We start from the raw sequence: 115343 nt of genomic DNA on the forward strand, positions 1-115343 counted from the left end.
ACGCGATGCGGAGTTTGAAAGCCAGAGCACACTCGACAGCTCAAGTGCGGGTCCAGAATCGGACTTTGGCCAGACTGACAAAATGCTGGCGCGAATGCAGGAGCTTATCGACGAAGCGAATCGCAGTGACGAACGCGTCGCCCTGTTGGAAGAAATGCTGCTTGCCGCGGAGATCGCTACTCGCGCCGAAAAGGAAGAACGCGGTCATTTGGAAGGCTGGGTCGGCGATATCGAAAAGCGTTTGAGCCAACGCGAAGACGAACACGCCGCTGAAGTCGGCTCGCTACGCAGACGGATCGAAGAGTCTGATAAAGCGCAACAGAATTTGCATCGAAAGCTAAAGGAAGCCGCATTCCGCGGAGGTGCTCCCAAGCAATACGAAGACACGTTGGAGTCACTGCAGGCATCGAATCGACAATTGCAGAATGACCTAGCAGAGTCGCAGCAAAAATCGCTCAGCGCGGAGCAGAAGCTCGGTGAAATGTCGGAGCGTCAAGAACGGGAGCTTCGAGAAGAACGCGTCAAGCTAGCCCAGGAACAAGCAAAGCTCTCGCGAATGCGGTTTGAATTGTCCAGCAAGCTGTCGGACGTCGAAACGTTGCCCAAAAGCGAGAATCCGGTCGAGACGGAAACGTCCAATCGTATTCAAGCTTTGCGAGCGCATCTGCGTGAAATTCACGAGCAAGAGAAGCTTGAGGAGAAAGAAGCGCCGCTGACGAAACGTCTTGCCAAGCTCTGGAGACGAGTTGAATATTGATGCAAGATCACACATTCAATCCAACCGAAAACGATCAGCCATCGCACGATATCGTCGAAAGCCTTCACGCCCTAACGCGTGATCTGGAGACTTTCGTCGCGCAATGGTCACGTCGTCTTGATCACGCGATCGAATCGTCGCAACCGGTTCCGTTAGATGATCACGGACTGCAAAAGCGTGCCGAACAACTGCAACTTGAAAAACGACAGTGGGAATCCGAACAAGCAGCTGAACAGCAGGTGGCCAAAGAGAGAATCGAGCAGTTGACCCAAGCGTGGTTGCAGCTTGAATCCGAACAACGATCCTTTCTGCAGATCAAAGCAACGCAGCACGGTTCCAACTCCCACGCGGCTGACGCTAACAATCCGTCCACAAACCGGTCGAACGTCAGTTCGGTGTCAAATTCACTGTCTAAGTCGATCGCCCCGCTGAGCACGTTGTCGTCAATGTCGCCGTCAATAAATTCAACGGCATCACAGTCGCCTACTGGCGGTAGCGACAACGCCGCGCAGCAATTCAAACGATTGCGCCGCGAGATTGATTCCAACCGATCCAATTCCCAGCGACAGTAGCCGCAGCAAAACAAAGAGTGCGAAAAGGTCCCCAGCATCTTTTCCCGACCAATCCAAATTTACTCGAACACGGAGACCTTCGTGTCACTAGCAACTCTATTTTTCGATACCGTCGGATTTTGCAATCCACTCGGCTCAAAAGCTGGTGCCAGCGCCAGCGGTTTTCCCGATGTGTCTTCGGCGCCACCTGATACGCGACGGTTGATTCGCGATCGACGTTACTGCCGCGTGCTGACCGACGAAAGTGTCATGCCGTTGGATGAGTGTTCACTGTCATGCGCCTGGAAGGCAGTCGAGCACGACATGGCACTTGTGCCTGGCGGAGACGTTCGGCTGACCAGCGACACGATCGTCTCAACTCCCAGCGGGTTTGAAACGGTGACGGATCCTGCCAATGTTGTTTCCGTCCAATCCTTGTATCTTGATCGCGACTGTGTGACCAACGGTGACTATCTGCGATTCGTTCAAGCAGGTGGGTACGTCACGGCCGACTATTGGCCTGAAGACGTGCTACCAAACGTGCTTCATTTTCTGGACAGCACCGGGAGTCATGGGCCAAAGTACTGGGTCAACGGCAAACCGGACGCGGCGAAGCTTGACCATCCGGTTGTCGGGCTCAGTTGGTACGAAGCCAACGCCTACGCAGCGTGGATCGGTAAACGCCTGCCAACTTCCGAAGAATGGCAACGCGCCGGGACTTGGCCGGAAGCTCACGCCGGCGGCGGAACCGAACTTCGGTATCCATGGGGAAATGCTTTCGACCCGTCCAAAGCAAACACATGGGCCGGCGGGATCGGTGAAACCGTTTCGGTGCGAAGTTACGAAACCGGCAACACGCCAAACGGCGTCCGGCAACTGGTCGGCAATGTATGGGAGTGGGTCGACGTGCTATTCCATCCCCAGACCGAACAGGGAGTCTCCGTCCTGCTGGATCAAACGATGGCCGAAATTCGCGGCGGATCATTCGATACCTACTTCCATTCACAAGCGACCTGTCAGTTTCGAACCGGACAGCCGCTGCTGTTTAGAGGTGCAAATATTGGGTTCCGATGCTGCGTCAGCGCGTCGGCACTGACTAACCTTCCCGAGTCCCCCACCGAGAGCATCCAGTCATGAGCACGACAGCCAAATACAGAGATGTTTCCCTAGGCGATCCGGAAACCGATATTCCATGCGCCTGCTGTGATCAGCCTTTGCTGTCCACAAGCGACTACTGTCCTACTTGTGAAACACCGACGACGCTGTCCAGTACAGTGGCCGCACGCGGCGGGCGACAAGATTTCATTTCGGTTCTGGGCGCTAGTAACGCTGGCAAGACGGTTTATCTGGGACTGCTATTGGACATTCTTAGCAAGGGTTCCGATGCCTTCCGCGGTTCGGCCACCAGCGCGTTCTCGATCGATTTGCAGGAACAGGTGGTGACCGCACTGGAACGTAAAATGTTCCCCGAAAAGACACCGACCGAAGCAGACGCTTGGAAGTGGTTGCATTGCCAGATTTCGATGGCCAAAAAGAAATCGACCGAGCACATTGACCTGATTTCTCCCGACTTTGCTGGCGAAGCCATCGCAATGGAGATCAACCAATCCGGCATGTATCCGGCAATCGGACATGTCGTGCAGAAGTCCACCGGACTGATGATTCTGTGCGACTCGTTGCGAGTCCGTGACGAGGGATCAGCAGAAGATCTGTTTGGGATGAAATTGGCCTCCTATATCGCGGGCCAACATGGATTGACCACCGATTCGGCTGCTCGAAAAGACGCCGGACCATCGATCGCGATCGTGTTCACCAAATGCGATGGCTGCCCCGAAGCGATCGAAGATCCGGCCAGATTCGCGGCCAACAATACGCCGCGAATGTTCGAGTATTGTCGGCGTACATTCACGAATCATAACTTCTTTGCGGCCAGCGTCGCCGGCAGTTCAGGAACGTTGGCTGACTCCAATGGCCGACAAACAAGAATGCCGTTTCATATTCAACCGCAAGGTGTTCTGGAACCGTTGCGTTGGATCGTCGGACAAGGCTAGGGAAAGCGTCCGCATGAATACTATCAACGTCCAGCAGGCTATCTTCGCTTCCTCCGACCGTGGAAGCATGAAGGGGTATCAGCTTGTTGCGAAGTCGGACGGCATCGATCGTTGGACAAGCCAAGAGCTATGCCGATGGATGCCATCGCGCGCCGCCAGTGATGACCCCAATGACTGGAGCATCAACTATTTCCCGATCAAAGAAGACTGTTTCGCGATCACACGATCGGTTTTGGGCGGCCCCGAATACAGCGGCCGGGGAGCGACCCAGCTGGTCACGCTCATATTGCTGTTAAGCGATTCGCAATTCGCTCTTTACAGCTACGATCCAATCTCCGTCGCCAATACCGCCATGGCGATGGGCTTGCTGAGGCTGCCGCTGGAGATGCGTTGCTCCGAATTGCCGATGGCCAGTCTTCCCGACGCGCCGCTCTTGGCACCAACGCAAAAGGCTGGCGAACCGACCTGCCAGCGCGAACAACACATGCTGGATGAGCTCACGTCTCTGATCGACCAATCACGACGCGTCGCCGTCGTCGGCAGAGTCGATCCCATCAAAGCCGTTAGCTGCCTGATGCCAAGGCTATCGAGTCGGGCTCGTCGCGAATTTAGTTTCACAACCGGACTACCGCCCGCCGTTCGCCGCCCCTTTCAGGCGCATTTCCTAACGTCGGTCGACAAGACGAACCGGCGAAACCTAGAAACGCAACAAATCGTTCCCGTCGCCGTCCGATAGCCAGTGCAGGCACGCGAATATCTCAAGAGATTGATCACGGCCCCTTCGTGCATCTAGATGCAATCGGCTCTGCCCCTCGAGCTTCCTCGGCGGCTGAAGAGCGAAAACCCAGCGATCACATTTACGACCGAGTGTCGCAAATGACCATTCCGGACTCAATTCGAGCTTCGGACAGCCACGGTTGGCGCTGACTTCAAGCCGACAGTATTGACCGTGATGATCTGATACTCATGCGTCTTTTCGATTGCTGTGGTGTCAGTGAATTCCATTTTTGCCAGCGGTTGGGCTGGCGTGTCGCTGTACTGCAAATTCTGAAAGAGCTGCCGACCAAAGCGGTTCTTGCCGTTGCCGGATACTTCGGCGAGCAATTTTCCGTCGCGCATCACAATGAACTTCCCGACTCCGCTTTCTAGATCCGCTTCGGCGCTCCAACGCAATTCGTTTCCTTCACAGACGACATGCGTCGGTGCGGGCGGTGGTGAAAAATCGTCAACGTTCGTGTCTTGGCGAAACTGCATCCACGCCTTGGCGATGCTTTCGCTGGGTAACCAGCCCATCTTGAGTGGATCACCATCAAACTTTGCCGCCGGTATCGCGGTCGTTTCTTTCGGCTCGGCCAGCCAAGCAGTGTCTTGCGAAATCACTTTCAAAGCGTCGCCATGGTTAGCGGGCAATCGCAACCCAAGGCACTCATCCAACCAGGGAATCGCCATGTAGCGAGAGTTCCCGCATTCGTGTGCGGTTAATGGATCAATCGCAACACCCACAAGCCCACCACGTCCGCGAACCTTGCCAAAGAACGCGACGTTGGCTGGCCAGACTTTGGCAAACCGACCGTCCGTCACAGTCACGCCTTCTTTCGTGCCCGGATTGCACATCATGGGAACTTGCAGTGCGGCCTCGGGCAATGAATGCGGCCGGATCTCAGTGCGTTCAGAATTTGCTTCAAACAACGGAACTCCGGAACGAAGCCAAGCCGCAGCGATACGTTCGGGCTGCGTCATCACCATACCGCCACACCAGTGACCACCGCCGCTGTGTCCCCAAAGTGCAAGTGGCGCGTTGGCAAGTTCCGCGTGACCAGACATCACGCCAAGATCCTTTAGCGCGCGATCAAACGTGGCCGCGGAACCGTTGCGCGGATCGCACCATCGTTGACAGTCCGCTTCCTGGGGCTGCTCGTAAGACGGCGACAGCAAGGCACAGTCATGTTTTTTGGCCAGAGCCTGCCAGTGCAAGTCGTAGGCGCCGGTCAAACCTGATTTGCACGAACCTTCCCCGCAGCCATGCTGATGAACGACGACGCCACGAAGCGTCTGAACCTCTGCCGGAATCCAAACGGTGTACTTCACCGGAAAACACAATTGGCCAAGTTCATCGGACGCTTCGTATCGGACGCGATAGTACGGTGGTTCGGCTTCAGGAACGACATCGTACGGAGGCTGCTGCGCAGCAGTGTTTGTAACCAGACACGGTGCTGCGATTGCGGCGAGTACAACGATTGCAACAGGTAACTTCTGGGCGTGTGTCATAGTCGATCTTCAATTCGGGAAAGTACCAGCGGGAGCATTGTAGCTAAGGACGCAGGGCTGGTTCGTGCCGGTCAGCGCGGATTTCCGTTGCACGGCTCTCCAAGGCACAAGGTCGGCGGTACTGAATGGGGCCAGCATTTCTGCGACAAAAACTTTTGGGAATTGGTTCAGGGATCCGGCTGGGTTTCGCACAGGTGATGGTGAACGGAAATCGCTAACCAATTCACCACTGATAATCACCTGCAATCCTATGATCAACGCCCTCACAACGACAAAGAAAAAAAAGACAAAACGACGCGCCACGAAACGAAGCATTACGCGTCCCTTAGAGACTCTTGAAAACCGCCAACTCATGGCGGCTGACATTAGCGTCGAACAAGCGACGGCCCTGCCGACAACGCTGCCGGCAGTCGTCAGCACCGTTGCCAGCGAATCGGCTGGCAGTTCCACGACGATCCACGCTGATGCAGTTGATGGCGTGTTTGGCGATTCTGGCATGTCGCCTCAGGCGATGGACTCGGCAGCGAATGCTCTGGTCCAGGAGATGAAGGCATCCGCCGAAGCGACGGGGCGAGTTGCACTGAACGCCTTTGATGAACTCGCGACATTCGCCGGCATCACCATCGAATCACCAGCGTTCCAGGCCGACGGATCCTTCTCGGGAACCAGTCAATTTGGTGATTCTGCGGCTCCGGTATTGCTTCAGTACATTTCGGCAACTGGATCCTGGGCACTCGCGAATGAGACCGACCTGCCATCACTGGTCCCCGCTGATTCAGGATTTCAATCGCCCATCGAGCTGCAGTCGCCATACTTGGTCTTCTCGACAGCGACCGTTGATATCTCCTCTGGCGAGATGTCCGCTGGGGCGACTGATTTTTACGGTCGAATTTATGAGTCCGATAACTTCACCGTACGGCTTCAGCGCGGCGTCAACTTGCTTTCGCGAGCTACGATAGCAGATGACTCCGCCGTGGACGACATCCTTGGCGTGATTGGCATCGACATTCCGGCTGTGGAACTCGAAGGCGTTGTCTTTGCGACGTCGAATCCGACACCATCGAAATGTTCAAGCAGGCCAAACAAGACGCGCGATTCTGGGATCAGTTTCGCGAACAAATGATGCTTCGTGCAACGTTGCCTGGAATCAATCTGGACGGCTTGCCGCCAAACATGACGACCGGCGGTGCTTACCTGGTCTGGGAATCACCCGGCACAAATCAGGACCAAGTCTACGCAGCGTTGGATTTGCTGCTGCATCAAGAAAATGACCTGCCCGTTCGTTTGACCGGACGCGCTGGATTTGCCGACACACCGACTGGCAGTGAACTGCGAGTATCCGCCACCGCGGCAAACATCAGCGACGCTTTTGGCGTCACAGGATTGGACCTCCAACAAGTCACGATGCTGCTGGACGTTGATACGATCAATAAGCCAGCGACCGGAGACAAATTGGCTGCCGCGGACCCGACGTCGGCGGTTCCAACGATTGGTCTGGGCATCTCGGCAAACATGGTGATTGGTGGTCGCGACGTGATGATCGCTGGCAAGGTCGAATTGAACATTGCGACCGGTACGCCAATGAAGGTTGCCCTTCGCGGTGAATTGAGCTCGCTCTCAAGCCTGGACCTCGTCCGCTTTGCAAACCGCATGTCTGGCCTCGGTGCCGTCGATATCAACGAAAGTGCTCTGCCGAACTTTGAAATTCGCGACCTTGTCATCAACATCGCACCACTCGGCGGCGACACACAGCTTGGAATCGAAGACGGCATCGGCCTGAAAGGCGAACTGTACGTCAACGATCGCTTTCTGGCGAAAGTCGACGGATCGATCGACCGAACCGGCATCGTTCCCAAGATTCGTCTAACCGCGTGGACACACGAGATTGAATTGGGGGCGTTGTCGGTGTCGGATGTCCACATCGATATCCAGATGACTCAGTCGGCCGACGATTTCTTCATCGTTAAAGGAAGCGTGGCGGTGCTGGGAGCTTCTCACTCGGTCGATATTCATCTAGCTGCGGACAAAATGCATTATCGCATCACCACCGAAGTCGACGGGTTGGGAATGGTCGACTATGCGTTTGAATCTCAAATGACCGGAACGCCGTATTGGACATTCCATGCCACCGTTCGCAACGACGCCAGTACTCATCTGGAGCAAAACGTCGCCAGCGGAGCCCGAGACTGGGCAACCGAAGCGACCGCGTCATTCAAGAAAGCACAAAGTGCCTTGGATGCTGCTCAAGCCGAGGTCAACACGCTCAAGCAGGAGCGTGCCACTGCGATCGCTGAGGCACAAAAAGAATTCGACGAGTTTGAAGCGAAACTGGAAAAGGCTGAGAAATCGGTCGCAACGCTTAGGTCGCGTTTGGACTCTTGGATCCGAAGCGAGCGAACCGCTTGGTCACGCTACCGCAGTGCGGTCAACAGCCGGAAAGCTGCGAAATGGTACCAGTACGCAGGACGCCGCGCGGTCGAAGTCTCACGCTACGCAACGTACATAGGCATCCGATCGGGGCGCTATGCGGTGCAAGGGTCGTTGAAGGCCGCGGAAGTCGTTTTGCGAGAAGTGAAGGAAGCTGCCAGTTCCACCCTGGATCTCGCTGGCCCAGAGATGAACCCGGAAGTGCTCCGCATCAACGCGGAGTTGGCGATCATGACCGCGGGACTTCAAATTGCCAAAGCAGCCGTCACAGCTGCAGAATCAGTTTCGACGGAAACCGCCGAAGCCATCGCGTTGGCAGCGGAGCATCACGACGACCTGTTCATGATCGATCGCATTCACTTTTCGGGAACGCTTTCAGCAGCGATCGTAAACAACGAATTTGATCTGAAAATCGATTGTCGGTTGTTGAACAAAGCAAAGAAGATTGACATTGATATCTCGCTCTCCGATTTCAGCCCAGAGCAATTGATGGAACGTCTCATTGACGAGATTCGCAGCTGATTGAATGTTGAATCTCAAACCCGGCGATCGCCCGATTTCTAAAGTCAGGCGATCGATCTTCTTTGTTACATGACGTACGAACGCGCGATGGAACACGTAAGTCACCTCTCGAAGGAGTGAAACGCTTCGTCGGTCTCAGAATAGGGTTTCGGTTTTCAATCGCCGAGTAAGATCGACAGATGACAAACAAGCCGACGGCGATGGCTCTGTGGAAAACGTGCTCCAATCTATCTAGTTCTGAACCTGATCCAGCACTCTGCCCAATCGAACTTGCTCAGTGCATCTTAAGCGAACAAAAGACATTTTACTTTTCATTTGCGAGCACCAACATTTCAATTCTGGATTCGGCCGACTTCGTAACGCATCCACTTAGGTTAGATTTGAATCGTGGCGATGCCGTGGTAATTTGAATTCTCCGATCCATAACGGATGGAAAAACTCTAGAAGGATGACTGAAATGGATGCCGTTGAGAGAATCGTGTACTACGAAGAAATTTGTGATGATGCGATGGAAAAAGTGTCCAATCTCCAAAAGGCACTCGACCAATATCAAAGGATTCTCCCCAAATTCAATGAGTTGAAAGAGTACTATCAAAGCCCATTGTGGAGAAAGGATCGTGACGATGATGCCAATGGAGTGATTCCTCAGAATTTGAAACGGGGGATTCTGTCGGAAGATGGGATTTGGAATTTGTTGACAGATGAAATTGAAGTGTTGAATCGGCTGAAAGATCTGGATGCATCGCAGCCTTGACCATTGGTAATGGGATTTCGGCTGCGGTACTCTCGCGCGCAAGCAGCGTGAACCGGCACCAGCCCACCACCACCTTGCCAAATTGATTGAACCGCATGTAGGTAAAAACGCATGGCAGTCGCACTGAATGCGGCTTACCTAGGCGTGTGGACTTCATGGCAAGATCCAACGCTTTGTCGGAGGCGAAGGGGAGCCAAATTTCTGGTGACCGAGCCCGACGCGAACTATCGTGGCCATTTCTTGCCGCGCTTGCAGCAAAATGTTTTTGCGCGGACGAACTTTCGCTCAGACGTCGGTGCTTGGGATTCGGACCGGCAAGACGAGAAAGGACCCAAGTCGCGCAGTTAGTGCCGCTGGTTGCTCGTCTGGCGAAAATTCAAAACAATGGGCGGACGCGGGTTTGGTCGCCCGCTGTTTTCGTCGTCGCCTGTGTGCTGCGGTGAACCGCCACTTTGCCGCCCCCAAACGGCCGTTCGATGGCTTGGTATGCGTCGCTGTTGGAGCCCAAGAATTGGCAATCAATTCTTGGGTGCGAGTCGGAGCCGGCATGTCCGCCGGTTCCTGCGCGGCGTTTAAAGCCACCGGAAACTTGCCCGACCCACCAAGGCCGGATCTTTTGTTCCAAGACATTTGGAAGCTGGCGTTGAAGACGCGGTTGATTGATTCGATGAATCATCGGCTCTTGTTGGAACTGTTTGGAGCGGCTTGGCTTGGCTTGGCATGGTTCGTGGCGAGAGTGCCGAGGGACACAAGAATTGTGGAACCGTCGTTTCAGTTGCGGGCAAATTCTTCGCATCCCACCAAGTACGATTTGCATCGTAGGTTGAAAACAGTGCCAATTGTTCGATGAACGGCAGCAACATGACTTGCCATCCGGCTTCGTAGTCACCAATGTTCACTCGGCTAGCGGGAAATCCTTTGTACGTGCTTTCGTAGTTGTGTATCGCAAGCCCGATTTGCTTGAGATTATTACTGCAGCTCATGCGGCGAGCGGCTTGGACCGCTGGCAACAGCAGTCCTACAAGAATTCCGATGATCGCGATCACGACCAGCAATTCGACGAGCGTGAACGCAACGCGTTTCGGCAATCGGGGAAGTGAGTGTTCGACGTCATTACTGAGGTTGTGGGCGCGAGAGATTCGCGGCATTGCGGTTTTCAACTTTAACTTTCTGTTATGAGTTGCGGGTGAGACCAATTTGCCGGGAAGCATACACAAAGCGTTTTCGTATTCAGTCGAGACAGACAACGGAGTTGGTGAAGAATCGATGAAGTTGAGCGGGGCGTTTCCCGTGGACCAGATTCGTCTCTTTCGCGCCGACCACGAAAATCATTTGACTCAAAATTGGCTGCCATCGATCGATAGCCTGGACGCGAAACTAGAGAGATAAAAAGGGGGCGGGGGCAATACTGCACGGCACGACGTTTGGTTGACGGTATCTTCGCATGCGTTGAAGATTGTCTTGTGCGGTGTTAGCACTTTGAATTTGGTATGCGTCGCTGTAGGGGCGACATCAGCGCAGCAGTGAACGACTCGGTTCGCTCAGCACGCACCGATCCTAGGCTATCAGCGGTTTCAATTCTTCGATGTGAGTTTCCAGTTCGTCCGCCGCGTCAAAGATCAAGTCGTATTGCTGGCCCATCTCGGTGCAGTCTTCTTGGGTGTAATCGTTGACGTGATCGGCTCCAATCGAACGAACCATCTCCGTCTTTTGCGTGCTGCACACGCCAGTGACCTCGGCTCCCAGTGCTTTGGCGATCTGTACCGCGAACGAACCGACCCCGCCCGATGTACCGTTAACCAAAACCTTTTGTCCCGGTTGTAGCTTTTCCCTTGTCATGAATTCCCTAGCGAATCAGAGGGGGCAGGCCTCGTTTATTGGCAGGGGGCGGTCGTTTGGTTGCGTTTTGAGTGCTCTGCTTCTAGAAATGGGGGCTCTGATGCCGCGCGTTCCCCGTGCCGGTGATGCTGGCGGCCTGTACCACGCTTTGACCTGTACCACGCTTTGAATCGTGGAAACCTACGTGCTGAATTCTTTCAAGTGATCTTATTCAATCCGAGGGGCCCATTAGTTGCTGCTGCGTTCTCTATTCCGCACTCGTATCGAACTGGACTTCGTTACGATACAGTTCGGTATCTCATCGTTTTTACGAGGCCTAGGAAATCATGGCAAAAGTCGATCAAGCAGCCGCACAGAAAAGTGCACCCGTGGCGGAATCCGACCACACAGAAAAGATCAAATCGCAGATTCTGGAGAAAGCTGGCAGGCCACCCAGTCTGCATCACGTGGAGGTGTGTCGGCACCACAACGGGAACTATCGGGTCAACGTTTGGGAGAAGCTGAAACCGACGGGGGACTCCGCTTTCTCAACGGAAGTCCACATCGGGGCGTCTTACTATTTGAAGGTTTCGGATTCAGGTGAGATCATGGCCTGCAACCCGCCGCTGACACAACGCCGTTTCACGGCTTGAACTTGGCCGCCCATCACCAGACAGACTGATGAGCTTCGCGCCGGAGGCAAACGAGTATCCCTTGAGGGGTTTGTTCGGATCATGCTCCAGCTAGTTGCTCAGGCTAAAACGGCTCTTTGAACACGCGACACTTTTTCGTTTGGGCGGTGGGCACACTGAACGAGTTCGCAGAGCGTTGATACTGTTTGAGCTACCGTTCAGCGACGGTATCAATCGTCCGTTTCCAGACTTCTGTGACTTGCAGACTGATTCCGATTTCCACGAGATTCGCCGGCTCGATCAGCGTTCAATCGCTTGTTACAATTTGGATTCGGGGCTGTAGCTCAGTTGGTTAGAGCTGGGAACTCATAATTCCTAGGTCGCGGGTTCAAGTCCTGCCAGCCCTATTAGATAGTAACCGCCAAGGCCGTCTTTTACGATGTAATGTCGTGATTCGTCGGACGAAACGGCCTCGGTGGTTCCAGCTGTGGTTCCACGAATAGCACCAGATATACGCGATATGGAACCACAGCTGGAACCACTGGCAGCCGTGTCGTCGGTGGTCGATGGTGACACCGTTTGTCCCGCCGGATCGGACGCCGCTTGGAACGCTTCGTCCGTGGCCATCGCGTAGTGCTTCATCGCAGTGGGAACACTGTTTCCAAGCCAGCTGGCCACGTCCTTGACCGGATAGCGGGCCATCAATTCCGTTTCGCGACTAGCCCGCAAGTTCTGGAACAAACGAGGCCACGGTTGGATTCCCGCACGGGTCAAAATCTTTTTGAACGTCTCATGTAGGTTTTGATCCGGCCGCCGGTATCGGTTGATCACCCACACGGCCGTGCCGTCATCGGGAGCGTTGTCCCACGCACTTTCAAGATACTGACGCAGTTCTGGAAAGATCGGACAGACACGGACGCCGCCGGCCGCGTGGTGTTCCGTCTTGGTTGCGTTGATTGTCATTCGACCGCCGGGCAAGTCCACGTCCGACCAACGCAACGCCACCAACTCAGACGGGCAACGAAGTCCACCAAACCGACACAACGCCAGAATCAGTTTCCAATCGTCGCACGGGCAATGTTCCATGCACGCTTGGATCACTTCGGCCTTGACGAAGTGTTTTCGTTTCTCGTTTCCCATTGCAGTGGACGCCAGCCCTTTGAACGGGTTGGACTCCACCAAACCCCGTTCCATCGCTTCGTTGAACAACAGTTTGGCGATTCCGGTCATTCGCCTGGTAGTTTCCTCGCTACACGCTTTGGTGTTTTTATCCCGTTCGTTGCTCTTGGTTTTCACCCACACCCGCCACTTTTTGGCGTCGGCCACGGTTATATTCCGCAAACGTTTCTGTTTGCCGAAATGGGTCAACAACTTGGACTTGGCCCGCTTGTAGGTTCCGTGCGTCGATGTTTTCGCATCGGTGCGTTCTGCGAAGTATTCGTCCATCCAAGCGGACAACGTAAGGTCGCGGGCAACGCGTTGTGTTGTCGATTCCACCAAACCGGACTTGGCCAACTTGTTGCGATACTGTTTGCCAGCACCATCCAACCAATCAGCGGTTGGCTTTTCCGGCGGCCGACCTTTGCCGACACGTTCTAGCAAGTGTTCAACATGCTCTTTGGTGTCTTGGGCCTCGGACTCTCGGACGTCACCCAACCAGATACTACGCTTTCGTTTTTTCAAGTCGCGAAACTGTAACCGCCAGCCGTTTTTCTTGGACTCGTAATTGATACTCGCCATCGCTATTCAACTCCCGTAGTTGATCCCGAATGAATGAAAGTGCCACGGCGGCCGGTTCGGGTGACCGGTATTCAGCCGCTAAGCCTAGCCGTGGCGAATCTCAGTGTAACACCTCCGTGGCACATCCGAATCAGCCAAGATCTTAGCGAAACTAATTGCTTGCTTGTCTGGCTGGCGTTGTGATCGTCACCACAGGCGACCGACCACGATGGAACTCCACGTCCACCAAACCCAAATCCGCCATCCGTTCCAACACACGCTTGGCCGTCTTGGGATGGACGTTCAGTTCGGCCAAGATCGTCTTGGACAACTTCACCGGGTTAGAACGTTGGAACCCGGCGGCATACCACAACAGCAACGCCACGGCCTCAGATCGGTTCCCACACTTGGACGCCAATTTCATCCACGCCAACGGAATGGGGCCACGGATGAACCGTTCACCTTTCCCGTGCTTGGGCAGTTCCACCACGGACGGCCTCTTGGGTGGCGTCTTAGGGGGCCGCTCCGTTTGGACAGCATGAAACGCGGCCACGTCCGTTCCGGTGCCTCGGAAAGTTTCCAAGTCCATGTTCCCTACCTATCTATATAAAGAGAATCAGTAAATAAGAATCTATTAATAAGAGGGTGCGGGTGGGACATTCCGTTCCGTTTCTTGGACAACCCGTTCCACTCTTTGGACATTCCGTTCCGTTTCATCCGTCCGCCTCCGTGGCCAACTGGAACACCTTGTCCCACATTTCCCGTCCGCGTCCTTCGTCAAAGTACCGATCCGGCCAAGACACAATCTTGGCATCGGACTCCAACGCAAACCCGTCCAACACGATCTTGGACGCGTCCCGCATGATGGTTTGCGTTTCGGCCACGGCCGCGTTGATCTTGTCCGTGTCTGCTTCGATCAAAATTGCATCGTGAACCGGGCAACAAACTGTAATGCCGGCCTCGGAGGCCATCGAACACGCCAGCCGTAGCATTTCGGCCCCGTTGGCTTGCATTGGGAAGTTAGCTAGCGACCGTGGATTGTCGCCGCCCAACGTGTGGATCGTCCAACCAAACACCGTTTGCAATTCGCCAACCAACATCGCCGTATCGACTTGTTGTTGTGACCAACGCCAGAACACCGGGAACGTCTCTTTGTGCTGGCGAAGTAGGTTTCGGGCAAACGCCACAGGCTGATTCAACTTGGCCGCCAACCCGTGTTCGCTCATTCCGTACTGGACGGCCAACATGCAAACCTTAAACGCTCCACGTTCGACCGGGTGGCTTTGCTTGGTCGCGGACGTTGGCACTGCACCGGCCATCCTGGCGAATTCCAAATACGGATCACCGGACGCGTAGGCTTGCGTCAACGCCGGATCACCGGACAACGCGGCCGCAATGCCAAGTTCTTGTTGTGACCAGTCCACGTAGGCAAGGGACCGTCCACGCGTCGGCTTGATCAAACCACGTAGCCAAACGGACGGGCCGAAAATGAACTTGTTGTTGGACGGTTGGTTCCGGCCGGATCGGCTTGCCAGTGGTCGCAACATCGTCCGGTTCCGGCCATCGTCGCCCACTTCCAACGCTTCCAACTTCATTTCCGACAACGCATGGCGAAGTTCACGCAGTGGCGATATTTGCGGATAGCTTTTTGCTTGTTGCCGAAACGTGTCATCGTCCAAAGCCAACCGGCCGGAGTCCGTTTCCGGCCACGGGATACCTTGGCGAATCAGATAGTCACCAAATCGATTTTGTTTGAACGTCAAACCTTCAAACACTCCGAACGCTTCGTCCACCGATTCAATCAACTTGATCTTGATCGGTTCCCATTGCCGCCGGAACATCGCCAACGTGTCCACGTCGATGGGAACGCCAGCATGTTCCATTGCCGACACGGCCATCATATAGCGACCACGATGAACGGCCCGTGGAAAGTCGATCTTGGGCAACATCATCGGCAACAACTTGTCCAACGCATCGACGTCCGTTTGGCAGTAGTCCAACAACGATTCCATTTCGTCGCTTGTAAACGGGCCACCACGGATGGCCAGTTCCCGCATTTCCTGTTTTTCACTGGCGGCCATCGAATCCAAACCATGAAACGCCAAACAGCCAAGCAACCCCCAACCAGCTGGCGGACGTGAACCGTTTAGCAGATTGCGAAACTCACACCAAAGATCCAACACACGCAACGGCAACGGCCAACCCAACGCACGAAAACAATTCCATTCGGCCGATGAAAAGTAGGCCACGAACAAAGAACACTCACCAACATCAAACGGCGGACAATCCATCGCGTTTATTTCCTCAAAGCCGATTCGGATGATACGTTTGGAATGGAACTCCCTGGCCACCATGCAACCAACGTGTGGTCGATTGCCTGGCGGTTGGGAGAATTCAAAGTCGATCAACCAAACCGATTCAAACCGGTTTAGCCAATCCACGTTTACGCCGCTCCAAAAAGTTCTTGTAGGAACGGGTGATTCATTGAATCAATGAATCGGGTTTTGAACGCCAGTTTCAAAATGTCTTGGAACGTCAGTTCCGGCCATTGCGGGTCCGGTAGGTTTCCGGTGGCTTCAAACACGGCGTACGATCCGGCGGACATGTCCGCTTGGACTCGGACCCAATGTTTGATCGCCAATTCTTGGGCCTCCAACATCGACGTATGCCAATCCATCGGACGTCCGTTTGGATCGGGCAACGTAGCTGGCCACAAGAACGGCGTACCGTGTCGATTCACAGCCACGCACAAACGCACCAGCGAAATGAAGTCCGGCAATTCAGTCCACAACGCGGGGGCCACCAAATAGGATTCCCGGTTGGTCTTGTCCTGAATGATGGCCGTGTCGATCCGGAACGCTTCGTCCGGATGAACGCGGACGAATTCTTGCTTGTTCGGTTTTTCACACCGCACCGACAACAACTTGCGTTTCACACCGATGGCACCGGCGGCCGTGTCCGGATTGATCCGCAACGCGGCCGGGTCAAACGGATCGGACGGCGGCTTGGGATCGCTTGCCGGCGGCGTAGGTGGATCGCCCTGGCCATCGTCGCGTTGTTCGTCAAACAACTCCCCGTCGCTCGCCTCGGACGGCTTGGGGGCCTTGTTGACGTTTTTACGTGCCCTTCGTTTCGGGCCTTCGTTAGAATCACTCATTAGAACTTTCACTTTCGGCCGGCGGATGTTTGCAGCATCCCCGGCCGTTTGCATTTGGATTGTCATTCAAAACACAGCAACAATCTGCCGTGTCACCTTTGTGCAAATCGACGCCAACCGTGTGACGCCAACACGGATCGCATACGCTTGCGAATCCGTAGGACGTCCGCATCCGGTGGTGGACGGCCTCTTTGCGTTTGCAGAAGTCGCATAGCATCACCGCCTGTCCGGCGTATCCGACGATTGACCCGCGAAACGCCAACACTCATCGCAAGTTTTGACGATTCCGCGTTCAGTCTTAAAACGATGGACGACGGGTTCCGTTTCGCAATAGTCGCACTGTTCCGTCGCGGCCGACTGCTTGGCCAAGTGTGCAATCACCGCATGGGGATCAAACAGAACTTTGCGGCCAAAGCGGATTCGCGGGAACGCGGGATCGTCCCGCAACCGCTTATCCAACGTTGGGACCGCAACGTTGATCACTTCGGTCAACTCTTGGCGAGTCAGCAGACGGCGGCGATTGGCCATCCGATCCGCCACACGTTCGGCCACCAGATCGGCCAACGTTTCCATTTCAAGCGGAGTAAGACTATCCACGGCCCACCTCCGTACATTCAAGGGTGGCAGCCGGGGCCGTCCTCGCTGAAATTACGGCAACGGGCAACAGCCGTTGGATATTCGGTAAGAACCGAAAGAAGCAAAACAACATTCGACAAACTCCAAAAAGGGGAATGTCGAATCGTTCACATTTTGGGACGTCTAAACACTACTTCAACGTTTCCCTAACACCTTGTTTTTCGGTGGACGCCCGCCTTTTCGCTTGGCAGGGAACGGAGCACCTGTGCGTAAACAGAACCGTACACATTTGGCGTTGATCGTTGTTGGAGTACCACATAGTGGCCAATCTCGCTTTAACCTTACTGCTTCATATTCCGCACAAATTTCCTCGTTTTTCAAACCTTCTAATACCTTTTCGTAAACGAAGTGATCGGATTCCCGCTCGACACCGCCATAGTTGCTTTCTAGATCCGTTGGCGAAGGCTGGTGTACTGCATTAACGTCGTAGTTGAGCGCCCAGTCTACAACGGCTAGTCCACGTTTGAATTTCTCCGTGACCGCATCCTGGTTGGACAGCACATGAGCAATGCGGTCCTGAATTTCTACAAACGTGAAAACTAAGTGGTAAAGGCAAAAGACTGCAGTCCCCACTCGCCAGTAACCATGCGAGAATTCCAGCAACCCTATTGGGCTTATGTTGTCCGCCATTTCGTTGTTTACGTGTTCAACAAAAACCGCATACTCACTTTTCACATTGGCCAATTCTGAAACACGTTCGACGACTTCTCGGAGCGGTGTGTCAAAAGGCCAACTCTCTGCCTCACATTCAGCGTCATCGAAAAGAAATTGGCATAGCAACATTGACGATTCGATGGCTGTTTCTTCAACGCCCGTACCTTCCTCAGCGAGACGAAAAATTTCGTCAAAAGAAGTAAGCATTTCCGAACGGCGAACAGCGTTATCGGATACAGCGATCGATTGAAGTAAGAGATAGGCTTCCAGTACGTGCCTCCGCAGCGGCTCCAAACCCTTTTCTCTCATGTACTCACACGGCACCAGCTCATGTAAACGTTCCCGTATCCGTCGTTTGCGGAGCTCTTGCCAATTTTCATCAGTAAACATGCTCATCCCTAGTCGGGCCGATTCGACCGGCCGGAACTGATAGGGTGTCAGCGGCCGGTGGAATCGTGCGGCCGTAGCGAACGGCTTACCCTCGGAAGTCGTCGCGGGTCAGGCGACGACGGAAACAGCGGGCGACCAAACCCGCGTAGTTCCATTGTTTTTGATTTTCGTACACCGGGCAACCAACCCGGTTGTAGGCCAGCGAAAAAATCGAGAGTTTTGACATGGTTTGGACGTGTTACCCGTAACGGTCCAGACGCGGCACCGCGGCCAGAATTCGGACCACCCTCCCGTCTTGCTCCAACCGGACGGACTCTCTCTCAGGCGGCCGGGCTCGGGAATCGCGGTGGGCAACTTGAATCGCAGGAAAGGACCCAATGGCCCTTTGGCAGAACCCGCCAGCTTTGAGCGAAGCGAAGTAGCTTTTCAAATCTCGTAGATAGAGACACCCCGCAGTAACGCTACCCCCGATGTTCAAAACGCCAGAAGGGACCCGCATCGGAATGGTGGCCGCGTTGGAACGGAGGGGGTGGGGTGGTGTTAGAGCAAGTCGTATGCGTGCAAGAACATCGCAGAGGGGCGGGAATAACCTGCGAATGGCGGCGACACCAAGTACCTACTGACACCGGGGCGCAAGACTTTGTGGTGGTGGTGGCCCCGATTTTTTCGGCCGGTGTCGGCGGGAGGCCATCGGAAAGCAACCCCGCAGCCATCCCTACCCGCCCTCAGGAGGACCCAAACGAAAATCATTTTGCTGGTTGGACCGACACAAACGGGCAACGGTAGGTCGTGGACGATTAGCCACCCAGAAAATGACCACCCCCGGCCGTGCGTACGCTACGAAGTCGTGCCCACCGATTGTTCCCTTTGCCGTGGCCCTCAGTCGCACGGAAAGTAGTACCTACGCGCACCGCCCCCAACCCCCAACGCTTCGCAAAACGCCGGAGTGTATCTGTTAGCCATTGGGCGGCTTAGAACCGCAACGGGTGGCCGCCCATGCAATGGGACCCAAACACGGGCAGGCCCAAGTGAGCATTCAAACCGCGTTCATCGACCAACAATTTGGCCGCCAATTCAGCCGAAATGGGCCGGATTGGAACCACAGTAGGAGTAATGACGGATAACTGCAGGGCCGGGCCGCTACACCAGTCTTGGGCTATCGCAGTGTAAACTGGAGACACCTTATCTCGGCGACGCGACCAATGGGAACTAAGTTAGCTAACAAATAGCAAGGAAGAAATAATGGACAACAAAGGCTCCACGCAACCTGAGATCACCGCTGAGCAATACCAAGAGCGGATCAAATACGAGAACCACCTCCTGTATACGCGAGTCCAATTCCTGTTCGTGCTCAATGGATTTTCGACCGTCGCACTCGGTTTGGACCAACCGACTTTCGCCAAGTTCCTGCTAGCAATTGTAATGGTGTTGCTCAATGTGTTCGTGACATTCGCCCTACACCAAACTGACAGGGTGATCGCCGCTCTTACTGAGAGCTCCTTAAAAAATCACTCGGCTGATCCGTTGAATTCGATTTCACAAGAAGTTTTGGGACCTTACGTGTGGCTACGGCCAAACCGGATTATTACTCGCTACGTTCCGGTCGTCATATGCTTGGCGTGGACCGTAGGACTTGTCTTAGGAGTTGCGTCCCTAAAATAAGGTAATCGAAGCGTTACAAAAAAACTTGCTCAACGAATCGGACGACAGGTAGAGCGACAATCAGCATCGAACGCGATTGGGGTGGTCATTACCATTATATAATCACACTCGGACGCACCCGCAGTATTACGTTGGTCGTTACGCCCCTTCATCGGCCATCAACTTGGCCGCCAGTTCGGCCGAAATGGGGCGAATTGGAACCACAGCTGGAACCACCGGACGGCCCTCTGCATCGTTGACCACGGAAAACGCGGGGTTTTCGTTCAAAGATTCAAGTCCTGCCAGCCCTACTTTTTGCTTCCGCGTCGGCTGTTTTGCTGGCGGTCGGCCGCGTTGGGATTGATTCGCGGCTTTGTGCGCCTTGATTGGCGACGTCTTGGGCCCTGTCTGAACTGTTAGCTTGAGCGACGTCTTTCGCTGACGGTTTGCCTGCTGGTTGGTTTGGTTGCGTGACGGCCAGCTATCCGCACGGCTATCTACGACGTTGGCGGCGAGTCGCCTTACGCAGACAACTTCCCTTGACGGTTGCCCCATGACTTACGCGATCGAAACGAAAAAACTCAGTCGCTACTTCGATGATGTTCACGCCGTGAAGTCGGTCGATCTGGTGGTGCAAAGGGGAAGCCTTTACGGATTCCTTGGTCCCAACGGGGCGGGCAAGTCGACGACGATCAAAATGCTGACTGGGATCCTGGTGCCATCGTCGGGTGAGGTTTCGATTCTGGGTAAAAATCCTTGGAATCGTGCCGATGCGATCAGCATCAAACAGCAAACCGGAGTGGTGCCCGAAAACCTGGCTTTGTTCGACAATTTGACTGCGCGAGAATATCTGACGTTTACCGGGCGAATGTACTCGATGGATCCGAGTACGATTCGCGAACGTAGCGAAGAGCTTTTGTCGTTGTTGAAGTTGGAGGAAGTCGAAAAGAAACTCACCGTTGAGTATTCGCACGGGATGAAAAAGAAGCTGGCATTGGCTGCGGCACTTTTGCCAAACCCGGATCTGCTTTTTCTGGATGAGCCATTCGAGGGAGTCGATGCGGTGACGTCGCGCGTGATTCGCGACATCCTAGCGATCTACGTACGCCGCGGATCAACGGTGTTTGTGACGTCGCATGTTTTGGAAATCGTCGAACGCATTTGTACTCATGTGGGCATCATTGCCGGCGGCCAATTGGTCGAACAAGCTTCGCTGGACGAACTCCGCCAGGGCAGTTCGCTGGAGCAGCGGTTCCTGGAAAAGGTTGGACGACCTCAAGAGGAGGAAATCAATCTTGCTTGGCTAGAGGATGGCCGCGGTCGTAGTGGTCTTGCACCGGGCGGTAACGGGCCAGCGATCGAAGAGCCCGCTGATTCCGGGCAAGATTGTCCAGACCCTAACAGTCAGTTGTCTGAGAGTCAGTCGCGGGAGAACCCATCGTGAATCCCGGCCATTTGACGGCGATCATTCGCATGCGTTGGCAGTTGATGCGAAACCAGTTCCGAAGGTCGGGCAATGCCAATTGGATTGTCACCTTGATCTTGCTGGTCCTGGCCGCGATCACTTCGTTGTCCTCGTTTGTCTTTACGATTGGCTGGGGAGATTTTTTTCTGGCAAAGATTGAACCGTTCTATGTGATCTACGTTTGGGACGTGTTGGTGGTGACGTTCTTGTTCGGCTGGGCGATCGGGCTGATGACGGATTTGCAACGGTCCGAGATGCTCTCGCTGAAGAACCTTTTGCATCTGCCGATCTCACTGCGAGGTGCGTTCTTTCTGAACTACACCAGTTCGCTGGCCAGTCTGACGGTTTTGTTTTTTCTTCCGACCATGCTGGGGCTCTGCTTCGCTTCGGTGATGCGGTTTGGCACCCGTTCGTTGGTTGTGTTTGCACTGCTGGCGTCGTTTGTCTTCATGGTCACCGCGGTCAGTTATCAACTAAAAGGTTGGCTGGCCCGAATGATGGAGAACAAACGCATGCGTGGTACCGTGATTGCCCTGACGACGATTGTGTTTGTATTGATTTTTCAAATCCCGATGATGTTAAACATGGGTGGCTGGAATTCATGGGGAGAAGCACCTCGGCAGCGGGCGGTCGCGCATCAAGATCATCTGGACGAGCTGCAGGAACTCCAGGAGTCAGGCGAACTGACTCCCGCGAAGTACACCGAAGCCGTCGAATCAGCCAAAGAATCCTATTTGGCAGCGGAAAAGGAATTCAGCAAGGCCAGCGTTGACGCGATCAACGCCAAGGCAAAGTTTATCAATGCGGTGCTGCCAATCGGTTGGTTGCCCTATGGCGCTAGCGCCGCGGCCCAGGGCGCTGTACTACTGTCCTGGTTGTTTGCATTGGGAATGTCAGCGATCGGAATGGGCAGTTTGGCGAATTCGTATCGCAGCACGATTCGGGCGTACACTGGGCATCACAACAAGTCACGCCGTCAAGGAACGCGAATCGCGACCAGCCAATCGGTAAGGAGTTCGCTTTTGGAAAAGAACGTTCCAGGATTGAGCGGCACTCAGTCGGTGATTGCGTTGGCGTCGTTTCGATCGATGCTGCGTGCTCCCGAGGCGAAGCTGGCTTTGATGACGCCGCTGATCTTTGCTTTGGTTTTTGGCTCGCTCTTTTTCTCAGGAACGGCACGCAAAATCCCGCAGATCGCGGTGCCCTGGCTTGGTGTTGGGGCCTTGGGGATGTCACTTGTCAGCATGGTTCAAATGATGGTCAATGTCTTTGGACTTGATCGCCATGGATTTCGGTTTTACGTGCTGATGCCTGCGCGGCGACGTGACATTCTGCTGGGCAAGAATCTTGGGCTGTTGCCGGTCGCGGGAACACTGAGCGCGTTGCTAGTTCTTGCGGTCGGCGTGATTGCCGGAATGCGAGGTGTTCACATTTTTGCGACTCTCTTGCAGATACCCATCGCGTTTTTGATCTATTCCACGGTCTGCAATTACACGTCGATCGTCGCGCCCATGGGCATGGCTGTGGGCACGATGAAGCCCGTATCGATCAAGCTGAGTGTGGTGGTGATGCAGTTGATCACTGTTCTTGTATTCCCTCTTGCGATCGCTCCAGCCGCGATTGCTCTGGCAACGGAGCAGCTTGCGCAGATGTGGGACATGCAGTACGGCATTCCTTGGTACCTGTTGCTAACGCTGATCGAAATTCCGACCGCGTTTTGGTTCTACGACAAGATGCTTGATGGCTTGGGGGGCAAGCTACAGCAACGCGAACAAACCATTCTGGAAAACATTTCCAAGGTCGACGACTAGGATTTCGTCGACACACGATCTCACTTCGCCAGTAGTGGGGCGACATTTCAATCCAGCGGCATGCCGCTGCCCAGCAGCACGGCTTCGTGAACAGCCAGGTCGTGTTCTGAGTTCCACGCCAGTTCTTTTTCTTGCCGAATGACTTTTGCTAGGTCGATAAATTCGTCATCGTAGCGCCCCGTTGTTTTTCGCAGCGGGACATTCTGGAAGCCTTTTTTGAATTGGCCTCGTTGTCGATCGAGAGCCAGTCGAACCTTGGGCGGCTCTAGCGGATTGATCTGGTACGCGCCTTTTTCGCCGATCGTGTCAAAGTGCCGGCGCGGTCCTCCGAAGGGATCGATGTGATTGCAACGAATCGTCGCGATAGCGGTTGGGTAGTCAAACACTGCCAGTTGGTTGTCGGCCATGCTGTCCTTGTCCGGGTAGCTTCGCCGATTGTGTGCCGTGACTTTGTCGGGCTTGCCCAGCACCGTGACCATCGCATCGATGATGTGACACGACAATTCGAACATGCCTCCCCCGGTGAATTCTTCCAATTGGCGACGCATCGAATCGCTGCCTTTTTTGCCCATCATGGCAGTGATTTCCGTGATTCGGCCAAGCCAACCGTTTTGGACCATTTGAAACAGCCGCTCAAACGCAGGGTTGTACCGCAGCATGTAACCCATCTGGATCGTCACGCCTTGCCGGCCTGCTTCGGCGTGCAGTTCGCGACAGGCTGACATGGACGGTCCCGCGGGTTTGTCCAAGTGAATATGTTTTCCGGCTTTGACACAGATCATCGCCGACGCGACTAAGTCACGTACGTCTGTCTCAACGGCAACCGCTGCTAGTGATTCGGTGTTTAGCAATTCCTCGGTCGTCATCCACTTCACATCACGGTAGGCATCGGTTTGGGCCATTTCGCGTTGACGTTCTAGATCCGGTTCAACGACTCCGACGACTTCGTACAAATCATCCAGTTGCCGGATTGCCTTGATCTTTCCGCTGGCGTGCGGGTGCTTGGTTCCAATTTGCCCGATCCGAATTCGCGATGTGGTCGCTGCGCCGGCTGCATGCGGAAACGAAAGTGTGCTGGCAGTCGCTGCGGTCGCGGCCAGAAAACGTCGTCGAGTGGCGTTGTTGTTGATGTTCATGGTTGGATCTCTTGCAGGAAAAATCGTCTCGTTTCGCCGGCAACCGCTTTGTCCGGTTTGCCACCGCGTACGAATGGTGATGGTTCTCCGAGTCGAATCAATAGCTGGACGCACGGTTCCATTACTGGACGGATGACTCGGCGTCGCTTGGACGTACACGAATCGTTTAACGCAACCCGTCGGCGGTAGATTATAACAGGACGGAACTGCTATCCATTTGCTGTGTTGACCGAGGACGAGGAATCGAGTGATGCGAAATCGTTTGTCGTTGTTGCTGCTGTTGTTTGCTTTGGTATCGCTGGAGCGTTCCTCTGTGGCTGACCAAGTTCAGCCGGACGCGCCTTTCGTAATGGGCTACGCAAATCAGCTTAGTTTTGTCCCCGGCGAAGAGGTCGCTTTTCACCTTTCGGCCAGTGGTACATCGATCGATCTCGCCATTGATCGCGTTGGAAAAGATCGCGTTCGTGTATTTGAAAAAGCCGGTGTTGCTTGTGGCAGCCACTCGATTCCGGATCGCGCGTCGTCTCACGGCTGCGACTGGCCTAGCGCGTTTTCGATGACGATTCCCGATGACTGGGTGACCGGCTATTACGAAGCGACGATGCAAATGAAGGTCGGCGACAAGACGACCAATGGCTCGTTGTTCTTCGTCGTCCGAAGCGGCAATCCGGGAGCCAACACAAAGATTCTTTTGCAGTTGGCGACCAATACGTACAACGCCTACACCAATTGGGGCGGGCATAGTTTGTATTCGTACCATGACCGGGATGGAGTTCAGGGGCATCGTGTGTCGTTTGATCGTCCCCTTGCGTCCCAATATGGAAAATGGGAACTGCCGTTTGTGAAATGGGCAGAGCAGAGTGATTACGAAATCGACTTTGCAGTCAACGATGATTTGGAGTTTCATCCCGAAATACTAAAGCACTACAAGCTTGTCCTGAGTGTTGGGCACGACGAGTATTGGTCGGCGCCGATGCGCGATCATCTGGAACAGTACATTCGCGATGGAGGCAATGTCGCTTTTTTTAGTGGCAACACCTGTTGCTGGCAGGTTCGCAGTGAGGACGACGGGCGAGCGCTTACTTGTTACAAGCAGTCGTACAATGTTGATCCGATCTATCGTCAGGGCGATCATCGATTGTTGAGCACGGCTTGGAGCCACCATTTGGTCAAGCGTCCAGAGAACGAACTCACCGGCGTCGGATTTTTGTGGGGTGGGTATCATCGCAGCCACGGACAGTTCATGGATGGTCCTGGTTCCTTTGTTGTGCATCGGCCTGAGCACTGGCTCTTTACCGGGTCGCAACTCCGGCGAGGGGATCGGTTTGGCGGCAAATACACGATCGTTGGCTACGAGTGCGACGGCTGCGAAATGCGATGGGAGGATGGATTGCCATTCCCAACGCACCGCGATGGTACGCCCGAGACGTTTACGATTTTGGGATCGTGCGTGGCCCGTTGGGCACCGGGTGACAGCTTGTGGTACGACCGATTTCCGAAGGATCGTGTCGGAGCAGCCGTGTTGGGCGTGTACACCAACGGCGGCACGGTCGTTTCAGCGGGAACCACCGATTGGGCACACGGGCTGTCAGGCAACGATCCCGCCGTGATTCAAATCACCCGCAATGTGCTCGAACGACTCGGGTCCAAGTAGGGCCGGCCCTTGTGTCGGCGGTCCCTCTACGTCACTTCGCTGCTCCGGTGAACAGGCACCGGATGGACGCCGAAGGTTTCGACCAGGATGGCGTAGAACGCCGGGATGATGAACATAGTGACCGTTGTCGTAAGAAGCAGACCGACGATCATGCAGTACGCGAGACCTTCCCATAGGGGACCTCCGCTCAGTGCCAGCGGGATCAGTCCGCCGACGGTGGTTGCTGTTGTCAAGAAGATCGGCAGCATGCGTTGCTTGCCGGCTTCGATCAAACATTCGCGAAATTCAGCAACACTCAGTTCATTGGTTTCTCCGTCGGTCGTCTCCGACGCCTTCGCTTTCATGCGTTCTGCGATTAACAGGTCGGCGAATTCGACGAAGATGATGGCGGTGTTGAGCACGATGCCAAACAGGGCCAGGATCCCCAGTTGCGGCATGAAGCCAAGCGACTTGTCGAAAAGGAACAAGCCCAACCACGCGCCGACCAGTGCCAGCGGAAGCGTCGAAAGAATCAGGAGCGGCTTGGACCAGTTGTTGTACTGAAATATCAAACACAAAACGATCAGCAAGAACGAGGTGGCAAATGACATCATCATTTGCCCGCCTGCTTCGGCACTTTCTTCATAAGATCCGCCCGGTTCGATCCAGTAGCCCGTTGGCAAATTGTTTTGGATCGTCTTCATTTCGCCGGATGCCAATACGCGAGCAACGACATCATTGCCCATGACGCCTGGTTCCATTCGCGAACTGACGTTGATGGAACGGTTCATGTTTCGTCGTTCGATTTTGGCGATCTCGAATCCCGGTTTCAGTTTTGCGATCGAAGCCAATGGGATTTTGCCGCTGTCGCCTTCCACAAAGGCTTCCTGCAATCCGCGAATCGATTCGCGTTCACTGCCCTTGAGCCGAAAGTAGACGGGGACTTCGTGGTCACCTTCTCGAAACGTGGTCAGCTGCAGGCCCGAGTAGTACGAACTGAGCGTTTGAGCGACTTGCGAATTGGTAACGCCTGCCAATATAGCGCGATCTTGGTCAACATCCACACGAACTTGGTAGCCATCGACGCCCCATGAATCGCTAACGTTCCAGGTTTCGGGTTGGTTGTTGACGATCGCTTTGATCTTATTGGCGGTCCGCCGAAGTACTTTGGGATCGGCAAAACCGTTTCCCATGATCCGCAGTACGAGCGGATCGGCGGGGGGCCCAAGAGCCAGTCGTACCGGTACGATCCTTGCTCCGACGATCGGTGCGATGCCGAGCGATTTGTCGCCGCGCTCGCAAACTTCTCGCACGCGTTGTTCATAGCTGGCCGTCACAGAACTGTCTGTCGTGCGGACCAGGATTTCGGCAAAGGATCGTGTTCGTGGCTCGGGGTTCCAGCCCAGATGCCAGCGAGAACCGCCGCCACCGACCAAAGTTCGCATGACGCTCAATCGTGGTGCCTGGCCGTCGCCTTCAACACTCAAGCGGCGCACGATGGATTCGACTTTTTTGGCGACTTCATCTGTCTGCGCGATCGTCGCAATCTCGGGCAAGTAAACATTGATGGCGAACTGGGTGCCGTCGGCTTCCGGAAAAAACTCCGACCCAACCGGCAGCGACATGATTCCGACCATGATCGCGAGTCCCGCAAACGCGGTCAGCCATTTGAGTTTAACGGCGGCCATCCCCAGCCAGCCGTAGATTTGGAAGGCTAAGTTTTCATGGACGGTTGGCTTGACGCGATCGGTGTCGGCGACCGTAGTTGCTTTCGTCTTTTTCTTGCGACGAGGGATCAGCGCCGACAAGCGTTGCCAGCTGGCGACTACCGGGGAACTGGGCGCGTTGGCATCAGGCACGCGAATGAACATTCCAGCCAGGATCACGCACAACGACATCGCCAACAGCCAGCTCAGCGCAAGCGTGGTGGATACCGTCACTGGCAAACTATACACGTACTCCTTGCCGCCGCCTTCGAGACTGAACAGCATCGGGATGAACGCGGCCATCGTCGTCAGAGTTCCCACTAACATCGGGATGGCAAGCGTGTTGGCACCTTCGATTGCAGCCGGGAACGGCTTCATACCTGCGATTTGGTTAGTGCGTGCCTGATCACAGACTTGAACCGCATTGTCGACCAGCAGGCCAAGCGAGATAATCAGAGCCGCAAGTGAGATTTGTTCGAGCTGAACGCCGAATACCGAGATCAGTCCGATCGCGATGATGACCACAATCGGAATGTTTGCCGCCATGACGAATGAAGTGCGAAAGCCGACGACCAAGTAGACAACGAGCACCACGATCAAGATCGCTTCGATCACGTTGATGATCACGTCACGGATCTTCTTTGCCACACTTTCGGACTGATCCGATACTGCGGTCACCGCAATGTCCGGCGGCAATCGTTGCTCAGCGTCGGTCAACTGCCTGACACGTTGTTTGGCCGCTTCGCAGACGTCGACAATGTTTGATCCAGACTTCATCGTGACGCCTACCATGACGGCGGGCGACGAGCGATTCGAATCGCCGACACGACAGATATAGCTAGGCGGATCTTCCAAGTCGCGTTTGACAGTCAGCCCCAATTCGGAAAGCGGGACGGTATTATTTCCGTCGTCGGCTTTTACGGTACTGGCGATCTGTTGGATTTCTTTGATCGCATTGAATTCGTCGTTGGCTTGAACGGCATAATGGCCCGACGCGGTTTCGAGTTCACCGCCAGCCTGGATGACGTTGCGTTGACTTGCGAGCGCTTGCAGTTGGGCAGTTGTTAGCTGCAGCTGCGACCAATTTCCGAGATCCGTTTCGATATAGACCGCTTCCTGGCGAACGCCGTACAGATCGACCTTGGCAACGCCTGGCAGCAATCGAATCGACTCTTCGACGTCTTCGGCAAACTCTTCCAACTGACGCGGCGAGTACTGATCTTGCGGCCGAACTTCGTCTCGCCCGTGAACCGGGATTTGATGAATGGCCAACAACAGAACGGCGGTATCACCGAATTCATCATTTACGATGGGACGGACATTGTCTGCCGGCATCTTGACCAATTCCACGCGAGCGCGAACTTTGTCCCACACGTTTTGGATGTCGGCTGGCGCAACATTGTCTTCGAGTTCGACGAATACGGTCGACTGGCCCGTCAAGGTGGTCGAACGGGTCAGTTCGACTTCCTCGATACTGGTCACACTTTGTTCGATCTTGTCGGTGATCAGTTCTTCGACGGTTTCGGCAGAGGCTCCCGTCCAGGTCGTGGAAATGACGCACACGCGAATCGTGAACTCGGGATCTTCGCGGCGCGGCATGGTGAAGTACGTCATCACACCCCAGCCCATTGCCAAGACAACAAGCGAGATGACGATGGGGCGATACTTGACGGCTAGTGCTGGTAAGGACATGCGGCTTATTCCTTACTCGATTCGGTGGCGACTACGTTGATCTTTTCGCCGTCGGTTAAATAGTGGACACCGCCGACGATCAACCGCATTCCTTCTTCTAGTTCGGGCGCGTCGATGGCGACCATCGACGCGGTGTCGAGATTGTCTGGCGACTTTAGAGTGACGTTCAGTTTTCGGGCCAGGTCATCTTGAGCGACAAAGACGAATGTGCGGCCCGATTCTTGGTAGATGGCTTCCATCGGCACATAGAAACCCTGACCCACATCTGCATCGGAGAGATCGACTTTGACCAAGTCGCCCGGACGCAACATCCACTGAGAACCCGAATCAACCATGACACCGTCTCCTTCCCACTCACTGGGGTCTTTGTCACCGGTCTCCAATTCTCCGGTGTAGAGAGTCAACTCGTCGATTGACGAGGGGTCATCAAAGGTCACGGCGCGAAATATCCAATTCCCTAAGAAGGGGACGCGGAAATCATTTTCCGTGATTCGAACCTTTTTGACTTTCAAAATCCGCGGCATGGTTTCCTTGAGCTTTGCATTTGCAATGGCGTAAATGTAGGCTCCTTGGGCGTCGCGTAAAATCGACTTCTCTTCGACCACCATCAATTCGTCGGGTGCTCCCATCAGTCGGTTCAATTTGATTGGCCAGATATCTTGCGTCAGTGCGATATTGGCTTCGTCATCGGCCTCGGACAAGCTATCGCGAAATTGCTCGTTTAGAAAAAGCAGCGTCATCGTAAACGTGCGTGTCGTCGGATCAGCACTCGGATCAATGCTGTACACAAACGCATTTTCATTTCGCTGTTGGCCGTCGGGCAGAGTGAACTGAGTCGGCAAGTTACGTTGTCGCCGAAGCCGTCGTGATTGTTCCGCCGACAATTCGATCTCGGCTTTGATGGGGGTCGTCATTTGCAACGTCAAGACCGCGGAGCCGGCCGAAACAACGCTACCGGGAACGACCATCACTTGCGAAATTTGACCGCGATACGATCCGTAGAGAGTGGTGTTTTCGAGATCTCGTTTGGCGTCGTTCAGTGCTTGTTGGGCTCGCTTGATCTCTGCTTCAGCAGAACGCAATTGCGACTTGGCTTGTTTTTGACTGGCCAGGATTGCCTTGATTGCGGCTTCCCGATTTTGCACGTCATTCTTGGTCTTGTCGTATTCGGATCGCGAAGCCGCATTTTGACGGTTCAATTTTTCCATGCGGTCAAATTCAATGTCAGCGAGTTTCAGATCAGCCCTTGCCGATTCAAGCTCTGCAGGCAGCGAATCACTCAGCTGGATCTCGATGCTTTCTTTGCTTAGCTTCGCGACGTCCAAGTTCGCCGAGGCGGATTCAACTGCGATCTCGTAGCGCGCCGCATCGATACGCGCGAGAGGAGTTCCCTTTTGCAGCAGCTTGCCATCGGGCGAATAGATACGCCCGTCGATGTTCTCGCCTGGTTCGAGTACCCACTCCAATCGCCCCCCGACTTCAAAACCAAGGTCCTCGGTTTTCCATGCCTTGACGCTCCCCGATACAACGTTGGACGAATCAGGAACGCCTTTCGATAGCACGATCGTCGTCACCGGCCGAGGTGCTTTGGATGTCTGCTCCTGAATCGTTTGGTCACAACCAACGACGATGGCGAGCAACAGAAGAATCAGCGTCGGTGATTTCATAATCAGTCGTGTATGGATGAAACGTTGGACCGATTGCAGGGAGTGTACAGGTTGCTCGCAAGCCGAATCAGTCGCTGGCGGATTGTAGCCTGGGCAGTACAGGGCTGTTGATGGGCCATGATTCCTCGGTCTAGCGGCAATGCCGTGGCGGCGTTTGCGGCCGATTGACTGCACATTTTAAGGGCGGGGCAACACAAGGGCTTGTGAACAGCCATTCTCGGGAAGGTCTGGTCCGCTTCGTTGCCATGGTTCACGACATGCTTTTTCCGGTGGATTTTGTGCAGCCGTCGTCGGTGCCAAACCCAAGTTGGTCGCTCAGTGAACGGCTGCTCTCGTTCGCGAAAACGAAAGGAATGTCGTTTGGAATTTGGTTGTCTCTGGCCAGTTTGTGAGGCATGTTTGACCTAGGCACTGAATTGAATCGGGCACGGGAAGTCCCGGAGCTTGGTGTAGGGGTTATCTGGGGTAAAGCGATCATGCTGCATCGTGTAGAAGACAAGCGACGCTTGGAAAAAGTCATCGAAGAGCATCTTAAAAAAGCTCCCGAGTTGAGACCGTTTCCTGAAGCGGTGACACGGCTACTTTCGGCTTGTCGCGACACCGATTCGACTAGCAAAGACATCGAAAGCATCATCGCTTGCGATCCCTCGCTATCCGTCAAGATTTTGCGTTTGGCGAACAGCCCGCTATTTTGTCCGGCGCGTGACGTGCATAGCATTGTTCACGCGGTCACACTGCTTGGTCGTTCCAAGATCAAATCCATTGCTCTGTCCGCCGTCGCTGCCGACATGCTCCTGGTGGGAGATGTTGCTAAGAAACAACGCCAAGAGCTTTGGGATCATTCAGTCGGATGCGCCGCGGTCGCCAGCTCTTTGGCGAAGTACGTGGCCGGTGTCCAGCGTGACGACGTGTTTTTGGCAGGCATTTTTCACGATGTCGGAAAACTACTTTTCTACGATGTGGTTGCGAGCGAGTACGACGAACTAACGTCGGATTATCTCGGCAGAGCGCTGATCGAAGAAGAACAGTTTTTGTTCGGCACAACTCACGAATCCATCGGCGTTACCGCGGCAAATCGATGGGGCCTCCCCGACGAATTACTCGCCGCAATCGGTTGGCATCATCGACCCGAAGACAATCCATTTGGGCATCCCCACGCATTGATCATCTCAGTAGCTGACGACATGGCCCGAAAATGGGGCATCGGATCGCGTCCGATTCCCGAAATCGACCTCGACGAAGAAGTCCTGCAGACAATCAAGGTCTGCGAGGACGATTTAGCTGGCATCAAAAACGAAGCCGTCGAAGTTCTCAGCCAAACACTGAATCTGGCCGTCGCATAGACGGGAACTGCCCGCGGAACATGCCCCCCGGGCACCATGCCACGTCACGTTGCAAAGTGAGTAGGCGTGGTTCGCCGTGCTGTCTGCAATTGGCGGGACTTCGAAGCGAGTTTAGTCAGTGAACCGGCATCAGATGAGTTTGCGAATGTCGATGCAGCTCATGCCGGCTCGACGGGCGGCTTCGATGCCTGGTTCGCCGTCTTCGTAGACTTGGCATGCGTTGGGGGCGACTCCGAGTCGCTTGGCTGCTTCCAAGAAGATGTCGGGATCAGGTTTGCCCTTTTCAGTGTCTTCGCTGGTTACGACGTGATCGAACCAGTCGATGATGTTGATTTGTTGTAGTTGCAACTGGACCAATCGCCGCGTGCCGCCGCTAGCGACTGCCATGGGGAATTTGCCCCGGTTTTCACTGGCGATCTGGACAATCGGATCGATGGCTTGCAGCAAATCAATGGACTGTAGAAAAAAGGTCTCCTTGGCATCCAATGCTTTTGCGTAGTCGATTTGGATGTCAGATTCCGCGGCTAGACGCGGGATCAGTATTCGTGATGGAGTGCCGCAGTGCGCGAAAAACGTTTCTTCGGCCAACGTCATGCCTTGCTGCGATAGTGCATCACGCCAACCAGCGTAGTGAGCGGGCATCGAGTCCGTTAGCGTGCCGTCGCAATCGAATATTAAAGCTTGGATCAAAACAGAATCAGGGGGAATGGTTGTTGGCTATTGGGTCACATCAGGCTTCAGCATACCCAGTCGCCACTGGTACGCACCGTATCGCTTTTTATTTTTGTCCTTCTCAATCATGCCTTGAAAGAGAACCCGCCAATCGGTTGGATCAATGGTAAGCGTTTGGTCGTGGCCGTGCCGAATCAATTCACCGTGGCTGATATTGTCCGTCCAAGGCTGAACGCCCGGTGCAGGCCGAACGTTGTTCATTCCGGCAAACGGTTTTGCTTCGGTGTCAGCGAGTGGTCGCCAAGGCCCGGCCAGTGAGTCTGCGAGGTAAGACTTAAAGTGCCGGCGCCCTTTCTGTTCGATCACTGTCAGGTAGTACGGAGTGTCTTTGACTCGGTACGTGTGGCTTGCCTCGAAAACCTTGGCCTGCAGAGCGACTTCGCAGTGGTCAAAGCCGTGGGGGAATTGTTCGATGTCGGTCCACATTCGCCACATTTTTCCGTTCAGGCTGGTGAAAAACAAATGGGCTTTTTCTTCGTCACAGATGATCCAGTAGTCCAGTCCGCCGACGGTACGAGGATCATTGGGGCCGCCATCAAGCATTGGCTTGGCACGCGTCCAGGAAAGGGGATCGTCGATGTTGACCGTCGTTGAATAAGCGACCCACATTTTGTCCGTATCCGGCATGCCCGCTTGATAGACCAGGTACCATTTTTTGTGCGGCGTGAAATAGAACACCTGCGGAGCACAGAAATAGTCGCTGTCGCTGACATCCAAAAGCGTTCGCTTGGATTGATCTGCGTCGTTCCAGTTCGAAAAGGAACAGTGTTCGATCGCCGATCGTTCTGGCAATTTCACCGTCATGAAAACATGCCAGCGACCGTCATGGAATACGACCGTCGGGTCTTTCTGGGCGTGGCTGGGTTCGTCTTTGCGGATTTCTGCGGAGATAAGCGGCGAGGAGTATTGCCACTGGGTCGGCACTTTCAGTGTGGGCGTTGTCGTTGCAGGTGCGCGTTCCTGGGCAAACACCGTTTGCCCACCGAAGTCTGATCCGCCTTGCCCACCGAAGTCTGATCCGCCGAAGTAAGTCGTGTTCAAATAGTTGGTGCTTAGACAGGCCACGATCGCGATCAAGAATGCGTGTGGGCGTCTGCCAAAAACGGTTGCGTTGGACATCGAAAACCTTTCCAAAATTCGTATGGTTTGCTCGCGTAGAAACGATAGCACAGTCAATTCGGTCTCAGATATGACGAAAGCGACTTCGGGATGGCAAATGCGTCAAGCTGTGGGGCCGGGCAGTTGTTATGAGCTGTGTTTTGCGGGGAGAAGCGAGGGGTGTCGGAATCCTTTTCGTTGACGCTTTTGACTCGGTTTACTAGGATGAAGTCAACGTCGGCACGGATGCTGGCATCGCCTCCCCCGTCCACGCTGGACCATTTCGGCAAAGCTATCTGAGCCGTCATTAGCGACTTCCCAATCGCGTTTCCTATTGCTGGTCACTCATGTCGATCACTCGTCGTCTCTTTGTGGTGCTTGCCGCACTTTTGTTTGTCAATGGAGCTCCTGCGGATGAGTCTGCGGTTGATTTTAATCGCGACATTCGGCCCATCCTTTCTGAGAACTGTTACCACTGCCACGGTCCCGATGAATCGTCGCGGGCCGCCGACCTTCGGTTAGATACAGAAGAGGGTGCCAAGGAGTACGCAGTCGTTGCTGGCGATGCGGATTCGAGCGAGTTGATGGACCGCGTCTTAACCGACGACGAAGATGTGCTGATGCCGCCCCCGGATTCGGAGCGTTCGCTGACAAAAGAGCAAACGGAACTGCTGCGGCGTTGGATTGACGAAGGCGCGGCCTATCAAAAGCATTGGTCGTTTAACCCGCTGTCCCAACCCAAAGTGCCGGAGATTGCCAAGGGCCAGGTCGCGCACAATGCGATTGATTATTTCATCTTGAAAAAACTTAACCAACAGCAACTCCAACCGACTCCTCCTGCGGATCGCGAAACGCTGATTCGTCGTGCCACGTTTGACTTGACCGGGTTGCCGCCCACGATCGCAGAGATCGACGCGTTCTTGGCGGATCAGTCGCCCGATGCGTATTCGCGATTGATCGATGGATTGCTCAAGCGTGATTCTTATGGAGAAAGAATGGCGTCTGTCTGGCTGGACGCCGCACGCTACAGCGACACTTATGGTTATCAGCAAGACCGTGATCGGTTCGTTTGGCCCTGGAGAGATTGGGTCATTCAATCGCTGAACGACAACATGCCTTACGATCAGTTCATTACCGAACAGCTTGCTGGTGACCTGCTACCGGGCGCAACGCGGGATCAGGTTTTGGCAACGACGTTTAATCGTCTGCATCCACAGAAAGTCGAAGGCGGTAGCGTGCCGGAGGAATTCCGGATCGAGTATGTCGCTGACCGCGCACAAACCGTTGCCACGGCTTTGATGGGGCTCACGTATGAATGTTGTCGATGCCACAACCACAAATACGATCCGCTGTCACAGAAAGAGTACTACCAGCTAACGGCATTCTTCGACAACATCGACGAGGCGGGTTTGTACTCGTACTTTACTCCTGAGGCGATTCCAACCCCGGGGTTGCCACTGCCAACAGCCGATCAAGAAAAGCAACTCAAGAAATTACAGGCGGTCGTCGACAAGTTGGCGGTCTCGTCTAGGTCAGCTGCTTCCGCAAAGACACCGGATCTCCGCGACATTCCCGCCGCCAACCGATTTGCAAAACCGATCGCGTCGCTTGACTTTGAAGGCAAGCCATCGGGGCGCAATAAAGCGGTGCAAGGCGTCAGTGGCCGCGGCGTGAAATTGACAGGCGATGATCCCGTGCCGACGGAGGTCGGGAATTTTCACCGATACGAACCGTTTTCTGTTTCGTTGTGGATGAAAACGCCTGATCATAAAGAACGCGCTGTTGTCTTTCACCGCTCGCGGGCTTGGACCGACGCGGCAAGTCGCGGCTACCAGCTGTTGATCGAAGACGGGCGGCTCAGTTGGTCACTGATCCACTTTTGGCCGGGCAACGCGATTCGTGTGCGGACGATCGATCCGATTGCCGTTGGAAGTTGGGTGCATGTCAGCGTGACCAATGATGGATCCAGCAAAGCCGACGGTGTGGGCATTTACGTCAATGGACAGCGAGCGAAAACGGAAATTGTACGCGATCACCTGACACGGCAGATCACCGGCGGAGGTGGCGACACGATCGCAATCGGTGAGCGGTTTCGCGATAATGGTTTCAAGCACGGCTTGGTCGACCAGTTCCGTGTATTTGACATTGAACTGACGCCTTTGGAAGCCCTGCGTCTTTCCAAATCAGGCGAGAATTATGAGGCGGTGTCGACGAACGCAGCGTCAACCAAGGCCGTGCAGCAGCACCTTTTGTTGCGGCACGACGTCGCCGAGATCCAACGCCGCGCGAGACTGCAAGCGGCTCGCACTGCACTTTGCGAAGTGCAGGACAAGACGCAAGAGATCATGGTGATGCGGGAACTGGATCAACGCAAACAGACCTTTGTTCTCGACCGCGGCGCGTACGATGCGCCCAGCGAACCGGTCGGTCCTGGCACACCAGCCGCCCTGACTCCATTTCCGGAGGATGCACCAAGTAATCGATTGGGGTTGGCACAGTGGTTGACCAGTCCCGATCATCCGTTGACCAGTCGTGTTGCCGTTAACCGACTGTGGCAACTGTGTTTCGGCACCGGACTGGTCCGCACCCCGGAAGATTTTGGGAGCCAGGGCCAGCCACCAACGCATCCGGAGCTGCTCGATTACTTGGCGATTGACTTCAGGGAGGATGGCTGGGACATCAAGCACGCTGTGAAGCAAATCATGATGTCAGCGACGTATCGGCAATCGAGTGAGACGTCGGATCTAAATTTGTCCAAAAAAGACCCCACCAATCAATGGCTGGCGAGGTTTCCAACGTATCGACTGTCTGCTGAGATGTTGCGAGACAATTGCTTAGCCGTCAGTGGACGATTGGTTTCCAAAGTCGGCGGCCCGCCCGTTAAACCGTATGAGGTGGAAGCGTCGTTCAAGCCTTCGCCACGCGACAAAGGCGAAGGGTTGTATCGCCGAAGCGTTTACACGTATTGGAAACGTACAGGACCCGCGCCGATGATGATGGCGCTTGATGCCGCGAAACGTGACGTTTGCCGTGTTCAACGGGAACGCACTTCATCCCCACTGCAAGCGTTTGTTCTGTTGAACGGTCCTCAGTTTGTCGAATCAGCACGTGGCTTAGCCGAACAATTGATTGACCAGCACAGCCAAGACGACGAAAAGATTATCGCGGAAGCGTTCCGACGTTTGACCAGCCGGCGAGCGAACAAAAAGGAGTTGAAAGTGCTTGGCGATTTGTTGAATTCGCAGCAGGCATATTTTGACAAAGACGAACAGCGAGCCAAGGCATTCTTGGCGGTCGGGGATGCCGAGCCGGATGCGAAGAGCGAACCCAATCGATTGGCAGCTATCACGGTGGTGGTTGGTACTTTGATGAACTACGACGAAAGCGTGATGAAGCGATGAGAAAATTACGTCAAAGCACCGCCAATTGCGTCGAAACGATTCCCAGTTCGCGTCGCGAAATGCTGACGCAAACCGGCATGGGGCTAGGCGGGATCGCGCTGGCACAGATGATGCAACAAGAAGCGGCCGCGTCGAGTGGCGGCATCTTGTCGGCGCTGCATCACGCCCCCAAAGCCAAGCGTGTGATCTACCTGTTCCAGTCAGGTGGCCCGTCACAGATCGATTTGATGGATCATAAGCCGGTTCTGAATCGAGAGCACGGCAAGGAGTTGCCAGACGAAGTCCGTCAGGGGCAACGACTGACTTCGATGAGCGGTAACCAAAGCAGTTTGCCGTTGGTGGGTTCGCCGTTCAAGTTTGCCCAGCACGGCGAGAGTGGAACGTGGATGAGCGATCTGCTGCCGCATACTTCCAAAATCGTTGATGACATTTGCGTGGTGCGGTCGATGTATACCGAGGCGATCAACCACGGTCCGGGGGTGACGTTTCTGCAAACTGGCAGCCAGTTCCCCGGTCGGCCTAGCATGGGCGCTTGGTTGGACTACGGTTTGGGAAGCGCTAACGATAATTTGCCATCTTTCGTCGTGATGGTGACCAAAAACAAAGGTGGTCAACCGCTAGTATCGCGTCTTTGGGGGAGTGGTTTTTTGCCAAGCAAGCACCAGGGCGTAAGGTTCCGCAGTGGAAAAGACCCCGTGCTTTATCTCAGCAATCCCGATGGCATCGAAGCCGATTCGCGGCGAATGGCGATGGATGCGTTGAGCCAATTGCATCAACTGAAATTGGATCAGTCGTCGGACATGCATGTCGAAAATCGTATTTCGCAGTATGAACTTGCTTTCCGTATGCAGTCATCGATTCCCGAAGCGACCAACTTTGCGGACGAGCCGGAGAGTGTGTTCCAAGAGTACGGCCCGGATTCAAAAAATCCAGGAACGTTTGCGGCAAACTGCTTGCTGGCGCGTCGGTTGGCCGAGCGAGGCGTGCGATTTATCCAGCTTTATCACCAAGGTTGGGATCAACACGGAGGATTGGTAGGCGGAATCAAAAAGCAGTGTAAAGAGACTGATCAAGCTTCGGCCGCGTTGATTAGTGACCTGAAACGAAGCGGTCTATTGGAAGACACGCTTGTGATTTGGGGCGGCGAATTTGGACGCACCAATTACTGCCAAGGCAAACTGGATGGTGACAAATTTGGCCGTGATCATCATCCGCGCTGTTTCAGTGTTTGGATGGCCGGTGGCGGTGTGAAACCTGGGGTGGTTCATGGCGAAACCGGTCCTTATGGATACAACATTGTCGACAAACCGGTTCACGTTCACGATTTTCATGCCACGATTCTGCATTTGCTGGGAATCGATCACGAGCGTCTCACTCGCAAATACCAGGGCCGCCAGTTTCGCCTGACGGACGTTCACGGGCACGTTGTCAACGATATTCTGGCGTAGCACTGTCCTGCCTAACAACTGCTAGCTTACTGATCCGCTAGCGCTTCGCGATCGAGTGTGGATACGCTACACTGGCCGGCGGAGCCTCTCTGGCACCAATGCTAGGCAACTGTTCGTTAGTGACGTTTGAGAAAAGCTGTTATGAGTGATGCAAAAGTAACGGGTGTAGTTCACCTTATTGAAGAAACCAAGACCTTCGGCAACAAGGGGTTCCGAAAGCGGTTGGTTGTGTTGGAACAAGACAAAGGCAGTTTTACCAACTACGTTCCGATCGAATTCACTCGCGATTCTTGCGACAATGTTGACGAAATGAATGTCGGTGATGAAGTCGAAATCGCTTACCGATTGAACGGTCGACGCTGGCAAAAAGACGAGCAAAGCGAAGTCAAGTTCTTTCTCAATGCCGAAGCGTTGTCGTTTCAAATCAAAGGCAACGGGGCGCCCGCCGGTAGCCAAATGAGTGAAAAAGTAACCGGCAATGCAAACGATGCGTTTGCTGAAGCTGGTGACGACGAAGCACCGTTTTAATGCAGGCGATTGAATGCCCATCGTATGAATGATGGGCGCTCGATCCAGAGGGCTCCTCAGCACAGGTTGCACTCCGTCAGATCCTGATGGAGTATCGCTTAGAACAGGCTCATCTGACCGCTGCTACTAGCCGGCGGAACAAACCGATCGCACGCCAAGGGCTTGGATTCCAATCCAAGGCCCTTTTTTTGGGCGAACAACTTAAACATTTCGGCGATCGAATCGGCACGCACTCCGGTTCCCCGCATGCGACTACGAAATGCAGTGTCGTTCATCGCTCCGTCACGGACTTCTTGGATTTTGGCCAACACTTTTTCAATGTTGTTGGGACGCACGCGCGAAAGCCATTCTTCAAAAATCGGCTGAACCGCTCCGGGCAACCGCAGCATGACATAACCGGCCGTCGTGGCGCCAGCATCTGACGCTCGCGAGAGCAATTCAGGGATCTCGTGATCATTCAGTCCTGGGATCACCGGGGCGGCCATGATGCGTACCGGAACACCGGCGTCGGCGAGTGTCTTGATCGCTCTGAAACGCGCGTCCGGTGAACTGGTGCGTGGCTCCATGACCTGGGCAAGCTCGCGATCCAATGTCGTAATGCTGATGGCGACATGCACCAGATTGTCTGTGGCCAATGCTTGAAGCAGATCAAGATCGCGTTCAATCAAGGCGTTTTTCGTGATCACGCTGATGGGATGTCTGCACTGGAGCATCAATCGCAAAATACCACGAGTGATTTTCCGGTCGCGTTCGATCGGCTGATAAGGATCGGTCACGCCCGACATCATCATGGACTCTGGTTTCCATTTCGGCCGTGCCAAGAACGTTCGCAGCAGATCCACTGCGTTGTCTTTGACGATGATCTTCGATTCAAAATCGATTCCGGCTGACATGCCCAGAAATTCGTGCGTCGGCCGCGCGTAGCAATAACTGCATCCGTGTTCGCATCCACGATAGGGATTGATGGAGTAGCGAAACGGAATATCAGGGCTAGAGTTCTGGCTGACGATCGACTGCGATTGATCGGTCAGATATTGCGTCGTTTTGGCACTAGTCGACTCCGTCGGTTCGACGGATAGGTGAACGGATTCAAAGCGATTGGGACTTTGAGACTGGGCACCACGACCTTTGACCCTCTGTAGTGGTTCGTTCGATTGGGGGTCAGTTTCATCAGGCAAAATTTTGTTCCAGCTTGCGCCACCGCCCACTATTTGATGTTCGTTTTCTGCTCAAGCAAATTTTGTTGCTTCATCCACTTTTCGGCGTGCGTCGTCCATTGTGTCACGGGGGCGTCGGTTTTGCGAAGTCCGTATCCGTGTCCGCCGCTTTCGTAGATGTGTAGCTCTGCCGAAGCACCTGCCGTTTTGAGTGCCGTCGCAAGGCTCAAGGAATGATGTGCGGTTACGGGGTCGTCAAAAGCATGCACAAAGAACATCGGTGGTGCGTCTTGAGTGACTTGGATGTCTTCGCGAAGTCGGGAGGTATCTTTCTGCACGATCGCGCCCGGGTAGATCAGCATCGTAAAATCGGGGCGGTAAGAAACTTCGTCCACCGCATCGATTGGATCATATTTGCGATCGTCGACGTAAAGCGAAGTGAGTGCCGCTGTTTCACCGCCTGCAGAAAAACCACACATGCCAATTCGGTCTGGGTCCAGATTCCATTTGGCAGCGTTGGAACGAGCGAGACTCATCGCCCGCTGCGCATCTTGGACCGCAGCGAGCCAGCGCCGTTGGGGATCGCGAAACGGAACTCGATACTTCAGGACGATACCGGTCACTCCCAGCGTGCCTAGCCACTGAGCGACTTCGGTTCCTTCTAAGTCGTACGCCAGGATGTGATGTCCGCCGCCCGGGCAAATGATAACCGCGGTTCCATTGCATCGGTCTGCGGGAGGCCGATACACGGTGATCTGTGGCGTCGAGACGTTGCCTAGTTTGATGATTCGGCGTCCCGCGATCAGTTTGTCCTCTGGCTTAGTTTTGTCGGCCTCCGGCGGTAGATCAACGGCTTTCCCAGGCGGAGTCGTGGGCCAAAGATTGTAGGTCTGTGGATCATCGGCAAAGGCTTGTGTTGCGCAACTGATCAAAACAAGCAAACAGCAGAAATTCGATTTCATCAAACGACCATCCAACCAAAAAACGTGAGAGACACTTTTTCGCTAATCCCGTCGTGCGGTCGCGAAGAGCGACCGCACGCACAAAATTTGCGGCGTGATCTGCCAGGATTGCTGCCGGCAGATTTCGGATGAACTACGCGTTGATTTCGTAGCCTTTGCGGTTTTCACGAGCCATGAAAGTACTGGCCTGTTCATCGCCAATGATCTCGCGTTTGTCGGGATCCCAGCTAAGTTCACGGTCCAGACGCATTGCGATGTTGGACAAGTGACAGATCTCTAGCATTCGGTTGTGTGACCAAACGTCGGAGATCGGTTGCGTCCGAGCCTTCATGCCGTTGATTAGATTCACGACATGATTGTTGGTCACTTTGCCGCCGTAGACCTTTTCCATCGCATCGCTTGGCAATGGGTTGCTTTCCAAGTCCTCGACTGGCTTGCCAACGATTTTTCCACGATTGACAAAGAAGCGTCCCTTGGTGCCCTCGAACAGAATGCCGTTATCGCCATCGCTCTTGATTAGCATTTGGACTCCGCCCGGCATCGCTACTTGGACCTGAAAATCGGTGGCCGAGTTGTAGCAATCCTTGGCGATTGGATAACCATCCTTGTGTTCCGTGGCCATCTTAAACTCGAGCGGCTTGATTTTGCTGGGGCCAGTCTCGGTATCGCCAATCGCCCAATTAGCGATGTCGACATGATGGGCGCCCCAGTCAGTCATGCGGCCTCCTGAATAAGCATGCCAGTTGCGAAACGAATAGTGACCATTGCTGTGGAAAGGAACCCCGCCGCCGTAACCTTCGCGAATCTTTGGCAACGCTCGATAATCCACTTTGGGAGCTGGCCCGAGCCAAAAATCCCAATCCAATCCTTCAGGCACAGGAGCAACGGGAATCGAAGGAGACGACTGAAACGCATTGATACCGCACGTCACTTTCTTCAGATCACCGATTCGTCCGCTGCGTACCAAAGCGACTGCCTTGATGAAGTTATTCTGAGATCGCTGCATGGTTCCCACTTGGAACACTCGCCCGGTTTCTTTGACGACTTTTTCGATCAGCTTGCCTTCTGCGATCGTCAGGGTCAACGGTTTTTCGCAGTAGACATCCTTCCCGGCGTACATCGCTTCGACAGCAATTTTTGTGTGCCAGTGGTCCGGCGTTGCGATCAGAACTGCATCGATATCATCGCGATCGAGGACCTTGCGATAGTCTTTGTAGGTATCAGGCTTTTTGGTTTTCTTTTCCTTCACCATCTTTTCAGCGGTCGCACCCAAGATGTTCGCATCGACATCGGCGAGCGCGACGACGTCGGTGGCTGCAAGCGCAGACCGGGTGATCACCCAACCTTGATTTCGCAGCCCGATTGTTGCAAACGCAGGTCGTTCATTGGGTGACTCCGCTCCAAAAACTTGACTCGTCGCTGAGTGAAACATCGTTGCTGTTCCGACAGCAGCCGCGCCTTGCAGAAAGTCACGTCGAGACGGTTTGAGCGATTTTGACATTATTTACCTAAGTGGTTGAAATTTAGAGTTGAGCCAACGGCCAGACGACAGCGGCATTTTTGAGAAAACGGGCGCGTCCGCCAACTCCTATCTTAGCAGCCGTCCCAACGAAGATGCCTAGCCTACTTCGCATCTTCGCAGCTATCTGCGCTGATTTCATCGCTACCAATCCGGTGGCAGACAGTGCGTGATCGTGGCGACCAGTCAAAAAATTTGCATTTGCAAGGGAAAGGACTTCCGTTTTGAAATGAAGGAGCGATTCTCTTTCGACATCGCGATCCCCGCTGCCGTTTTCTTGGCCTGACTGAGCGTCCACCTTGGGCCGCCTCCCTGAAAAGCGAATCACGTCGCCTGCCAGTTTGCCTTGGGGGGGCTCTATAATTTGGGTGTCTGCATCGAAGACTCAGGCACCAATGAACCTCTCTCGAATTTGAACTTATGATTGATCGAATCGGCTCTTCCATTTTCTCGCCGCTTGTTGCCTGTGCCATTCTGTTTTCGTGTCCATCGGTTTTGCTTTCCAAGCCACCGATGTTGAGCGCCGAAGGCCGACAGGCCAGAGCAACGCACGACTATCTGTTTGATACTTTTCTTGTCGGACGAAAGGCATCTTATCAAGGCAGCGGAGAGAATCTCGCTCTGAAGCAAATCGTCGTTTGGGAGGAAACTCGAGAGATTCGCGATGGCGATGTGCTGTTGCTGCCGGTCGGCTCGGAGCGAATCGCTGGCTTGTTTCGCCACTTTGGTTTTCGCGGTGACAACCTGGACCGGATCAAAGAAGTTCACGTCGATCCGTTTTCGCCTGGCAAGTCGCCTCCGCGTAGCGCTCAGACAAAGGAACTCTATCGTGTTCAAATGCCATCGATTCCGCTGAGCGATAAGCCGTTTGGCCAAATGAAGATCAAGTTCATTCTGAAAAAGAAGGATGCGGTTTGTCAGATCAATGATCTCGCCTTCATTGCACAAAAAGCTATTCCGCCCGAATTCGATACGATCCCCTACCGTGATTTGGCATCGGAATTTCCACGTGAAAGAGTCGAAATCCGCATCGACACCCGTCGTGAATTGTCGATCGGAGGGACTGCGTCACTGCAGCGCGATCGCTGGTTCCGTATTCATGAGACGCCGGGCGTGGTTGATCAATCGTTTGAAACGTGGGCGGCCGAACGCAATTTTCTACCGGGGCGCGGAGCGTTCAAATTCAATCCAGCCATCACCCGAAGTTGGGGAGACTGGAAGCCGCTTGAGGAACGCAGCGACAAGCCGGGGGCTGCGGACCTGTCGTTTTTTGATCAATACGACGCCGGGGTGCGGCATCGCAAGACAATCCCGTTGTTCAAGCAAAAACCGTTCGCGCTTTGTTTCAATGACTGGCCGGATTTTATGTCCGTCCCGTTGGTCGGTCGAGGAACACCGCGTATCGAGCACTTTGACGATGCAGCCGAACTAGCCGCGGCGTACGTCGAAGATCAGATCAAGGACGGTGGTTTTACGGCGGCGTGGTGGGAAGTCAAAAACGAAAGCAGCGTGCAGTCGGAATGGGCTCACCATTGGAAGGAAAAAGAAGGCATCGATGGGTGGGGATTGCTCGCCGATTTTCACAATCGCGTCGCCGATGCCGTCCATCAACGTACTCCGGAAGTGAAAGTCGGAGGCCCGTCGTCAGCCTACATGCAAGTTCAGGTGCAGGATTTTGGTCTATTCCGCAATCAGGCTCGGTTCATCGAAGAAACTCGTGGCCACATCGATTTTTATTCCCATCACTTTTATGAAAACGCGTTGATGCTGGGCGCTCACGAACGCCGCGGAATGGGCTATTCAAATTATCTGCTTGGCCGATACGAAGCGACTCTGGACATGCTACGTGCCCACATGCACAAGGTCGATCACGTGCTGCCGATCTTGATTACTGAAACAGGGTCGCTGCAGAACGGACGCAAACCATCGGACAATTGGTTGCGACTGCTTGCTTGGAACGCGTATTTGACAAAATCAATGCAGCGTCCTGATCAAATCGACTTGTTTGTGCCGTTCATTTTCTTGCACATGGCGTGGAATCCGATGAGCGGTGATGCATCGTTTACGCCCAAAGGCGATCGCAAACGCCACCAAACGATTGACGATTTCGAGCCGACGACGATTGCCAACTACTTTGAACTTTGGCGCGACTTCGATGGACGCCGTTTGCCAGTCGACTTTGATCGCGATTGGTTGGATGTCGTGGCAGTTCACGACAAGAATCGAATTTCGTTAGCGGTGACGAACATGGGCGGCCGTCAGATCAGCGTCGATCTCTCTGCCGTGGCCCAGCGAATTGGAGCCACCGATGCAATGCAAACTCGTTTGAACTATCACGAAGGCGAAGTCGTCTTTGAACCCGAGCACAAGGTCGATGTGGCGGCTGTGCCCGTCGATGTCAACGAAACAACGGTTCTACGGCTGACGCTTGCCAGCCCGCTGACGCCTACCGCGACATTGCAGATGGATCGTTGGTTTGCGACCAAGACTGCCGTCAAATCAGAAGGCGAAGTGCAATCGTTTGATGTCGGAGTGAAGGATTTCGAGGCGGTCGATTCCGCGAAGCTGATTGTCGGGGTCCATCGTGGCGGCGGAGTCACAGAGCCTCTCTTGGTGTCCATTAACGGCACTCCGATCAAAGTCGACAGCGGTGATGCTGCCGAGTTCAGCGAGTTTTTCGCACCGCTCGACGCGCGAGTTCCGGTCACACTGATTCAGGCCAACAACCTGATTGACATCAATGCTCAAAAGGGAACGACGATTACTTCTGTCCAACTGGTCACCAATCGCCTGGCTCCCTGAGTCGACCTGGTGTTCTGGGGAATCGCCGCACGCACAAGTCGTGAGTCGGGCTGCGACCTTGCCTGGTAGGGCGTCGTGCCGTTTGTTGTGCGATCGCAAAGGCGGTTGAGGGTATGTTTGCAATCAGCTCATTTCCAAACCACGCATCGTCCCGGTAGCGCTGGCGAACGAGTCGACTTGGAGATCGAGTCGCTGCAGCATCGATGTGTAAAGATTGGCCAGCGGGTAGTTGTTGGTGCGGTCAAATGCGAGATGTTGGCCGTGTTTGAAACCGCCTCCCGCAACGATGACGGGCATGTTTTTTGTGTCGTGTGCAGATGCGTTGCCGAGGTTCGAGGTCAATAGCAGCATCGTTCGGTCCAGCAGCGTCCCGTCGGCTTCGTGGGTTTTATGAAGCCGGCGAACGAGGTTGCCCCAGGATTTCATCTGGGCTTCTTCGATGATCGCAAGCTGCGCGATCTTCGCTTTGTTACGTCCGTGATGACTGAGCTGGTGGTATCCCTGTTCCACGCCCTCCAACGGAACTCGCCCGCCGTTTCCACTGGTATGCATCGTGATGAAGCGAGTGCTGTCGGTTTGGAGGGCCAGAAAAATGACGTCGTGCATCGCGGTTTGCAAAGCGATCGTATCTGAATTGTCGCTTACCGGTTCGGGAGCCTTGGCAGCGACTTTGGGTTTGGGACGTTCCGCCCAGCCTTGATTCACTTCAAGTCGTCGTTCAAGATCGCGAACACTGGTGAAGTAGGCGTCCAATTTGTCACGATCTCCAGGACCAAGTCGACGCTGCATCGCCTTGGCTTCTTCACTGACGATATCCATGATGCTCCGGCCTTCGCGAATACGTTGCTTCTGTGCCACGCGAGATTCGGGGCTGTCGTCGGTAAACAACTGAGCAAAAAGACGCCCAGGTGAATTTTCTGGTGGAATCATCGATCCGTTGGCCGTATACGACGTGCTGGTTGTCCCGTTGGAACTGAGGATGAGCGATGGGTGGCGCGTTTCACCTCCCAGTTCACGTGCCATGAGTTGGTCCAGCGAAATCGTGTTGCGAAAGTTCGATCCGCTGTAGGGTGCTGCCGATAAGATGCATGGCTCCGCCTTGTGACCACCGCCGACGCCCGGGTGTGAAGCACCAGAGACAACGGTGAATTCATCGCGCAAGTCCTGGATGGGTTGCAGGTATCGCGTGGCTTTGTAGTCGCGTCCCGATTCCTCGGGGAACAAGTTCGGACCGTGGAACCCGAGCGCGTTGCTGATTCCCACGAACCGCCGAGGGGACGGCGCCTGAGCTTCACTGCCAAACGCTGGAACCATCGAACTGAGCCAAGGAAGTGCAATGGAGACTCCAGCACTTCCTCGCAGCAAGGTGCGACGGTCAAGCGACTGATTGTTTGCGAAGTGTTTCATATTCATTCGGATAGTTGCGAGACTCGAGAACCACTGATGGCCCCTGATGAACACAGATTGTGGCATCTGTCTCGGGGCCCATTTGCGTTGAGCCGTGGTTACTTTTGTTGGAAAAATGGACTTTGGACAACTCCGTGCAGCAGCGAGCGCACGCCGTAATTCGTTGACTTGGTCGCGGCAACGATGGCATCGAGTGTTTCGCGATCGGCAAATGTCGGTGCCGCTCCGGTTGAATAAGTCACTAGATGCATCGCCAAACTTCGTGCAATTCGTTCGGGGTGCTTGCAGAGAATCTCTTTCATGCCATCGATGTCGGCAAAGGATTCGCCGCTGACGAATTGGTGGCTCGCGTCGACCGGCAGGCCATCCACCCACTTGCTCTTTTTCTGTCCGTCTGAGACCGCTCGATAATTTTCTCTCCAGCCGCCAATCACGTCGTAGTTTTCCAACGCAAATCCGGGTGGGTCCATTTTAACGTGACAGGCTGCGCAGCTTTCCAGCGATTTGTGCTTTTCCAGCTCATCGCGAATCGACTTTGCGCCGCGGATATCGGGTTCAACGGCTGGCACATTGGCTGGCGGCGGCGGAATATGTTGCCCCATGATTCGCTCCAACATCCAGACGCCACGCGTGATGGGTGAGGTCGTGGTCCCATTCGCGGTTACTTTCAGCACGCTGGCATGCGTGATGACGCCACCGCGTCGACTCTTCGGATCAAGTTTGACTCTCTGGAGTCCTGTGCCACCCGGCCATGCGATGTCGTAGTGTCGCGCCAGTCGGCTATTGAGGAACGTGAAATCCGAATCGACGATGTTAACCGCCGGCATGTCATGATTCACCAGTTCCTCGACGAACGCGTGTGTTTCGTCGACCAACGTGTGATGGAGCACATCGTCATACTCAGGATAAAGGTCTCCATCAGGGGTCGTGCTGTTGATTTCGTACAGCATCAACCACTGGTCAGAAAACTCCTTGACGAAAGCCGTCGAACGGACGTCATCGAGCAAACGATCGGTTTGCTTTCGCAGTATGTTTGGCTTGCTAAGTCGCCCTGCTGCGGCCAGTTGCGTTAATTTCGCATCGGGGCTGACGCCCCATAGAAAATGGCTCAAGCGATTTGCCAACGCGTAGTCATCGAGGGCAAGGTCATCGGACGCGCGAGCCGACTCTTCGAAGTACAGAAATCGAGGCGAACAAAGGATCGTGCGGTAAGCCGATCTCAACGCTTCACGCATCGACCCGTCGACGGCAAACCGCTGGCGAGCAAAATTCAAGTACGGCTTTAGTTCGTCGGGCGTGACACTGCGGCGGAACGCTCTCTGGGCGAATGAGTGAATGAGCTCTTGCAAGTCCTGCTCAGGATTCTCCGAGACAATCTCGAACTGTCTGTCTGAAGACTCGTTCGTTTTGGTTTGATTTTGGGTCGTCGTGACCGGTGTCGTGATCTTTCGCAGTGGCAGGTCTCCGATCAACGCCCGCCTAGTTTCGGCACGGTCAGCAACGATCTGCTCCATCTCGATCCATTTGATCGCAACGCCAGGAAATCCCATCGGTTCGAGAGTGCCGGCCTTTCTGCCGATCAGGGGCACAGGCACTTGGCGGAGGCCACGATCGTTGGGATGAACTCGCAGCATGTGGTCATCACGAATCCACGCCTCAAACTCATATTCCTTCGGCTCTTTGGTTGCCTCGAAGCTTCCGACCCAATACATCGTGGACGCTTTGGCATTGATGAATCCACTTTGCACACTACACCACACACGACCGTCAGACGGCGGATGAACGGCCTGTACGCTCAATCGAATTCGGTAGCGTGCTGCGTTGGGAACCGTCGTGGCCGGTAGTTTTCCGTAGAAATTTTGCCTCGTCGACCAAGCAACGATGTCTTTGTGTCGGGGGCGTCCTTCTGCCATACGCCCCGTCTTTTTCTCATCACGTCGTAGTTGTTTCCAGTCGAATCGTACGGTCGGTGGAGGTGCGTCGGCCAAGAGTTGGTTGAATGACGCGTCTAAGGCTGCGTCGGCTGACTGCAAATAGGCAGCCATCGAGTGGTTTGATATCTGCTGACTTTTTGACACCGTGTCGAAGCCGTTGGTCAGTGTTTCTTCGGGCAAATACTCGCTCAAAGGGATGTTGGTCGCGAGCAGTTGCTGTACGTTGCGTTCGTATTGAGTGCGAGTCAGTCGTCTTGCCGGCACGCGTCCTGCGGAACGTATCCGAGCAGTGTCCGCCGTTTTCAAAATGCCGTGAACACTGGATAGAAATGATAACGACTCTTCTTTGTCGAGCGTATCGTCCGGCGGCATTTCGCCTTGTCCAACTCGATCAAATACCCGCTCCCAGAGATGGAAATTATCGGGGTCTTCCAGTTGCAACTCTAGCGACTCCAAATCCAAGTCGCCTTCGCTAGTGCCCGAGTCGTGACATCCGATGCAATTCAAACTCAGGAAATCAGCAATGCTCTCTGGTTGGTCCGCCGCCAACGTTGTCGACTGAAGCACGCCACCGAACGGTCCAGCCAACAGCCACGTAGCCAGCCAAGCGATGGGCCAAGTCGCTGGATGACAAAATCGTGACTCGAAATTCAGTAACCGAAATTTCATGTTGTTCTAAAGGCAGGATGGTTGTTCGGGGCGCATTCAGGTTCAGGCTGTGAGATTGTTAAACTCCATTGCACTACAAAGGTTGCGGGATGTACGCACCGACGTGATTGAGATCGCTTATAAGTCGTGTATCTGATTGGTCGGAGACGTTGGCAATTCCTTACAGGAGTAGGGCGTCATGGTGGTATTGGTCGATCAACTTTTGGTTCTCGCTCGGAGTGTGCTGCCAGCGGTGTGCAGTGGTTCTTTCGGTGCGTTTTCTTCGACTCGTTTGCATCAGTGGATCATCGAGTAACTAGCTGCTTTCAATTCGCGACTTGCGACGTGACACTTGACCAAGTCTTTCCAATACGGACTTCATCTAGTTGAAGCGGTCGACTGTTCTTGGCGGACAATCTTAGTTCGTTCAGAATGCCGTCCGTATGAACAGAACGCGTTGTGATATTCCAAGCGGACGGTTCGACCGAATCGATTGTCTCAGCGTCGTTGTAGATCCGCACTTGAACTTGGTCTTTCTTTTCTGCGCGTGCCAAGATTTTGCACACAAATAGGTAGACGACATTGTCTTGCAACGGACTGGTTGCGTTTGCGACGCGGCCATCATGAGCGACGCGAGGTACTCCGCGCTGTGTCTTCGGTCCGATCGAAATATGCCCTGTTTTTTCCTGTGAATTGCGAAGCGTCAGATAGACCCAGCCGTTCAGTTCGGTTCCCACTGGCGCGGTTTGATTTCGGACGAGGAAACTGAGGTAGTAAACGCCGTCTTGATCCATGCAAATGGGATCCTGCAAACGACGCTGTAAACCAGAGTGACCTTGAATGATCAAGCTACCATCGGATTCCGAATCGCTTTGGCCGGGCCAACGAAGTGAATCTCCGGATCGCACGACCGCGCCCTGCGTTTTTTCACTCGCTATTGTCCAGCCGTGCTTCCAGCCCGAGCCGCCGCTGCGGCCTACCACAGAACCGGTTGGGTACACAAAATTCTCAACCGCTACTTGCGCATTGAGTCGCTTGGTTTGCTTCGCCGGTTCGCGGACGAAACGACTTGCCGCGAGCTTGATCGGTTTAACCGAATTAGGACCCACAAATTGCCTCGCATCACCTGCGTCAATTTGGATGGTTTTGCTGACGGATCGGCTCGGCTGACTGCCTTGCTCGGACGGTTCGCAATTCACTCGCCCATCAAACACGTGGACTTCACCGACGTTGCCCGCGCGGTCAACACTGACGGCGTACTCCGTTCCTTCGTCTTGGATTTTTGAAAAGGGTGTCTCCAAAGTAAACTGCTCCAGATCCCCATCGCCGCTGAAGACAACCTTGCCGTATCGCAGCATCGCGCGATCCACACTAGCCAAATCCAAATGCGCGGGGCCTTCCAGCGTCAATTGCACGTCACAGTCGAAATGGACTACCGCGACGCCTTCGACCAAACGCAACGTTTCGGGGGTAAGACGCTGGCCTTCGTATCGTGATTGATCCGTCAAATCCCAGTGACAGCCGGTGGAAAAACTGAGCGTGGCGATCTCACTATCGCCGCTAGCGGTTTGTGGCAAACCACCCGCGTTCCGCGTCGACAAGTCGTCGACAGGAAGCAACAGTCTGCCGCCGAGAACACCGGCCAATAGACTTGCACAGATCGTGACAGACCCGGAAGCAACTAGCCACCATCGATGTTTCTTGCGAACGGTAGGCATCGGTGTGATCGCGTGAGTTTCATTGGGCGCCTGGTCGTCACCGGTGACGCCCTGTTGTCGGTAGAGCATGGCAGTGAGGTCGATTGATTCGACGTAGTATGCCAATGCCTGAGGATCGTTTCTAAGAATGGTTTCTAGTTCGGTCGTGTATGAATCATCCAGCCGACCGTCTCGCACTAGACCCACCAACTCCATCAAGCGTTCGTGATTTTCGGGAATTTCCATTTCCTTTAGCCCTCTGCTTGAAGTGAACGGCGAATGCACCACAACAGCGAGTCCTGCACCCGGTTGAGCGATTTGTAAATCGAATCGGCGCTGCGGCCAAGTTGTTCGGCAGTTTGCTTGGTGGTGTTTTCGGCAAAGTACCGTAGGCGTATTAGCTCGCGGTCTTTTTCGCGCAATTCCCCCAAACACGACTGCAGGGCCGAGAGTCGGATGTCACTTTGCGACGATACGTCGGCTGCAGCATCGGCGATTGCGTGCAGGAGTTTTTCGTTGAAGCAAACGCGTCCTGAAGCGGCTTTGCGTCGGTAGGTCAAGACGCGGTAGCGGGCGATCGAGATTCCCCAGGCGGCGAACTCAGTGCCGGGTTCGAACTGATCAAACTTACGCCACATGATCGAGCAAGTCTCCTGCAGCAGATCTTCGGCATCGGCCAAATTTGGGACCATTGCGAGTATGAATCCGAGGATCCGCCGCTCCGATTGCAGGAACAAGCGCATGAAATCCTCCTCGCTGGCAACCTCGGATTTTCGGACGTCAGGCGTAGCGGACATGGAGCTCAGATTACTCGCAGATTATTGGGGCGTCACGAAATCAAATTGCTGACGTTTTTGCAGTGTCGTGCAAGGTAATCGCGATTCGATTTGGATTTTGGAAGATATTTTTGGCCGGTTTGCAATAGAAACCAGAATTCCCAAGTTTCCCTATGCAATAACATCCAAAATGAGAATCGGATTGCGATTACCTAGGGTTGCCGGCTTGAACTTACAACGGTGCGAAGTGGACCATGAATGAATTGGGATAAGAGCTTGTTGTTCGGAATAGAGAAAGCGGAACCACTGATGAGTATCGGCAAACGCAGATATGACTTTTGGTTCCTTGCTGCATTGATCTTGGTTCACGTGCATGGACTGATTTCGACACCACGATTGGTTGCTGCTGACCGGCCGAATCTGATCTTTGTTTTAACCGACGACCAGCGTTACGACACGCTTGGCTGCACGGGCAACGGTTTCATCCAAACGCCGAACTTGGATCAGCTTGCCGCCGAAGGCACCTTGTTTGCCAACGCGTCGGTCACCAGCGCGATCTGCACACCCAGTCGCGCGTGCTATTTTTTGGGACAGTACGAACGCAAGCACGGCGTCAATTTCAACTCGGGCACATCGATGAAGCCGGAGGCGTGGGCCCAAAGTTATCCCGTACTGTTGCGGGATGCGGGTTACTACACCGGATATGTCGGCAAGAACCATGTGCCGATCGGCAACGAAGGTTACGATTCGAATCTAATCGACGAGAGCTTCGATTTTTGGTACGCCGGGCACGGGCACCTAACGTTTTATCCCAAGCAGCGTCACAAGATCTTTCAGCACGCCAAGGCTGATACGCAAACCGAAGTCGTTGGCGAAGGAGCTTTAAGCTTTCTAGATTCCAGCACCGATTATCTCCAGGGTGCCGAAGCGTTCTTTGATCGCCGGCCCGATGGGAAGCCGTTTTGTTTGTCGATCGCGTTAAACCTGCCTCATGGCGCGGGAACCCGTTCGATGAAGCTGCTCGCCGACGACCCCGATCTTTATACAACAACGTATCGAGATCGAATGGACCAGCTTTCGATTCCCAAAACATACGTCGCCAAAGATCAAATTCTTCATCCAAAGTTGCCAGCGGATCTACTATTCGCCCAGTATCGGCAAACCAACTACGGCTACGTCGATACGCCCGAGTTGCTTCGCGAGCAGCTCGTTCGCAAAGCTCAGACCATCACCGGCATCGACCGGATGATGGGCGAGATTCGTAAGTCGCTGGCCGATCAAGGGCTGGCCGACAACACCGTCATCGTCTTCAGCAGTGATCATGGAATCATGGCTGGCGAATTTGGGCTCGGCGGCAAGTCACTCAATTACGAACCGTGCCTGCGTATTCCCATGATCGTGATGGACCCGCGCGTCCCCGATGCACACAAAGGGCGACGGACGATGGCACTGGTCGAGTCCGTTGATATCGCTCCGACGTTACTGGATCTGGCCGGGGTCGAAAGCCCGGAATCGGTGCAAGGCAAAAGTTTTCGCGGATTGCTGGACGGGACGACCGACAAAATTCGCGACAGTAGTTTTGCCGAGAACCTTTGGTCAACTTACTTCGGCAATCCTCGCATCGAAAGCGTTCGCACAAGCGATTGGAAGTACATTCGCTATTTCAAGAACGATCGCAAACAATTTGCAAGTGTCACGAAGAAAACGCTTTATCAAGTGTCTCCAAGCCAAGTTGAAAGCTACGCCGATTGGTTGACCCGATCGATCCGAGGAGAGCAGCCCGTCTACGAAGAGCTGTTTCACCTCGCATCGGACCCCTCCGAAAGTGTCAATTTGGTCGACCGCTCGATGCACATCGAGAAGCTAGATGAACTACGGGCGGAGTGCCAGCGATTGGTGACTTTAGCAAAGGGGGATGCCAACGAACCGCCAGCGACGGTTGTTGTCGACGAAATTCGCGAAGGCAAGAGCAAGAAGTGATTGCGATCGGGCGAGATGCTCGTGAAAGTTTTTCAAGTCATAACGGAACATTGAGATGAGCCAAAAATCTACCAAGCGACGTGCTTTCTTGCGAAACACAGCAGCGCTGACGGCTGCCACGATTGTTCCCTATCACTTCACGGCTTCGCGAGCGATTGCCCAGTCGAAGAACAGCCGCCTTCAATACGCGTTGATCGGCGTTGGCGGCAACGGAACGCGGACCTGTCCGGTCCCGGCAAAGGTTGTCGATGTCGTGGCGCTGTGCGACGTCGATGCGAATCACTTGCGAGATGGCAACCAGCTACTGACGGACGGGAAAGCCGATACGCACGACGACTACCGCGAAGTGCTGCAACGAAAGGACATCGATGTCGTGCAGATTTCGACGCCCGATCACTGGCACGCAAAAATCTTGATCGAAGCGATGTTGGCAGGCAAAGACGCGTACTGCGAAAAACCGCTCACCCTGACCATCGACGAAGGCAAACTGGTTCGCAAGGTCCAGCAAAAAACTGGCCGCGTCGTGCAAGTCGGGACGCAGCAACGAAGCAGCTTTGACAAGTTTAACAAAGCACTCGCGATCATCGCCGCTGGTCGACTCGGCAAGCTTAAGCGAATTGTCGTCGGCATCGATTCGGGCGGTTGGAGTCCCGAAGTTCCCGTAGCGGAGGTTCCCGACGGGTTGGACTGGAATGCTTGGCTTGGCCCAGGTCCCGATATGCCGTTCCGGTATTTGCGAAATCCGAAGAGAGATCCTGGCAAAGGTTACACCAACGGGCACACCCAATTTCGCTGGTGGTACGAACATTCAGGTGGCAAATTAACCGACTGGGGAGCCCATCACGTGGACATCGCGATGCTGGGGATCGCTGCGGCCGGGCAAAGTAATGCCCCCGTGTCAGTGGATGGAACCGCAAAGCACAACACGGAATTCAGAGACGGAGTGCCGGTCCAGACGGATCGCTACAACACGGCGATGCAATTCGATTTGCACGTTGCGTTTGCCGGCAGCGATGTGGACATGAACATCCGGCACGATGTCGACAACGGAATTCTGTTTGAAGGTGAGTTGGGGCGTCTCTTTGTCAATCGTGGCAAGCTTGTTGGAAAGCCGGTTGAAGGACTGGCGGCAAATCCGCTTGCCGACGATGCGATTGCCCAGGTCTACGGAGGCGGTCCGATGATCGGAAACGATCGCGAAGCACACTGGGTAAACTTTCTTCATGCGATCGAGCATCGCATCTTGCCACGCTCCGACGTTCACTCGCACATGAAGATGCTCAATGTCTGCCACCTAGCCGGGATCTGTTGTCGTCTTGGTCGCAAAATCAATTGGGACCAGACCACCGAATCCGTCGTCGGCGACGAACTGGCGGCCAGCATGATGAAACGTCCTTACCGCGAAGGCTTTGAAATCGAGATGTAGACAGTGGCGATTCACTTCCAACCTTTCATTTTTTACCCACCGATAGGCGGAGAGCCTGTCCCGCATCGAGTGCGCTGAAGACGTTTTCGGCACACGATTTCCCCCACTGCCAACTGAGGATTTTCTGCCGATGCGAACTGTCATTTTCGCGGCATCACTTGTCGTTTTCACGGCATCGTTCGATGTGCAAGCACAGGCCGACGACGCTGTGACGCCCACGTGGACCAATACCAAGTCCGCTGCCGATCAGTTTCCAGGTTTCGCTTTCTTGGGTGAATACGTTCGAGACAATTTAGCGATTCAGGTCGTTCCGGCCGAAGGCAAATACTACTTGTCAATTTACAAAGGTGGACTACCGGGCGACGGTTGGGATCGCAGTAAAATTGGGCATGAGTGGATCGGGGCTGACGCGATTGAGAACCGGTTGGCTGGCTTCGTGAAAGTTGACCGTTCATCCGAGCTGGATTTTACGTCACCACCCAAAGATGCCCTCGTACTGTTCGATGGAACAACGATGGAGCATTGGAAGTTTGGGAAGATGACCGACGGTATTCTGCAAGCCGGGGCCGCAACCAAACGGACATTCAAAGATTTCAAGCTTCATTTCGAGTGCATGACGCCGCTGAAACCTTCGCTGCCACTGAGTCATCCCGGCCGAGGCAATAGCGGCGTTTTTGCTTTGGGGGCTTATGAGGTTCAAGTGATGGACACGTTTGGTTTGGACCCCAGTACCGATGCGTGGAACGAAACCGATACCAAGATTATCAAGAAGCCTGCGACATGGTGCGGCAGCATCTACGGCATTCGCCCTCCGTCAATCAACGTCTGTCTGCCGCCGCTGGTATGGCAAACCTTCGATGTCGAATTCACTACCGCCAGATTCGATGGTGGCAAAAAGATCAGCGACGCCGTGATGACGATTCATCAAAACGGCGTGCTCGTTCAAGATCAGGTCAAACTACCCGAAGGAACAGGAGGCGGCCCCCAAGGTCCCCGCCCGGAAGTTCCCGAAGGTCCGATCTACGTACAGAAACACGGCAACCCGGTTCAGTACCGAAACATTTGGATTGTGGAAAAATAGTATCAACGCAGCAGGAGTGGCAAAGGTTTTCAGCCGGTCAATTCACACCGCCGACAGGCTGGAATCCTATCCCACTTTGACGCGTCTAAATGAACCCAGGCATCAACAAGAACATCGTCAAGTTGCAACCATTTTACGAGCGAAACATGCTTCAACGAATCCTTCCTCTCTGCATGATTGTGGTTGCAAGTCTCTGCCACGCTGCCGAACGTCCCAACATCATTTTGGTTTATGCCGACGACATCAGTGCTCGTGAATTGCCGATTTACGGATCATCTGTGTGGAGCAAGCCGACGCGTGGTGATACTTCCGATCGGCAGTTCCGGGCCAAGACACCCGTGCTGGACCAGATGGCCGCACAAGGTTGCTGGATCAAGACGGCTTGGGCGTCCGTGGTTTGTTCGCCAAGTCGCGCGATGATGATGACCGGACGATACGCGCACCTGCACAAGTGGTGGAACAACAAGGCAAAGGGACGCTACGTCGACGAAACGGGCAAAGCAGTGACGTGGCCGCTCTATATGAGTTCGCCCAGTTTGATCGGGCATATCGCGCAGCAGGGAGGATACGGCACGTATTGGGCGGGTAAGACTCAGATGGCCGGCGACCTACGCGAGTTCGGTTTCGATCAAGGTTGCTTCACGCCCGGTAACTTGTCGGACACCGACAATCCGTTCACTGACTTCAAGATGTACTACAAGAAGGAGAACGGTACCAAAACATTGATGAATTCAGATACCAATCAGCCGCTCGATACGTATCAGCAACATGGCTGGTATTTCTATCCGCATGTCCGTCTGATGAACCACGACAAAAAGGCCTTTCAGTGGTGGCCCAACACGCCCGAGACAATCGAGAAATTTGGCCTGGGGACATATGGTCCAGACGTCGAACTCGATTTCATCTTTGACTTTATGGATCGACAGCGCGCGAAAGACGAACCGTTTTTTGTCTATCACACGACGCACCTCGGACACGATGCTTTCAATTGGCTGGACCCTGAGTCGCAAAGCAACTGGCCCGGCACCCCTGTTATCCGCTGGGACGGCGAAAAGTACACACGCACTGAGCCCCACATCACTGGCGATGACGGAATCTACGATACGCACGGTACTGTCACGCCATCGGGCATTCAATCGCATGTCAATTATTTGGATTTCCAAATGTGGTTGTACCGCAACAAACTGAAATCCATGGGCATCGAAGAAAACACCATCGTCATCTTCTGTGCTGACAACGGAACGTCGGGCTACGGAAAGCAAAGCCACGAAAAACAGAAAGGCGTTCATGTTCCGATGATCATTTACGCTCCCGGGATGACCAAACACGGCGAGCAAGACGTGCTGGTCAATATGTCGGACATGTTGCCGACGATTGCCGAAATCGCTGGCGTTGAAATTCCGGACGATTACGCCCACAACGGCGAAAGCCTTGTGCCGTTCCTGTTCACCGATCAGGCCAAGCATCGCGATTGGATTTACGGTTACAGTCGCGAACGACAAATCATTCGCGGAGATCTTGTGATGAAGGATGGGAACGATAAATGGTGGGACGTTTCAGCAGAGCCGGCAGACTTGATCGATTTCCCCGAGATCACAAACTGGGACGACGTGTCGGCAGCACACCGTGCCGAGCGAGACAAGCTAATGAGCGTCTTGCCTGAGTTTGACCTGTTTGAAACCGAACCGGATGCACCGGGCACTAACCTTCCACCCAAAGGCCGTAAGCCGAAGGCGTCCGCGTCGGGGAAAGTGAATAAGCGGACGACCGCGGCTAGTGCCGTCGGCTCCCAGCAGTGGACGCTAGCGTTCAAAGACGACTACGAAGGCCGAACTGAATTCGGCGATCGCTACATTACCGGACGAGGCCACGAGGCGGGCTGGGCAGTCGTCGATGGCGTTTTGGTTGGCAAACAAATCAGAGAAGATCATGGCGCGACAATTCGCACCGAAATCGACTTCGACGACGTCGACATTCAGTTCGACTTCCGATTCAGCGGTGGGACCCGTTTCAACTTCGTCATCGATGACAAGCACGATAAGTCGGTCCACGCCGGACACATTTGCCGGGCCTCCATTTCGCAGGAACAATTGAGCATCGGCGATGACAAAACTGGCAGCATGAACTTGGAAGTCCGCGAGAAACGAAAGAATAAGAATCTGTCCGCCCCAGATGCGAAGGCGCTCGATCAGCTACTCGCTCGCACCCAGTCGGCTGTGATGGTGAACCTGCAACCCGGCGGGTGGCACACGCTACGACTTCGGATCAAAGGCGACATCATGAAGGCGTTCTTGGATGGAAAAATGGCAACCAGCTTGCGTTCGCCCGGATTCGATCATCCCACCAAAAACAAGCTCGGTTTCACAGTTAACGGTGAGTCTATCGAATTCGACAACTTCGTCATTCGGACGGCGAAATAGCAACTCGCTCGGCGAAAATCGGATCGGATCTGTTTTGATTCAATTGGCGTCGATGCCATAAGTGCTCACGAGCTCTATGACCCTCAAGTTGGCAAGGTGAACGGCGATCTCAAAGTGGTTTGGCGACGAATCGATAGGAAGTATGTTTCATGAATCGATTCACTACTTCGCTCGTTTGTATTGCCTGGGCTTTTGTGTTGTGGACTAGACCGGCGGGCACAGCCACAACGCAGATCGCTCAGCCAGACAATGCAGCGGAAGACTGAATCTTGCCGCAAGTCACTAATGTTCAAGTCGGTGTCCAATCAAAGATCGGTCATCGAGAGATTTCAGACGTGTTCGTAGTGCATACGTCGACAACTGGGGGCATTGCACGTTTAGCAGAGCCGAGTGGCTGGCAGCGATCGAAACCATGGATCAGCGTTTGGATACCTGTGTCTGGCCTAGTACCGATCCGCAGGCGCTCAACGTGCTGGCAAAGTCACTGGACCGAGCAGGCAAGGCGCGCTTTTGTGAGTACGAGGGAGTCGAACGTTACAACCTTACTTGGGTGCCAACTCCTGCGGACTTCGTCGGGAGCGAGCAAAGGAAATGAATCGAACTCTTGTCGTTCTGACCGTCGATACAGCAATATGAATTAGAATATTCGGACGTTGATCGTGATGGATCTTCGATCGCGCAAGCCTTTACCAATTGAAAGAGAGCACATGAAAAGTATCGCCGCAGTCTTCCTCGCCCTGGCTTTGACTGGACCACTGTCCGCTGCCGAACGTCCCAACATTTTGTGGATCACAATCGAAGACTGGTCGCCTGATCTGTCTTGCTATGGCACCAAGGGAATTCAAACTCCGCATGTCGACCGGCTTGCCGCCGAAGGTATCCGCTACGAGCGCGCATTCACGACTTCGCCGGTCTGTTCGACATCGCGTTCGGCGATGATGACCGGGTTCCACCAAAACTACATCCGTGCGCATCAGCACCGCACGGAAAACAAGAAGCCGCTGCCGTACGGAATCCGTCCGATCCCGCATTTGTTTGCCGATGCCGGGTACTACACTTGCCTGATGAGTTGGAAGACGGACTGTAACTTTTTGCCCGACAAAAAGGACGAGTTGTTTATGGGCGTCGATTGGAAAGATCGCGAACCGGATCAGCCCTTCTTTGCTCGTATCACTTTCGGCGGAACTCACCGATTCTGGAATCGTGATCCACAGCGCCCCATCGATATTGCCGATGTTGAGCTGCCACCCTACTACCCCGACACGGCGTTTATCCGTCGTGACTGGGCCAACGGGCTGGAGCAGATGCAGTTGGTGGACCGTGAGGTCGGTGCGATCTTGAAGCGACTCGATGACGAGGGGCTTTCGGACAATACTCTCGTGTTCTTCATCGGAGACCACGGCCGTTGTCATATTCGCGGCAAACAGTTTCTGTACGACGAAGGCACTCAGATCCCGATGATCATGCGTTGGCCCGGGAAGGTAGAACCCAAACAGGTCAACGATGATTTGGTCATGTCGATTGACATTTGTGCGACGATCCTGGAAGCCGCCGACATCAAGCCGCCGGTCGCGTTGCACGGCAAGAGTTTGTTTGGCGACGACGTCAATGAGCGCAAGTACACTTTTGCCGCTCGCGACAAAATGGATACGACGCATGACTCGATGCGGTCGATCCGATCAAGGGATCACAAATTGATTCTGAATTTGATGCCCGAGCGTGCCTACTGCCAATTCAGTTTTTACAAAGAGGGCGCCTATCCACCCTTGGCCGAGATGAATGTGTTGAATCTGCAAGGCAAGCTAACACCCGAGCAAGCCGCGTTCATGGCAACCAGCAAACCAGAGATCGAGTTGTTCGATCTTCGCAGCGACCCACACGAAATCCATAATCTTGCGAATGATCCAAAGTACGCGGACGTTAAAAAAGAAATGCTTGCCGAGCTGAACAAGTGGCGAACGGATGTCATTGAAGATCAGGGCGTTTCCGATGATTTTCGCTGCCTCGGTTTTTACCCGCAGAGCAATCCCTCAGAGACCGTTGGCCAGTGGGTCCAAGAGAACGATGGCAAATATGATTTCCAAAAACACGGTAATCCGGCCTGGTATCCGACGCGATCGCTCCAGGATTGGCAGAAAGTAAGAGCGCTCTGGGAACCTTGGGTGTTCCGAGCACCGGAAGACAAGATGAAGCGGCCCGTGATTCCATTCACCAAAAAGCCGAAGAAAAAATAGCCTCAGGATTCCTTGCTAATTCTTGACGCAGCGTCGGCATAAATAATTGATCAGCGATCTGATGGACGTTTGCGATGAAGCGGTCTTAGGACCGCTGTATCGCAAGCCGTCGGCTCCCGTTTTCGCAATAGTGCGTGGAACACCGTGATGCAAAACCAGCAAACCTTGCCAGTCGGAACTGGCCCTCTCTCTCGAGTCAGTCCATGAATACAGATCGTAGAACCCTGTTGCAGGGCCTTGGCGGCGTGCTTGCGTTGCCGATCCTCGAAAACGCTCTGCCGCGATCGTCGGCCAATGCTGCGCAAGCAGAACGTCCGGAAGCACCCAAGCGTTTTCTTGTGGTGGGCAATCCGCTGGGGATGCACCCCGAGAACTTTTTTCCCGCCGATTTTGGGACAGACTTTCAAGTTTCCCCGACGCTCAAGGCACTCGAATGGCTCCAAGGTAGGTTTACGATTCTGTCGCATACCGACCACAGCATGAAGAGTGGCCACGGTCGCGAGCTATCGTTTCTCAGTGGCGTACTGCCCGAAACCGCTCATGCATTTGCCGAAAAGAACATGTCGCTGGACCAGTTCATTGCGCGGCAGATCAGCGGTACCGTGCGATACTCGTCGATTCATGCGGCGCTCGAAACTGGAATTCGCATGGTCTACAACGGCAACGGCGTGGAGATCAAACCGTTCACCGATGTGAACTCCTTGTATGACTATCTGTTTCTGAACTTTACGCGCGAAGAGCGCCGCGTACGTAAAGAGTTGTTCGACCGCAACGGCAGCATCCTTGATTCGGTCAAGGGTCAATTCTCAAAAGTATGGTCCGACGCTTCCGCATCCGATAGACAGCGACTGGAGCAATTTGCGACTTCGGTTCGTGATCTGGAAGGTCGTTTCGATGAACGCACTGAGTGGATCGATCGCGATAAACCGAAGTTTGATCTCTCAAAACATCTTGCCGTCGATGAAGTCACGTTGGTTAACCGGTACAGCGCCATCTTTGACATGATCGCTTATGCGTTTCAAACCGATTTGACTCGGGTTGCCACGGTGTCATTTCCAAACGAGCTGAATTACACCGATGTCAACGGCGTCAATCGTGGCTATCACGCTTGTACGCACAACGGCAAGAATGAAGACATCGTGGCGGAATTGGTTGCGATTGAATCGTTTCAGATCGCTCAGATGTCCGCCTTCTTGATGAAATTGGACGCGATCGACGAGCCCAATGCCGAGGGGTCGATGCTGGATCATACCGTCGTACTATTTGGTAGCGGCATGGGCTACGGCGGCACGCACTCGTGTCGCAATCTTCCGATCTTGGTCGCCGGCGGTGGTTTCAAGCACCGTGGCCACGTGGATACGCGCGACGCCAGCGGCAACAATATGCCGCTGTGCAACCTCTATCTGTCGCTGATGCAGCACTTCGGTATCGAGCGTGACAGTTTTAATGTCAGTACCGGAGCATTTGAGTTGAATCATGCGTAAGTCAATTTTGGCATTGGTCACGGTAATTGTTGCGACCTCCATTTCGGCCGCCGATCATCCGTTGCTCACCCAGCACTGCGGAGACTGTCACTCGGTAGATGATCCAGAGGGCGAATTTTCGCTCAACATGCTGGGAAACGAAGTGACCGACGAGAGTCGCGAATGGTGGACGTCCAGTTTTGATTTTGTCAAAGCCCACGAGATGCCCCCTGCGGACGATTTGAACATCACCGATGCCGAGCGAACCGCAGTGGCCGAATACTTGCGACAAGGTTTGTTGGCTGATGATGAGGTGGACAAAACGCATCGTCTTGTCCCACGCCGACTGAACAATCGCGAATTCGCTAACAGCGTCGCCAGTGTATTGATGATCGAAGATGTCGGCACGCATCAGCCGCTTGGGGATTTGCTCGGCGATGCGTTGCACGAAGGTTTTGACACCAACGGAGACGCGTTGGGCATCAGCGAATATCACTTGGAACAGTACATTAACGCTTGCCGTGGAATCCTCGATGCGGTCGTACTTTCCGGCGAAAAACCCGTGTCAGCACGCTACGTCGTCTCCTCCGACAAGCTGCGAATGTCATCGCAAAGCCAGCGAACCACGCAAGCAAAACGCGGGCTTCGCCGTGAGGACAGCCTGGAGTTTACCGACCCAAGGCTCCACATCGATTTTGAAAACTTCGAGACCGTACCGACAACGGGACGTTATCGGATCAGGATTCGAGCGATGGGCGTTGACCGTGGTTACTACGATTCCGAAGCGACAGGGATTTATGATGGCGACCCGATTCTGTTGACAGTGAGTTTGGGGGATCGGCAATTCACGTATGACTTACCCGACAACAAAATCCTAGACATCGAACTCGACGAATGGCTGGCGGAAGGGACACGAATCCAGCTGACTTACCCAACCGACGGTCTGCGATTGATCGGCAACGGTAATTTCAAGTTTCAAAATAGAATTGCTCATGACTACATCAAGGAACACGATCAGGCGACCTACCAGAAGGTGTTAAGAGAAGTCGTTGCCAAAGCACGATTTCGCAAAGAGTCCCCGAGCCATTGGAGCCACTGGACCGATTACTGGCGGGGGCCGCGGCCTCGCGTTTTCGATGGTGAGATCGAAGGTCCGCATTATGAATCGTGGCCGCCCAAGCGCACGGTTGCCTTGGTTGGCGAGAACCCCGCCGCGGACAGTGCCGAATCAATCCTTCGCCCCATCGCCGAGAGAGCATGGCGTCGATTGGTTCGTGATGGCGAACTTGACGCGATCGTTCAGCTTGTTCAACGACGGCGAAAAGAACTGGGGGATGTGGAAGCGATCAAAGAAGGGATCCTGGCGGTTCTTGTCACGCCATCGTTTCTGCTGATCAACTCTGAAGAAGGTACACCGGCAGACCGATTTGCGACCAAGGCGAGCTACTTATTCACCAGCACACCACCCGGTGCGAAATTGCGAAAATCAGTTGCGTCCGGGCGGTATTCCGATTTCGACTCGGTGAGGGAACTTGCCAAGTCGTACCTGACAGAACCCAGGGGCGACGTTCAACCTGACGATGCACTCAGACAGGTTGGAAGCCGATCCCAATCAAAGGCCTTTGCTTTCCTGGATGAGTTTCCGCGGGCTTGGTTGCAGCTCGATCGCATCAACTTTATGGCTCCCGACCCCGACCGCTATCCGTTCTATCACAAGAAGAGGGTCAGCGACGACATGATCGACGAAGCGACGGCCGCGTTTCGTCATGCTGTGGACAATAACCTGCCGATTCCGGAATTGCTGACCGCCAACTATTCATTTATCAACGCGGACCTAGCCAAAATTTACGGCGTCCAGAACATCGCACAGGATTCTAAGCTGCGCAAGCATGTGTTCACCGATGGCAGGCGTGGTGGGTTTCTGGGGATGGGAGCTTTCTTGACTCTCACGGCTGATAGTCTCGGAACGTCCCCGATTCATCGTGGCGTCTATGTGCTTGAGAATTTTCTCGGCACAAAGCCGTTGCCGCCACCGGGCGACATCGAGATCCCGGAACCTGATGTGCGATCCGCGACGACGATCAAAGAAGTCTTGCAGGCCCATGTTTCCAACGAAACTTGTGCGTCCTGCCACCGAAGCATCGATCCCTACGGCTACGCTTTTGAGAATTTCGATGTGGCGGGGCGCTGGCGAGACGTTTACGCGCAGTCGATCGGGACGAACTCGCCTGAGAACGAAGCCAAGGCGAAGCGAACGAAGAAAAGAAATCGCAATCGACCCACCGTTCAGGAAACTCCGATCGATTCGTCCGCAACGTTTCGAAGCAGTGACCACTACAATGACATCACTGGTTTTCGCAGGTTGATGCAATCCGATGCCAACAAAGAGCGATTCGTTCGTTGCTTTATCAAGAAGCTATTGCTGTATGCCAACGGCGAAGAGCCCGAGGATTTTGCGGAACTCGACCAAATTCTTAACACATCCGCCCAGCACGAATACCGCATCATCGACACCATCGCAGCGGTCGTTCACAGCCCGCTCTTTCGAGGCGAGTAGCAGGAGTTTGGCAACGCGTTGCCTGTGCGGCGTCTGTGACTGTCCACAACCCGCTGCATCGGCTGTCGATGCAGCCAAGTTGCCAAGCACCTGGTGACGTAATGCTCTCATCGAAGTGCCGCTTCGCATCTCTCATTTGAGCCGCGTTTTTCCATCCGTAACGGACATGAAGCGACGTAGATGATCCTCGACATAGTCGATGCAGACCGAGTATCCTGTGAGAACCGCTCCCGCCCCAAATAGTTGACGTCGCAAGTCATTCCCAGGACCTCTGTCCATGCTTCGTTTCGTTCCCGTAGTCATTCCAATGCCATTTCGTAGCGTGCTGCTTTGTGGTTTCGTTCTTTTCGTCATCGGTCAGTTGCCTGCAATTGCCGTCGCCGAGACGGTCAAATTTCCGCCGGACCAATTGGAGTTTTTTGAAACTCAAGTGCGGCCCTTGTTGAGCGCTCACTGCTACGAATGCCACAGCGTCGATGCCGAAAAAGTGCAGGCGGAGTTCTGGGCTGATAGCCGAGACGCCTTGATCAAGGGTGGCGACAGTGGTGAATCAATCGTCCCTGGCGATCCTGACAACAGCCTGTTTATGGAAGCCATTCGATGGGAGTCGTACGAAATGCCGCCCAGCGGCAAACTCCCCGATGCGGATGTCGAAACGTTCGCGAAATGGATTCGCATAGGCGCCCCTTGGCCGAAAGAAGACAAGCCGACGGCGGCAGCCGAACGTCCCTCGTTTGATCTGCAGCAGCGAGCCCAAGAGCACTGGGCTTGGCAGCCGATTGACGCACCGGATGCTCCCAAGGTTAAGCAGCAAGATTGGCCCCGCGCAGAACTGGATCGTTTCATCCTCGCCAAACTGGAAGAGAAACAACTATCGCCCGCCAAAGATGCTGATCGCTTGGCCGTGATGCGTCGGATGCATTTTGACATCACCGGATTGCCTCCGACACCGGAAGAGATTCTTCGTTTCAAGGAGGACATGTTGCCCGAAGCCTTCGAGCGACTCGCCGACACCTTGCTCGATTCGCCTCACTATGGTGAACGGTGGGGCCGTCATTGGCTTGATCTCGTTCGCTATGCCGAATCACGCGGCCACGAGTTTGATGACGACGCAGTCAACGCGTTTCAATATCGGGACTATGTCATTCGCGCGTTCGATGCCGACGTGCCCTACGATCAGCTGGTGCGAGAGCACATTGCCGGCGACTTGCTTGAGAATCCGCGACTGAATGCCGAGAATGGTTTCAACGAATCGATATTGGGTACCGGTTTCTGGTTCCTGGGCGAATGGGTTCACTCTCCCGTCGACATTCTCAAGGACGAATCGGATCGCTTTGACAACATGGTCGACGTGATGTCTAAAACATTTCTGGGCGTGACGATTGCCTGCGCGCGATGCCACGATCACAAATTCGATGCGATTTCGACGGCAGATTACTATTCGCTGACTGGCTTTTTACAAAGCAGCGATTTTCGCCAAGTCCGCTTTGACAGCGTCGAGAAAAATCGCTCCGTCTCGCAACAACTCGCTCAGGTCGATGCCAAATATCGTCGACAGGTCGTGTCTCTGCTGGCTGAAAACCAGCTGGTGGTGCCCCGGCGCCAACCGTTGCCTAAAGCAATTAGCGACGTTCTGGTTTTTGACTACGAAGACCTCACATCCGACCAAATGATCCAAGATGGATACATCTTTGGTGACCGCCCTCATCGCTCTGGCGACCCGCTGCTAGTCACATCTGACGAGACTCCAAAGATCGGATTTGCGACAAGCGGTAATGCGGCAAACGATCCTGCATGGGATGGTTTGAAGTCGATTGCACAGAAGAACTTTCTGAACCGTAGCCGATTGGCAAAGATGCCCCGAAGTGGACGAACGTTGCGGACACCAACGTTTGAAATCACGGACGGGTTTGTCGCCTGCAAAATTCGCGGTAACGGTTTTGTGGTCGCGTGCGTGGATTCGCATCGCCATCTATCTGGGCCGTTGCACAAGGAAACGGTGCTGGAGGTTACCAAGGATCAATCATTTGTTGAATTGAATCTGTCACGCTACCAAGGCCACCGCGTCCACTTGGAGTTTACTCCCGCAGAGAATGAACGACTGCAAATCGCTTTCGTGCTGCAAGGGACCAAAAAGCAGCTAAAGCAAAGTGTCGCTGCCTACGCGGACAAGCCTTCGGTCGAATGGGACGAGTTCAATAAAGACGCGTCTGAGAAAGTCGGCGGAGACTTGGATCTGATTGCGGAGAAGTGGGCGAAGTCGCGTAAAAAGGTGGCACGTCAAATCGTCAAAACTTCACGCACAGCGATGGCGATGTTGGATGGCACGGGCGAAGACGCTCACGTGTATATCCGAGGAAATTCGTCGAAGTCCGGCGACCTGGAACCGCGACACTTTTTGACCGCGATTTCCAGCAACGCGCCGTTGGAGATCAAGAAGGGCAGTGGACGGTTGCAACTGGCTGCGCAAATCAACGATCCGGCAAATCCACTTTCAACGCGCGTCGTCGTCAACCGTATTTGGCATAACTTGATGGGACGAGGCATCGTGCCGACAACCGATGATTTCGGCGTCTTGGGCCAACGCCCCACACATCCCGAGTTGCTGGACCACTTGGCGACACAATTTCTGAACGACGGTCGCAGTATCAAGCAAATGATCCGCTCCATCGTGTTGTCGCGTACGTATCAAATGTGCAGCCAAGTCGACGCGACGGCAGCTAAATTGGATCCAAAGAACCTGCTTTGGCACCACCGGCCACCCAAGCGACTGGAAGGGGAAGCGATTCGTGATTCGTTGCTGGCCGTTGCGGGCAATCTTGATCCGAAGCTATTTGGCCAGTCGGTACCGATCCACCTCACCGCGTTTATGAATGGGCGCGGTCGCCCAAAGAAAAGTGGTCCGCTGGACGGCGACGGACGAAGATCCATTTACGTGTCGGTACGGCGAAACTTTTTGTCTCCGTTTATGTTGACGTTCGACACGCCCGTGCCATTTAGCACGATGGGCCGCCGAAACGTGTCCAACGTGCCTGCACAGGCATTGATTTTGATGAACGATCCGTTCGTGATCCAGCAAGCTGACAGTTGGGCGAAACGTGCCCTGCAGCAAAGCGAAGCAGCCACCGAGCGTGTTCAGTGGATGTATCTGACGGCGTTTGCCCGACAGCCGACGGTGTCGGAACTGGATGTCGCGATGGAGTTTGTGGGGCAGGAGTCGAGCGTCAAACGCTGGTCCGCTTTTGCCCATGCATTGATTAACACGAAAGAGTTCATTTTCCTTAGGTGATACGCATGAACAATTTCTTTCCCTGCCAACGCTACCGTCCTCAACCGGCATCTCGCCGCGAAATGCTGAAGCGTTCCGCCAGCGGATTCGGTGCGCTGGCACTGTCCGCCCTTGGTCTGGATCCCGCCTATGCATCGGGAACCGAAGATTTGGGGAAAGCGTTGCACGGTCCTCATCATCCTGCGACCGCAAAGAACGTGATTTTCCTGTACATGGATGGTGGTCCGTCGCAGGTCGATACGTTTGATCCTAAACCGCTGCTGGACAAGTTTGATGGCAAGGACCCAGGCGAACTTTTTAAAGTCGAACCGACTCAGTTCAACAACAATGGCAAGGTCTTGGCGAGTCCGTGGAAATTTAAGCAGCACGGTGAATCGGGATTACCCGTAAGCAGTTTGTTTCCGCACGTGGCTTCTTGTGCGGACGACTTGGCAGTGATTCGGTCGATGACGTCCGAATTTCCTGAGCACACCTTCGCCAACTACTTTCTGCACACTGGCAGCGGTCTCCAAGGACGCCCCAGCATGGGTGCATGGGTCAACTATGGCCTGGGAAGCGAATGCAAGAATCTTCCAGGATTCGTTGTGCTCAATGGCGGGCTGATTCCACCTGGCGGACTGGATTGCTTTGGCAGTGGATTTCTTCCGGCGAGTTACCAAGGTTCCGTGTTTCTGCCTTCGGGTACCGGAGTCGCAAACATCAAGCGTACCGAAGCAACCGCAGGCGAGCAGCAGGTCAAACTAGATCTGATTCGGAAGTTGGATGGTTTTGCCGAAAGCAATTTTGGAAAACACGACAGTCTTGAGTCCGCGATCCGGAATTACGAACTGGCAGCTTCGATGCAATTGGCTGTTCCTGAAGTCATGTCGTTGGACCAAGAGCCGGCGCACATCAAGAAAATGTATGGCATGGAGTCTGACTTCAAACATACCCGGACCTATGCAGCTCAGTGTTTGATCGCGCGGCGAATGATCGAAAGCGGAGTGCGCTTTATTGAACTGACTTGCCCAAGTGCCGGCGGTGATCGTTGGGACCAGCACTCGAAATTGAAAGAAGGCCATGAGAACAACGCTCGCGCGGTTGATCAACCGATCGCCGGATTGCTGAAGGACCTGAAACAACGCGATATGCTCAAAGACACGTTGGTTGTTTGGGCTGGCGAGTTCGGCCGCACACCGTTTGCCCAAGGTAAAAACGGCCGTGATCACAATCAATTTGGATTCACGGTCTGGATGGCGGGCGGCGGTGTCAAACCAGGATCGGTCTTTGGTGCCACCGATGAATTTGGATACAAAGCAGTGGAGAATCGTCTGGAAATGCACGATCTGCACGCAACAATGCTGCACCTGATGGGTGTCGATCACACTCGCAGCACCTTCCGTTTTGGCGGCCGTGATATGCGGTTGACTGATGTCAAAGGCCACGTGGTCCATGACGTCATCGCGTAGCACGCCGCGGTGAAAATATCATTGCACCGCGGTCCAGCGCGTTGAAGATTCGTTGCGTAGCACGGCCACTCTGCACTGGTACGCTACAAGGTGCAGGGCAGGGCACTCGGGCGCGGAAGGCGTTTGCGAAGATCAATCTGTTGTGTTTGCGGCGACTGATCGTCGGAGGTTTTGCTGCCACGATGCCAGTAAATCGACCATCCGCTGGTCAAATCGAATGATCCGTTTTCCTCCCAGGTCTTCGATTCAGGCGGCTTCACGCCATTAACACGCCAAATCTTTGGCCGAGGACTGCAAATTTCCAGCCCTTTGGATTTTTGGCACAGCAATCGCTTCTACCTAACCAATCGACTCACGTGTTCGGTGGTGTTCACTGTCGCGTGATTAACCTTGTAACTTTCGGAGATTGCTATGTTGGGCTGGGCTTTAACTTTCTTGATTATCGCGTTGATCGCCGGCGTGTTGGGATTCGGTGTTATCGCAGGCACGGCCGCCAGCATCGCGAAGATTCTCTTTGTTGTGTTCCTAGTGCTCTTCGTCATCGGCTTGGTTCTCGGACGCCGTGGCCCTGCTGCGTAGTATCAGCAGTTGATCTAGCAAAGCGAATCGTTCTGTTAGCACACAAAGAAACGTGCTAGCAGAACGCTTGAATTCATCAGCATGGCAGCGAGCCGTGTGTCGAAGCCGCTTCGATACCGGCGGCTGTAACGAGGTCGCTGGGTCTCACATTGATGGGCGTGTCGCTTCAACTCTTGCGTATAGTTGAGAGCCGCAACTGTATTCAGTACGGGTGCTTCGTGGGGGGCGGCGTTACTGGTTCGCTGATAATCGAGGGCTAGGTGTCTTTGCCGTCGATCGTTCTGTCCGTCCTTCTTGTTGGGCAGGCGAACTGGCTCATCAGCCCTCGATGATGGAGGCTGCGTCTAGTTTCTTCTCGGCGCTATCCGCGAAAATTTCCGCGTCAAACTGAATATCGTCGACGGTGATGTGTCCCCAGCTGCCAGTTGCGTGGTCGACGACTTTGATGAACATTTTTTTGCCAGTGTAGGGAGTGAGATCCCAGCTGGTTTTCTGCATGATTTGGCTGTTAATGCCTCGTGCGAATTGCACCTCCTTGCCGTCGGCTGTGCACAGGGCGACGTACACGTCTTTGCCATTGCCTCCGCCGACGCGGAATGTCATGTCGCCGGCTTTGGGAACGAACATTGGCGACACAATCACGCCGGTCTGGCTGTCATTCCCTTTCTCGGCATCTGCTGATGACTCGAGTGTGGACAGGTAGTGCTTGCCCTGTTTGTTGTACTCACCACCCCTGAAAAATTCGGTGCGACTGCCGATTGGATGAGCGAACTTGCCTTCGATGATTTTCCATGGCGATAGTTTTCCGGACTCGAAGTCAAACGATGCACTCCGGGTGCTCGGCGCGGCTGCCGTTTTTGGCGCAGGGTTGCTTTTGCGGTTTCGTTTTCTGTTTTGGGGCGATGCGTTCCGGTTCTGTTTCGTCGAGTAGCCTGCGAGCAGTTTGCTCAATTCCTGGACGATTTCGGGATAGGAATCGTACAAGTTGGTGGTCTGGGTCACGTCTGCTTCCAGATCGTACAACTGTGCGGGCGGCGCGCTTGGCTGGATTTTTCCATTGACGATGTCGCTGTTGACGCTGCCGACAAAGCCGGCGGCTGTTGGTCCGGCGAAGGTGTGATCGCCCGGCTTGCGTCCGCCGAATCCGCCGCTGCCTTGTCGCGGAATGTACATCCACTTTCCTTTGCGGACTGACAGATGAGTTTCTCTGTGGGGGACAAGGACTAGATGATCGCGAATTGGCTGCTCTGGGTCGCCGACAATCGCGGGAAGCACATTGACGCTGTCTGCTTGCTGAGTCTTGTCCAGTTGTTGCTTGGTCAGTGCCGCAAAGGTCGCCAGCATATCGACGTTTCCAATCAACTGATTCGATGTCGTCCCGGCTTTCACTTTACCGGGCCAGCGTACGATGAACGGTACACGATGACCACCTTCCCAGACGCCGAATTTGAATCCAAGCAGTTTGCCGTTTTGTCGATGCCCGGCGTCAAATGCTGCCTGTCCGCCGCGGTTGAACATGCCGCCGTTGTCACTGGTAAAGATCACTAACGTGTCGTTACTCAGTCCGTTGTCTTCCAAGCACGTCGTGATTTCCCCGACGATCCAATCGAGTTCGTGGATGTAGTCGCCATACAACCCGCACTGACTGGTTCCTTGAAAACGCTTGGCAGGTGTGAACGGGTGGTGAATGTTGGTGGTGGCAAGATATAGAAAGAACGGTTTGTCCTTGCGTTCGGTAATCCACTCGACGGACTTCTCCGCGAACTTCGTCCCGACTTGGTAGTCGTTGTACAGTTTGTGAGCTTCAATGGCTCCGCCGAATTGATTGGCAGTGCGCTGCGCGGCTTCGGGCGGGATCTTGGTGATCGGCGTGACGCCTTTTGCATTTCTGCCAAGAAGAGTCAACGGATCGTCAGGGTTGCTGCCGACGATGCGATCGTTTTCCACGAAGACATACGGGGGCGCGCTGTTCACAACTGGCACGCCAAGGTAATAGTCAAAGCCAAGATCCTGTGGTCCGGGGCGGAGCGGTTCAGTCCAGTTGTTCTTGCCTGTTCCGAATCCCAGATGCCATTTGCCCAGCGCTGCGGTTTCGTAGCCACTGTTTTTAAAGACGTCTGCGATCGTGGTTTTGTCGGTATCGATCAGCAGCGGTGAACTTACTGGCGCCGGCCCCCAAACGCCCTTGCCTCCTTTAGCTCGTGACGGATACTGCCCTGTCAGCAGCGCATAGCGAGACGGCGTGCAGACGGCAGATGCGGAGTGCGCGTCGGTGAACCGGCGTCCTTGTGCAGCAAGCCTGTCGATATTGGGCGTTTGCACTTTGGTTGCGCCATAGCAACCAAGGTCGCCGTAGCCCAGGTCGTCGGCAAAGATCAGCACGACGTTTGGTGGTTTGTCGGCTGCGTTTATTTGCTGCAGCGGTCCCAAGATCAACGCGACCAAGCAGACAAGAGGGGCCACAGTTCGCCGTGACAAAATGGCGTTGCAATCTTGGAAACGTCGGAGGGTTTGATTTTTCATTTTCGCATTCTTGAATGGAGCGTCGTGCGTGGGACCGGTTGTTACGGAGCGTGAGTGTCACTGGCTGGCTGCTAGAGACTGGTCCTACTGTCTGTGTTTCTTTAGTTGCTTCCGATTTGGATGTCTCTTCTGTCGTTCCAATTCGATTTCCTTGACGGTGGTCGGATCGGCTGTGCCCCAGTCTTTTTCGTGGCTAATCACTGGACCGCTGGGAAACAGTGTGCCGGTCGGACGCTGTGACGATCCACGCTGCATGAATTCGCCAAGCTCAGGTCGAATCGATTCGGCAAGCCCCATCATCTGCTGCACAACGATCGGGTTGTCAGCCGCCACGTTCGTGCTTTCGGATTCGTCTGCGTCCAAGTTGTACAGGACCGGATCTTGAAGACTGGCGAAGGCTTTGTTCTTGTCCCAGAACGGAAGTTGCTCTTTGCTGCGTGGAAGATGGAGTTTCCACTGACCGCATCGGATCGCTTGGAGGTTTTCGCAGTTGTAGTAGTAGAACGGCTCGGCAGCCTGCCGTTTCAACGGTTTTCCTGCCATGAGCGGCAACAGATTCTCGCCGTCGTACACGCGGTCTTTCGGAAGGGGGATTCCAATGGCTGCAGACAGCGTCGGGAAAAGGTCCATGGCGTTAATGGCCGTGTTGGAGACGGATGGACTTTTGATCCGCGCGGGCCAATGGACGATGAATGGGACGCGATGGCCTCCTTCGAGGGTGACGTATTTTGTTCCGCGATACGGCTTGGCGTACACGTTGGCGGTCGGCCCGTTGTCAGACGTGAAAATGACGACGGTGTTGTCGGCAACGCCAGCATCGTTCAAGGCCGTCATCATCTTGCCGACGCTCCAGTCGAGTTCCTGCATCACATCGCCCCGGACACCGTCCTGCGATGTTCCCTTGAATTTCTTGCTGGCCTTATAGGGCGTGTGCGGATAGTTGTGGGCGTAGTACAAAAAGAACGGCTTGTCGGTTTTGGCAGAGTCGCGAATGATCGACGTGACGCGCTGGGTATAAAGCGGTGTCAGTCGTTCAAGTGGCGTCTTTGTAAAGACAACTTCATCGTCGTCGAAGAACTGCGGCGAATGAGAATAATTGCGGGGCATGCCGTAGTAGTGCTGGAATCCCTGTTTCCGCGGTAGAAATTCCGGCTCCGTTCCGAGGTGCCATTTGCCGACCATGTGCGTTGCGTATCCCGCTTGCTTGAACCGCTCGGCAATCGTGATCTCATCAGGGTGCAGTCCGAGGAACCAATGGGCAGTCCGGTTCGGGTTAATTCCCATGTACAGCCCGGCGCGCTGCGGATAGGCGCCCGTCAAGAACGCCGCGCGTGATGGCGAACAAATCGAAGCCGCCGTATGAAAATGAGTGAACCGGACGCCTTCGGTAGCAAGCTGATCAATGTGAGGCGTCTTCACCTTGCGGGCGCCATAGCAGCCGATGTCAGAGTATCCCAGATCGTCGCACAACATGAAAATGACGTTGGGCTGTTCGGCGGCGTTCGTGTAGGAACAAGCGACCAGGAATAGACTGACGGCAGCGAGACGAAATTTCATATTGCGAGTGCTGATCGATCGTAGGCGGAGCGTAAAACGAAGAGTGGCCGTCTGACAGGCTGAAACCAATCCCTTAGATTCCGACCGCGGAACGTTCGACCACGATTTATCGCGTTATGCCAGACGATATGGCGCGCGATACTCTTTGGTCAGCCACTTGGCAGCATCGACGTCACCTTCGATCGTTTCCGATTTTGGGTTCCAGCTGATCTTCTTGCCGCTCCGCACTGCGATGTTGCCAAGGTGACAAACGGTTGCACTGCGGTGCCCGATGCTGATGTCGGCAGCGGGTGTCGCTCGGGTCTTTACACAATGGATGAAATCGCCGACGTGAGCGATGTTTGCAAACCGCTTCTCTTCTTTGGGGACGGTGACGATTGCACCATCGTGGACCAGAGGCGCAGGGACTTCCAGAGATTTCAGTACGTCGGGCGAACTTGCCACAATGCCACCTCGCGTGACAAAAACGGTTCCCTTTTCGCAGATGAACTCGGTTCCCTGTTTGTTGCTTTTGATACCGGGTGTTTGACGGCAGTTCATGACGACACCATTTGCGTACGTGTACTTCATCGAAGTGCTGTCTGGCGTTTCGTACCAGCCCTGGGGGTGAAAGACGCCAGACCCTTCGACGCTGACCGGCCCACTGTTGTCCATGCCCAGTCCCCACTGCGCAATGTCCAAGTGGTGGGCACCAAAGTTCGTTTGCTGGCCGCCGCTGTAGTCCCAGAAGAATCGGAACAAGTAGTGAACACGATTCTTGTTGTAGGGCCGCACGGGGGCAGGCCCGAGCCAGCGGTCAAAGTCAAAGCCAGCAGGGGGAGCGCTGTCCGGAGCTGGCTTCTTTGCGCGATCGATCCAGTTGGGGCCTGGAAGAGTCACGTTGACTTCTTTGACTTTCCCGAGTGCTCCTGACTGGACTAAGCTGGTGACGTATTTGAACTCCAGTCCGCTGCGCTGCATGGTTCCTGTTTGGACCACGCGTTGGTGTTTTCGCGCGGCATTGACCATCGGCTTTCCTTCGCCGATGACAAGTGTAAGTGGCTTTTCGCAGTAAACGTCTTTGCCAGCTTTGCACGCTTCGATAGTCATCAGCGCGTGCCATTGATCGGGGACCGTCACGACGACGGCATCGAGATCTTTGGAGTCCAGAAGGCGTCGGTAGTCATCCGTTGACGTGACGGATCGATTGTCTTCCTTCTTGATGAACGCTGCCGTTTCGGCCAGATAGTTGGCATCGAGGTCACAGATCGCTTCGATGTTCTTGAGGAAATATTTGGAGTTGTTGCGAGGCCCGCCTTGGTTGCCAACTCCAATCATGCCCACACGAACTCGCTCGCTCGGTGACTCGGCGGCAAACGTCGCTCGATAGCTGGTCGCGGAAATACTAGAGAACAGTCCGGCGAATGCGGATCTCTTTAAGAACGATCGGCGTGTTTGATTTGACATGTTTAGTGGTGTCCGTGACTTTTCAATTGGTTGAATCGATGCCATATATTCTACCTCGTTTGTTTGCCCTTGCCTCCATCGTTGGCAGTGGAGACTTTTGATGCAAACGGCAAACACCGAATCGTTGTTTCGTGCCGATGAACTGCTTGCGTTCTTTGTTCTACAGTCGCCGAGCAACGCACTGTGCAAACCAAGCTAATTGAGGCTTCTGACGACGACGTAATAGGCCCCCAGTTCACCTTCTTTGATCTCGAAAAACGGAGCAAGCTGATACGATCCTTTAGTCAGCTCCGTGACAAAGGTCACTTCTTGGGCGTCCTGCTCGACAGGTTTTCGCTGGAGATCTTTCCCGTCGATCCGTAGCACGCCGTGGGTGGCGCCGATTGCGTTTCCGACGACCGAGCGGAACGTTGGCGAAGGCCCTGGAACGCTAGCTCCCGCCGGCAGGTCCGCATTGATCGCAGCTCCCGACTCGGTCGGCCAGCGGCGGAGGGAGACTTGATACTTGCCGTCTCGCACTACCTTGACCGCCCAGTGGCCGACGTGAGTCAGCTTCTTGGAATCTTTCTGCTTTCGGTCGGCCGCGCGAATGGAACCCTGATGCCACGGAGGATAGACCTTTTGGATCCAGTCGTGAGCGGTCAGGCTAACAACCGGATGTTCGGGGTGGCCAAGGTAGATTTCCGTGGTCTGTGAGAAAGTAGGCTTCAACTCGGCCCACCACTGCTCGTAGAACTCACGCATTTTGGCGACGATTTCTGGATGCTTTTTGGCAATGTTTTTCTTTTGTCCCGGATCGGTCGCTATATCGTAAAGCTCTTTGCGATTGACGAGCCGATACTTCTGAAACATCACTGACGAACTACGCCACTTGATCGGATCACGAACGCGCTGAGAGTCACTGATGACGAAACGTTCGGGCCAGTCGATATCGTCGGCAGTTGGATCTAGCAAACTGGCGATCGACACGCCATCAAATTTCACGCCCTTGGTTTTTTTTACGCCTGTCATTTCAAGCAATGTCGGAACGATATCGACAGCGTGTGTTAGCTCGTTGACGTCATGCTGTTGCGTCAAACCACCTGCCGGCCAGTGCAAAAAGAACGGGACTCGGTGGCCGCCTTCATAGGGACTTCCTTTTCCAGCCTTCATTCCGGCGTTGTAGACCTTTGCGCCGCTGGCCGTGCCGTTGTCGGTCGTGAAAATGAAAATCGTATCATCCGCAATTCCGAGATCTTCGATCAACTGGCGGGTCTTGCCGACGTTGTCGTCGATATTGGTAATCATGCCGTAGAACGCGGCGATGTTCTCGGACTGCCCGTCATACATCGCCATGTATTTGGGCGGGCAGTGCAGGGGTTTGTGGGGGGCGTTGGTTGTAATGTAGGCAAAGAATGGCTTCTTCTGCTTTGCACACTTGCTGATGAAGTTGTTGGCTTGAGCGAAAAAAACGTCCGTGCAAAATCCTTTCGCGGGAACGATTTCGCCGTTGTGGAAATACGAACCGTCAAAGTAGGCGTTGTTCCAAACGTCCGGAGTCTGGCCGATACCGCCCCCGCCATGCCGATAGACTTCCGTAAAGCCACGATCTTCCGGACGATACGGATAGTTGTCGCCGAGATGCCATTTTCCGAACATGCCCGTTTCGTAGCCTGCGTCGGCGAACATTTGACCGACCGTCACCTCGTTTTCACGCAACATCGAACGACCCATGATGGTGTGCCACACTCCCGTCCGATTCGTCCAGTGGCCGGTTAGGAGCGAGCAACGCGTGGGAGAACAGGTTGGCGCAACGTGGTAGTCACTCAGCCCAGTGCTCTCCGACGCCAACCGATCAATGTGGGGCGTCTTGATGATTGGATTTCCGGTGCATCCGAGGTCGCCGTAGCCTTGGTCGTCGCTAATGACGAAGACAATGTTGGTAGGCTCTGCTGCCCCGAGCGACGTGACAAAAGCCGAGAAAACGAAGAGTCCAGCTATGAGCAGGACGACGCGAAGGTTGGTAGTCATGAGCTGTCGTGATCCAATAGGGCAGGGGATAGGAAAGTGTTTTGTCGCAAGGCACGCAATACGCAACGGCTCGCAATACTCATCGACTCTGGTGCGCCGGATCGCCAACAGGAGTCACGGTCGCGCATCAGGCGTTCGGGGCTGCGAACAGTTTACTAGCTATCAGCAAGAAACGCACAGCCAGGACACTGGTTGCCGCAACGAGACGGCTTGCTCCTAGATGAAGCGGAAAAAGCGAATCCGTCCTCGATCGAGATCCTCTCCGACTGTCACAAGCCGATCGGAGGCCTCGACAAAGAGAGTTTCATACCGTTCACCGGAGTCGTTCGGGATCAGTTGAAAGCCGTCTTCACTGAGCGTCGTGTCAAGTGTTCCGTCTGCATTGACGCGACCGATCAGAGAACTGAAGAAATTGGAAACCAAGATTCGGTCTTGTGAATCGATCGCAAGACCCGTGATTTCGACTTCGCGTTGTGTTCCACTGTCGATGACGAACGAGGGAAGGTCCACGACGCCGCCACCGAAGGACGTGTCGACTTGCCCGTTGGTTGTAAATCGCCGTATCACTTCGTCGCCCGCAATGACGATTCTGCCTTGGTCGTCTAGCTGAAGTTCAGAATAGAAGTTTCCGGCGAACTCACTGCCGTTAGGCGTCGTGGGTACGTTGGCGACGCCTTGGTTACCAAAGGCTGCGTCTGCGTTTCCATTCGCATCGAGTTTGACGAGCGCCGCTGAGTTGCCAGTATCGGAATACGGATCGTTCCAAAGCGAAAGTGTCGACCCGTCATCAAATACGATCAGTTCTTCAAGCTCAGGCTGGTCCAGTCCAATGTTCAGTCCAAAGGACAGGTTGCCGGAAGTACCAAACGACTGATCTAGATTGCCGCTCGCATCAAGTCGGGTCCAGACAGACTGTCCTGCCAGAATGACTCGGTCTGAACCATCGATGGCAAGCTGATCGTGTGTTGAATCAAACCCAACTGTATCGTATCCGTTGGCGACGAAGCTGGTATCTAATTGGCCATCCGCGGTGATCCGAATGATGAATGATTCGCGAAAACTAAAAATGCCAGAGCCAAAATCAGTCTGTCCGATCACGACCACTCGGCCTTGACTATCCACTGCCACGTCGTCGATCGACGTGAAGCGAAACTCCGAGCTATCACTGAAACTGTCAATCATCGGAGTGATTTTGACCCGTCCGTTTGGCCCGTAGCTGGTGTCAGGATCTCCGTTTGCCAATGTCATTTCAAGATCATTGGTCAGTCGCGAAATGCCATCGTCACCGCGACGAAATTCGCCGTTGACGACCGCAATCGTGCCATCTGGAGCACGGAAAGCTTCTGCCCGCGGCCCGCCCGTGCCGAGTGTTCGGAGACCGTTGTCAGCATACGCTGTATCCAATGCAAACACGCCCTGGTCGATTGGGTCAGAGCTGAACTGGAAGTAACCGCTTCCATTGAGCGTTTCGACTTGCAGGTTCCCGGAAGTTAATCGCCCAGCACTGCTTTCCCAAACGCCGAGCGAGAACACGTCAGGTGATTCGGTTTCGTAGGATTCGCCGTCAATGACAATGTTATCAATCGACAAGTTGCGGTCGATTCCAAAATCAGGGTCGTACAAGTCGTTGACGAATTCGATTCGTACGTCTCCGGGTGACAACACCGTATCCAGTTGGAACTCATAGGCCTGGAACTGATCGCTGACGGACACTGGATCAAACTCCCGCGTTCCTGCTTTGAGTACGAATTGCTCGTCACCTTCGTCACCTCTCGCATTGATCACAATGGTCGATCCACTGTTGTCCGATGAACCATATTGAAAGTATCCGTTGGAGTGCAAAATGATGCCGCGGCCAAATCCAGGCGTGACGCCGTCTTCTGGTCGCCAGGTACCACTCGAGAACGTGTCCGAATCGTTCGTTTCATAATTTTGGCCGTTGATTTGAATGTTGTTAACAAACAAATTGCGGTCTCGATTGTTCGCCGGATCGTAGGCGTCATTGATGAATTCAATTTGAACCCGATCACCGCTTAGTGACTGGTTCGTCTGATATTCAAAGGGTGTCCAGGTCGTTGCAGCGTCGTAGGTCGCAACGACTTCATGGTTGATTCGCAGATTGAATTGTTCTTCACCCGTTTGTCCCCAGGCGTTGATGACGATGTTGAGTGTCCCGCGGTAGCCATCACGCACCGAGGAATCAAAGAACAACGCGGATTCGATATTTCCAACCGTGTATTCCAAATCCCAATCGGAATGTTGCACCGTGCCAGTTACATCGGTCGACGCGGCCACATTCAAGTGAGTTAGCTGGGCCAGTGTTTGGATAAAAGCTTGCCCGGTCTGGCCGCTGGCGACGTCGCAACCGTAAACCAAGACATCGCCATCGGCACGCACATGATTTGCCCATTGCTGCAACGAGCTTTGCGATTGGATCAACGTGTCTGTGTCGATCGTCTCACGTCCCACATGCAGCTGGCCAGAGTCGCCATGACAAACCAAGTGAACCGATTGTGCAGGTTGGTTTAGGCGCTGAAGCGTAGACGTAATGACTTCGATCGCGTCCTGGTCTGAATTGATCAAGACCATTGTGGCCGAGTCATCGATGCCGCTAGCGAGTGCGTTCCAGTCATTGACACGAGCGTCAATGAAAACGACTGCGCCCCCAGCAGAAACATCCGATTCACCCATGTTCGCAACTGCCAATTTGCTAGCCGAATTGGCCATTGTGCTGGACACTGATATTTCGGCAGCAACTCCCGCGTCGGCGGCCAACATTAATCGTTGCTCAAGTTGGCTTAGCTTCCAATGCTTTTGCTTAGCGCTGAAGGGGTGAGTGTATGCGGTCATGATGATGCTCAGATGGTTGACACTTTTGGAGTTTTGCTGTCCCCAAAGTAGTCCAGTCAGCGACCGGTGTGGAACCGTACTCGTACCAGAACCGAAACAAGTTGATTATCATCTCATCACGCCCTCAAATGGACTGCTAGATGGCGTTTGTTCGCTGTACGACGTGTCCTTGGTCTCCTTGTTTTGGGGGGTGACGTCTTGGCGTCTGATCACGATCGGCATGATCACACTGGCCGCTCACTGTTGGTCATTCGTGACAATCTCGAATGACCAGGCGTGATGACTTTTACCAAGATCACTTGGCGGTTTGATGTAGAGTCCGTTTGGTTCGATGGTCCAGTCGACGATGGATTCGCTGCCGAGTAGTCGAACGGATTTCACGTCCGTTTCTTGCCAGCCAGAGGTGGGTTCGATCGTGAATGGAGCGATTGGTTTGTTGATTTTGATTGCGTACAGTGTTTTGTTTTTGGCTGTAAAAGCGAGATGTTCGTTTTTTTGCTCGTTCACTTTCCAGAAATGCGTGCCGTAAATGGCGTCGCCGTTGATCTTTAGCCAGTCTCCCATCGCACGCAGGCGTTGGACTTGTTCCGGGACCAGTGTGCCATCTGCTTCGGGGCCGATGTTGATCAGGAAGTTGCCGTTGCGACTGACGACTTCGATCATTTCGTGAATAACACTTTCGACCGTTTTGTATTTGTCGCCCTGGAGATAGCCGAACGAAGTCCCAAATGTCGTGCAGCTCTGCCACTTTGGGCCGATCGCCTTCAGTTTTAAGTTGTCCTTTTCAAAGCAGCCAACACCGTCGGGCCAGTTACGATTGGCACCTTTGTTGTTGCAGTAGACTTCTTGGCCATTGGCGGCAGCATTGTTCATGAAGTCCGTGATCATTCCCCGCACGCGATCGTCGAAGTACTTGATCTCCGGTTTCATTCTTCCTTTGCGGACTTGGTTGCCATCACGCGTGTAGATTGGGAAATCGTCGACCCACAGGAAATCCGGTTGGTACTTGTCCTGAATCTCTTTCCATCTGGCAACGTAATCATCAACAAACGCTTTGTCATAATTGAAGGGACCGTAAAGCGAGGCCGCCATCGGGTTGCGCCGGATTTCTTCGGCGATGTCCGGTCGCGGTTGGCTGTGGACTGCGTATTTTGTTTTCGCAAAGAAACCAGTGTGGCGTTCGCGATGGTACGACGGCGCGTACTTCAGACCTTGTTTGCGAACCGCCGTCCCAAGGTCACCGACTAGGTCTCGCTTGGGGCCCATGTCGACGGCATTCCATGGGGTCAGGTCAGAATCCCAGTTGGCCCAACCGTCGTGGTGCTCAGCTGTCAGCACAACGTATTTTGCGCCAACATCGGCGAACAGTTTGGCCCACTCGTCAGGCTCCCAATTCTCCGCTTTGAACTCTGGGATGATGTCCTTGTATCCGAACTCCGGCGGCGTCATGCCCCAGCGTTGCTTCATGAATGGGTAGTAGTGTGCCGAATCTTCGTACAGCATCTTTGGCACATGCTCGGCGTAACCTCGGCCGCCCTTGCGATAACCGATCGCGCTGTACGGTCCCCAGTGGATGAAGATGCCGATTTTGCCATCGTTGAACCACGCGGGTACGGGCATCTGCTGAAGTGATTTCCAGCTGCCATCATAGCGCGGCTCCGCAGCTGACGTTTTGTTTGCCTGGAAACAGGCAAACGCCAGAAGAAGTAGGGGCAGCGTTTTAAATGTTTGACTCATGGTTCTAATGGCTTACTCAGTGAATGAAAGCGTCATTCGTTCGATGATTGGCTTTGACTTGTTCTCGGTTGAATCGGTCAGACGCAATTGCGTTTGGAATCCGAAACCAGCCGGCAATTCAGACAGGTCCAGCTGGGCTGGCGTTCTCGCGATCTGCTTGGAGAACCCGTGGATGTAGTCGTAGCTCTCTTTGATTTGTTTCCACTCCGTCCACTGGTCGATTTTTTGGTCGTTATCCGTGTCGACTCCAACGCGTGCCTCGACGGTTTCCACCCACGGTCCGGGGCTGACGAAGTCGGTCTTCTGTTGCGTCGCGAGGTAAAACTGTCCTTCGGCGAACGCGACGTCTGGATCAGGGTGCCCCTTGCCGATCTTATCGCACCATGTGAACGATTCATCGATCGAAGACGATGTGAACCAGCCCACACTCATTTGGTGTCCGCCTACGGGATCGTAGTCACCGAAGAGGTAGTACTGACCGCCGATGCAGATTGCGGCCCAGTCGCCATAGGCTTCCTGCTCGGGTTCATGCACTTCGTACTCGGCAACGCTTGTCGTGTAGTTTTTTGGATCTTCTTTTACCCAGTGCGGGTGTTTGTAAGTCGCGATCTTGCCAGTCGGTTGCGTGCGGTTGTCGACAGGTGGTTTCTTGAATTCAAATCCGTTGATGCCGTTCGGACTGACAGCATGTCCGGCCAGCGGTGAATCCCACGACCGTTTGTTCGCCGAGATCGGGCTCCAGTCTTCGATGATGACGTGCATGTTTCCGTTCAGATCGCGAATGAATCCGGCATCGCTTCCGTGGGACGGATCCTTCACGGCGATTCCCATGTTCTTACCTGGTTCGCCATCGAACAGGTCTTCATCGACGTAGACGTGGGGATCTTGATCGTTTGGGAAGTCGTAGTAGATCAATGCCTTGCCATCGACCCATTCCGCACTGGTGACCCATTTCGAGAAACCTTCTGTAACAGGCCCGTGATGAACCCAGCTTTTCATGTCACGACTTTGCCACGCGTGGTACCCGCCTTTGCCGCGTTTGAGTCCACCAGGCGCGTTGAACTGATTTGCAAATCGCGTGGTTTGCAGCGGGATGTCGAAGCCATCTAGCGTTGCTGTTTTCGGCTTGAACACAGGCTGAGGCTTTGCTTTCTGTCCCCTCTTTCGTTTGGGCTGCCCACTTCCGTAGCGGCCGAACATCCAGTAATTGTCGGGACCGATCGTAAGCAGAACCGGCGCGTCGGCAAGGTTAACGGGGCCGAGGTTTTCGGTCGGGTTCCAATTTTGCCAAACCGCGGATTGAGAGACGACCAACGACTTTGCCGACCGTTTCACGTCCGACGCGTGAACCTTGGTGGCAATTGTCGCGTGCTTCGCTTTCGGCGCAACCGAGCCGTCGGCGATCGCGGCGCCTTCAGCGGATTCGATGTTCTGTGTCCAGTCCTCGGCGCTGTCGATTGTCCAGTCGGCAGCCGAAAGCTGGCTGCCCATCAATGCTGCTGCGACGATTGCAAGTGGTAGTAGCTTCATGGATCTAAATGATATTCGGGGATGGGGGACTGAGAGCGGCCAATGAACAACTGTTTGCATCACGGAGAGGCTAGGGCATTCTAGTTTAATCGGTGGTTCGTCGTTTGAAGATGATTCACAAAGAACTGCACAGTGTGCTGGATGATCGCATCTCGGGTCGGATCGATGTCCGCATTTACTTTTCGCCAGTTGTGGCCAGCATTTTTGATGATCAGAATTTCAATTGGTGCTTTGGCAGCGTCGGCTTTTTGCTTCATGTAGTGCGCGTGTTTAACCGGAATGGTGGTATCACTGTCGCCCTGGATCATCAGCAGTGGCGGGCTATCTGAGCTCAGGAAGTTGACGGGCTCATTTCGCGGACACGATCAGTTTTGTTAGCAGGGTCTGGATGAGCACCAAGAATGCGAGGGCCAAATCGATCACGGAAATTGGCTCGGTCATCATGATTGAACAGCTGAATGTTTTCGAAGTCGCATGGCCCATACCACGAAACACCTGCCTGTATCTTGTAGGTCGCCGACGCCAAGCTTTCGTCGCCCAGCAGAATTTCTGGTGATGTCAGCAGCAACATTTGAGCGATCTGTCCGCCGGCGGAATCACCCATGACAAAAAAACTATCGGCGTCCAAATTCAGCTTGCCGCTGTTCTTTGACAAACAGCGAATGGCGTCTTTTGAATCGATCAAGCAATCTCGCATCGTGACTCCGCTGTCCGGTTTGCAAAGCCGATAGTTGACGGACGCCACTGCAAATCCGTGACTAAGAAGTTTTTGAAACACGGTCTTGAACGAACCGTTCGCAACGCCCTGTTTGCTTCCTGCTGCCCATCCGCCGCCATGTGTATAGATGATGACCGGGTGCGAAGAAGTGTCCGTTGTCGTTTGGTTGGTGGGGTAGTAGAGGTCCAGCAACAATCTACGTTGGGAAATTTGTTTGTAAACCAAGTCAAGCTTTCGCTCGCCGCCAGACTCCAGGTACGCGGTTCGCTCCTTGCGAAGTTCGCTGAGGGAGATCACTCCGTCTTGGTCGGTGTCCAGCTTCCGCAAGCGTCTCCATGCCGATGCGTTTTCGCTCTTTTCAAATGAGCCGTTGCCGTCTTGGTCGATCGTTTGCATCGTTCGTGTCGCACGAATGAGAGATTCACTGTCACCTTTCTGAATGCCGGAGGGTTGATCCTGGGCAAACAAGCTGAGCGAAGGTAACAGCAGGGTGCCTAGGCAGAGGCGAATTAGTGATACGCGCAGAAAGCGTGTTAGCGCGGGGCGCCGGTCGTCTGGCTTAGGCGTTGTTTGGTGAACGGCTTCAATGGCGAAGATCGAACGACGTCGTTTAAACATAGACGAGGCTTTCGCAAGTTGATTTGGAAAAGGTGTTGTTGTCGCAGTGATTGTTTCGTTTCAAGATGACTTCCAGCGACGTTGCTTTGTGTCGAATCGCCGGCGCGGCATGTTTGGTCTTTTCAACGCTGCTGTTTTGTTGCGCGGACATGGTCAACGATCGCTTTGCCAACGGACGAAAGCTTCGGAGCGATCATTATGCGTTAGCTTCGTTGGCACGCTTTGCGAAAACTTCGCGGCGTCGTGCCCGTCGTCTGTTTGAAAGCACGGTTAAAGCGACTGAGTGAATCGAAGCCTGATGCAAACGCGATGTTCACGATTTGTTCGTTGCTAGTGATGAGTAGTCGCTGAGCTTCTGCAACTCGATGGCGGGTGATCAGTGTGTTGAGCGTTGTTCCAAACGTTTTGCGAAACAGTGTGGCGGCGTAATCGGGATGGAGGTCGACACTGTCCGCAAGGTCTTTGGTCGGTAGTCGGGTTTTGTAGTTTCGCGCGATATAGCACGCCATCAATTCTGCTTTTTCAAGATTCGGCGAAGACTGGTTGGACCTTGCCATGCTACTGGAGACCGGAACGGACGGACGTCGAGAGTGTGCGCGTGATAGACGCAGCAATCGTGCTTTCAACTCAAGAAGCACAGTCTCCGTCATGTCATGTCATGTGCATCGCGAGACGAATCCTTTTGCCACTGTTGGAGCAACATTTGGTCACGCAGCGAAAAAGAGTTGTCTGTTTCGGCGCACACCACCTTGCCCGTGATGAGCTGAGTTTGGAGATTTTCTGGGAGTCCCCACTGCAGAAACCATCCAAACGGAATTGTGATCACGTGGTACTGGGTGACGTCACTAAACTGAATGATCTGATGCGGAACGGCTGCCCAAAAGAGAGTGACCGTACGAGGTTCGACCGTGACTCGGTTGCCGCCGATCAGATAGGTGAGCGTCCCCTGGTCGAGAAAACTGATCTCTATTTCGTCGTGGCGGTCCGGCCGTGACATGGCCTTGGGTTCCCACACCTCACAGGTGAAGCCGTACGGAGCGAACGCGGGTCGCATGGTATCAAAATGCTGCATGGCATCAGAATAGTGCAAGTCACTACCAGTATCGAGGGAGAATAGGCGTGTTTCCGGTGTGGAACACCGGCCTTACTCGCTTCCTGAGACCGATTGGAGCACAAGCAAGGCATCAGTCTTCGACACTCACGACACGCAAAACAAACCAGCAATGATCGCATCGAAACCTCAAACCGTCCGCGCAGTGGCGATGACGTCGCCAGGCGAAACGGAGATGCGGGAGTATCCCGATCCCACGATGGATCAAGAATCCATGAAGTCGGTGGTTTGAGGCGAGTCGGCTGGGTTTCCGCGCTGACCAGGCCGTGATCGTTCTCTTTGGAGACGTCACAATTCAGTCTGTTCTTAAAAAACACTGACACCTCAAATCCCGGACACTCTCATGATGATCCTTGCAATGGACCTTGGCAAGTTCAACACCGTCTGCTGCTTGTACGATACCGTAAATCGCAAGTATTCCTTTGAGACGATCGCGACGAAACGGTCGCACGTGGAGCATGTACTCCAGACGCATCGGGCGGATTTGATTGTGATGGAAGCCTGTGGGCCGTCGGGTTGGATCAGCGATGTGTGCCGGGCCCAAGGAATCAAGACCATCGTTTGCAGTACCAATGACGAGGCCTGGAGCTGGAAAAACACCAAGCGAAAGACCGACCGCAAGACCGCCGAAGCACTCGTCGCGACCATCGACAATCCGCATCGCTTCAAAAGTGCACGTCATCTGTCGAGCTACCTGGGCATGACGCCCAAACAATACCAATCCGGCGAGACCGATCGCAGCGGCCGAATCTCCAAACGGGGACCAAGAATGTTGCGTTCGATGCTGCTGGAATGTGCGTGGGCGAGCACACGATACAACGCATAGGCAAAGCAGACGTTCGCGAGAATCCCCGGCAGATCAAGGACGCGCCGCAAGAAATGCCGGCATCGCGCTGGCACGCAAACTGGCCGTGATCGCTTGGGCGATGATGTGTGACGAAACCGACTGGGACTCGACGAAACCGCTACCCGAAATGCCGCCCGAAGACGTGAAGCTAAAAGTGAAACGCTCCGAGGTGCGACCGGCTGGCGAACTGCACAGCGGTGGCCCCAAACGTCCTGCCGCTCGCGGTTCGCGCAAAACCAAACGACGAGGCAGTCCACGGCGCAGCCCAATGAAAACCTAAGCCATCTACTGATCCCTCGGGTCAACCGCGAATCGGCCGCCTGAGGCATGCAAGCCTGTCTTGGATGACCTGGAGAGAACGATTGCGTTCAGGGCCCGAGGGATCTTTTAGCCATCCACTGTTACTCCAACCAGTTCACCTAACACGAGCGACACCACTGACAGCGAATCACCGCAAGCCGAACTCACGAACTACCGAAAAGGACTCCCCGTTTCGCCACGACCACTGAGCAAGCCTGGCACCCGAGAAGCATTCTAGAAAGCACTTCTCCGGGATGTCGCCCTAAAGAATGTGGCCGGCAACCTGCCCGTCGTGATCCAGCCGGATCGAGAGCACTGCAAGGAATGATGAGACGACGGCGTCAACTTGGACCGGCACACGTGTGCCCAGGCGTCGACAACTCGAATAGTCCCGCGTTAGCTACTAGGAAACATCGGGTACCCAACCGGACTCGTGCCCTAAGCCCAACCGTGACTCGCCAAGGCAAACTCGTTCACGCCAATCACCGCAAAGAAATGCCTCGCACCCCGATGTAAAACAAAAATCAAGAAAGCGGCCAGTCGCCACTGGTCAAACCAAGGACTTCATAGTCGGCCGCCATCACCGAGGACGGCCAATGTGGTTTCCATTTGTAAACGCCTCATGCCGTCCTTCGTGTGAATCGCATGGTTATCGGGCTAGCTCGTCCAGGTTAACCGGAGAGTACTGTCAGCTCAGAGCCTGCTGCAATGAAAACCATGGAACAAGCATCGTAAGCGAACATACCACACCGGTGAGCACGCCTGAAATGCATGCAAACCCCATGAATCGGCGGCGCGTAATGCCGTTAGGGATAATGAACATTAACAGTAGCACTACAACTGAAACGATTGCCACAAGATAAGGTGAATAGAAATGCAACAGGTACTTAGTAGCGGCAGGCAATTCGACCCCAAAGTCCTCGAAGACGGGTAGCAGTAGTTGTTGTCCAGCGAAGACACCAATGGGAATTGCAAGCCAAAGTCCAACAACGAAGAACTCAATCGGCCGCCATGAACGTGATTCGGATGTGGTCGATGGTGATTCGTATGGGTTTGCGGCGTTCATTGGATTTTAGCGATGACTTCAGGCAGCAAGTGGATGAGAAACTGTTACTCGATAACGTTGCACATCACCGAGTCGGGACGGTGGATGTTCCATTTGGAAAAGCTCGCAAGCCCGACTGCGGTGCATGTGATGGTTATCGGGCGGTCTGCATGCGAGTAAAAACGTCGGATTCACCGTCAGGTAAATGTTCGGACGTTAGTGTGTACGTCAAGGCTTCCGCGTTGCCAACAACTGGCGCGATTGTTGCATCGCACGGAACGCCGTTAAACGGATGAGCGGTTCCATCAATCAGAAAGCTCCTTTGCGTAAAGTTAATTGTCGTTTCTTGGGCAGACGCGTTTGACACTTCAAAACGCCAAGTGTCGTTGATTGGGTTACGGATGTAAATTTGGTCGCCATCCCGGTCGACGATCAGCGCGAGTTCACCGTCGGAAGCCCATTTACCAACCAGTGGGTCAAGCACCGTGGCGTAAGGAACAGATGCGTCCAAGTTTCCGGTTTGCGGCGAAGCGTCGCCACCGCAACCAATGAGCGTGGCGAATGCCAGTAACATGAACTTCGGTGTTTTCATTGGATTTCAGTCGGATAACGTTGTGGCGTGCTCCCCATTTTCTGGTCCAGGTGCTATGAAAGTCTAGTACCCCTGAGGAGACTTTCGATGACGAAGAAGCGAAAACGACGTAAGCCCGAGCAGATCGTGCGGGCGATCCAAGAAGGTGAAGCGATGCTGACCGCTGGCAAGACTTTGGCAGAGGTTTACCAGGTACTTGAGATCACCGAGTCCACTTGGCTTCGGTGGAAGAAGCAGTTCGGTGGCATGAAGTCAGATGAGGCGAAGCGACTTCGTGAACTTGAGGTTGAAAATCAGCGGTTGAAAGTGCTTCTTGCCGAGGCCGAGCTGGACAAGAAGATTTTGAAAGTTGCCGCTAAGGGAAACTTCTGAGCCCGACTCGTCGACGCGAAGCAGTGTTGCAAGTTCAACTCACCTGCAACGTGTCGCAACGTCGGGCCTGCAAGACGCTCGGCCAGCCGCGAAGTACGCAACGGTAACAAGCAACACAAAGAGAAGACGACCAGCGACTGGTTGATCGGATTCTTGAGTTGGTCCGTGAGTTTCCTCGCTACGGCTATCGAATGATCACTCGGTTGCTACGCCAAGAAGGCTGGCAGGTGAACTTCAAACGCATTTATCGAATCTGGAAACGTGAAGGACTCAAAGTGCCTGTAAAGAAGGTGAAAAAGCGACGCTTGGGCGATCGCAGCGGCGCCATTGGGCGTCGTCGCGCAGAACGTCCCAACCACGTTTGGTCGGTCGACTTCATTTTCGATCGAACGGTCAACGGCCGCTCACTGAAGGTCCTTTCGTTGATCGACGAGTTTACACGCGAGTGCATTGCCCTGGAGGTGAATCGAAAGTTCACCGGTGACGACCTGGTCACCTTGTTGGTCGACCTGTTCGCGATCCGTGGTAGGCCACAGTTCATTCGCAGTGACAACGTCCCTGAGTTCATCAGCAAGCGAGTGCGTGAATTCCTGGATCTGATCGATGTGGGGACGTCCTACATCGAACCAGGCAGCCCTTGGGAGAACGCTTACGTGGAGAGCTTCCACAGTCGCTTCCGAGACGAATGCCTTGCCTGTGAAGAGTTCGCTACGCTCGCTGAGGCTGAGGTTGTGATTGAGTCCTGGCGTCAAAAGTACAACCATCGTCGTCCGCACAGCGGCCTCGATGGTTTAACCCCGGCGGAGTTCGCCTCGCAGTGGGCAGCTTCCATTCCGCTCCCTCCATGGAAACTGCCCACTGCGAAATTTGTTACCCAATCCGGACCTTCATAACAGTGGATCAACTTTTGGGGGCATTCCAGCGTCCTTCACGGTGCCGACAAAAAGAGCGATGCCGCCTGGAGTGGGAACGATGCACTTCATTCTGGGGGTCACTGACCACGGAACGCCGCGTCATTGTCGATGTGAAGTATTGGAGCCGCCGACGACTACAACGAACACATACCCATGAGCGAAGTGATGAATCGAAGAGCAACCAGTTGGCTAACCCATTTGATAGTTTCGGTGATGGTTTTGTCCACTTTGGACGCAGCGGCGGCTCCTGTTCGCTTTAGCAAGAACTTACTGAAGAACGATGAGGCATGGTTTCGTTCTGACGAGGCCAGATGCGTTGCCGACATTGTGATTCAGTATCAAAGTCCGCAGGGAGGGTGGCCCAAAAGTACCGATTTAGGCAAACGGCCCGAATCGCCTGCAGATATCCCGCAGCCCGGCGGCGGACGTGCCAATAGTATGGACAACGACGCAACAACCGTCCCCATGAAGTTCATGGCCCGAATGGCGCACGCGACTGGCGACGACGAATACCGGCAATCGTTCTTGCGAGGTGTCGATTACTTGCTGGCCGCCCAGTATCCAAATGGAGGTTGGCCTCAGTTCTGGCCACTTCGAAAGGGCTATTACTCGCACATCACCTACAACGATGGAGCCATGATTCAGGTAATCGACGTGATTCGCGACGTGGCGAATGGCAAAGCACCTTACGACTTTGTCGATTCCCAGCGGCGCAAGAAAGCTGCTGAATCACTCGCTCGAGGCATCAACTGCATTGTAAAGACACAGGTCAAACGAAGCGGCAAGTTGACTGTCTGGTGTGCACAGCACGACGCAGAGTCACTCGCGCCGGCAAAGGCCAGAAGCTATGAACATCCATCACTGAGCGGATCCGAAAGTGCCGGTGTGCTAATGTTTCTAATGAGTCTTCCTGATCCGAGCCCGGAGGTTGTGCGGGCCGTCGAGGCGGGTGCGGCTTGGTTTGCGTCGACGGGGATCCAAGGCTATCGCTACGAGAGAAGCAAATCCAATCCGGCACTCAGCAAAGACTCAAACGCTCGGACGCTGTGGGCGCGGTTTTATGAAATCGAAACAGATCGCCCGATTTTCAGTGACCGCGATGGCATCATCAAGTACGACATCGAGCAGATTGGTAGCGAACGCCGAAGCGGATACACGTGGTACGGAAATTGGGGCGACAAAGTCGCGAACCAATTTGCAAAATGGCCGCACCGTGAGGATCGTTAGAATGGACCACTATCACCGTTGCTCGTTTGTTTCGTTATGCCTACGCCTCACGCTGCTGATCGTTTACTCGATGTTACCGGCTGTTGCTCAGGAAGCCGCGAAGCAGTCCACAGCGAAAGACATCGCTACGGAGCAACCGCGACATCGCGTCGTTGTTTCGACCGACATTGGTGGCACTGATCCGGATGATTTCCAGTCGATGGTGCAACTCCTGGTGTATGCCGACAGGCTGGATATCGAAGGTCTGATCGCTTCGCCCTACGGACAGGGCCGTGCCAGCGACATCCTGCGAGTGATTGATTGCTACGAGAAGGATTTTGCAAACCTGTCGACCTACTCCAGTGCTTATCCAACGCCCGATGCATTGCGATCGATCACCAAGCAGGGCGACACCGAACGTGCTCCCTATGCGGGAACAAGGGCTCCGACCGAGGGGTCACGGTGGATCATCCAGTGCGCTCGCCGCGACGATCATCCCCCCCTGCATGTCTTGGTCTGGGGAGGACTAGAGGATCTGGCTCAGGCGTTGCACGACGCGCCCGATATTCTGCCTCAGTTGCGTGTGTACTGGATCGGCGGTCCGAACAAAAAGTGGGCTCCCGACGCCTATCAATACATCGTCGACAATCATCCGAAGCTATGGATGATTGAATCCAACGCTACGTACCGCGGCTGGTTTACAGGCGGGAATCACGCGGCTGATTGGGGCAACAAAGCTTTCGTGTCGCGATACATCAAAGGGCAAGGTGCGTTGGGCGACTTTTTCACCGCCCAGAAAGCCGAGGTCAAAATGGGTGACACGCCGTCAGTCGGCTGGCTCCTAGAGGGGAGTTCCGACGATCCATCTCAAAGGGGCTGGGGAGGCAGTTACGTTCGCGCGTGGAAGCGCCCGCAGTTAAAACTTCGCAGACTACCCGGCGAGACTGATCGCATCGAAGTATTTGGAATCCTTGAGCTGGCATTGCCCGTCGATCGGATTTCCCCGAATGCAACGGCGACTCTTCACGTCGAGAACCAAAAACTGGATGGTCATTTCGCCGATGACGGATCAGTGCGTTTTCGGTTCTGCCCAAAGGCCGCGAAGCAGTACCGATTTCGGATCGAAAGCAGTGACGCATCTCTCGACGCAAAGACTGGATCAATCACAGCGTTCAGTCCTAAGCTGGCCGAAATCAGAACTCCGGATGTTCGTTTTCCGAACTGGTGGACGGATGATTTATCGCCCACCGTTGCCGAAGGACCGCACAGCGGTGCAAAGACAGTGAGCCGCTGGCGAAAAGACTTTCTCAGAGATTTTTCCGTTCGGATGCGTCGATGCAGCGAGCCATCTCCAGCCAAAAATGCAACTTCGCGTTCGTTCCAGTAACACTTGTTTTCGGAGAAGCCCACTGCTTGGCAACGTCCTTCTAACACAAGTTCTAGACAGCGCGATTCAGTTGATCCATTGTCTCACGTTGTCGCTTTTCGACGAAGGCACGTGCCTTGGCTGCTTTCGCTCGTGCTTCGTCCGGATTCTTTGCGATATCCAGAACCGTGGGGACGATACGTTGGACTTGTGTTTCGTCGTCGAGGTCAAATAGCCAGTCATCCAGGCCGATGTCCTGCCACATCAATCCTTTGTGCGTCTGTTCGGCGAAGCGGCAGACGACGGCAGGCACGCCGTGGCCGATGCACATAATGGGCGAGTGCATTTCGTTGCCAAACAAACCCACGCTGCTGGTGTAAACGCTGACGGCTTCACCGGTCAGCCAGTAATTTGGTCGCCAGACGACGCGGTCCAAGACCGATTGAGGGAGCTTGTCGAGCAACATTTCGCGTCCGACAGCCATCTGCGTTTTATCTTCGGGACAAATCAGAACCTTTAAGTCAGTTTGTTGGACAACTTCGATAATGGCTTGCCTGAGCGGCGCATGATCATGTTCCTTCATTTGTTCGTTGCGTTGGTGTTTGATGGGGTCCAACGGACGGTTTTTTTCGGGAATAGTCCAGTAAGGCGTGTAACGCAATCGTGGAATACAGCACAGAAATTTGCCGGTTTGCAGATCGTGATTCTTCAGAAACGCTTGGGCTGTCACGTCGTCTCGAAGATCGCATGCGAACGCACCATCGGGGCCAAATTCCATGACGGGGCACGTCGCCCCCAGTTCCTTTGCTAGAGCGAGCGATTTTGAGTCGCGAAAGAAAACGAATTTGGCATCGCTCAACACGCTGATGGTTTTTTCCAGAGCGGCCTTCGCTGCCGGACTTGTCTGGGCGGAGTCCTTGCGGGCGAACGTAATTCCATAGACACCGAATGGTTTGTCGGTTTTTTGTTGCCACTCGATGATTTGTTTTTCGCCGACCAGATACGGCCCGGAACCGTGCAGCATGAAGTCACAGACTTCGTAGGCGTGTTCCAGTTCCTTGGATCCTTTCTTGGCGATTCGAACCTTGGGAAACCTCGCCTGCAAAATCGCATCGACGCCGTTTTTCAAGTTGCTCGGGTACAGCCAGACTTCCGCGTCCGGCAGGTATTGCTCGATGAGCCGCAGGACGCCTGGAGTGTGAGCAATGTCACCAATGTTGACGGTCTGCCAAGATGAACGAAGCAAGATTCGTTTTGGTTTGCTGCCAGCGGGCAAAGCCGCTAACAGTGAAAGAGCCAAGGCGGATTCGCCCACGAAGTCACGTCGATTCAAATGCATGTTCACAGCCTTGGCAATTAGGGACATTTTCCCCGGATTATACGGTGCCAATTCTAGTGGTTCGCGGTGGTTGGTGGGCAGTGCCTGATTAACAGGGCAGTACTTGCGTCCAGAAAACAGGAACTGCCTCGCATCACTCGTCCTCGTTTTCGACGACGTTGATTTTCCAAGAAATTCCAAAACGATCGATCACAATTCCGTAAAAGGACGTGAACTGTGATTTAGCAAGAGGCAGCAATACGTGACCTCCGTCGCCAAGTGCGTCGAAAACATCTTTGGCCCTGTCTACTGATTCAAATCGTAGTGCGAAAGCGAAACCGGCAAACTGCGTCGTCGCGTCTTCATCCATGCACCCCACGTCGCTCGCCATGAACTCCGTTGTGTGAATTCGATAGGTCGCGTGAAAAATCTTGTCCTCCATGCCGGGACGAGTGTGCGATTGATCCGGGCTATCACGAAAACGCATCAAGAACAGGACTTCGGCATCAAGTGCGGCCCGGTAGAAGTCGAGTGCTTCTTCGGTGCGACCGGCAAAGTTCAACGTCGTTGTGACTGGCATTGGCTGGGAGTGTGGGAGTATGGAAATGCATCGCGCTAAACGCCGACCGGCTGGACCATCAGCCAGAAAGGCAAAAGCGTTTGCTAGGTTGCACAGAGCGGGATTTTTGGCTTCGTTGTGGGTGATTTATCGTCCATCGTTATAGCCGCCACCAGCAAGGAAGATACGCAAGTTGCTCGGGGCATCCGCGTTCGCGTTGCCAAGATTGCTTCGGAACACGACTGACATCCGCTCCAGCAAACATCCGCTCGCTTCCTGCGGTCTCGCCATGCGGAACAAAAAGTCACTAAAGCACTTCAGGATTCCCGTTTCGATGGTCTTCAGCTGCAGATCATCCCGGCAAACCGCGCGCCAATCAGTTGATCGTGAACCCTGTCATCCCTGGCGACTACACCTAGGGGCAATGACGGACTAACCGTCTGCGAACACGCCGCAGGCAAGAAGAAAATTACCGCCCGTCGGTCGCGCGATGACATTTGGCACGCTCGTTGCATTTAGTGCAATTCGGGCAGAAATGACTGCCAATTTTAACAACACATTCCGACGGTTCCTTGGGTAAATGGAGGATAGACAAATGTTACACACACGATGGCAACCTGTTGCGGAATTGAATCGTCTCCGTAGCGAACTGGAACGCGCATTTGCTCCAAACGGGCACTCGTAAGCGGCGTTCGGCACTGACGTTTTTCCGCCCCTGAACCTCTGGGAAAGCGACGAAAATCTGTACATGGAAGCCGAGCTTCCTGGGTTTGAAATGGACGCTTTGGAAATCTACGTTACCGGAGGCAACCAGCTTTCGATTGCAGGCGAACGCAAGCCGCTTGAACTTGAAGGCGGCGCATGGCATCGACAAGAACGGTCGTTCGGTAAATTCCGCCGCACCTTTGAATTGCCCTGTGATGTCAACGCTGACGATGTTTCGGCAAACTTTGCACACGGCAACCTGACGTTGACGATGCCCAAAAGCGAAGAAGTGAAGCCACGACGAATCGAAGTCAAGGCAAGCTAATCGTTTAACACCGCCGCATCCGCCGGCGACACCCCCTAACAATTCGAATTAGAAAGGAGAGCAATCCAATGGCTACAACGATGACGAACAGCCAAAACAAATCGGGCACAACTGGCAGCCCAGAACAAACCTACCAGTCAACCTATGTGCCTCGATTCGACATTTGGGAGGGCGAAGATGAGTTGCTGCTCTTGGGCGACCTGCCCGGTGTCAATGTCGACGACTTGGACATTCGGTTTGAAAATCGCGAGTTGACGATTCACGGCAATGTATCGCCACGACATGAAGGCGAGATGTTGTTCGGCGAGTACGGCATCGGCGATTTTCACCGAACTTTTACGATCGGAGATGCGATCGATGCCGAAAAGATTTCAGCCGAAATGCACGGCGGCGTTTTGAAATTGCATCTTCCAAAATCAGAAAGGGTCAAGCCTCGTCGGATCGAGGTGAAGGTTAGCTGATTATTGGCGCTGAAAGTCGACGTACGCTCGGCGGGCGGATACAGCAGTTCCGCCCGCGGAGCTACGGCGACGTTTCATTCGGTGTCCTCGTCTGGCGTACTATCGAGACCTTCCATCAGTGATTCCTCTGGCGCGCGGATGTCGCTGTTGGGCAGCCCGTTGGGGAACTGGCCTTTGATGCTCTCGATGGCCGCGGCGGCGATCGCAATGTGTTGCTGCTTGGTGTCGTTGTAGAACGCTTTTGCTCCGCTGGGTAACTTGGGCTGGCCGTGCAGCGGTTTATCCGACACGCACAGCAGTGTCGCACTGGGGACGCGGTAGCGAAAACCATTGGCCGCCACCGTCGCCGATTCCATATCCACTGCAATGCTACGACTGGCTCGCAGATGTTCTAGGGTTTGCTTGATCGACAGCTCCCAATTGCGGTCGCCGGTCGTGTAGACCGCGCCGATTCGATAGGGGAACTTGGCTTCGTCCAATGCATGCGCCAGGGCCCGGTTGAGCAAGAAGCTCGGCGTGATCGGCACCGACGGCGGTAGCGCCGCGTCTAGCAGATGATCGCCTCGCATATAGCCTGACGCCAAAACGAAGTCACCGATCTCTTGGTGATTTCGCACGCCCGCGCAGTGCCCGACCATCAGCATCGCATCGGGTCTGAGGACAGCCAAGTGATCGGTCAAATTCTTAGCGTTGGATGGCCCGACACCGATGTTGACGATGCTGATACCGCGGTTCTCATTTTCTCGGTGATGGAGTGCCGGCATTTGCACATCAGCGCGGTTACCGGTAACGCTATCGGGAAACTGCGCCGCAAACGCTTCCATATGCATTTGGTAATTGGTCAACAACACGTACCGCTGAAAATCTTCGGCCTTGGTGCCGGTGTAGTGTTCTAACCGCGCGATCGAAAGTTCAGAACGCTCTGGGCCAAACAGAAAGACTTTCTTACGCGTCAAATCGAATTCGGTTTCATCGATCAGCTCTAGCAGTGTGGGCGAGCTCAGGTCGACTCGTGGCCGCGAACGGGAAACCGAGAGTTCTGCACCACGACGCGCCAGTTTGAACAGCTCGCGTCGGAGATACCAGCGATACGCACTCGGCCTCGCAATTTTCCCGGCCAGTTCCGGGTTATGCTTGGACCAATTCCGAACCACCGACAGCTTGGAATAGAATCCGTTGGCATAGTCCTGCTCCATCCGATCGCAAACCACTTCGATCTGCTGCCGAAGCGCATCAGTGGGAAGGCTAGGGTCGATTCGATTTGGTTCTTCCATGCTCGAAATTATGGGCGATGCAGCATCGTCGTGCTAGCGGTTGAAGGGGTGGAGGCTGTCGCACGTCGCTTCCAAATTCGCTGCGCGACCAACTCTGCGTCGGCTTGTGACAGCAGGGACCGCCAACGCTCCGCAAGCCGTTCGGCGTCACGGCAACGATTCTCCAGTTCGAATTCGGTGTCAGGAAACGGCTGCTCGCAAAATTGGGTCAGTTCGATGCTTTCCGGCAATGAGTGATTCGCGTCCGGTGGGAAGAGTTCGCCACCGCCGAAGCATCCAGCACCTCACGTCGGTTTCGGCGATGCGAAATAGAGCGTCGCACTCGATCAACGATCCCAAGCCGCTGATCGGCCTCAATGCGACTTGCTGGCCAACCCAGCCATGTGGTCACGGCGTCGGCACCAATAGTCTCGGCAATTGACTGTTTGGAGTCGTGCTGAGAGCGGCTGGGAGGATAAGTTCTACACGCACGACTGGCGACGATAGGTTTTCGCTTCGTGGCTAATTGAATCCTCTGATTGATACACCAATCTTTTGAATTCCCAAACAGAAGGAAGAATGTGAAGAGTCTGCTAGCCTGCTGTATCGCCATCGTCGTTTGTGCGAAACCTGTCGCTGCTGACCAATTGCGACTGGAATCCGGCGAGGAATTTATCGTGCAATCATGGTCGCAGGAGAAGAACTTCAAACGACCGTACTTTGTCCGGGGCCCTGAAATCAGTGTCTCCGAAATTGAAGAACCCGGTATTGATGCACCCAATGGCACTGGTGCCCGAAAGCTTCCCGTGTTCATTTTTCTGCATGGCAACGGGGGCAATGCGAAGGAAGCCATGCGCGGGTTCATGCGGGGGCGCGGAGAGATCGCTTCTCGCTACATCATGGTGTTTCCCCAAGGCTATCGCGAGAGCTGGAATATTGTTTCGGAGCGTTCCAAGGCAGACGATCTGGGCTTCATCGAAGCAATCGTTCGGAAACTGGCCAAATTTGATAACGTGGATTCCGACAACTTCACGATCATGGGGGCATCCAATGGTGCGGCGCTGGTGAACCAACTGGCGATCGAAAGCAAATTGCCGAATATCCGCAATTACATTAGTGGCGTCAGCCAACTCAACGTGTGGCAATACGACGGCAAGCATTTCAAAGCGAAAGGTGACGACAACAACTATCGCAATGCGGCCATCCCTGCGAAAGGCAAGCGACTGCTGAACATTTCCGGCGTGAACGACAAGCTGGTTCCGTATCACGGTGGTCCTTCGAGAGTCATTCCCGCCAAAGGTGGAAAGCTGGCTTTCGTTGGCGCCGAGAAGTCGACATTCGTATGGGCCCAGCAAATGGGATACAAGGGAAAACGGCTACTCCAGCCATCCCAGACGATCGAGAACGTGGAAGTCTTTCGCTACCTGGATGGCGACGTTGTTCATTACAAGGTGACCAATGAAGGCCACGGTGCCACACACGGCATCAGCGAGCAGATGCTGCTGAATTTCCTCGGCGACACTCAAGAAATCCGCACCAAACAAACCGTCAATGAGGAGACGCCTCGCGTCGGCCAGTTCATTGGCTTCATGCACAACAACGTGAAAAGAGACTATCTGCTCCACGTTCCTCAAGACCTTCCCGGTAACTCGCCTCTAGTGTTCGTGCTCCACGGGTATCGCGCCGATGCCAGAGACTACGTGGAACTTGGAATGAATCGTCTGGCCGATACCAACGGGTTTGCCGTCTGTTATCCACAGGGAACTGACGATCTCGAAGGGATACCCCACTGGAACGCTCGGCTGAAGATCAGCAAGACTGACGACATCGGCTTCCTTTCGGCACTCGCGTCTGACCTGCAATCAAAGCACTCGCTCAACAAAAGTAAGACCTTTGTGTGTGGGATCTCCAACGGCGGCTTGATGAGTTACACGCTGGTCGCTGAAAAACCGGACGTCTTCAAAGCTGCAGCATCCGTGATTGGCACCATGAGTGGCTACACTTGGGAACACCGCAGTGTGATCCGCCCTGTTCCCATTCTGCAAATCTCGGGTCTGGATGACGAGGTCATCCCTTACGACGGAAGCATGCCAAAGTCAGGCGGTTGGGGCGGCGCCCCGGATCAGAATGTGATGATGCAGTTCTGGCGCAAGCTCAACGAAACCAAGACGGACGAGGTCATCAAGATTTCTGACATGACCACGGCGCACCGTTACAAGGACGGAGTAAACGGCAACGAGGTGTGGCACTACCAGATCAAGCAGTTCGGGCACAGGATTCCGGGCCAGCGGGAAATGGGGACCAGCGTCGCTGAGGTGATTTGGGAGTTCTTCAGCAAATTCTAGGGACCGGTCCGAAGCAGCGGAGCCAAGCGTCCGGCGAACAAAGCGATCAGCCGAAAGAGTTCACGTGGGTATGAAGAGTTCACGTGGATATCTCGAAGGCCCATTTCCCCCGGCGTGCGAAACGTCTTGTTGCCTTGCTTCACCGCCAGAGCGAATGCGTCCAGCAACGTGGCCTGCTGGAGCGTTTGATGGAGTTCGATGTCTCGGTAATTGATGCGCAGCCGCTTCGGATTGGGCTCTCCGTTCATGGACTGAGTAAACCCGTTTCCGCAGGTTTTGCCGCTGCGGTTGACTTCATTCAGCGACAAAACAAACAAAGCGTCGAACGACCCCTTTATTCCCTCCTGCTCCTCTTTTCCTTAAGCTATCGGGCGCTGCTATCGCATCATTCGACTCTCAGACAGTCCCGTTTTGCGTCAGCAAATGAAATCCCCTATCAGCTCTCCAGGAACTTCTTGGAGCCGACACGCTTCTTTTAATTCATTGAGGTTCATTACCGATGTCGTCAATTCTCGCGGACAAACTGCACGAGTACCCCCAGCAAGATGTAATCGACGGATCCGGCGGAAGCTCCGATTCGATTCTTGATGACTGCCTGAATCAGAACGACGGGGTCCTGCAGCTCATCCACCGCTACGCGGGCAGGACATTTTGCACGCCGGGCAAACGACTTCGCCTTGATGAAAAATCGTACTATCCCGACTACATGAACGGGACGGGCCTGGATGAACTCTGGATGTGCTGCACCGTGCCCATCGTCACGGGTGTCGTCGATACTCGCACAAACAAAGCACCGTTTCGCGAAGGTGAATCGCACGTGCTCACTCCAAGCGGCCAAGTGATCTCGTTGCAGGATTTGATCACCGCCAATCCAGAATCCGTGATGGGGGAAAAGGTGACGGCGTTTGCGAAATCACTTTATGGAGATCCGACCTGGCCGATCGTTTCCAAGAAGTTCGACAACCTGAATCCGATCCCACATCACCTTCACTGGTCAAAGTGGGAAGTGTACGACATCAATTCTTTCGACAATCCAGGAGTCAGTCCGTCGCACTATCACACCACGGCAATGGGGCTGTACCCGTTCGTGACCAAGGATCAGTTTCTTGACTGCATGAAAAGCTGGGGAGAGGGCGAATACAACGGCGTTCGTCACTTGTCGCCGCACGTGATGATGCACATTGATAATGGCTTCGTGATGCCCAACGGCGTGCTGCACTCGCCGACCGACCTTTGCACGCACGAGCTGCACGTCACGATGGACGAGCACTTCCTGGCCGAAGACCTGACGCTTGACGGACGGATCGGAGCAGCGGATGCGTTTTACGCATGCAGAGAAGAAGACTATCCGAAGGATCGCCACGAAGACTGGGAGTACCTGGTTGAAAAGTTCGACTTCGCGGCCAACCAGGATCCCGACTTCGTCATGAAGAATCGGCGTCCTGCAATCACCGCCGAAGAATTTGCAGGTGATGGTGTCGACGCCAAGTGGATCGTCTACGGTGACTTCCTTGGTGATCAAAAGTGCTCCATCCTACGACTCACTGTGCAGCCTGGCGGTAAGACTCAGTTTTGCCCGGAGAGCCCCGCGCTATTCCACACCAATGGCGGAAGTGGCCGCGTTGGAAAACTCGAAGTGAAATATCACCAGGGCATGGTTCTCGGCGAGCTCTATCCTGAAATCGGATTCATCACTCAGGCAGCGTTGTCAAACGGCGGCGTGCAGATCGAGAATACGGGAACCGAACCGCTAGTGTTAACCTTCGACTTTCCGCAGAACGCGCACTCCAAAACGCCCGGTGTTGACGCGACGTAACATCGCGCGATGCGATCATTCGTGAACGGGGCCGAGTCATTGGACATGGCCTAACAGCGGTTCCGCTGTATGGGGCGTCATGCTGTTCACGAATGCACATGGTCCCGCTCCGGCTTGCAGCCCGTCGCGGTGAGCCATCATGACGGGCATCTCGCCGCATGTGTCTGGACTGTACGACAACCGCCAGAAGATGCGGCAGCGCATGCCGGATGCGGAACTACTGCCAAAGCACTTTTCGAATCACGGCTACTGGTCAGCCGGATCGGGAAAGCTGCTGCATTACTTCATCGATGCGGACTCATGGGACGAGTACTACCCGCCGAAAGAGACCTGCGACGGACCAAGCCTCGTACTGCTGCTGAATAACGCCGAAGCAGATTGGCCTCACGTTTCCATCTCGTATCTCGGTCGCTCCGGCAACTACGGTCGCAGCGGTCGACGCTACCGCTACATCGCTTGCGACAACGGCGACGAAGAGGTGTATGACATCGAAACCGACCGGTACGAATGGACGAATCTCGCCGCGAAGCCAGGGTTCGCCGAAAAGATCGCGGAACTGAAGTCGCATGTGCCCGATAACTTCGCCAAGTATGAAGGCGCCAGCATCGATTCGCTGCCAAAGCTTAAATGGATCCCGCTCAACGACAAAAAGGCACCCGCTTCAGAGTCTGACAGCCCCAAATTTGATGTCCACTTTACCAACAAGCGTGGCAAGCCCGTGAGGATGTTTCAGATGAACGACGAAGGCGTACTGAAACCCTACGGAACGCTGGAAACCGGCTGGAGCAAACCCGCTTGCGGCGCACCCAGGAGCCGTCTGGATGATCGCCGATTCCGATGATAGACCACTCGGCTACTTCACCGTCGGAGATCAAACTGCCCACGCCGTGATCCCGCTACAAAGGACCCGGACTAGCCGTGCGTCGTCCCTATGTCAACGCGTGACGATCGGATAGCGACTGGACGATTGGACAACGACTGATTGCCGGTTTCCATTTTTCAATTGAGTCCTCACGCGGCACTGTTTTCCACGGCGAGCTGTCTTTCCTTCGTTTACACTGCCGTTGTTTGGAATCACTCCATTTGGATAGTTTGCGTCACGACGCAACCAGGATCAGCTAACTTGAAAACAACAAGCCTCTGCGCGAATCGTATTGAATTGCCTTGGAAAGAAGGCAGCCAGAAGTGGTTGGCAGGAAGCCGCGTTCATGTTGTTGATTGCATGAACGTTGGCGTTCTGCCCCAGACGTTGCTACTTGGAAATGTGCTTCGGGAGTTGAACTAGCATGCAGTTTGTTTTTCGCTTCGCGTTTGCGATGGTCGTGTGCAGTGCGACCGTGGGTTACGCCCAGCAACCGAAACTGACGCTGACTGAGCAACTGCAGCAGGAATCCCCGGAACGTCTGGTCGCCCGCGCTCGTCAGTCGGGCGACATTGTGCGCGGCGCGATTCTGTTTCATCAGGGCAGCTTGAACTGCGCGAAGTGTCATCAACCGGCGGCCGAAAAAGATCGCCTCGCACCAGATCTCAGTCGCTTGGAAAAAGAGGTCACCGACGCGTCGCTTGTCGAATCCATCCTTGATCCGTCCAAAGCGATTTCCAAGGGTTATGAAACCCTGAACATACTGACTGGCAACGGTCGAGTGATCAGCGGGCTTGTCGTTAGCCAGGATGACGACCTGGTTGTGCTACGTGACGGGCAGGATATCGACAAGCTACACAGAATCCCGCAAGCCAACATCGACCAAACGAATCCTAGCAAAGTTTCGATCATGCCCAGCGGGTTGGCGGATCAACTGACGGGTCGCCAACAGTTTTTAGATCTATTGCGATACGTTATCGACATCAAAGAACGCGGGCCGGCAAACACGGCTGAAATGCAGGCTTCAGCGCCCCGCCGAAAATTGACGGCGGAGATCGAGGGTCTCGTGTTGATGCAGGAACACCATTGTTCGGCCTGTCACGAGTCGTCGTTCATTGATTCTCTTCCGGCAGCCCATCAAGGACCCAACCTGAAGTGGTCCGCACAACGACTCCGTCCACAATACCTGGCTCGGTTCATTGCCGATCCCCACCAAACCAAACCGGGGACCCGCATGCCCTCGTTGCTGGGGCAGATCGATGAAGCCGAACGAACCGAATCCGCCAAGGCCATCGTTCACTTTCTGCTCTCCATTGCGCCCGATCGGTTGCCCGACGAAGCACAAGAGGTGGACCACGATTCGATCGAAAGCGGCCGCAGTCTTTTCCATTCCGTCGGTTGCGTTGCCTGCCATGCGCCGCGTGACGAAAAGGCCGTCGAGCAACCGCTGGAAGATTCCGTTCCGATGGGAGAACTCCGAACGAAGTACAGTTCGCAGGCCCTCACCGCGTTCCTGGAAAATCCGCACGCAGCCCGACCTTCGGGCCGGATGCCAAACATGCAATTGACTCACCGCGAAGCGAGTCTTCTGTCCAGCTACTTGCTTCAGAACGACGAAATGTTGACGGCGGTCTTAGAGGATCCGTGGCCAGTCGACGCCAAGCTATCGGACAAAGGCAAGCAGCTCTTCACGAAACTCAATTGCGCCGAATGCCACTCGGGCATCATCGACTCAAACACCACATCGGAGGGTTTCACGAAACTCGCCAATCTCGACACCAGCAAAGGCTGCTTGTCAGGGGCACTAGGAAATTGGCCGGATTTCGCGCTCACAGAACTCGACACTAAAAACATCCGGGCGGGACTCGATCGAGGACTCAACGGATTGGATCCCCAGCAGACCATCGACTTCACGCTGACGTCGTTTGGCTGCACCGTGTGTCACAGTCGAGACAACCTTGGCGGTGTCAGCCAACAGCGACGTATTCACTTTCAAACCACCAACCTGAATCTTGGCGAACAGGGAAGAATTCCACCTACGCTGACAGGTGTGGGGGCCAAGCTGAATCCAAAGTGGATGCGCGATGTGCTGGTAAACGGTCGATCGATTCGGCCCTACATGAAAACGCGAATGCCAAAGTACGGCGAACACAACATCGGTCACCTTGTCGATCTGTTTCAAGCAACCGACAAACTTCCCGAAACGCAGTTCGCTGAAGTCCATGATCAAAAGGAAACGCGAAATCTGGGACTGAAAATCGTGGGCAACCAGGGGCTCAACTGCGCGGCATGCCACACGTACCAGTACAAATTGTCCGACACGATGCCCGCGGTGGATCTGACCGAGATGGTCCAGCGACTGAAGAAAGACTGGTTTTACCAGTATATGCTGGCGCCACAAAAGTTCAGTCCGAACACCGTGATGCCATCGTACTGGCCAGGTGGTGTCGCGCTGCGTCGCGACATCGACGGAAGTCCTGAGGATCAAATCGAAGCCATCTGGCAATATCTGATCGATGGCCGCCAAGCTCGCGCGCCCGCAGGCGTCATTCGGGAGCCGCTGGAGATCGTGGTTACGGACGAAGCCAGAATGTTGCGGCGCAAATACGCGGAGATCGGAAAGCGCGGGATCGGAGTCGGCTATCCCGGAGGCGTGAACCTTGCGTATGACGCTCAGCAAATGCGGCTGGCATCGATTTGGCGCGGCAAGTTTGTTGACCCGGCGGCCGTCTGGTACGGACAGGGCAGCGGCAACGTTCGTGCGATGGGCACGATCATTCCATTGCCAAAGGGGCCTGAGCTTTTTTCGGGCGAGCAGCCAGAAATCACGGACAACAGCCGACCGACGACGCATCAGTTCAAGGGCTATACGCTCGACGACAAACGGCGACCAACACTGCGATACGAATTCGGCGAGGTCGCTGTCGAAGACTATTTCCGCGAGTACCCAGACGATGCAACCAACAAGGTGCAACTGCGCCGGAGCGTCACATTTACGTCAGCCGAAAAAAGCGAACTGCTACGCTTCCGACTAGCCAACGGTGATGGTATCGAATCGAACTCCAACGACCGCTATCGGATCGGAAAGGGACTGACGATCCGTGTTGCGTCGGGACAGAAAGCAGAACTCATGGATGCTGGACTACTCTTCGTTCCGCTACAGCTTGACGGCAAGCGGCCAGAAGAACTCGTGCTGGAATATCTCTGGGAGTGACCGCGGCAAACCCTTGACGGTAGTACCGGTTCCCACCAGGCGGTCAAAACTCCCCCGCTCTGCGATTGATTACCAAACCTAAACAATAGATATGCTCAACATCCTGATCGAATCCATTGCCGCGATCGCCATTGCGTTCGCTCCACAGACCGAAACCCTCGGCGAGTATTGGGGCACGGGGGAAGACGAGTCCGTCTACTACAAACTAGTCGATGTTCCGCTGCCAAAGGAACTGGCGATCGAAGCTGGCAGCTTTGAAGTCATGCCGGACAAGGAGTCGCTGGCCATCGCCACTCGACGCGGTGACATTTTCATCGCCGACGGTGTGTTCGACAAATATCCGGAACCACATTTTCACAAGTTCGCCGAGGGGCTCGACGAGATTTTCGGGCTAGCCTTTCACGATGGTTCGTTCATCGCCACCCAGCAGGCCGAAGTAACCCGGATCACGGACAACGATGGTGATGGTCGGGCGGACCGGTTCGACACCATCAGCGACAAATGGGGATTCGGCGATTACCACGAGTTCGCATTCGGTTCCAAACCGGACGCCGACGGCAATGTGTGGGTAGGGCTTTGCTTGACGAAGTCGTATCACTCCGAACAACCATTTCGCGGCTGGTGCCTAAAGATCACGCCCGAAGGCAAAGCGATTCCTATCTGCAGTGGCATTCGCAGTCCCTGCGGCATTGGTCCGAACGAGCATGGCGTGATGTTCTATGCCGAAAGCCAGGGGCCGTGGAACGGTTCGTGCAGTTTGAAGGTGCTGCAGCCCGGCGGGTTCATGGGGCATCCGGTCAGCTTCAACTGGTACGAACTAGCACCCGAAATGGGACCGGTGCCAGTGAAACCTAACACGCCATCGCGACTGGAAATCGAACGCAAGCGAGTCAAAGAACTCGTGCCGTACGCCGTTGTCTTTCCGTACATCAGAATGGGGCGGTCGATTTCCGGATTCCAGGTTGACCGGACTGGCGGAAAATTCGGGCCGTTCACCAACCAGATCTTCATCGGCGACTTTAGCCTGGGCGTCGTCATGCGGGCGACGACGGAGAAAGTCAACGGTGTCTGGCAGGGCGCGTGCTATCCGTTTCGAGAAGGATTTGCGACGGGGTTGCTGGCCGTTCAGTTCACTCCCGACGGAAACCTGATCGCCGGCGGAACCAACCGCGGTTGGCCGGTTCGTGGCCCCAAAGCTTACGCGATTCAGCGATTGGACTGGACCGGAATCACGCCCTTCGAGATCAAAGAAATCAAAGCGAAGCCGCAGGGGTTTCAGATCGCGTTTACCAAACCCGTCGATCGTGACGTCGCTGCGAAACCGGAAACGTATCAACTCAAAACGTTCACTCACATGTATCGCCAGGCTTACGGCAGCCCGGAAGTCGACCAGACGGTGCCGACCGTGTCCGCCGTCCACGTGGCCGACGATGCCATGAGCGTTGTCATCGACGTCGAGGGTCTGGTCCAAGGTCATGTGCACGATTTCTTTCTTCCCGACATGCGATCGAGCGATCAGCTTAAACTTCTGCACGCCAACGCGTTCTACACACTCAACGAGATCCCCAAAGCGAGTACGCAGGACACGGCCGAAGCCAAACATTCAAGCGAATCGATGCCGTGGCTGCACTATCCAGATGGCGAGGGCCCCGGTAAGGGGAAACACGTCGTGCTGATCGCTGCTGAGCAAGAATATCGCAGCGAACAGTCAATGCCGATGCTGGCCAAGGTGCTGGCGAAACAACACGGTTTTGGTTGCACCGTTTTGTTTTCCGTGAACGAAAACGGCGAAGTCGATCCCACGCTTCCGGCACCCTTTAAAGATAAAGACAAACGCCACCACATCCCGGGACTTGAAAAACTTGCCGACGCCGATTGTTTAATCTGGATGTCGCGATTCATGCACTTGCCCGACGATCAAATGCAGGATTTTTTCAATTACTTTGATTCCGGCAAACCAATCATCGCACTACGCACCGCGAACCATGGCTTCCAACGCGGCAAGAAGTACGTCGTAGACCAGCGCACCGTGAGCCTGCGGGAATTCCTTGGTGGTGCGTTTTCCGGACATCACGGCGGCTGGCACCGCGAATCCACTCGAGGCATCGTCGTTGACGAGCAAAAGGAGCACCCCATCCTCACGGGTGTCCGCGACATCTGGGGCACGTCGGACGTCTATCGTTGCCACACAGATGAAGCTCCGTTTCCTGATGACTGCACGTCGCTGGTTCTAGGTCAGCCGCTCGTCAATTTGCAGCCGGACGCACCGGCTAATTCCAAAAAGGAACCGCTGCCGATCGCCTGGGCGAAAACGTGGAAGGGTAACGCGGGACGGTCATCACGAATCTTTCATTTCACGATGGGCTCAGCAGAAGACTTTGCCAATGAAGGTGTCCGACGGATGACGGTTAACGCGGTCTACTGGGGCATCGGAATGGAATCGAAGATCACTGCCGATCGATCCGTCGAAATCGTGGGCGAATACAAGCCGCTTGCCGCTGGTTTCAACTACGAAAAACTGGGCGTAAAGCCGCGGAAACCGGAATACTACAAGTAAGCTCCGTCGCCAAACTTGTCGTGGTGGCTTCGTCATCTATCCAAAGATCTCCATGAAACATCTCATCGTCCACCTCCTCCTCGCCGCCTTTTCGCTGCACTTTATCAGCATCGGTGAAGCTTGGGCTCAAGATCAATCCAGGCAAGAGGAAGCTACCGAGCGACTTCGTGCGATCTATGAACGCAACGAATTTCGTGCTCCGGACGTCGATGCCGAGTGGCTTCCGGATAGCTCTGGCTACCAACTCCGCGAGAAAGACTCAACGACCAACAAGCCCGTTGTCGCTCTGTACGATGTCGAATCGGGAGCACGCACGGTTGTTGAGAAGCCAGGCACAAAGAACCGTCTGTCGCCCAGCGGCGCCCGTGTCGCGGAAGCTCGCAATCGAAAAGTCGTTGTGCGAGACGTCGACAGCGACAAACGAACTGTACTGACGGAAAATGTCGGCGATCGTGATATTTCTTTTCGCGACCTGCGTTGGAGTCCCAGCGGCAAGTATCTCTCGTTCGTGGAAGCGGACAGCACCGAAGTGAAACAACGATCGGTGCTGGTACCGGGAGATCCGTCTTATCCCGGCGTTAAACAACATCGCTTTGCCCGAGTCGGAGGAAAACTGACATCACTGCGGATTGGGGTTGCTGACGTCGAAAATGAGAAGGTCCGTTGGCTGCCGCTCGAGGTTCCAGGCGAAGGGTTTTATCTTGGCCAGGTCGATTGGATCCCCAGTTCCGACGACCTGCTGGTCGAAACCCTAAGTCGCTTTCGGGACAAACGGGAATTTTGGATCGCTTCGACCGACGGAAAACTGATTCGAATCTACAGCGAAGTCGACGACGCCTGGGCCGTCGGCAGCCACGGCATTAATTCCGGAGCCCACTGGATTCGCGCTGGTGAAGCGTTTGTTTTCATCAGTGAAAAAGACGGATGGCGTCATGCCTGGTTGCTCACGCGCGATGGCAAGACCGAGACGAAGCTCACTCACGGTGAATTCGACATCATCGATCGAGTTCACGTCGATGAAGCGGGCGGATGGTACTACTTTTACGCTTCCCCCGACAACGCGACCCAGAAGTATCTCTATCGTGTTCCGCTCAGCGGCAGTGGAAAACTGGAGCGAATCACGCCGAAGGGTTTATCCGGGACGCACGACTACGTTGTCTCACCCGACGCGAAATGGGCGGTCCATACGTTCTCGACGGCGAATGACCCACCCGTGGTGGACCTTGTTGAGCTGCCCGACCACAAGGTGATTCGTGTACTGAATGATGGTAGCGAGCTGCGAGAGAAGTTTGAAAAGCTGAACGTGCGTCCCACCGAGTTTGTTCAAATCGACATCGGTGACGGCGTGGTGATGGACGCATCGCTCACGAAACCGCGAGACTTTGACGAATCAAAAAAGTATCCCGTTTTCGTGTACGTCTACGGCGAACCCTACCTGCAGACAGTCGTTGACCAGTGGGGCGTCAAACAGATTGATTTCCTTCGCGTCGTTGCGGACCAGGGGTACATCACCGTGTCGATCGACAACCGAGGCACGGCGGCCCCCAAAGGCGCAGCATGGCGACGCTCGATCTTTGGAAGTCTTGGCCCGCTGTCTACCGAAGAACAGGCGGCCGGTATAGCGAAGCTAGCGGAAATGAAATCCTACATCGACCTGGACCGAGTCGGCATCTGGGGCTGGAGCGGCGGTGGCTCCAACACGCTCAACGCGATGTTTCGCAAGCCGGATGTGTACCACGTGGGCATTGCGGTCGTCCCCAAGCCGCAGCCATGGCTTTACAACGCCTGGTTTCAGGAAATCTACATGCGAACCCGCGAAGTCAACGCGGAAGGGTATGAACGATCTGCGCCGATCAACTTCGCCGAAGGCCTGAAAGGCAAGCTGCTGATTGTCACCGGTTCCGGCGAAACCAATACGCACATCCAAATCATCGAAGGGCTCGTCGATCGATTGATCGAACTGGGGAAACCGTTCGACTACATGGTGTATCCCAATCGCGATCACGGACTGCGTGAAGGACAGGGAACGGTCGTCCATGTCCGCATGCTGATCCTGCGATACCTGATCGAGAATCTGCCGCGTGGACCGCGGTAGCATTCCCTTTTCAATCCGTCCTTCGCTTTCATCCAAGAGAATATCGTGTTTGATCCGAACCGTTGTTTGAAACAAGTATCCGGCCTCGGTCGGCCTGTGTGCTTGTCCGTCTTGCTGTTGTCGATGACTGTCATTGCCAAAGCTGAAGACCCTCCCAACATCATCATTGTTTATGCCGATGATTTGGGATTCGGCGACCTGTCCTGTTACAACAGCAAGGCCCCCTACAAAACGCCGCGACTTGATCAGATGGCGGACGAGGGCATCCGGTTTACTGACGCTCACAGCCCGTCCACGATCTGCTCGCCGTCACGGTACGGATTGTTTTCAGGACAGCAGATCTACCGTTCTACTGGTCGTGGTGGTGGTGCGTTTGAGGGACCGGGAGGACCGAGTTACCTCAAGCCAGGAACGCTCACGATTGCTCAAATGCTCAAGGAACAGGGTTATCGAACCGGCGTCTTTGGCAAATGGCACGTTGGACTCAGCTGGTTCGACAAGGACGGCAAACGTCTTGGCGGTGGCTTCAAGAATTCTCTGCTGATCGATTATGAAAAGAGCACGCCGCTGATTGACGGCCCGAATGCTCGTGGTTTCGATGAATCGTTTGTGACACCGAATTGTCCCAATACCGATCCGCTTTACGTGTACATCGAAAATGGAATGGTGGCGGTTCCTGCGAGCGAGCGGCATGACCCCAAGAGCCTGCCCAATCCAGGTGGGAAGTGGCGATGGGATAATGACGCCGGATGGATGTCGCCTGGCTACGACTTCATGAACGCGGACCTTCTGTTCTACGACAAGACGGAAGCATTCATCCGAGAACATCGGACGAAGACTCCCGACAAACCGTTCTTTGCTGTGCTCTCCACCCAAATCGCGCATGCACCGGTTTTGCCTGCCGAAGAATTCAATGGAGCAACCGAAGCCGGACCGCGCGGAGATTTTGTCTGGGAACTGGACGTCCTTGTCGGCCGCGTGCTGGATCTGGTCAAAGAACTCGGCATCGATGATCAGACGCTCGTGATGTTTAATTCTGACAACGGCGCCGAAACGCTTCACGTCAATTGGATGCGTCAGGATCACCAGCATGATCCCTCGGACGGATGGCGGGGAATGAAACGCGACGCTTGGGAAGGCGGCCACCGCGTGCCCTTCATTGCGCGATGGCCAGGACAGATTCCGCCAAAGCAAGTGTCCACGCAAATGACCAACACCACCGACATCTTCGCAACGGTGGCCTCGGCCGTCGGCGTTTCGTTGCCGGACGAAGCCGCAACCGACAGCTTTGACATGTTGCCTGTGATGTTGGGGCAACAAGATGAATCCAATTCCGTTCGTCCGCACCTGCTGACGCAGAGTTTCCGGGGAGAGTTCCAGATTCGTCAGGGACCGTGGAAGTATCTCGATCACAAAGGATCCGGTGGAAACAACTACGAAGTGAAGAACATGCAACCCTGGGCGCTGCCGGAAAAAGCTCCGGATGCACCGGGGCAACTCTACAACTTGGACGACGATCCGGGTGAGACGAACAACTTATACTTCAAAGAAGAAGCCAAACGCAAAGAGATGCAGGAATTGCTGTCGAAGCTGAAGTCCTCCGGTCGCAGCGCACCGACGAACCGCAAACCTTTTCGCAAGCCCATCAAGGCACGTCAATGAGCATCCGCAACAACACCATTCAATTACGGAGCATCAACGATGCGTGATCGTCTCTGCAGCATCACCGGCGGAGCGACAGGCTTTGCCGCTGCCTTGCTGGTTCTTTGTTCCACCGCGATTGCGCAGCAGTCGCATGGAGAAAAAGTCAGTCAGCGACCCAACTTTGTGTTTTTCCTAGTTGACGATTTGGGCTGGATGGACATCGGCGCCAATGGCAGTTCGTTTTACGAAACGCCAAACATTGACAAGTTGGCGGATGAGGGCGTCCGATTTACTCAAGCGTATGCGGGCTCGCCGGTTTGTTCGCCCACCAGGGCTTCGATTCTGACAGGCAAGAATCCTGCACGGATCAACCTCACGCAGTGGATCGGCGGCCCCGGCAACCCGGACTACGAACGAAACTTGCCGTTAAACGAAGTGACATTTCCTGAACTCTTGCAAGACGCCGGCTACAAGAACATCTTTCTTGGCAAATGGCACCTCAATAACAGGGAGGGCGAAGGCACACATTGGCCGGACAAACACGGCTTCGACATCAACGTTGCCGGTCACTTTCGCGGCGGGCTCTACATCAAGAACAAGTACTTCTCACCATGGGATATCCCAAATATCGAGAATGGCCCCGATGGTGAATACATCACCGATCGCTTAGCGGAAGAAGCTGTCGGCTTTATCAATCAGAGTTACGACTCGCCATTCTTGGTGTACTTCTCATTCTACCAAGTCCACGCTCCGTTCAGCGCGCCCAAGCCGAGTGTCAAGAAGTACGAGGAAAAGCAGAAGACGATCGCATTGACCGACGACGTGCGATTCCGCGAAGACATGCATGCGGGGAAGCAAGTCAAGTTCCGCGACAGGCAGGATCATCCCACGTATGCCGCCATGGTTGCGTCGATGGACCAGGCTGTGGGACGCGTCCTCGAAGCCGTCAAAGTGAAAGGCCTTGAAGACAACACGGTTGTTGTTTTCTTTTCGGATAATGGAGGCCTTTCTACGTCCGAAGGAATGCCAACGGCGAACACACCTCTGAAGGCCGGGAAGGGTTGGTTGTACGAAGGCGGAATCCGAGAACCGTGCATCATCAAATGGCCTGGAGTCGCCACGCCCGCTGTTTCTGACACTGTGATCACCAGCATGGATTTCTACCCAACGATTCTGCAGATGGCCGGCCTTCCACTTCGTCCTGATTTGCACAAGGACGGCAAGAGTCTCGTTCCGATCCTGAAAGACAAGACACAGAAACTCCATGACGCGACGTACTTCCATTACCCACATCGGTCGAATCAGAAAGGCAGCCCCAGCAGTGCGATTCGCAAAGGAGACCACAAGCTGATCGTGTTCTTTCGCGACGGTCACCGGGAACTGTACGACCTGAAGCAGGACATCGGAGAGAAACAAGATCTGGCAGACACAATGCCAGAGCTCGCGGACAGCCTGCACGATGAACTGAAGAGCTGGTGGAAGGAAGTCGACGCTCGATTTCCAGAGGGTTTCGCCACCGACTAACAGTGGTCTGTCAGCAATCAACGCTTGAAGTAGTGGTCTTCGCCAGAAGTCCATTGAAGGTTGAGTTCTTAAGCGTCTTACTACACGAGGAAATCTGGCGAATTCCACTACGTTTCAGACCAAGAGAGAAACGAAATCATGTTGCTATCCGGATTCAATTGTTTGCTGGCGTTGCTGTTCAGCCTTAGTGTGTTTTCTGTGAGCGCATGGGGTAAGGAATCCACCGCGGCCGGGAAAACGCCGAACGTCGTTTTGATCATGGCGGATGATCTTGGCTGGAAAGACTTGCATTGCTACGGCAACGACCAGCTTGATACGCCCAACATCGATCGGCTGGCCGAGCAGGGTTTGCTGTTCACAGATGCGTATTCGGCCGCACCCGTCTGCACGCCGACACGTGCGGCGCTGATGACGGGAGAATCGCCGGCGCGCCTGAATATCACCAATCACGCCGGAGGACACGTTCCGAATTTCCAAAAGCCCGGCACAGATTTGATCACGCCGATCTGGTTGCGGCATCTGCCACTGGAGCGCGTGACGCTGGCTGAGCAACTCAGGGCGGCGGGCTACGCGACTGGCTTTGTCGGCAAGTGGCATCTTTCCAATAGTCGACAATCTATCCCGGACGCGAACAATAAGCTGTCGTCTGAACCGGAGTTACGCCCGGAGCATCAGGGCTTTGACATCAATGTCGGTGGATGCCGTTTCGGAGGGCCGCCGAGCTATTTCAGCCCGTACAAGCTTCCTAACCTGGAGGGGAAAATCGACGGCGAGTACCTGCCTGACAGGTGTGCTGATGAATGCATCGGCTTCATGGAGTCGGCCAAAGCCAGCGATCATCCGTTCTTCCTTTGCTGGTGGAACTATTCGGTGCACTATCCCTTTCAGGCTCCCGCCGATTTGATCG

At 54.4% G+C, this 115343-nt stretch carries 83 protein-coding genes, 1 tRNA gene and 1 pseudogene (2 of these 85 running past the window's edge); 45 read left to right on the plus strand and 40 right to left on the minus strand.

Features of this window, described 5'->3' with window-relative positions:
* The 5 genes from K239x_RS00480 to K239x_RS00500 all read left to right on the plus strand — a co-directional run.
* Positions 1-757, plus strand: the 3' portion of a protein-coding gene (locus tag K239x_RS00480; RefSeq protein WP_145415757.1) for an FHA domain-containing protein. It extends 614 nt beyond the left edge of the window; only the last 757 of its 1371 coding nucleotides appear in the window; the start codon falls outside the window, past its left edge; the stop codon is at positions 755-757.
* Positions 757-1329: a hypothetical protein gene (locus tag K239x_RS00485; RefSeq protein WP_145415758.1), complete on the plus strand. Its 573-nt coding sequence runs from the start codon at positions 757-759 to the stop codon at positions 1327-1329. Before K239x_RS00480 ends, K239x_RS00485 begins: the two co-directional genes overlap by 1 nt.
* 81 nt (positions 1330-1410) lie before the next feature.
* Positions 1411-2445 (plus strand): formylglycine-generating enzyme family protein, encoded by a 1035-nt coding sequence (locus tag K239x_RS00490; RefSeq protein ID WP_145415759.1) that lies wholly within the window; start codon positions 1411-1413, stop codon positions 2443-2445.
* The gene (locus K239x_RS00495; protein WP_145415760.1) at positions 2442-3359 is read left to right on the plus strand and encodes a TRAFAC clade GTPase domain-containing protein; all 918 of its coding nucleotides are present in this window, start codon (positions 2442-2444) and stop codon (positions 3357-3359) included. The genes K239x_RS00490 and K239x_RS00495 overlap by 4 nt, the downstream gene beginning before the upstream one ends.
* Before the next feature lie 13 nt (positions 3360-3372).
* Entirely contained in the window at positions 3373-4095 is a 723-nt protein-coding gene (locus K239x_RS00500; RefSeq protein ID WP_145415761.1) for a GAP1-N2 domain-containing protein, read from the plus strand.
* 155 nt (positions 4096-4250) lie between these two features.
* On the opposite strand, the gene K239x_RS00505 is transcribed toward K239x_RS00500, so the two are convergent.
* Positions 4251-5627, minus strand: coding sequence for an alpha/beta hydrolase (locus K239x_RS00505; protein ID WP_145415762.1), 1377 nt, complete (start codon positions 5625-5627; stop codon positions 4251-4253).
* A 352-nt stretch (positions 5628-5979) separates the two neighbouring features.
* On the opposite strand from K239x_RS00505, the gene K239x_RS00510 reads away from it, so the two are divergent.
* The 3 genes from K239x_RS00510 to K239x_RS00520 all read left to right on the plus strand — a co-directional run bounded on the left by K239x_RS00510 (position 5980) and on the right by K239x_RS00520 (position 9330).
* Positions 5980-6750, plus strand: coding sequence for a hypothetical protein (locus K239x_RS00510; RefSeq protein WP_145415763.1), 771 nt, complete (start codon positions 5980-5982; stop codon positions 6748-6750).
* Entirely contained in the window at positions 6693-8576 is a 1884-nt protein-coding gene (locus K239x_RS00515; RefSeq protein WP_145415764.1) for a hypothetical protein, read from the plus strand. The genes K239x_RS00510 and K239x_RS00515 overlap by 58 nt, the downstream gene beginning before the upstream one ends.
* A 457-nt stretch (positions 8577-9033) precedes the next feature.
* On the plus strand, positions 9034-9330 hold the full coding sequence (locus K239x_RS00520; protein ID WP_419189498.1) for a DUF4298 domain-containing protein: 297 nt from the start codon (positions 9034-9036) through the stop codon (positions 9328-9330).
* A gap of 572 nt (positions 9331-9902) precedes the next feature.
* Here the strand turns inward: K239x_RS00520 and K239x_RS00525 are convergent.
* Together K239x_RS00525 and K239x_RS00530 are read right to left on the minus strand one after the other, a co-directional pair.
* Entirely contained in the window at positions 9903-10478 is a 576-nt protein-coding gene (locus K239x_RS00525; protein WP_145415766.1) for a DUF1559 family PulG-like putative transporter, read from the minus strand.
* Positions 10479-10887: 409 nt separating this feature from the next.
* On the minus strand, positions 10888-11169 hold the full coding sequence (locus K239x_RS00530; RefSeq protein WP_145415767.1) for a zinc-binding dehydrogenase: 282 nt from the start codon (positions 11167-11169) through the stop codon (positions 10888-10890).
* A gap of 326 nt (positions 11170-11495) precedes the next feature.
* Here K239x_RS00530 and K239x_RS00535 point away from each other — a divergent pair, with 326 nt between their 5' ends.
* Positions 11496-11801, plus strand: a complete 306-nt coding sequence (locus K239x_RS00535; protein WP_145415768.1) for a hypothetical protein — start codon at positions 11496-11498, stop codon at positions 11799-11801.
* Between the two features lie 312 nt (positions 11802-12113).
* Positions 12114-12187, plus strand: a tRNA-Ile gene (locus tag K239x_RS00540).
* Here K239x_RS00540 and K239x_RS00545 read toward each other — a convergent pair.
* The 6 genes from K239x_RS00545 to K239x_RS00570 all read right to left on the minus strand — a co-directional run bounded on the left by K239x_RS00545 (position 12156) and on the right by K239x_RS00570 (position 18336).
* Positions 12156-13520: a tyrosine-type recombinase/integrase gene (locus K239x_RS00545; protein ID WP_145415769.1), complete on the minus strand. Its 1365-nt coding sequence runs from the start codon at positions 13518-13520 to the stop codon at positions 12156-12158. The two genes, K239x_RS00540 and K239x_RS00545, sit on opposite strands and share 32 nt — an antisense overlap.
* A 151-nt stretch (positions 13521-13671) precedes the next feature.
* A complete protein-coding gene (locus K239x_RS00550; protein WP_145415770.1) occupies positions 13672-14088 on the minus strand; it encodes a helix-turn-helix domain-containing protein in 417 nt (138 codons plus the stop codon).
* Between the two features lie 124 nt (positions 14089-14212).
* Positions 14213-15790 (minus strand): DNA polymerase, encoded by a 1578-nt coding sequence (locus tag K239x_RS00555; protein ID WP_419189499.1) that lies wholly within the window; start codon positions 15788-15790, stop codon positions 14213-14215.
* A 152-nt stretch (positions 15791-15942) separates the two neighbouring features.
* Positions 15943-16656, minus strand: a complete 714-nt coding sequence (locus K239x_RS00560; RefSeq protein ID WP_419189500.1) for a hypothetical protein — start codon at positions 16654-16656, stop codon at positions 15943-15945.
* Between the two features lie 216 nt (positions 16657-16872).
* A complete protein-coding gene (locus K239x_RS00565; RefSeq protein ID WP_145415772.1) occupies positions 16873-17253 on the minus strand; it encodes a hypothetical protein in 381 nt (126 codons plus the stop codon).
* Between the two features lie 174 nt (positions 17254-17427).
* Positions 17428-18336 carry a hypothetical protein gene (locus K239x_RS00570; RefSeq protein WP_145415773.1) on the minus strand — a complete coding sequence of 303 codons (909 nt, stop codon included), beginning with the start codon at positions 18334-18336 and terminating at the stop codon, positions 17428-17430.
* A 1242-nt stretch (positions 18337-19578) separates the two neighbouring features.
* Between K239x_RS00570 and K239x_RS00575 the strand changes: the two genes are divergently transcribed.
* Entirely contained in the window at positions 19579-19998 is a 420-nt protein-coding gene (locus K239x_RS00575) for a hypothetical protein (RefSeq protein WP_145415774.1), read from the plus strand.
* Between the two features lie 138 nt (positions 19999-20136).
* Here K239x_RS00575 and K239x_RS28145 read toward each other — a convergent pair whose 3' ends face one another.
* The gene (locus K239x_RS28145) at positions 20137-20265 is read right to left on the minus strand and encodes a hypothetical protein (RefSeq protein WP_419189501.1); all 129 of its coding nucleotides are present in this window, start codon (positions 20263-20265) and stop codon (positions 20137-20139) included.
* Positions 20266-20530: 265 nt separating this feature from the next.
* On the opposite strand from K239x_RS28145, the gene K239x_RS00580 reads away from it, so the two are divergent.
* Both K239x_RS00580 and K239x_RS00585 read left to right on the plus strand, forming a co-directional pair.
* A complete protein-coding gene (locus K239x_RS00580; RefSeq protein WP_419189502.1) occupies positions 20531-21421 on the plus strand; it encodes an ABC transporter ATP-binding protein in 891 nt (296 codons plus the stop codon).
* Positions 21418-23253: a hypothetical protein gene (locus K239x_RS00585; RefSeq protein ID WP_145415775.1), complete on the plus strand. Its 1836-nt coding sequence runs from the start codon at positions 21418-21420 to the stop codon at positions 23251-23253. Before K239x_RS00580 ends, K239x_RS00585 begins: the two co-directional genes overlap by 4 nt.
* A gap of 47 nt (positions 23254-23300) precedes the next feature.
* Here the strand turns inward: K239x_RS00585 and K239x_RS00590 are convergent, their stop codons facing one another.
* Positions 23301-24389 carry a Gfo/Idh/MocA family protein gene (locus K239x_RS00590; RefSeq protein WP_145415776.1) on the minus strand — a complete coding sequence of 363 codons (1089 nt, stop codon included), beginning with the start codon at positions 24387-24389 and terminating at the stop codon, positions 23301-23303.
* 250 nt (positions 24390-24639) lie between these two features.
* Between K239x_RS00590 and K239x_RS00595 the strand changes: the two genes are divergently transcribed.
* Positions 24640-26043, plus strand: a complete 1404-nt coding sequence (locus K239x_RS00595; RefSeq protein ID WP_419189503.1) for a N,N-dimethylformamidase beta subunit family domain-containing protein — start codon at positions 24640-24642, stop codon at positions 26041-26043.
* Between the two features lie 26 nt (positions 26044-26069).
* Here K239x_RS00595 and K239x_RS00600 read toward each other — a convergent pair whose 3' ends face one another.
* Positions 26070-29420, minus strand: a complete 3351-nt coding sequence (locus K239x_RS00600) for an efflux RND transporter permease subunit (RefSeq protein ID WP_145415778.1) — start codon at positions 29418-29420, stop codon at positions 26070-26072.
* Between the two features lie 5 nt (positions 29421-29425).
* Positions 29426-31087, minus strand: a complete 1662-nt coding sequence (locus tag K239x_RS00605) for an efflux RND transporter periplasmic adaptor subunit (protein ID WP_145415779.1) — start codon at positions 31085-31087, stop codon at positions 29426-29428.
* Positions 31088-31563: 476 nt separating this feature from the next.
* Here K239x_RS00605 and K239x_RS00610 point away from each other — a divergent pair, with 476 nt between their 5' ends.
* Entirely contained in the window at positions 31564-32430 is an 867-nt protein-coding gene (locus K239x_RS00610; protein ID WP_419189504.1) for an HDOD domain-containing protein, read from the plus strand.
* 129 nt (positions 32431-32559) lie between these two features.
* On the opposite strand, the gene K239x_RS00615 is transcribed toward K239x_RS00610, so the two are convergent.
* On the minus strand, positions 32560-33120 hold the full coding sequence (locus tag K239x_RS00615; protein WP_145415781.1) for an HAD family hydrolase: 561 nt from the start codon (positions 33118-33120) through the stop codon (positions 32560-32562).
* Positions 33121-33147: 27 nt separating this feature from the next.
* The gene (locus tag K239x_RS00620) at positions 33148-34281 is read right to left on the minus strand and encodes a non-reducing end alpha-L-arabinofuranosidase family hydrolase (protein WP_145415782.1); all 1134 of its coding nucleotides are present in this window, start codon (positions 34279-34281) and stop codon (positions 33148-33150) included.
* Between the two features lie 326 nt (positions 34282-34607).
* Between K239x_RS00620 and K239x_RS00625 the strand changes: the two genes are divergently transcribed.
* The 3 genes from K239x_RS00625 to K239x_RS00635 all read left to right on the plus strand — a co-directional run bounded on the left by K239x_RS00625 (position 34608) and on the right by K239x_RS00635 (position 39637).
* Entirely contained in the window at positions 34608-37661 is a 3054-nt protein-coding gene (locus K239x_RS00625) for a DUF1553 domain-containing protein (protein ID WP_145415783.1), read from the plus strand.
* The gene (locus K239x_RS00630) at positions 37658-39109 is read left to right on the plus strand and encodes a DUF1501 domain-containing protein (protein WP_145415784.1); all 1452 of its coding nucleotides are present in this window, start codon (positions 37658-37660) and stop codon (positions 39107-39109) included. Before K239x_RS00625 ends, K239x_RS00630 begins: the two co-directional genes overlap by 4 nt.
* 141 nt (positions 39110-39250) lie before the next feature.
* Entirely contained in the window at positions 39251-39637 is a 387-nt protein-coding gene (locus tag K239x_RS00635; protein WP_145415785.1) for a DUF3127 domain-containing protein, read from the plus strand.
* A gap of 98 nt (positions 39638-39735) precedes the next feature.
* Here the strand turns inward: K239x_RS00635 and K239x_RS00640 are convergent, their stop codons facing one another.
* From K239x_RS00640 to K239x_RS00650, 3 genes are all read right to left on the minus strand, one after another.
* Positions 39736-40815, minus strand: coding sequence for a PA0069 family radical SAM protein (locus K239x_RS00640; RefSeq protein ID WP_145415786.1), 1080 nt, complete (start codon positions 40813-40815; stop codon positions 39736-39738).
* Between the two features lie 29 nt (positions 40816-40844).
* Positions 40845-41756, minus strand: a complete 912-nt coding sequence (locus tag K239x_RS00645; RefSeq protein ID WP_145415787.1) for an alpha/beta hydrolase — start codon at positions 41754-41756, stop codon at positions 40845-40847.
* Between the two features lie 133 nt (positions 41757-41889).
* Entirely contained in the window at positions 41890-43257 is a 1368-nt protein-coding gene (locus K239x_RS00650) for a Gfo/Idh/MocA family oxidoreductase (protein WP_145415788.1), read from the minus strand.
* A 438-nt stretch (positions 43258-43695) separates the two neighbouring features.
* Here K239x_RS00650 and K239x_RS00655 point away from each other — a divergent pair, with 438 nt between their 5' ends.
* Complete coding sequence (locus K239x_RS00655) at positions 43696-46077, plus strand: beta-agarase (RefSeq protein ID WP_145415789.1); 2382 nt, start codon at positions 43696-43698, stop codon at positions 46075-46077.
* Positions 46078-46200: 123 nt separating this feature from the next.
* Here K239x_RS00655 and K239x_RS00660 read toward each other — a convergent pair whose 3' ends face one another.
* The 4 genes from K239x_RS00660 to K239x_RS00675 form a co-directional block, all read right to left on the minus strand.
* On the minus strand, positions 46201-47490 hold the full coding sequence (locus K239x_RS00660; RefSeq protein ID WP_145415790.1) for a DUF1552 domain-containing protein: 1290 nt from the start codon (positions 47488-47490) through the stop codon (positions 46201-46203).
* Positions 47491-47582: 92 nt separating this feature from the next.
* Positions 47583-50087 (minus strand): DUF1592 domain-containing protein, encoded by a 2505-nt coding sequence (locus tag K239x_RS00665; RefSeq protein WP_145415791.1) that lies wholly within the window; start codon positions 50085-50087, stop codon positions 47583-47585.
* Positions 50088-50392: 305 nt separating this feature from the next.
* Complete coding sequence (locus tag K239x_RS00670) at positions 50393-52009, minus strand: hypothetical protein (protein WP_145415792.1); 1617 nt, start codon at positions 52007-52009, stop codon at positions 50393-50395.
* Positions 52010-52014: 5 nt separating this feature from the next.
* On the minus strand, positions 52015-52455 hold the full coding sequence (locus K239x_RS00675; RefSeq protein WP_419189505.1) for a sigma-70 family RNA polymerase sigma factor: 441 nt from the start codon (positions 52453-52455) through the stop codon (positions 52015-52017).
* A gap of 342 nt (positions 52456-52797) precedes the next feature.
* On the opposite strand from K239x_RS00675, the gene K239x_RS00680 reads away from it, so the two are divergent.
* The 10 genes from K239x_RS00680 (at position 52798) to K239x_RS00725 (ending at position 71016) form a co-directional block, all read left to right on the plus strand.
* A complete protein-coding gene (locus tag K239x_RS00680) occupies positions 52798-54519 on the plus strand; it encodes a sulfatase-like hydrolase/transferase (protein ID WP_419189506.1) in 1722 nt (573 codons plus the stop codon).
* Positions 54520-54574: 55 nt separating this feature from the next.
* On the plus strand, positions 54575-55945 hold the full coding sequence (locus K239x_RS00685; protein ID WP_145415794.1) for a Gfo/Idh/MocA family protein: 1371 nt from the start codon (positions 54575-54577) through the stop codon (positions 55943-55945).
* Between the two features lie 130 nt (positions 55946-56075).
* On the plus strand, positions 56076-57026 hold the full coding sequence (locus K239x_RS00690) for a 3-keto-disaccharide hydrolase (RefSeq protein WP_145415795.1): 951 nt from the start codon (positions 56076-56078) through the stop codon (positions 57024-57026).
* A gap of 146 nt (positions 57027-57172) precedes the next feature.
* Positions 57173-59446, plus strand: a complete 2274-nt coding sequence (locus K239x_RS00695; protein ID WP_145415796.1) for a sulfatase-like hydrolase/transferase — start codon at positions 57173-57175, stop codon at positions 59444-59446.
* Positions 59447-60153: 707 nt separating this feature from the next.
* Positions 60154-61680 carry a sulfatase family protein gene (locus tag K239x_RS00700; RefSeq protein ID WP_145415797.1) on the plus strand — a complete coding sequence of 509 codons (1527 nt, stop codon included), beginning with the start codon at positions 60154-60156 and terminating at the stop codon, positions 61678-61680.
* A 203-nt stretch (positions 61681-61883) separates the two neighbouring features.
* Positions 61884-63164 carry a DUF1552 domain-containing protein gene (locus K239x_RS00705; RefSeq protein WP_145415798.1) on the plus strand — a complete coding sequence of 427 codons (1281 nt, stop codon included), beginning with the start codon at positions 61884-61886 and terminating at the stop codon, positions 63162-63164.
* Positions 63157-65700: a DUF1588 domain-containing protein gene (locus tag K239x_RS00710; RefSeq protein WP_145415799.1), complete on the plus strand. Its 2544-nt coding sequence runs from the start codon at positions 63157-63159 to the stop codon at positions 65698-65700. Before K239x_RS00705 ends, K239x_RS00710 begins: the two co-directional genes overlap by 8 nt.
* Positions 65701-66007: 307 nt before the next feature.
* On the plus strand, positions 66008-68989 hold the full coding sequence (locus tag K239x_RS00715; RefSeq protein WP_145415800.1) for a PSD1 and planctomycete cytochrome C domain-containing protein: 2982 nt from the start codon (positions 66008-66010) through the stop codon (positions 68987-68989).
* 62 nt (positions 68990-69051) lie between these two features.
* Positions 69052-70437 carry a DUF1501 domain-containing protein gene (locus tag K239x_RS00720; protein ID WP_145421988.1) on the plus strand — a complete coding sequence of 462 codons (1386 nt, stop codon included), beginning with the start codon at positions 69052-69054 and terminating at the stop codon, positions 70435-70437.
* 411 nt (positions 70438-70848) lie between these two features.
* The gene (locus K239x_RS00725; protein WP_145415801.1) at positions 70849-71016 is read left to right on the plus strand and encodes a DUF1328 domain-containing protein; all 168 of its coding nucleotides are present in this window, start codon (positions 70849-70851) and stop codon (positions 71014-71016) included.
* Between the two features lie 318 nt (positions 71017-71334).
* Here K239x_RS00725 and K239x_RS00730 read toward each other — a convergent pair whose 3' ends face one another.
* From K239x_RS00730 to K239x_RS28160, 12 genes are all read right to left on the minus strand, one after another.
* Positions 71335-73539, minus strand: coding sequence for a sulfatase family protein (locus K239x_RS00730; RefSeq protein WP_145415802.1), 2205 nt, complete (start codon positions 73537-73539; stop codon positions 71335-71337).
* Positions 73540-73623: 84 nt separating this feature from the next.
* Entirely contained in the window at positions 73624-75096 is a 1473-nt protein-coding gene (locus K239x_RS00735; protein ID WP_145415803.1) for a sulfatase family protein, read from the minus strand.
* A gap of 114 nt (positions 75097-75210) precedes the next feature.
* On the minus strand, positions 75211-76542 hold the full coding sequence (locus K239x_RS00740) for a Gfo/Idh/MocA family protein (protein WP_145415804.1): 1332 nt from the start codon (positions 76540-76542) through the stop codon (positions 75211-75213).
* Positions 76543-76737: 195 nt separating this feature from the next.
* Positions 76738-78552 carry an arylsulfatase gene (locus K239x_RS00745; protein WP_145415805.1) on the minus strand — a complete coding sequence of 605 codons (1815 nt, stop codon included), beginning with the start codon at positions 78550-78552 and terminating at the stop codon, positions 76738-76740.
* 216 nt (positions 78553-78768) lie between these two features.
* Positions 78769-81402, minus strand: coding sequence for a DUF4347 domain-containing protein (locus tag K239x_RS00750; RefSeq protein WP_145415806.1), 2634 nt, complete (start codon positions 81400-81402; stop codon positions 78769-78771).
* Positions 81403-81639: 237 nt separating this feature from the next.
* Positions 81640-83139, minus strand: coding sequence for an alpha-L-fucosidase (locus K239x_RS00755; protein ID WP_145415807.1), 1500 nt, complete (start codon positions 83137-83139; stop codon positions 81640-81642).
* Positions 83140-83151: 12 nt separating this feature from the next.
* Positions 83152-84669 (minus strand): hypothetical protein, encoded by a 1518-nt coding sequence (locus tag K239x_RS00760; RefSeq protein ID WP_145415808.1) that lies wholly within the window; start codon positions 84667-84669, stop codon positions 83152-83154.
* 80 nt (positions 84670-84749) lie between these two features.
* Positions 84750-84977, minus strand: coding sequence for an alpha/beta hydrolase family protein (locus tag K239x_RS29020; RefSeq protein ID WP_473163558.1), 228 nt, complete (start codon positions 84975-84977; stop codon positions 84750-84752).
* 23 nt (positions 84978-85000) lie between these two features.
* A complete protein-coding gene (locus K239x_RS00765; protein ID WP_473163559.1) occupies positions 85001-86005 on the minus strand; it encodes an alpha/beta hydrolase fold domain-containing protein in 1005 nt (334 codons plus the stop codon).
* On the minus strand, positions 85998-86156 hold the full coding sequence (locus K239x_RS28150; RefSeq protein WP_419189507.1) for a hypothetical protein: 159 nt from the start codon (positions 86154-86156) through the stop codon (positions 85998-86000). Before K239x_RS28150 ends, K239x_RS00765 begins: the two co-directional genes overlap by 8 nt.
* Before the next feature lie 52 nt (positions 86157-86208).
* Positions 86209-86514: a helix-turn-helix transcriptional regulator gene (locus K239x_RS28155; protein WP_419189508.1), complete on the minus strand. Its 306-nt coding sequence runs from the start codon at positions 86512-86514 to the stop codon at positions 86209-86211.
* 137 nt (positions 86515-86651) lie between these two features.
* The gene (locus K239x_RS28160) at positions 86652-87002 is read right to left on the minus strand and encodes an AraC family ligand binding domain-containing protein (protein WP_419189509.1); all 351 of its coding nucleotides are present in this window, start codon (positions 87000-87002) and stop codon (positions 86652-86654) included.
* Positions 87003-87459: 457 nt separating this feature from the next.
* Here K239x_RS28160 and K239x_RS00775 point away from each other — a divergent pair, with 457 nt between their 5' ends.
* Positions 87460-87942: a transposase gene (locus tag K239x_RS00775; protein ID WP_419189510.1), complete on the plus strand. Its 483-nt coding sequence runs from the start codon at positions 87460-87462 to the stop codon at positions 87940-87942.
* Between the two features lie 100 nt (positions 87943-88042).
* Positions 88043-88243 carry a hypothetical protein gene (locus K239x_RS28165; RefSeq protein WP_419189511.1) on the plus strand — a complete coding sequence of 67 codons (201 nt, stop codon included), beginning with the start codon at positions 88043-88045 and terminating at the stop codon, positions 88241-88243.
* A 708-nt stretch (positions 88244-88951) separates the two neighbouring features.
* Here the strand turns inward: K239x_RS28165 and K239x_RS00780 are convergent.
* Both K239x_RS00780 and K239x_RS00785 read right to left on the minus strand, forming a co-directional pair.
* Positions 88952-89329, minus strand: a complete 378-nt coding sequence (locus K239x_RS00780; RefSeq protein WP_145415809.1) for a hypothetical protein — start codon at positions 89327-89329, stop codon at positions 88952-88954.
* A 133-nt stretch (positions 89330-89462) separates the two neighbouring features.
* Entirely contained in the window at positions 89463-89900 is a 438-nt protein-coding gene (locus K239x_RS00785; RefSeq protein ID WP_145415810.1) for a hypothetical protein, read from the minus strand.
* An 87-nt stretch (positions 89901-89987) separates the two neighbouring features.
* On the opposite strand from K239x_RS00785, the pseudogene K239x_RS00790 reads away from it, so the two are divergent.
* From K239x_RS00790 to K239x_RS00805, 3 genes and pseudogenes are all read left to right on the plus strand, one after another.
* A pseudogene (locus tag K239x_RS00790) lies at positions 89988-91165 on the plus strand (IS3 family transposase).
* Positions 91166-91351: 186 nt separating this feature from the next.
* Positions 91352-92413, plus strand: a complete 1062-nt coding sequence (gene pelA, locus K239x_RS00800; RefSeq protein ID WP_419189512.1) for a pectate lyase — start codon at positions 91352-91354, stop codon at positions 92411-92413.
* Between the two features lie 70 nt (positions 92414-92483).
* Positions 92484-93779 (plus strand): DUF1593 domain-containing protein, encoded by a 1296-nt coding sequence (locus tag K239x_RS00805; RefSeq protein WP_145415812.1) that lies wholly within the window; start codon positions 92484-92486, stop codon positions 93777-93779.
* 52 nt (positions 93780-93831) lie between these two features.
* Here K239x_RS00805 and K239x_RS00810 read toward each other — a convergent pair whose 3' ends face one another.
* Positions 93832-95097: a polysaccharide pyruvyl transferase family protein gene (locus K239x_RS00810; RefSeq protein ID WP_145415813.1), complete on the minus strand. Its 1266-nt coding sequence runs from the start codon at positions 95095-95097 to the stop codon at positions 93832-93834.
* A 133-nt stretch (positions 95098-95230) separates the two neighbouring features.
* On the minus strand, positions 95231-95656 hold the full coding sequence (locus K239x_RS00815; RefSeq protein ID WP_145415814.1) for a VOC family protein: 426 nt from the start codon (positions 95654-95656) through the stop codon (positions 95231-95233).
* Between the two features lie 727 nt (positions 95657-96383).
* Here K239x_RS00815 and K239x_RS28170 point away from each other — a divergent pair.
* Positions 96384-96665, plus strand: a complete 282-nt coding sequence (locus tag K239x_RS28170) for an Hsp20/alpha crystallin family protein (protein ID WP_419189513.1) — start codon at positions 96384-96386, stop codon at positions 96663-96665.
* Between the two features lie 68 nt (positions 96666-96733).
* A complete protein-coding gene (locus K239x_RS00825) occupies positions 96734-97126 on the plus strand; it encodes an Hsp20/alpha crystallin family protein (protein ID WP_145415815.1) in 393 nt (130 codons plus the stop codon).
* Between the two features lie 74 nt (positions 97127-97200).
* Here the strand turns inward: K239x_RS00825 and K239x_RS00830 are convergent, their stop codons facing one another.
* Positions 97201-98400, minus strand: coding sequence for a phosphorylase family protein (locus K239x_RS00830; RefSeq protein ID WP_145415816.1), 1200 nt, complete (start codon positions 98398-98400; stop codon positions 97201-97203).
* Positions 98401-98960: 560 nt separating this feature from the next.
* On the opposite strand from K239x_RS00830, the gene K239x_RS28175 reads away from it, so the two are divergent.
* Positions 98961-100724 (plus strand): prolyl oligopeptidase family serine peptidase, encoded by a 1764-nt coding sequence (locus tag K239x_RS28175; protein WP_419189514.1) that lies wholly within the window; start codon positions 98961-98963, stop codon positions 100722-100724.
* On the opposite strand, the gene K239x_RS00840 is transcribed toward K239x_RS28175, so the two are convergent.
* On the minus strand, positions 100721-101032 hold the full coding sequence (locus tag K239x_RS00840; RefSeq protein ID WP_145415817.1) for a hypothetical protein: 312 nt from the start codon (positions 101030-101032) through the stop codon (positions 100721-100723). The genes K239x_RS28175 and K239x_RS00840 overlap by 4 nt on opposite strands.
* A gap of 191 nt (positions 101033-101223) precedes the next feature.
* Here K239x_RS00840 and K239x_RS00845 point away from each other — a divergent pair, with 191 nt between their 5' ends.
* The 8 genes from K239x_RS00845 to K239x_RS00880 form a co-directional block, all read left to right on the plus strand.
* Positions 101224-102540, plus strand: coding sequence for a hypothetical protein (locus tag K239x_RS00845; RefSeq protein ID WP_145415818.1), 1317 nt, complete (start codon positions 101224-101226; stop codon positions 102538-102540).
* A gap of 139 nt (positions 102541-102679) precedes the next feature.
* Positions 102680-103381 carry a hypothetical protein gene (locus K239x_RS00850; protein WP_145415819.1) on the plus strand — a complete coding sequence of 234 codons (702 nt, stop codon included), beginning with the start codon at positions 102680-102682 and terminating at the stop codon, positions 103379-103381.
* A 445-nt stretch (positions 103382-103826) separates the two neighbouring features.
* The gene (locus tag K239x_RS00855) at positions 103827-106616 is read left to right on the plus strand and encodes a c-type cytochrome (RefSeq protein WP_145415820.1); all 2790 of its coding nucleotides are present in this window, start codon (positions 103827-103829) and stop codon (positions 106614-106616) included.
* Between the two features lie 91 nt (positions 106617-106707).
* Positions 106708-109173 carry a ThuA domain-containing protein gene (locus K239x_RS28180; RefSeq protein WP_419189515.1) on the plus strand — a complete coding sequence of 822 codons (2466 nt, stop codon included), beginning with the start codon at positions 106708-106710 and terminating at the stop codon, positions 109171-109173.
* 52 nt (positions 109174-109225) lie between these two features.
* The gene (locus tag K239x_RS00865; protein ID WP_145415821.1) at positions 109226-111268 is read left to right on the plus strand and encodes a S9 family peptidase; all 2043 of its coding nucleotides are present in this window, start codon (positions 109226-109228) and stop codon (positions 111266-111268) included.
* Between the two features lie 45 nt (positions 111269-111313).
* Positions 111314-112930: a sulfatase family protein gene (locus tag K239x_RS00870; RefSeq protein ID WP_419189516.1), complete on the plus strand. Its 1617-nt coding sequence runs from the start codon at positions 111314-111316 to the stop codon at positions 112928-112930.
* A 39-nt stretch (positions 112931-112969) separates the two neighbouring features.
* On the plus strand, positions 112970-114436 hold the full coding sequence (locus tag K239x_RS00875) for a sulfatase (RefSeq protein WP_145415822.1): 1467 nt from the start codon (positions 112970-112972) through the stop codon (positions 114434-114436).
* Positions 114437-114574: 138 nt separating this feature from the next.
* A protein-coding gene (locus K239x_RS00880; protein WP_145415823.1) for a sulfatase crosses the window boundary here: on the plus strand, positions 114575-115343 show its 5' portion. It continues 659 nt past the right edge of the window; 769 of the gene's 1428 nt are visible here — the first part of the coding sequence; the start codon lies at positions 114575-114577; its stop codon lies off the right edge, out of view.

Source organism: Stieleria marina, assembly GCA_007741555.1.
Classification (GTDB): Bacteria; Planctomycetota; Planctomycetia; order Pirellulales; family Pirellulaceae; genus K23-9.

Coding starts and splice junctions, on each gene's coding strand:
- K239x_RS00485 (WP_145415758.1), top strand. CDS start 757: ATGCAAGATCACACATTCAATCCAACCGAAAACGATCAGCCATCGCAC.
- K239x_RS00495 (WP_145415760.1), top strand. CDS start 2,442: ATGAGCACGACAGCCAAATACAGAGATGTTTCCCTAGGCGATCCGGAA.
- K239x_RS00500 (WP_145415761.1), top strand. CDS start 3,373: ATGAATACTATCAACGTCCAGCAGGCTATCTTCGCTTCCTCCGACCGT.
- K239x_RS00505 (WP_145415762.1), bottom strand. CDS start 5,627: ATGACACACGCCCAGAAGTTACCTGTTGCAATCGTTGTACTCGCCGCA.
- K239x_RS00510 (WP_145415763.1), top strand. CDS start 5,980: ATGGCGGCTGACATTAGCGTCGAACAAGCGACGGCCCTGCCGACAACG.
- K239x_RS00515 (WP_145415764.1), top strand. CDS start 6,693: ATGTTCAAGCAGGCCAAACAAGACGCGCGATTCTGGGATCAGTTTCGC.
- K239x_RS00520 (WP_419189498.1), top strand. CDS start 9,034: ATGGATGCCGTTGAGAGAATCGTGTACTACGAAGAAATTTGTGATGAT.
- K239x_RS00525 (WP_145415766.1), bottom strand. CDS start 10,478: ATGCCGCGAATCTCTCGCGCCCACAACCTCAGTAATGACGTCGAACAC.
- K239x_RS00530 (WP_145415767.1), bottom strand. CDS start 11,169: ATGACAAGGGAAAAGCTACAACCGGGACAAAAGGTTTTGGTTAACGGT.
- K239x_RS00535 (WP_145415768.1), top strand. CDS start 11,496: ATGGCAAAAGTCGATCAAGCAGCCGCACAGAAAAGTGCACCCGTGGCG.
- K239x_RS00545 (WP_145415769.1), bottom strand. CDS start 13,520: ATGGCGAGTATCAATTACGAGTCCAAGAAAAACGGCTGGCGGTTACAG.
- K239x_RS00550 (WP_145415770.1), bottom strand. CDS start 14,088: ATGGACTTGGAAACTTTCCGAGGCACCGGAACGGACGTGGCCGCGTTT.
- K239x_RS00555 (WP_419189499.1), bottom strand. CDS start 15,790: ATGGATTGTCCGCCGTTTGATGTTGGTGAGTGTTCTTTGTTCGTGGCC.
- K239x_RS00560 (WP_419189500.1), bottom strand. CDS start 16,656: ATGAGTGATTCTAACGAAGGCCCGAAACGAAGGGCACGTAAAAACGTC.
- K239x_RS00570 (WP_145415773.1), bottom strand. CDS start 18,336: ATGTTTACTGATGAAAATTGGCAAGAGCTCCGCAAACGACGGATACGG.
- K239x_RS00575 (WP_145415774.1), top strand. CDS start 19,579: ATGGACAACAAAGGCTCCACGCAACCTGAGATCACCGCTGAGCAATAC.
- K239x_RS00580 (WP_419189502.1), top strand. CDS start 20,531: ATGACTTACGCGATCGAAACGAAAAAACTCAGTCGCTACTTCGATGAT.
- K239x_RS00590 (WP_145415776.1), bottom strand. CDS start 24,389: ATGAACATCAACAACAACGCCACTCGACGACGTTTTCTGGCCGCGACC.
- K239x_RS00595 (WP_419189503.1), top strand. CDS start 24,640: ATGCGAAATCGTTTGTCGTTGTTGCTGCTGTTGTTTGCTTTGGTATCG.
- K239x_RS00600 (WP_145415778.1), bottom strand. CDS start 29,420: ATGTCCTTACCAGCACTAGCCGTCAAGTATCGCCCCATCGTCATCTCG.
- K239x_RS00605 (WP_145415779.1), bottom strand. CDS start 31,087: ATGAAATCACCGACGCTGATTCTTCTGTTGCTCGCCATCGTCGTTGGT.
- K239x_RS00610 (WP_419189504.1), top strand. CDS start 31,564: ATGCTGCATCGTGTAGAAGACAAGCGACGCTTGGAAAAAGTCATCGAA.
- K239x_RS00620 (WP_145415782.1), bottom strand. CDS start 34,281: ATGTCCAACGCAACCGTTTTTGGCAGACGCCCACACGCATTCTTGATC.
- K239x_RS00625 (WP_145415783.1), top strand. CDS start 34,608: ATGTCGATCACTCGTCGTCTCTTTGTGGTGCTTGCCGCACTTTTGTTT.
- K239x_RS00630 (WP_145415784.1), top strand. CDS start 37,658: ATGAGAAAATTACGTCAAAGCACCGCCAATTGCGTCGAAACGATTCCC.
- K239x_RS00635 (WP_145415785.1), top strand. CDS start 39,251: ATGAGTGATGCAAAAGTAACGGGTGTAGTTCACCTTATTGAAGAAACC.
- K239x_RS00645 (WP_145415787.1), bottom strand. CDS start 41,756: ATGAAATCGAATTTCTGCTGTTTGCTTGTTTTGATCAGTTGCGCAACA.
- K239x_RS00650 (WP_145415788.1), bottom strand. CDS start 43,257: ATGTCAAAATCGCTCAAACCGTCTCGACGTGACTTTCTGCAAGGCGCG.
- K239x_RS00655 (WP_145415789.1), top strand. CDS start 43,696: ATGATTGATCGAATCGGCTCTTCCATTTTCTCGCCGCTTGTTGCCTGT.
- K239x_RS00660 (WP_145415790.1), bottom strand. CDS start 47,490: ATGAATATGAAACACTTCGCAAACAATCAGTCGCTTGACCGTCGCACC.
- K239x_RS00665 (WP_145415791.1), bottom strand. CDS start 50,087: ATGAAATTTCGGTTACTGAATTTCGAGTCACGATTTTGTCATCCAGCG.
- K239x_RS00670 (WP_145415792.1), bottom strand. CDS start 52,009: ATGGAAATTCCCGAAAATCACGAACGCTTGATGGAGTTGGTGGGTCTA.
- K239x_RS00675 (WP_419189505.1), bottom strand. CDS start 52,455: ATGGTCCCAAATTTGGCCGATGCCGAAGATCTGCTGCAGGAGACTTGC.
- K239x_RS00680 (WP_419189506.1), top strand. CDS start 52,798: ATGAATTGGGATAAGAGCTTGTTGTTCGGAATAGAGAAAGCGGAACCA.
- K239x_RS00685 (WP_145415794.1), top strand. CDS start 54,575: ATGAGCCAAAAATCTACCAAGCGACGTGCTTTCTTGCGAAACACAGCA.
- K239x_RS00690 (WP_145415795.1), top strand. CDS start 56,076: ATGCGAACTGTCATTTTCGCGGCATCACTTGTCGTTTTCACGGCATCG.
- K239x_RS00695 (WP_145415796.1), top strand. CDS start 57,173: ATGCTTCAACGAATCCTTCCTCTCTGCATGATTGTGGTTGCAAGTCTC.
- K239x_RS00700 (WP_145415797.1), top strand. CDS start 60,154: ATGAAAAGTATCGCCGCAGTCTTCCTCGCCCTGGCTTTGACTGGACCA.
- K239x_RS00705 (WP_145415798.1), top strand. CDS start 61,884: ATGAATACAGATCGTAGAACCCTGTTGCAGGGCCTTGGCGGCGTGCTT.
- K239x_RS00710 (WP_145415799.1), top strand. CDS start 63,157: ATGCGTAAGTCAATTTTGGCATTGGTCACGGTAATTGTTGCGACCTCC.
- K239x_RS00715 (WP_145415800.1), top strand. CDS start 66,008: ATGCCATTTCGTAGCGTGCTGCTTTGTGGTTTCGTTCTTTTCGTCATC.
- K239x_RS00720 (WP_145421988.1), top strand. CDS start 69,052: ATGCTGAAGCGTTCCGCCAGCGGATTCGGTGCGCTGGCACTGTCCGCC.
- K239x_RS00725 (WP_145415801.1), top strand. CDS start 70,849: ATGTTGGGCTGGGCTTTAACTTTCTTGATTATCGCGTTGATCGCCGGC.
- K239x_RS00730 (WP_145415802.1), bottom strand. CDS start 73,539: ATGAAAAATCAAACCCTCCGACGTTTCCAAGATTGCAACGCCATTTTG.
- K239x_RS00735 (WP_145415803.1), bottom strand. CDS start 75,096: ATGAAATTTCGTCTCGCTGCCGTCAGTCTATTCCTGGTCGCTTGTTCC.
- K239x_RS00740 (WP_145415804.1), bottom strand. CDS start 76,542: ATGTCAAATCAAACACGCCGATCGTTCTTAAAGAGATCCGCATTCGCC.
- K239x_RS00745 (WP_145415805.1), bottom strand. CDS start 78,552: ATGACTACCAACCTTCGCGTCGTCCTGCTCATAGCTGGACTCTTCGTT.
- K239x_RS00750 (WP_145415806.1), bottom strand. CDS start 81,402: ATGACCGCATACACTCACCCCTTCAGCGCTAAGCAAAAGCATTGGAAG.
- K239x_RS00755 (WP_145415807.1), bottom strand. CDS start 83,139: ATGAGTCAAACATTTAAAACGCTGCCCCTACTTCTTCTGGCGTTTGCC.
- K239x_RS00760 (WP_145415808.1), bottom strand. CDS start 84,669: ATGAAGCTACTACCACTTGCAATCGTCGCAGCAGCATTGATGGGCAGC.
- K239x_RS29020 (WP_473163558.1), bottom strand. CDS start 84,977: ATGATCCAGGGCGACAGTGATACCACCATTCCGGTTAAACACGCGCAC.
- K239x_RS00765 (WP_473163559.1), bottom strand. CDS start 86,005: ATGTTTAAACGACGTCGTTCGATCTTCGCCATTGAAGCCGTTCACCAA.
- K239x_RS28150 (WP_419189507.1), bottom strand. CDS start 86,156: ATGTCCGCGCAACAAAACAGCAGCGTTGAAAAGACCAAACATGCCGCG.
- K239x_RS28155 (WP_419189508.1), bottom strand. CDS start 86,514: ATGGCGTGCTATATCGCGCGAAACTACAAAACCCGACTACCGACCAAA.
- K239x_RS28160 (WP_419189509.1), bottom strand. CDS start 87,002: ATGTCACGGCCGGACCGCCACGACGAAATAGAGATCAGTTTTCTCGAC.
- K239x_RS00775 (WP_419189510.1), top strand. CDS start 87,460: ATGATGATCCTTGCAATGGACCTTGGCAAGTTCAACACCGTCTGCTGC.
- K239x_RS28165 (WP_419189511.1), top strand. CDS start 88,043: ATGATGTGTGACGAAACCGACTGGGACTCGACGAAACCGCTACCCGAA.
- K239x_RS00780 (WP_145415809.1), bottom strand. CDS start 89,329: ATGAACGCCGCAAACCCATACGAATCACCATCGACCACATCCGAATCA.
- K239x_RS00785 (WP_145415810.1), bottom strand. CDS start 89,900: ATGAAAACACCGAAGTTCATGTTACTGGCATTCGCCACGCTCATTGGT.
- pelA (WP_419189512.1), top strand. CDS start 91,352: ATGAATCGAAGAGCAACCAGTTGGCTAACCCATTTGATAGTTTCGGTG.
- K239x_RS00805 (WP_145415812.1), top strand. CDS start 92,484: ATGTTACCGGCTGTTGCTCAGGAAGCCGCGAAGCAGTCCACAGCGAAA.
- K239x_RS00810 (WP_145415813.1), bottom strand. CDS start 95,097: ATGCATTTGAATCGACGTGACTTCGTGGGCGAATCCGCCTTGGCTCTT.
- K239x_RS00815 (WP_145415814.1), bottom strand. CDS start 95,656: ATGCCAGTCACAACGACGTTGAACTTTGCCGGTCGCACCGAAGAAGCA.
- K239x_RS28170 (WP_419189513.1), top strand. CDS start 96,384: ATGGAAGCCGAGCTTCCTGGGTTTGAAATGGACGCTTTGGAAATCTAC.
- K239x_RS00825 (WP_145415815.1), top strand. CDS start 96,734: ATGGCTACAACGATGACGAACAGCCAAAACAAATCGGGCACAACTGGC.
- K239x_RS00830 (WP_145415816.1), bottom strand. CDS start 98,400: ATGGAAGAACCAAATCGAATCGACCCTAGCCTTCCCACTGATGCGCTT.
- K239x_RS00845 (WP_145415818.1), top strand. CDS start 101,224: ATGTCGTCAATTCTCGCGGACAAACTGCACGAGTACCCCCAGCAAGAT.
- K239x_RS00850 (WP_145415819.1), top strand. CDS start 102,680: ATGACGGGCATCTCGCCGCATGTGTCTGGACTGTACGACAACCGCCAG.
- K239x_RS00855 (WP_145415820.1), top strand. CDS start 103,827: ATGCAGTTTGTTTTTCGCTTCGCGTTTGCGATGGTCGTGTGCAGTGCG.
- K239x_RS28180 (WP_419189515.1), top strand. CDS start 106,708: ATGCTCAACATCCTGATCGAATCCATTGCCGCGATCGCCATTGCGTTC.
- K239x_RS00865 (WP_145415821.1), top strand. CDS start 109,226: ATGAAACATCTCATCGTCCACCTCCTCCTCGCCGCCTTTTCGCTGCAC.
- K239x_RS00875 (WP_145415822.1), top strand. CDS start 112,970: ATGCGTGATCGTCTCTGCAGCATCACCGGCGGAGCGACAGGCTTTGCC.